Genomic DNA, 113,662 nt, shown 5'->3' on the forward strand with positions numbered 1-113,662 from the left:
ATCCGCTGCCTGAAGCGCTACATAGCTCGCGAACTCTACCGAATCATCACAGCAAACGATCAAGAACATCCCGCTTGACATCCATAGGAGCATCCCGGCCTCACTGAACGCCGGGCCGACGTACTTCACGGACCGCCTCGGCCCGACCTGCTCTCACTGGGTGCCGCGACGACCTATTTCGCCGGTTACGTGTGGGCAGCCGAGCTCGACCGTCTCTTGGTGCTGCCGAACTGCACGAGGGTTCGGCGCGGCCCAAGAGACGGGGCGCGGGGGCGGTCCCAGCGGACGGGCGCGGTGGCGGGCTTTGGGGGGCAAGGGTGGTGGCGGGCAAGGTCCGGTGATGGTCCCGGCGGACGAGCTGTGGGCGACAGTCATGGCCCCAGCAGGACACGGTGCAGGGGGCGGCCCCGGCAAACGGGGTGGTGGCGAGCAGGGCGCGACGGCACCCCACCGACGGGTGCAGCCGGGTGTGGTGACGGTCCGGTGGACTGGGGGCAGTCGGGGCGGTGCCCCTGGGGGCCGGTCCGCGGCTGGTACGTGAGGCAGGGGCGCATGGTTCTTCCTCGGTGACGCTGTGCGAACGGTGCTGCGGTGTCCGGTGGGTGCCGACGGTGCTGTGGTGTCTGTCTGTTAGGCGCGGGCGGACGGTGCTGGTGTCTGGTGGGCGACGTCGCACGTCCGGTGCCGTGGTTCCTGGTCCAGGGCGTCTGCCGGGGGCGTGGGGGCTGGTGGTGAGGAGGGTGTGGTGCTGGCTGTCTGACCATGTGCACGGGGTGCGGGTCAGGGGGAAGGGGGCCATGGCAGGGGTAGGTGGGTGGTGGCTGGGGTGTCGGTGCCGGGGAGGATCACTGTCAGTACCTCGGCTGCGCTTCCTGAGGTGACCGTTACCGCCTCCGCCGTGCGCAGGTAGCCGGTGGAGACCGCAGTGGTCCCGACCTCCATGCCCGACGCGGGCCGCTGGAGCAGTGTGACGCGCCAGTCGCCGTCGCCGAGGACCACGGCGTCCGTCCGCCGTTCGACCAGTCGTAGTGCGGGGTCGAAGTGCCACAGGCTGCGCAGCGTCCCGGACGGGACCGAGTCGCGTACTGCCATCACGTCCTCGCCGTGCCTGACCCATACGCGGCGGGTCCTGGTCACCCCGTAGGCGTCGTCGGTCAGCTCGAACTCCTGGTGTCCGGGGGCGAGGTCGGCGTGCACCAGGCGGGTGGCCGTGCCGGGACGGAAGTCCCCGTCCGGGACGGGCACGTTGTGGGCCTGCGGGGTACGGGTCCAGGCCGCGTACTCGGTCCGTTCGTAGGAGTGGAACCCGGCCTCGACCAGGATGCGGCGGCCCTGGGCGCTGTAGGTGACGCCGAGGTGGTCCTCGTGGCCGTGCAGACGGCGGCCGGGGCCGAACCTGATCGAGTAGTGGGCCGAGCGCGGGTCGTCCCAGGCGGTCCTGCCGAAGACGTATCCGGCGTCGAAGACGCGTACGAGAGGGCCCTCGTGGGGGAAGCCGGGGGCGCGGGTGTCGGCCGGGCTGTCGCCGATGGGGGTCAGGCAGCCGTCGGGCTGGGTGGCGTGCGCGATGTAGCCCTCCAGGGCGGTCCGGCGGGCGGCGAGGCGGGCCGGCGGCTCGGCGCCGCTCTCGCTGATCGCGCGCAGGGCCACGCCGAGGCGGCGGTGCACGTACAGGCCGTAGCGGGGGGCCTGTTCGTGCAGCACGCCCTGGGCGTCGACGGCCAGTTCGGCGGATCCGGTCATCCTGCGTACGGCCAGGTCGCGCCACTTGGCGCGGCCGAGGCGGCAGCCGATGAGCAGCAGCCCGATGTCCTGGTCCAGCCCGTGGTTGTGGCCCGCGCGGTAGAGCGCGGGGTCGGCCAGGACCTCGCCGTGCTCGGCCAGGCTCGCCCACAGCTGCGGGGTGCGCACGTGCTCGCTCAGGCAGACCAGCACGGGCGCGCGCAGGGCGACGGCGTGCTCGGCCCACGCCCACGGGCTCAGCTCGTGGCCGCCGCGCGGGTTCCGGCTGATCCACTGCGCGGTCACGTCGGCGGCGCGCTCCAGGCAGGCCCGTTCGCCCGTGCGCTCATACGCGGCGACCAGCCGGCCCGCCCAGCGCAGCGTGTGCAGGTTCAGCGCCCAGGAGCGGTTTCCGTACGGGTCGGCGGTCCAGTCGATCTCCGTGCCGAGGTCGGCGGGCGGCAGGCCGGCGAAGCGGACCCGTCCGTCCATCACCTCCGCGACGTCGGCGGCGGGGAACTGGTCGCTCAGGCAGATGGCCCTGCCGGTGGTCGTGCGGGCACGCCAGAACACGTCGCGGCTCCTGTTTCGGGGCGCGCTGAACTCGCCGCGCGGCGGTCACGCGCCTGCCGGGGTGGGGTCAGCGGGTCGGGGTGGGGGAACGCGGGTCGGGGCGGGGGTCAGTGCAGGTTGGGGGCCTGGTCGGTCCAGCCTGCTGTGAGGACGATCTGCGAGCCGCCGGTCCCGCCCGCGTCGGTGCCGGCGAGGACCTGGGAAGTGGCCGGATCGATGATCAGCGTCCGCCGGACGCCGGTGGGGAGCGGATAGCTGAACGCCTCCCCGGGACGCCCCAGGGGGTCGGCGCGACCGCCCAGGTAGCGGACGTCGGGCAGGTCGGCCAGCGCCCGGTAGGCGGCGGCGCGTACGGCGGGGGGTGACGGCTTGCTCCACAGCAGGCCGCTGAGCGCGTCGGCGAGCAGGCCCGCCGAACCGGCGGGCAACATCGCGGCCACCCGCTCCTTGAGCGCCGCGGGGTCGGCGGGCAGCTCCTGGATCTGGCGGAACGTCAGGTCGCGGCCCGCCATGGTGAACGGCGCCCGGCCCGTCACCGGGACGACCCGCCCACGCCCCGCACAACTCCCCTCGTAGGCCGGCCCCGAGGGGGGCGCGGGGGTGATGACGCGGCCCGGGTGCGACGCGGAGGCGGCAGGGGTGGAGGTAGGAGCCGCCGCGGTGGGGGTGGGGGCCAGGGTGGAGGTGATGGTGAGGGCGGAGTTGGCGGGCGGGGTGGAGGTGCAGGTCCAGGCTCGGCCGTCTCTGGTGGCCCAGAGCTCGGTGAGGCGGTCGCCGTCGTGCAGCCGGCTGATGTGCCAGTAGGTCGCCTGCTGCCCGGAGGCCGCCGTACTGGCCGCCGCGAGCAGGATCGAACGGCCCGGCACGGCGGACGGCGTCCCTCTGACCAGCATGAGGGCCACGGTGAGGGCGGCGGCCGTGGCCAGGGAGAGCGCCGACAGCCGCGCCAGGCGCCGGCGGCGGCGCGCGGCCGCCACCCGCCGCCACACCCTGGCCTGGGCGTAGGGGGCGGGCGCCGGATGCCCGTACAGGTCCCGGACGGCCCGCAGGTCGTCACCGCCAGGGAACGAGCGCGGGTCAGGAGCGGGCTGGAGCTGCTCGGGAACGGAGGACGAGCGCGGGGCGGGAGCGGAGCCGGGCTCGTCGGGGGCGGGAGGGCGGGGGTCAGCCATGGGTGGGCTCCAGGACGTGCGTGCCGAGCAGGCCGCGCAGCTTCTTGCGGGCCCGGCTGAGCCGTGACCCCACGGTGCCGTACGGGATGCCGAGGACGGTGGCGATCTCGTCGTGGCTCAGCCCGGCGAGCGCGACGAGCAGCAGCACGTCGCGGTCGCGCCGGTCGAGCTCGGCCAGGGCGGCGGCCAGGTTGGGACGAAGGCTCTGGGCGCTGACCCGCAGGGCGACGGCCTCCTCGTGGCCGGGCGCGTCGCCGTCGGGGCCGCAGCGGCCGAGCGCCCGCAGCGTGCGGGCCTCCAGCCGGCGCTGCTTGCCGATGAGGTTCGTGGCGATGCCGTAGAGCCAGGCGCGCACGCCCGCCCGCGACGGGTCGTAGTGCGCGCGCTTGCGGAAGGCGGTCAGGAAGGTCTCGGCGACGATGTCCTCGGCGTGGTCGGGGCCGAGCCGCTGGGCGACGTAGGCGTGGATCTCGCCGAAGTACCGGTCGAACACCTCCTCGAAGCGCTCCTCGAGCGTGCGTTCGCCGGGCGCGCGGGCGGCCCACGGCACCGCCGTCGTGATGGTCTCCCCCGTCATGTCCAGCCTCCGTGCGTCAAGTGGTTCTTCTCTTATCACCCGATGTGCCGGATCACGTTCACGACAATTCCCTCTCAACGGTCACACGCCCTTCTTCCGGGCGGGCGGATGGCATGGGGGAGCTGGTCATCGCCCTGGTCGGGGTGGGACCGCGGGGGTTGTCGGTGCTGGAACGGCTGCTGGTCCGGCTGGCGTGACGGGGGCCCGGTGCCGCACCGGCGGGCTGGCGGTGACGCGGACGCCCTACCGGGTGGTGGACGCGCGCGGGCGGCCCGACCCCGACATCCACGCGCCGGGCGTGGCGACCGGCAACACGGGCTGGTTCACCGAGGTCGGCACGGGCCGGCCGGGCCGCGACAGCCCGTTCCGCCGGGACGCCGACGCCGTGGCCGCCGCCCTGCTCGGCCAGGACAGTCCCGGCCAGGACAGTCCCGGCCAGGACGGGCTCGGCGAGGACGGGCTCGGCCGGGAAGAGCGCGGCGAGGACGCGGTCAGCGGCCGCTGAGGAAGCGGCGGACGTCCTCGATCTCCGCCCGGACCGGCTCCTCGGGCAGCTCGCCGAACGGCTGCACGCTCACCTGCGCGCCCTTCCTGGACCACACGCCCGCGACCGTCCCCCCGGCCAGCACGACCGGGCGCAGGACGCCGCCGCCGGGGAACACCTTGGCGGCGTGCTCGGGGGCCAGGACGCCGTCCCGGCCGCGCCAGCCCATCAGGAACTCGTCGAAGGCGGGCGCGAGGCGCAGCACGGGCTCGCCGGGCTCGGGCGGGTCCTGGGCGGCGCTCGTCCGCCAGGCGGCGCGGGCCTCGCCGAGCGGCAGGCCGGACCAGGCGGCCAGGTCCTCGGGGGTGGCCGGGTGGTGGGCGCGGCGGTAGCGCACGGCCAGCTCCTTCAGCGCCTTCCCGCGGTCGGGCTCGGGGACGACGGGCGCGCCGAGCCAGTCGCCCGCGTGCACGTACGTCGGCTTGCCCGCCCTGGACGGGCCGAGCACCGCCAGGCCGTGATGGGCGGCCAGCGCCATCAGGTGCACGACGCCCTGGCCGCGGGCCCGTCCGGAGAGGCGTTCCGTCAGCTCGGCCTTGGTCAGCGGCCCCTGGCCGGCGAGCGCGTTCGCGGCGAGCGGGAGCAGGTCGTCGCCCGTGACGCCCTCCTGCCGCAGGCGGCGCAGGGCCGCGGCGTCGCTGCTGGTGAGGGTGTGGATCCAGGGGAGGTCGTCGGCGTGCACGAAGTGCAGCGTGCCGCGCGGGCCCCACGTCCTGACGATCTCGCGGGCCTGCCAGGCGGCTTCGATGCCGGACGGGGTGAGGGTGGCCGAGCGGGCACGGAAGGCGAGCAGGGCGGAGGGCACGTCCTGGGCCTGGATCGCGGTCAGGTGCCGGACGACGTCGGCCGCGGTGAGGCCGGGCGGGCGGTGCAGGAGCTGGGCCTCGACGCTTCTCATGGACGGGATCATCGCAGGAGGAGGCGGTCGCGCAGGCGGGTGGGGAGGGGGGTGCGCGAGCGGGCGGCACAGCGGACGGCGTCGCTGCTGTCCCATGCGCGGGCGGCGTCGGCGTCGGTGACGTCGTCGGGGGCGTACCGGACGAAGTTTGAAATTTCGGCCAACGGCCTGAGATGGGTGGTGATGTCGGGTGGCTGGCCGGTCAGGACGTCCTCGGCGGTCAGCGTCCGCCTGCCGCCCAGCCGCAGGTCGTCGCAGGTCTGCCGCCAGGCGCCGAGCACCCGGTCGCCGGGCGCCCCGCCGCGTCTCCTGGACCGCCTGCGCCACCAGGGCAGCACGGCGGCCGTCACCGCGTACGCCACCAGGAGGCCCCCGCCCACGGCGGCGGCGAGCCCCCAGGGCGACGGCCCGCCGCCGGGCCGCGCGCCCTGTTCCCCGGCCTTCGGGCGGGCCGTGCCGGACCGGTCGCCGCCCCCGCGCGTGAACTCGCCCTCCAGCTGCTCGCTCTCCTTGATCGACGAGGAGACGACGTCGTGGTCGTCCTTGGCGCCGCTGCGGCCGGGCGTGGGGTAGAACGGCCGCCAGCCCAGCCGCTCGAACTTGATCTCCGCCCACGCCATGACGTGCCCCGACCTGACGTGGTAGATCCCGCCGGACGCCTGTCCCGGCCGGAAGCCCACCACCACCCGCGACGGCAGCCCGAGCGTCCTGGCCATGAGCGCGAACGTCGCCGCGAACTGCTCCGACGTGCCCCGGTGCGTGGTTCGCAGGAAGAACTCCAGGCCCTTGAGCGAGTGGCCGGGCGGCGCGGTGACGTCGTAGGAGGCGCTGGTGCGCAGGTAGCTCTGCAGCCGGTACGCCTGCTTGATCGGCGCGTCCGCGCCCTTGGTCGCCTCCTGCGCGAGCTCGCGGAACAGCTTCTCCTGCGGCCCGGGCGGGAACGCGGTCAGCGCGGCGTCGTCGTGCGCGGGGGTGGCCGCCAGCAGGTCCTCCTTGGACGGCTCCGGCACCCTGGACGTCACCTCGTAGGCGAATCCCTTGCCGGGACGCCTGCCGGTTCCCGCGGCGGGGTCGGCCAGCAGGGCGCCGCTCTGCGGGTCGGCGGCCAGCCCGGGGACGCCGTCGACCTCGACCGGCCGTTCGGCGGCGGGCAGCCACGTCCCCGGCAGCCCGGTGAAGGTCACCCGCTGCCGGACGACCCGGGCGGCCCCCGCCCACTCCCCCTCGGGGACCCGGCCGCCCGTGGGACGGAAGCGGGCCCCGGACGTCCAGCGCACGCCGTCGTAGCGGTCGAGCACGGCCAGCCGCCAGTTGAGCGGCTTGTCCGCCTTGACGGTGAACAGCTCCCTGTCAGGGATCTGCAGCCAGCCCGACACGCGGTCGAGCGGGCTCACGCTGTCCACCCGCCGGGGCGGCGGCAGTTCGGCGTCCTGCCTCGGGTCGTACGGCTGCGCCGCCACGGGCAGCAGCGGCCCCACCGCCAGCGCCAGCGCGGCCAGGACGGCGGCGGCGGGCAGGCCGCCGAGCAGCCAGAGCGGCGAGCGGTCGTCGCGGACCAGGGCGAGGGCGGCGACGAGCACGAACAGGGCGGCGGCTACCGGCAGGTTCGAGCCCTCGCCGTCCACGCCGAGCAGCAGTGCGGCGGCGAACACGGCCAGAGCCGGGACGGCGGCGGCAATGCGGGTGCGGGTGCGGGTGAGGGTCTCGGCGCCGATGACGGCCGCGGCCCAGACGAGCGTGTGCACGAGGACGAGCAGGCGCGGCTCCGGCTGGGCGGGGAGCAGTGTGGTGAGCAGCGCGTGCCAGGCGTCGGCCAAGTCGGCGAGCACGCCGGGGGCCAGGCCGTGGTAGAGCGGGATCGTCCCGGCGAGCCAGGCGAGGAGGTCGAGCGCGAGCGCCAGCCACAGGGGCCGCCGCGCGGTGAGCGCCGCCACCAGGACGGGGGCGACGGCGGCGGGCGCGATCGCGAGCAGGAGCTCCGCGCCCGGGAAGACCCGGTGGAACCCCCACCCGGCAACCCCGGCCACGGCCGCCACCACCACCAGCCCGACGCCTCCCCGCCACCCCACCCCGAACGCGGACGCGGAAGGGACAGCAGCGGGCGCCGCTACGACGGACGCAGGAGAAACAGGCGCGGGCGCGGGCACGACGGGCCCGGGAGAAACAGGGCCGGGCGCGGGAGGGACAGCAGCGGGCGCGGGCCCTACAGGCGCGGCAGGGCCGGAGGTGGGGCCGGAGGTGGGGCCGGAGGTGGGGCCGGGGGCGGGGGATTGTGGGGGTGTCATCGGGGGGTCCAGGCGAAGGGGAGGGCGGCCAGGTCGGTGAGGGGGATGACCGTGACGCCGGGCACGCTCACCGGCCCCGGACCGGTGTACACGCAGATCACCCGGTCGAAACGCCGCCGGACCCCCGCCGCCCGTCCCGCCTCGGCCGCGTCACCGGTGACCAGCACCAGCGACCCGCCGCCGCGCGCCACCCGCATGATCTCCCCCACGCCCGCCGAGCCCGGCCGCGCCAGGGCGAGCCGGTCGAGGATCGCGTCGGGGTCGGCGTCGGCCTTGGCGTCGGCCGCCGCCTGCTCGCCGGTCAGCACCCGCACCGGGAACCCCGCGCGGGCGGCCGCCACCGCCACGGACGCCGCCGCGTCGACCGCCAGTTCGGTCAGCTCCCGCGTGTCCAGGACGACGGTCGTGGTGGGCAGGCTCGCGTCGATGAGCTGACGCACCATCAGCGTGCCGGTCCTGGCGCTGGAGCGCCAGTGGACGTGCCGCAGGTCGTCGCCCACGACGTACTCGCGCAGGGTGTGGAAGGTGACGGTGCCGCTGGGGGCGTTGTCGCTGGTGGGACCCTCCAGGTGGTGGGCCCGGCCGGACGGCGGCACGGACAGCGCGACGGTGCGCGGGCGGACCAGGAGGGTGACGGCGTCGCCGTACCGGCGCACCCGGCGCGTGAGGCCGAACGGGTCGGCCCGGACCAGCAGCAGCGGCCCGACCGGGATCTCGCCGCGCACGTCGGTGGGCAGCGGGTAGGAGACGGTGCGCGCGGCGTTCCTGGGCAGCCGCGGCAGGCCGATCAGGTGCTCCGACGTCCCGACGCGGTCCTGGACGCGCAGCCCCGACAGGCCGCGCCGGCCCCGGTTGACCACGTTCAGCACCGCGACCGCCGCCTCGCCCCTCGGCACCTTGAGCGGCGTCACCTCGCGCCGCACCTCCAGGTCGGGCGCGGGGGCCGTCCAGGCGAGGGCGGCGGCCAGGGCGAGCACGCCGCCGGTGGCCAGCACGACCGGCTCGGGGTAGCCGAGGGCGAAGCCCGCCGCGTAGAGCGCCGCCGAGCCCGCGAGCGTGGCCCATCCGAGCGGGGTGAACAGGGCCGTGAGCCGCATCTACGCCGCCTGCGGCACCGGCATCCCGGCGAGGATCTCGCCGAGCGCGGACGCCGCGCCGATCTCGCGCAGCTCGGCCTCCGGCGTGACGATCAGCCGGTGCGCCAGCACCGGGACGGCCAGCGCCTTGACGTCCTCGGGCACCACGTAGTGCCGCCCGGCGGCGGCCGCCCTGACGCGGGCGGCGCGCAGCAGCGCGAGGCTCCCCCGGGGGCTCGCGCCCAGCCGCAGGTGCGGGCTGGTACGGGTGGCCGCGCACAGCCCGACGATGTAGTCGTAGACCGGGTCGGCCACGTGGATCCGGGAGGCGAAGTCGATCATCCCGGCCACGTCCGTCGCCCGCGCCACCACCGGCAGCCGCTCGACCTGCGGCCCGGTCGGCCCGCCCTTGAGCACCTCGACCTCCGAGACGTGGTCGGGGTAGCCGACGGAGATCTTCATCAGGAACCGGTCGAGCTGGGCCTCGGGCAGCGGGTACGTGCCGTCCATGTCCACCGGGTTCTGCGTGGCCACCACCAGGAACGGCCGCGGCACCGGGTGCGGCTCGGCGTCCACGGTGACCCGGCGCTCCTCCATGACCTCCAGCAGGGCCGACTGGGTCTTGGGCGAGGCCCGGTTGATCTCGTCGGCGAGCACGATGTTGGCGAACACCGGGCCCTGGTGGAACTCGAACTTCTGGTGCGCCTGGTTGAAGATGGACACGCCGGTGATGTCGCTCGGCAGCAGGTCGGGGGTGAACTGGATGCGCCGCCACTCGGCGTCCACGCTGGCCGCGACCGAGCGGGCGAGGGTGGTCTTGCCGGTGCCCGGGACGTCCTCGATGAGCAGGTGGCCCTCGGCGAACAGGCAGATCAGGGCCAGTTCGACGGCCTCGTGCTTGCCGCGGACGACGCGCTCGATGTTGCCGGCCAGGAGCTGGAACCGCTGGGCGAACTGGCCGGCCAGGGCGGCGGGCTGCTGGGCCACCTGGTCCGGGTAGGTGTACTGGGTCAACCGGTCCCCCTCCTCAGTCGGTGCACTCGAAGAGCGGCGGCGCCGGGAACGAGCCGCGGGGCGTGGTCATGAGCGTCTCGCTCAGGTAGGCCACGCCGCCGTTCCACTCGATCCTGTTCCAGACGTCGCTGGTCTCCTTGCTCTCGTCCTCCGTGACGCTCTGGCCCTTGACCTGGCAGATGACGGTGATCGAGACGTACTGCCCCTTCGGGATGCGGCCCGCCTCGCCGGTCTTCGTCGCGGCGGGGCGGACCAGCGTGTCCACCACGTTGTTGTTGGCGTTCTTGTACTGCTGCCTCGGGTAGGTCAGGTCCACCTCGACGGAGGCGACGTCCGGGCTCTCCCCCGCCTGATTCGTGGCCTTGAGCTTGAAGGCGTACTTCGCGTTGTTCTTCAGCCCGTCCACGCTGAACGACGTCCCCTTGATCGCGTCGTTCGCGGCCGCGCCGCTGAGCTGGTAGGTCACGCTCGGGTCGCCGTTCTCGGGGGCGCTCCAGGTCAGCTCGGCGCCCCGGTTCCTGGGCCTGGCGGCGAAGTTCGACGGCGCCGCGGGCGCCACGCAGGGCCTGGCCCCCGCGCTCCGCTCCGACTCCACCTCCCCACCCGGCCAGTGGGCGACGACGACGAAGGTGTACTCCTGGGCGCAGTCGCCGCCGGTGAACTCGAACTGGAAGGGCCCGTCGGCGTCCACCGACTGCGGTTCCGGCCGTCCCTCGCCGGACGCCTTGAGCGTGTAGCGCTCGACCTTCCCGCCGGTGGACGGGCTGAAGGTGACGGTCACCCGGCCGGGGCCCGACCGCGCGGTCACCGCGCCGGGCGCGCCGGGGGCGGCGGTGGGCGTCGGGGTCGGAGTCGGGGTCGGGGTGGTCGCAGGGGTCGGCGTGGCCGTCCTGGCCGGGTGGCGGGGCCGCTCGGTCTGCTTCGTCCTGGTCGGGTCGGGTTCGCTGGTCTCGGGCGGATCGTCCGGCGGCGGGTCGGGGACCGTGGGATCGGGGCGCGGGGTCTGCTTGGGCTTGGGGGTGTTGGTCGGCCCCGGTACGTCGGAGTCGTCCTTGTCCACGTCGTGCTTGCGGCCCTCGGGGTCGATGACCAGGGCCTTGTCGCCGTTCTCGTCGTTGGCCCAGAGCAGGCCGTCCTTGACGAACACGTCCACCGGGCCCGGCCCGTCGGCCACCTGGAGGGTGGTGGGCCGGCCGCCGGCGGCGCTGTCCCAGACGATCAGCGCGCCACGGCTCTTGTCCGGTACGTACACCTTGGACCCGAGCACCTGCGGCACCCCGAGCCCGGCGGGGTCGCCGGTCGCGAATTTGGTGCTGAGCACGGCGTTGGAGGAGGTGTCGAGCACGACGAGCAGCCCCGAGCCGCCCGGCGTCAGCACCGGGACGAGCGGGCCCTCGGTCGAGGCCGGGGTGAGCACGCCGCCCTTGGCCGCCCGCGCGACCTCCTTGGGCAGGGCGATCTCGCCGACGCCGCCGTCCGCGCCGACGGTGACGGCGGTGGCGGCCCGCGTGTTGACCACGACGGGCAGGCCGCCGGCGATGGTCACGGCCAGTTCCTCGCCCGGTTCGCCCACCTTGACGGGGGTCGCGGCGACGCCGCCGGACACCGGCACGACCTCGCCCCTGGCGGTCACCGGCACCCACAGCCTGCCGCCGCCGTCGATCCTGGCCGCGCCGAGCGGGCCGGGCAGGGTGACGGGCGCGCCCACGGCGTTCAGCGTGACCGGGTCGATGCGCTGGACGCGGCCCGCCGCCGGATCGACGGCGTAGGCCGTGCCGCCGGAGACGGCGAGCTGCGTCCCGGCCGCGCCGAGGTCGCGGGTCTGGGTGACGGTGAGCTGACTGGGCTCGACCCGGCTGACGAAGCCGGTGCGGTCGTCGACGAGCAGCACGTTCGTGCCGTCCTGGACGACGCGCAGCTGCTTGCCGGCCTTGTCGTCGAGGTAGCCGTCCACCTCGCCCGACAGGCCGTTCACGTGCACGACCCTGCCCTTGGCCTTGGTCCACAGCCACGCGCCGACGTCGGCCAGCTCCGGATTGGCGCTGGAGACGCCCACGCCGAACCACGCCGCCGCGGCCACCAGGAGCACGGCCGCCCCACCGGCCATCAGGGCCGTCGCCCGGTCCCCGCCGAGCATACGGATGGACAACCGTTACTCACCCCGTATGTACGATCACAGAGAGTTTGCCCCGCTTTAACCTGGATCACCCTAGCGGGCAGGAGTCCCATCCGCGTCCGTACCGGCTGGTAGCCCGCGCCGGGTTCCGTGTCTGTCGGTGTGAAGCCGTACCTTAGTGCGCGTGTCCGAACAGCCCCTGACCCTCGACGCCGCCCTCTCCGAGGAGGCGGTGCTGTCGACCTACCGCCGCATGTTCGCCGCGCTGGCCCGCGACAGCGGCGCGGTGGTCGACGACCCCGCCCTGGTCGACATCGCCGAGACGCTGTTCGCGGCGTTCGCCGAGGCGGGCGAGGAGTGGCTGACGCACGAGCAGATGCGCTTCGCCTGCCGGGCCTACCCCAGCGACCAGTTCGACAACCGGCTGCGGGTGCTCAAGGGGCTCGGCGCGATCCGCGAGGTGTTCCCCAAGCCCAACCAGCTCCGCTACCGCGCCTCCTTCACCAGCGTCGTCGGCCTGATGTTCATCCGCCGCATGATGGACGACGGCGGCCAGTCCGAGATGCACCGCCTGCTCGCCCTGGAAGACCTCAACGTCGCCGACCCCCGCACCACCGGCGAGGAGGCCCGGCAGAGCGCGGTCAACCTGGCGCGCGCGTTCCGGCTCTGGGCCCTGGAGCTGATCACGCTGACCACGGGCACCATCGAGGAGCTGCGCGAGCAGGCCCCCAAGCTCTGGGGCACCGAGGAGATCGCCCGGCGCGCCCAGGGCCTGCACGGCACGATCCTGACCCGCTGGCCCGAGCTCGACCGGGTCTGCACCGACCTGCGCGCGTCCATCTACTCCTACAGCGACGCCTCGCGCCGCGCCGCCGGCCGCCTGGCCGACTCGGCGGGCACGACCCGCAACCTGACGCTGCTGCCCACCGAGACGTGGCGCACGTTCGCCCAGACCGCCTCCAAGGAGCGGCTGGCCTCGGTGCTCGACGGGTTCGTCTTCGACGCGCCCGCGCCGTGGCACGATCCGGCCGCCGTCGCGCGGGCGGTCGACGAGGCGCCGCGGCCGGCTCCCGTCCAGCCCACTCCCCCGCGTTCGGCGCTGCCCGACCCCGGGCCCGAGGGCTCGCTCGACTCCTCGCCGGGGGCCGCCGTCGAGCGGCTCACGCAGGTGGCCGAGTCGCTGCTCGGCGCCGCCTCGCGGGTCGCGCTGGCCGACGTGATCGGCTCCGACTGGCCCGCCGCCCGCCGCCTGCTCGCCGACCTGACCACCGCCGACCTGCGCCCCGAGCTCCCCTACCGGCTCACCTGGTCCGACGGCCTGACCGTCGACCCCGACGGCGAGCCCGCCTGGCTGTCCCACGGCTACCTGGAGCGCACCTCATGACGTCCACCGGTTCTCCGGCCTCCGAGCGCGGCCGGTCCGCCGGTCAGGCGCTCGCCCACGCTCGGGCGCGCTCCGGCGGGCCGCTGCGGCTGGGGGCGGGCGTGCCCGCGCCCGCCGGGATGACCCGCCTGACCCGGCCCGACTCCACCGGGCACGCGCTGCCGGTGTGGCCCGACGGGGTGACACCGTCGCTGCTGGAGGAGTACCAGATCGCCGCCGTCCCGGTGGAGCGGGCCGGCGAGACGCGGCGGGTGCTGGCGGCCACGCTCAAGTGCTGCTGGAACGATCTGTCCGTCGATCCGTGGCCCGGTGACCCGGCGCCCGTCGAGCTGGTGCTCGACACCTACCGGGCGCTGATCGGACGCACCGACGACCTGATGCGCAACTGGGCGAGAGGCGCGCTGCGGCGGCTGCACGACTCGGCGTGGATCGTCCTCGACGACGGGGTGGTGACGCTCGGGCCGCGCTGCGCGCTGTGGCCGGCGGAGTCGCACGCCCAGTTGCAGGAGCTGGTCCGCCGCCTGCCCGAGCCCGAGCGGCCGGAGCTCACGGTGGTGGGCGACGCCGACATCGTGGCCGCGGCGGTGCTGCCCCTGCCCGGCGCGGGCGGGCGGGCCGAGCTCGGCGTGGCGGAGTTCGACGACCTGCTGGGCGCCTACGACGAGCGGCGGCGGGCCGAGCTGGTGGCCGCGTTCATGGTGGTCGAGCACGCCGCCGAGCCGGTCGCCGAGGGCCGCTTCGCCGCGCTGCGCGATCCGGCGCTGCGCCACACGCTGGGCGAGATGCTGGCCCGCCGCGGCCGCGTCCTCATCCAGCTGCGCGAACGCTGGACCTCGGGTTACGACGACACCCACACGGCCGCCCTGGCCCAGCCCCCGTCCCCCGCACCCGAGCCGGAGGCGGCCCTGGAGACGGCGGGCGCGGAGGCGGCGGATCGTCCGCCGGCCGTCGCGGGGCTCGGGGTGAGCGAGCGGGCGGTGCTGACGCTGGTGCTGGTGCACTCGGTCGCGATCCCCCGGGCCGAGGGCCTGCTGCCGGAGGACTCCTGGCTGTCGCCGCACCCCACCCCGGTCGAGGAGCTGCGCCGCCACACCCAGGTCCCGATCGGCGAGCTGGAGTCGGCGCTGCGCACGCTGCGGCACGCCGGCCTGCTGGCCCAGGTGAAGGCCGGGGAGGAGGCCGGCGGCTACGTCCCGGGCCCGCAGTTCCACCGGCTCACGCCGGCGGCCCGGCGGCGGCTGCAGGAGGAGCTGATCCTCGCCGCCGGCCCGCACACGCCGCTCGCGGCGGCCGTACGCGCCCGCAGGTCGGCGCAGTGAACGTCATGACAGATGGAAGGGTTACGGGGGTTCGGGTGTCGCAGATGGAGAACGTCGTCGGAGACCGGGTGCTGATCGCCGTGCAGGCGGTCAACATCTCACGGCTCTCGACCCATCCGGTGCCCACGGTCCCCGGCACGCTCATCGTCGTCGCGGGCGCGGGCCCCAAAGACTCCAACGGCGCGGGCAAGTCGTCGTTCATCGCCTCGATCACGGCGCTGCTCGGCGACGAGCAGTGGCGCTTCGCCTCGGGCGCCAAGGCGGTCTCCGAGCTGCTCTTCAACGCCGAGCTGGCCAGCGGCGCGGGCGCCCGCCAGTGGGCGAGCGCCGACCACGGCTACATCGTGGGCGTCTTCGGCCCGCCCGGCATGGACTCCTTCGCCCCGCCGCCGGCCCCGCCGGAGCCGGTCGCCGCGCCCGACCTCACCCTGACCGAGGCGGGCGAGGAGGGCGAGCAGGACAGCGGGGAGCTGTTCGAGGTGCCCGACACCTCGGGCGGCGCGATCACCGTGTGGCTCAAGGTCAACCAGGAGGCTCCGCACCTGGAGATCCGCTGGCGGGAGGGCGTCCATCTGGCCGCCTCGCCGTCCGAGGCCGAGCGGGTGGCGCGGGCCGACGAGATCTGGGCGTCGCTGCCGAGATCGGCGGGCAAGCGCGACGTCGTGGCCCGCGACCTGACCAAGGTGCTCTACGGCGACCGGGTCAGGTGCGTGTCGTTCCTGTCCACGTCCGTGCGCAGCAAGGTCGCCACCAACCTGCTCTCCCAGCCGCTCAACGAGATCTCCCCCGAGCGCGTCTTCGAGGCCATCGCGGCGCTCACCGGCCTCGACGCCGAGCTGGAGCAGGAGCGCGAGGCCCGGCGCGACGAGCACGCCAAGCGGGTGCGGGCGGCGCAGGCGTCCGACCGGCTGGCCGAGTTCGAGGTGGAGTCCAAGGCGCTGCTCGGCACGTTCGACCGCCGCGACCAGGCCCGCGTCCGTCTGGCCGAGGCGTTGCGCTGCTGGCGCGGCAGGCAGGCGCGCAAGCTCGCCGACGCCGCCGCCAAGGACGAGCTGCTGGCCGCCGACCTCGGCCGCCACCGCGCCGCGGGCGAGTCGGCGGCCGAGGAGATCGCGCTGGTCAAGGCCGAGATCGCCACACTGCGCGAGGACACCCTCGACCGCCAGGTGTCCCAGGCCCGCAAGGAGCTGGCCGCCCTGCAGGCCCGTACCACCAAGCTCGACGCCGACCGCGCGGTGGCCGAGAACTCCGCCGACGAGCTGCGCGCCGCGATCCCGGCGCTGGAGGAGACGCGCAGGTTCGCCGACGGACGCGACGTGCCCGCCGCCGAGGGCGAGCTGCGGCAGGCCGGGCTCCGGCTCAACGAGGCGCTCAAGGCGCTCGGCGTCGCCGATCAGGAGGTGTCCTCGGCGCGGGCGGCGCTCGACGACGCCGAGGGCGGCCCGGCCGCGGCCCAGCTCGACGCGCTGTCGGCGGCGGGTGTCGGGGCGACCGGCCTGCTCGACGCCCTCGACGTGGCCGAGCAGGCCCGCGACGCCGCCCTGCCCGGCGCCCGCCTGCGCGGCTGGCCGCACGAGCACGCCGTCATCGTCGACGCCGCGCGGCTCGGCGAGGCGGCGCAGGCCCTGGCCGCGCTGCCCGGGTCCGTGCTGGTCAGCGCGGCCGGGGTGAGCGTGGTGGGGGCGTTCGACGGGGTGGCGACCGGGCGGGAGGCCCGCATCAAGGCCGCCGGCCAGCGGCTCAACCGCGCCGAAGACGCCCAGGAGAGCGCCGCGGAGGTGGTGCGCGAGGCCGAGGAGGCCGTCGCCGAGGCGCAGCGGCGGCTGGAGGGCGCGCGGGCCGGGGTGCGGCTGGCGGAGCTGGAGGCCAGGCTGGCCGAGCGCCGTGACCGGCTCGTCGGGCTCAACGCGGCGATCGAGGAGCTGGCGCCGAAGGTCGCCGAGGCCGAGCGGCAGGCGGGCGCGCTCGACTTCCGGGCCCGTACCCGCGACATGGAGATCGAGCGGCTCGACGGGCGGCGGCAGCGGCACGAGAGCGAGCGGGCGCAGGCCCGCGAGCAGGAGGCCAAGGTCACCGGCGAGCGCGAGGCGCTGCGGCTCGACGCGCTGGCCGCCGACTGGGGCGGCACGGTGGAGACCGCCCGCGAGTGGATCGCGGCGCTGCCGGAGGAGGAGCGTCCGCGCGCGGCCGAGGAGTGGTGGCGCGTCGCCGAACGCCACTTCGACCAGGCGCTGCGCGACACCTTCCCCGAGGAGGACGCCGAGATCCCGGAGGAGCTGGCGTTCCTGCTGTCGGAGCGGGGCGGCAGCACGGCGCGCGAGCAGGCGACGTTCGCGGCGGTGTGCGGGTCGCTGGCCTCCTACCTGCGCGGCCAGGAGGAGTACGAGAAGCACCAGCGGCGGCAGATCGAGGCGCAGGTCGTCACCCGGCAGCGCGACCTGGCGGCGGCGGCCCGGGGCGCGGAGGAGGCGGCGCAGTCCACGGCCGTCCACCGGGCGGCGCTGACGGCGGCGATCAAGGCGAGGCTGACGCGGGTGGCCGAGGAGTTCGAGAAGCTCGACACCTCCTACGGCGGCTACGGCGCGACGCTGGAGTTCCCGGTGCCGCCCGCGCCCGCCGACCCCGAGCAGCGCTGGCAGTGGCGGGTGACGCCGAAGTGGCGGCGGGGCGAGGGGCAGGGGTTCGTGCCGTACAACCGGCGGGCCAACACCGCGCTCATGGACGAGAAGGCCGTCAAGCTGGTGTGCGCGGCGGCCATCGCCTCCTCCGGCGGCGGCCATCTGTGCCTGGTGCTCGACGAGCTCGGCCGCAACCTGGGCAAGGAGCACCGCAGGGAGGCGGTCGCGCTGTTCCGGCGGATCGGCGAGACGTACGGCATCACGGTGATCGGCGCGCTCCAGGACGACATGGAGCCGTACGCGATCGACGCCTGCGGCCAGTACGTCAAGCTGCGGCGGTCGTCGGACGCGATGCCGTACAACGAGCCGCCGGTGATCGTCGGCCACGACCAGCACGCCGAGCGGGTGCGCGCGCTGGCCGCGTACGTCGACCGGGGCCAGCCGGTCGGTCAGCCGGTCGAGCAGCCGGTGTAGCGGCGTGGGGTGGGCGGGTCAGGCGGCGCGGCCGAGGTCGTCGGCCGCCAGGGCCCGGCGGAAGTCCTCCCCCGCGTGCTCGATGGCCGTGAGCTGCACCGCTTCCCGCCGGAACACCATCGACAGCCCCCAGTCCGCCAGCACCCGCGCCTTGTGGTTGAACGTCGGCACCCACGCCAGGTGGTACGCCCGGTGCGCCAGCCACCCCAGGAACCCGGTCAGCCGGATCGCGTGCACCTGGGCCACGCCCTGGTGGTGGCCGAGCCCGGCCACCGACCCCAGGTACGCGTGCCGGTACGCCTTCAGCCGGCCTCCCCTGACGTGGGCCGCCAGGTTGCGGGCGAGCAGCTTGGCCTGGCGCACCGCGTGCTGGGCGTTGGGCGCGGTGAACCGGCCCGGACGGGTCAGGTCGGGCACCGCCGCGCCGTCGCCGGCCGTGAACGCGTCCGCCAGCCCGGCCACCGTCAGGTATTCGGTGGCCCGCAGCCGTCCGGCCTCGTCCACGGGCAGCCCGCTGTCGGCGGCGAGCGGGCTGGGCCGGCCGCCGGCCGCCCACACCAGCGTCCCGCTCTCCAGCGACGTGCCGTCCGACAGCCGGGCCACGCCGCCCTCGGCAGAGTTCAGCCTGGTCTCCAGCCGCACGTCCACGCCGCGGGCGCGCAGCGCGTCCACGGTCCAGCGGCCGAGGCCGGGGTGGAGTTCGGGCAGGATGCCGCCGGTCGCCTCGACCAGGGTCCAGCTCAGGTCGGCGGGCTCGATCCCGTCGTGGTAGCGCAGGGCCTCATCGGCCAGCCCCTGCATCTCGGCCAGCGCCTCGACGCCCGAGAACCCGCCGCCGACCACCACGAACGTCAGCGCCCTGCGCCGTACCAGCGGGTCGTCGGTCGAGGCGGCCGCGGCGAGCTGGGCCAGGACGTGGTTGCGCAGGTGCACGGCCTCGCCGAGGCTCTTGAACCCGACCGCGTGCTCGGCCAGCCCCGGGATGGGCAGCGCGCGGGTGATCGACCCGGCCGCCAGCACGAGGATGTCGTACGTGAGCGTCCTGGCAGGCCCCTGGACCGGCTGGAACCGCGCGGTGCGGGCCTCGTGGTCGACGCGGGTGACGTGGCCGGTGAGCACGCGCGCGCCCCTGAGCACCCGGTTGAGCGGGGCGACGACGTGGCGGGGCTCGATCGTCCCGCCGACCGCCTCGGCCAGGAACGGCTGGTACGTCATGTACCCCCGCGGGTCGACCACGGTGACCGTCACCTCACCCGACCGGATCAGCCGCCGCAGCCCGCGGGCCGTGTACATCCCGACATATCCACCGCCGACGATCAGAATGTGCTTGCTCATCGTCCGCTCCTCCTCATCAGGTTCTTCACCAGGAGGACGGGACAGCCCCGGCGGATGTGACAGGAGAACCCGGTCTATCGCAGGGAGATGTCGCCGGTCTCCGGCAGGGCGAGCAGGCAGAGCAGGCTCAGCAGGGCCATCGCCGAGACGTACAGGCCGACGCCCATGACGCCGAGGCCGCTGGTCTGCAGGCTGGTGGCGACCAGCGGCGGCACCGCCCCGCCCAGCACGCCGCCGAGGCTGTAGGCGACCGAGGCGCCGCTGTAGCGGAACTCCGTCCTGAACAACTCGGGCAGGTACGCCCCCATCGGCCCGAAGATCAGCCCCATCAGCCCGAGCGCGCCGGCCAGCGCCACCCCAGCCAGGACGACCGACCCGGTCTCCATCAGCGGGAACATCACCAGCCCCCACGCGACGGCGACGGCCGTGCCGGTGAGCAGGGTGCGGCGGCGGCCCAGCCGGTCGCTGACCACCGCCGAGACGACCGTGCCCGCCGCCATGCACAGCACGCCGACCACGCCGATGGCCGCGTACCCCGGCAGCAGGCCGATCGCCACCGTGGACAGGCCCATCACCAGCAGCGAGACGACCAGCATCGACTTGCGGCCGACGCGGTCGCCCCAGTGACCGAACACCGCCGACCCGAGCGGACGCGAGACGAACGCCACCGCGAACGTCGAGAACGCGGCCAGCCGGCCGGCCACCGGATCCATGCCGGGGAAGAACGCGGTGTTGAGCACCAGCGCGGCGGCGGTCCCGTAGATGTAGAAGTCGTAGAACTCGATCGCGGTGCCCATGAGGCTGGCCATGGCGATCCTGGTCGTGCTGGGCGCCGAGACCCGGGGGGAAGTCTTCACTTCATGTCTCACTGTCCGGACTGACATCTTGTCAAGCGATACAACGACGCTACCACCTGCGCAATGTCACACAGCCGCCCGATAGATTCGTCGCAAACGTCGCCTTTTGGGAGGACCGCACCTTGGCCGTGGAACTGGTCATCTTCGACTGTGACGGGGTACTCGTCGACAGCGAGCGCATCTCGGTACGCGTGGGCACCGCCGCCCTGCGCCGCCTGGGCTGGACGATCGACGAGAGCGAGTACGCCGATCGCTTCGTCGGCTGCAGCAACGAGTACTGGGACGAGCAGGTCGGCGAGACGCCCCCGGGCTGGCACGACCAGATCACCCAGGAGTACCTGGCCGCGATGGAGGCCGAGCTGCGCGCCATCGAGGGCATCGAGTCCGCCCTCGACCGCCTGGACATCCCCTACTGCGTGGCCTCCAACGGCCGGCACGCCAACGTCCGCAACAGCCTGGAGCTCACCGGTCTGGCCCGGCGTTTCGACGGCCGCGTCTTCAGCGCCGAGGACGTCGCCCGCGGCAAGCCCGCCCCCGACCTGTTCCTGCACGCCGCGGCGACGATGGGGGCCGCGCCGGAGGGATGCGTGGTGATCGAGGACAGCCCGTTCGGGGTGCGGGCGGCGATGAGCGCGGGGATGCGCTGCCTGGCGTTCGCGGGCGGCCTGACGCCCCCCTCACGCCTGTCCGGCCTCGGCGCCACCCTCTTCCACGACCCCACCACAATCCCCGACCTGATAGCCACCCTCCCCTGACCCCACCCCGCCCCCGACACCCGCCCGTGGCCCCTGCCCGTGCCTCTGCCACCCGGCCCCTGCCACCGGGCCCTGCCCGTGCCCCCGGACCGGCCCCACCCCTTACGCCGTCCTGACCGACTCCTGCCCCTCCCGCTGGCCCAGGGGGACGCCCCCCTCCTGACACCCAGAGGAATGCACCGCCCCTCCTGACACCCAGAGGAATGCACCGCCCCTCCTGACACCCAGAGGAATGCACCGCCCCTCCTGACGCGCCCCGACCGCCCCCTCTGCCTCTTTACGCCCCCACCCACCCCCTCTCAACGCCCCTACCGGACTCCCGTCCTACTTGCCGCCCCGCCCCCCGACCCCGCCCAGCCTGATGCCCCACCTCCCCGACGGAGGCAGGGGGCGGGCAGCCGGGTCCAGGCGATGGGGGCGGAGCGAGGAAACAGGGGCTGCCGGGGTCTCACGAGGGCCGGTCACACCTCGCCGCACCGGCCGAACGGTCCAGCCCCAACGGCGGGGACCGCAGGTCGGGCGACAGGCAGGGGGACATCGGGCTGCCCTGGCCTCATGAGAAGGACCGGTCACAGCTCGCCGCACCGGGCGGACGGTCGAGCCCGAACAGCCGGGGGCCCAGGTCAGGGCGACCGGTAGGCAGCGGGCCGCCCTGGCCTCACGGGAAGCAGGCAGCCGCACTTCGCGCCGCCGGGCGGACGGACGAGCCCGAATGGTCAGAACACGTGCAATCTGGGTGACTGGCAGGGGGACGTCGGGGCAGCAACCGGGGTACCGAAAGGGGATCGGTCACAGCTCGCCGTAGCGGGTGGGTGGGCAGGTGGGGTCGAGGCGGTCGGCGGTGCGACGTAGGGAGTGTGCGAGCCGCGCCCGTACGGCGACCCGCTCCGGATCCCGCCTGCGCGGCGCCCCCGGCAGGGCCGCGTCGAGCGAGTCGCGGAACCCCATCGCCGTCCGGTGCGCGAGAACCTGCATGGCATCCACGTCTCTCCTCCTTAATCAATTAAGACCTTAATCAATTAAGAACGCACCGGCAAGGCCGTTCGATACGGTTGGACGATGGCAAGGGTCACCCTGCAGACGATCGCCGACAGGCTCGGCGTGTCCCGCGCCACCGTGTCGTACGCCTTCTCCCGGCCCGACCAGCTCAGCGACGGGCTGCGGCGGCGCATCCTGGAGGTGGCCGACGAGCTCGGCTACGCGGGCCCCAACCCGACGGCGCGCTCGCTCCGGCTCGGCCGCGCCGGCGCGCTCGGCCTGCTGTTCAGCGAGACGCTGGCCTACGCCTTCGCCGACCCGTACGCCCTCGGCTTCTTCCAGGGCCTCGCCACGGCGGCCGAGGAGGCGGGCGTGGGCCTGCTCATCCTGCCGCTGCCGCACGGCGACCGGCGCAGCGACACCGTGCGCGACGCGGTGGTCGACGCGTTCTGCGTGGTCTCGCTGCCCGACGGCCATCCGGCGCTGGCCGAGGTGCTGGCCAGGAAGCTGCCCGTCGTGGTGGTGGACGAGCCGTACGTGCCGGGCCACCCCTTCGTCGGCATCGACGAGCCCGCCGCCGGAGCCGCCGCCGCCGCGCACGTGCTCGGCCTCGGGCACCGGCGGGTCGCGGTGGCCATGGTCGGCCTGCACGACGACGGCCACACCGGCTGGGCCGACCGCGCCCGTCAGGAGGGCGCGGTGTTCGCGGCGATGCGCGCCCGGCGCGGCGGCTACCAGACGGCCTGCGAGCAGGCCGGCCTCGACTGGGACGACGTGCCCTTCTACGAGGTCGCCAGGAACTCGCGGGAGGCGGGCAGGAAGGCCGGCCACGCGCTGCTGCGGCTGGCCCCCCGGCCCACGGCGATCCTGACCAACACCGACGTGCTCGCCCTCGGCGTCCTCGACGCCGCCGCCGACCTGGGCCTCGACGTGCCGGGCGAGCTGTCGGTCGTCGGGTTCTCCGACAGCGCGGCGCAGGAGGCGGGGCTCACCACCATCCGGCAGGCCAAGCAGGAGATCGGGGAGGCGGCCGGGAAGCTGCTGCTGTCGGGGGCCGCGGCCCGGCCGGAGCGGCGGCTGTTCCCGTACGAGCTGATCGTGCGGGCCTCGACCGCGCCGCCGCCTAGCTGACCAGGGTCGAGCCCCTGCGGGTCTTGCCCACCTTGAGCTGCACGGGGATCCGGGTACGCAGCTCGCCGACGTGGCTGACGATGCCGACCGCGCGTCCGCCGTCGCGCAGCCCGTCGAGGATGTCGAGCACGTCGTCGAGGGTGTCCTCGTCGAGGGTGCCGAAGCCCTCGTCCACGAAGAGCGTGCCGACCTCCGCGCCGCCCGCCTCCGCCGTGACCACGTCGGCCAGGCCGAGCGCGAGCGCGAGCGAGGTGATGAAGCTCTCGCCGCCCGACAGGGTCGCCGGGTCGCGGTCGACCCCGGTCCAGGCGTCTGCCACCTTCAGGCCCAGGCCGCCGCCGGACCGCGCCCGGGATCCGGCGGTCTTGCGCAGGTCGTGCCGGAGCAGGTAGCGGCCGGACGACATGTGGTCGAGGCGCTCGTTGGCGGCGTCGACCACCTGCCTGAGCCGCTCCCCCAGCACGAACGACGTCAGGCTCATGTTCCACTGGTTGTCGCCGGACGTGCCCGAGGCCAGCGCCGCCATGCGTTCGGCCAGCCGGTGCCGCTCGGCCGCGGGACGCCACCGCTCGATGCGCGCGGCCAGCTCCTCGCGCAGCTCGACGAGGCGGGCGGCTCTGGCCACCGCGCGGTCGCGCTCGCTCGCCAGCCTTGTGTGCGCCTCCTCCGCCGCGTCTCTGCCGGCCTCGGCGGCCGCCAGATCGGGCGCGGGCTCGGCGGCCGCGGCGATCAGCTCGGGGTCGGCGAGCAGGGCGGTGACGGCGGCGTGCTGGTCGTCGAGCCGCCGTAGCAGCTCCGCCTTGCCCTCCCGCTCGGCCGGGCTCCGGTACGCCTCCTCGGCCTCCCGCACGTCGGCGAACCCCGCCTCGGCGGCCGCCCGCCCGGCCGCCTCGGCCGCGGCGTCCAGCTCAGCCGCCGCCGCGACCGCCGCCCTGGTGGCCTCCAGCGCCTCGCGCAGCAGCTCGGCCTCGTCGTGGAGCCTGGACAGGCGGGCCGTCAGGGTCGCGTCGCCGCCCCGGGCCGCGTCGAGCCGCGCCCCCAGCCGCCCGGCGTCCGCGCTCAGCTCCTCATGTCTGGTACGGCCGGCCGCCACCCGCGCGGCGATGCGGCGTCCGCGCTCCTCCAGCTCGGCACGTTCGCGGCCGAGCGCGGCCACCTCCGCCGCCAGCCCCGCCTCCTTGGCCGCCACCGCGGCCAGCCGCCGCAACTCCTCCTCGGCCGCGGCCAGCACCCGCCGCCCGTCGACCCCGTCCGAGGTCTCAGGGAGGGAATCTGCCGCGAGCGGACGCTCGGAGAGGAGGGTCTCCGGGTGCAGGGTCTGGGCGAGACGGGTGTGCAGACGGGTGCGTTCGGCGGTGAGCCGGGTGCGGTGGGCGTGGTGGGCGGCGAGCGCCTCGGCGAGCTCCCTGGCCCGGTCGCGGACGTGGTCGCGGTCGCCTTCGAGGCGGTCGAGCGCGTCGGCGAGGGCGGGCTCCCGGTCGGCGACCGACCGCAGCCGGGCCAGTTCCTCCTCGGCCGCCAGCACGCGCCCGGCCGCGGTGTCGGCGGACAGCCCCTCGGTGGCCTCCGAGGCGTCGGCGAGCCGGGACTCGATCGAGGCCAGGGCGCGTTCGGCGGCCTCCCGGTCGGCGGCGGCCGCCTCGTGGGCGGTCTCGGCGGCGTGCTCGTCGTCGGGCGAGGGCGCGCTGGGGGCCGCGGCGGCGGGCACGGGGTGGTGCTCGGAGCCGCAGACCGCGCACGGACGCCCGTCGGTCAGGTCGCGGGCCAGCTCGGCCGCCATGCCGTCGATCCTGGCCTGACGCAGGTCGAGCCAGCGTTCGCGGGTCTCCTGGGCCCGGTCCACCAGCACCTGGTGGGCGGCGGCGGCCGACTCCAGCTCGGCGGCCAGGGCGTCGCGGCGGTGGGCGGCCTCCAGGACGGCACGGGCGGCGTCGAGCCGAGCCGAGGCGGCGGGCACGGCCGCCGCCTCGGCGCGCACCTCGGCCAGGGCGGCGCCCGCCGCGGCCAGCCGGGCGGGCAGCTCGGCCTCGGCCGCCGCCACCTCGGCCTCGCGCTGGGCCAGCGCCTCCAGCTCACCGGCCAGTGCGGCGAGCTCGCGGTCGACGTCGATCAGGTCGGCGGCGGCGTCGCGGACGGCCTGGGCCGCCGGGATGCGCGCCGCGGCCACCCGCGCCCCGGCGAGCCTGTTCTCGGCGTCGGCGACCAGGCCGGGCAGGACGGCGAGCCGCGCGGCGGCGGTCTCGTCGGCGCTGACCAGCTCGGCCAGCTCCTGCGCCACCCGCGACAGGTCGCGCCGGACGACCGACAGCCGGGCCTCCTCGGTGAGCAGCTCGGACAGCCGGGCCAGCTCGGCCCGGCGCTCCCGTTCCAGGCCCTCCAGCTCCTCCACCGACGGCTCCGCGCCACTCGCCGGCCCCTCGGCGCCCGGCGCGGGGCGGCGGGTGAGGAGGGGACGGGCGCGGGCCAGGGCGTCGGCGACCATGGCGCGGGCCTTGGCGGCGGCCTCGGCGCGCTGCCCGGCGGCCGTGATGAGCGGGAGCACGCGGTCGGCGCGGGCGGCGTCGTCGATGACGGCCTGGAGGTCGGCGCGTTCGTCGGCGCGTTCGTCGAGGGTGCGGCGCAGGGTCAGGGCCTCGGCGTGCCGGCGGCGGCGTTCGGCGAGGGCGGCGGCCTGCTCGAACCGCGACCGCGCCGCGCGTACGGCGTCGCCCGCGGCGGCGTGCCGCTCCTCGCACCGGTGGACGACGGCCCGCGCCGCGTCCAGCAACGCACCGGCCCACCCGAGCGGATCCTCCTCCGCCGACGGCAGACCGCCGTCCCCGGCACCGCCGTCCGGCGCCGACGGGTCGGGCGGCGCGGCGGCGAGGACGGGCCCGGCGGCCTCCTCCAGGCGTTCGACGGCGAAGGCGACCTCGCGCCCCAGCTCCTGCTCCTCCCGCCCCGTGGCCCGCCGGCGCTCGGCCAGCCACGCCTCGGCCTGGGTGAACACCTTGACGGTGAACAGCCGCTCCAGCAGCCGGGCGCGGTCGTCGCCGTCGGCGCGCAGGAACTTGGCGAAGTCGCCCTGCGGCAACATCACCACCTGGCAGAACTGCTCGGCGTTCATCCCGAGCAGCCCGCCCACCAGGTCGCCCGCCTCGTCGAGCCGGGTCGTGAGCCCCTGCCAGGCGGCCCCGCGGCGCTCCTCGACGACGACCTTGGCCTTCTCCTCGGTGAACCCGGCGCCGCGCAACTTGGGACGCTGCCACGACGGCGACCGCCGGATGCGCAGCGAACGGCCCCGGATCGTGACCTCCAGCGTCACCGAAGGGCCGGCGCCGGCGGGCGCGTGGTCGCAGCGCAGGCTGCGGGCGCTGTTGCGCTGGCCGGGCACGACGCCGTAGAGGGCGAAGCAGAGCGCGTCGAGGATCGTGGTCTTGCCCGCCCCGGTGGGCCCGTGGATGAGGAACAGGCCCGCCTCGGTGAGGGCGTCGAAGTCGACCGTCTCGGTGCCGGGGAAGGACCCGAAGGCCGTGAGGGAGAGCAGGTGCGGCCGCATCTACGCCATCGTCTCCTTCATCCGCGACGCCTCGACCGCCTGTCTCAGCAGCTCTTCCTCCTCGGGCGCGGCGGGCTCGCCGCGTACCTCGCGGACGAAGTCGAGGGCGACCTCGGCCTCGGGCCGCCCGCTGACCCGCACCGGCCCGGCGGCGGGCGCCGCGCCCACCGGGTCGAACGACAGGGCGAGGGCGTGCGGGAAACGGGCCCGCAGCCGGTCCATGGCCTGCTTGGGACGGACGGCGTCGGTCAGGGTGATCTGCAGCCAGTGGTCTTCGTAGGCGGAGAAGGCGGGCAGGGTCAGCAGGTCGTCGAGGTCGCCGCGGAGCCGCCCGACCGGCCGGGGCACGGGCGCGGGCACGAACTCCGCGCCCGAGCCGAGCGTGACCAGCCAGCAGCCCTTGACGTGGCCGGTCTCGGAGAAGGAGTAGGCCAGCGGGGAGCCGGAGTAGCGCACGGTCTCGGACATGCGCTGCCGCCCGTGCAGGTGGCCGAGCGCGACGTAGTCGACGCCGTCGAAGGCCGACAGGGGGACGTGGGACACGCCGCCCACACTGATGTCGCGCTCGCTGTCGCTGGCCTGCCCGCCGGTCACGAAGCAGTGGGCCAGCACGACGGCGGCCCGATGGCGGACGGCGTCGGCCCGCACGCGGCTCATCGCGTGGGAGATCGCGGCGGTGTGGCCGCGGTCGGGCAGCTGCCAGGGGGTGCGCACCAGCTCGGGCTCCAGGTAGGGGATGCCGTAGAAGGCGACGTCGCCGACCAGGACCGGCTCCCACGACTGCGCGGGCTCGGTGCGGACGTGCACCCCCGAGGACTCGAACAGCGCCGACCCGAACCCGAGGCGCAGCGCCGAGTCGTGGTTGCCGCTGATCAGCACCACCCGCGCCCCGGCGGCGCGCAGGCGGGCCAGCGCGTCGGAGAGCAGGGCCACCGCGTCGACCGGCGGCAGGGCGCGGTCGTAGACGTCGCCGGAGACGGCCACGACGTCGACCCGCTCGGCGCGCACCGTCTCGACCAGGTGGTCGACGAACGCGGCCTGCGCCCCGAGCAGGCTCTCCCGATGGAAGGAGCGCCCGAGGTGCCAGTCGGAGGTGTGCAGGATCCGCATGTCGCAGGAAGCTAACATCTCTCACCGACAAATGCGGCCCCTCCCGTCACAGAAGCCGGGAGTAGGCTGGATGATCAGCGGGCAAACCAACGCACATGGGGAGGCCGATGCGCACTGGCCGTGGCACCTTGAGCGTCGCCGCCGGCCTGGTGCTGGTGGCTCTCGCGTCGGTCGGCTACGTGTTGCCGCCCGCGTTCGATCCGCCGCCGCTGAAGGCGGATCCGGCGTTCGCCGCGATTCCCCCGCAACCGGCCGACGAGCTGCGCCCGGTGGTGGCGGCCGCCCCCGTGCGGCGGGAGGAGATCTCGCTGCCGGCCGAGGGCCAGCGCCTGGAGGGCACCTTACGCATGCCGCTCTCGCCCGGCCCGCACCCGGCGATGGTGTTCGTGTCGGGGTCGGGCAACGGGTCGCGGACGGAGTTCACGCCGCAGGCGGAGTTCCTGGCCAGGGCGGGCGTGGCGACGATCGCGTTCGACAAGCGGACCGTCGGCTACGACTTCCGCGACCGCGACTTCGGGCTGCTGGCCGACGACGCGCTGCGCATGGTGGAGTACCTGCGCACCCGGCCGGAGGTGGACGCGTCGCGCGTCGGGCTGTGGGGGGTCAGCGAGGGCGGCTGGGTCGTCCCGATCGCGGCGGCGAAGAGCGCGGCGGTGGGCTTCGCGGTGCTGGTCTCCTCGCCGAACGTCTCGCCGCTGCGCCAGGTCGCCTGGGCCCTGAACGAGCAGCTGCTGCGGCTGCACGCCCCCATCGGCGCCCGCGACCTGCTGACCAGGGCGATGGGCGGCGTCGGCTTCACCTTCCTGCGTTACGACGCGATGCCGGCCTTACGTCAGGTCAGGCAGCCGGTCCTGGCGTTCTACGGCACGACCGACCCCTCGATCCCCTTCGTGGAGTCCACCAAGGCGCTGGTCACGGCGCTCACCGAGGCGGGCAACGACCGGTACACGATCCGCTTCATGGACAAGGGCGACCACGCGATGCGGGTCAACGGCGGCCCGTTCACCAAGGGCTACCTGGAGACGCTGGCCAACTGGATCACCGGCCTGCCGGGCACCGCCAGGCCGTCGGCGCACATGGCGGGCAGCACGCCGGTCCAGCGGTTCGAGGCCAGCGACGTGCCCGCGGCCCCCTGGTACGCGGGCGGCACGATGCTCGGGCTGACCATCTGCCTGGCCGCCGTCGGGTACGTGGCCGGCCCGGTGGCGGCGATGGTCGTCCGGCTGCGCGGCCACGGCAGGGAGCCGGTCGAGACCAACGCCCGGCTGTGGCCGCCGATCAGGCGCAGGCTGCGCAGGATGGCGTGGACGGGGCTCGGCCTGCTGGCCTCGGTCGTGGCGTTCATCATGCTGCTGGTGCTGTTCTCGGTGAACCAGGCGGGCGCCTGGCCGGCCGTGCTGGCGGGCTGGCTGGTGGTCCGCGTGCTGGCCGCGCTCATGCTGGTCCAGGAGGTCACGGCGGTGGCCGCGTACGTGTCGGCGCTGCGCGAGGGCATGCAGCCCACCCGGTGGCAGTACGTGGCGATCGGCGGCGTGCTCGGCGGCACCGGGCTGCTCCTGGTCGCGGCGGCCTACTACGGCCTGTTCTCGTTCCCCTGGTAGGAAGTGCCCTGGTAGGCGTTCATCCAGCGGTCGAGTTCGGCGAAGACCTGCTTGCGCGCGGGCTCGGCCGACAGCACCAGGTCGTGCACGCCGTCCTGGATGCGCACGCAGGTGACGTGGGGGCCGATCGAGGTGGCCCAGCGGGCCATGTGCTCCGGGTCGAGCACGATGTCGGCCGAGCGCGCCTCGGGCACGAAGTCGCGTACCCGCAGGCCCGTGGAGGAGGCGAGGACGAGCACCGGCACGTCCACCGCCAGCCCGCGGTGCAGCCGCCGCTGGGCCCGTCGGATGGCGGCCAGCCACATGGCGTGCACGGAGAACCCGACCAGCGGCTTGAGCTCCAGGTCGTAGTCCCATTCGCCCTGTTCGGTGTGGTGCAGGCTCTGGCCGTAGGCGGTGCTGATGCCGAGGGGCAGCGGGCGCCGGACGTAGGACATCGGGGTCTTGAGCAGGTCGGCGGCCAGCCGGAGCGGGGCCGGCACGTTGAGGTCGAGGAACGGGCTGTTGAGCACGAGCCCCTGCACCAGGCCCCGGCCGCGGACCCGGTCGGCCCACAGCGCGGTGATCAGGCCGCCGGTGGAGTGGGCGTTGACGGTCAGCTCGTCGTGGTCGCGGCGGATGAGGCGGACTGCCTCGTCGATCTCGGGGAAGTAGTCGGTGACGCTCCTGATCAGCCCCCTGGTCTGGTGCGGGAGCAGGGAGCGGCCGTACTTGCGCAGGTCGAGGGCGTAGAAGTCGATGCCGCGCTGGACGTAGTGGTCGGCCAGATGGTCCTGGAAGAAGTAGTCGGTGAACCCGTGGACGTAGAGCACCGCCCTGCGCGAGCCGGTCTTCCTGGAGATCAGGGTCGCGACGACCTCGCCCTCGAAGTCGGGCTGCATGGGGAGAACGGTGATCTCGTACATATCAGACAGAATATGGATTGTCCGGCCATGTGGGGACGCCGGGCGGAAGGTCGGTGCTCACCTTCATCGGGAAGTCGGCCGGACGCTTCTCCAGGAACGCCGTCACCCCCTCCACCGTGTCGGCCGCGCCCCCGAGTTCGGCCATGAGCCTGGAGTCGGCGGCGTGCGCCTCCCACGGCGAGGCGGCCGACAGGCCCGACCACATCAGCCTGCGCACGGCGGCGACGGAGACGGCCGAGGTGTTCTCGGCGATCTCGCGGCCCAGCGCGTACGCGGCGGGCAGCAGCTCCTCGTCCGGCAGCACCCGCGAGACCAGGCGGCCCTCCAGCGCCTCGGCGGCGGGGAAGACCCGGCCGGTCACCGCCCACTCCATGGCCCGGGAGATGCCGACCACCCGGGGCAGGAACCAGCTCGACGCCGCCTCCGTGACGATGCCGCGCCGGGCGAACACGAACCCGAACCTGGCGCTCTCGGCGGCCAGCCGGACGTCCATGGGCAGCGTCATCGTGACGCCCACGCCCACCGCCGGGCCGTTGATCGCGGCGATGACGGGCTTGAGCGAGGCGGCGATCCGCAGCGCGACCGTGCCGCCGCCGTCGCGCGGCGCGCCCTCGACCAGCTCGGCCTCCGCCCGGTGGCCGAACGTGCCCCCGCCGCCGCCCAGGTCGGCCCCCGCACAGAAGGCCCGCCCGGCGCCCGTGACCACCACAGCGCGCACGTCGTCGTCGGCGTCGGCGAGGTCGAACGCGCTGATCAGCTCGGCGCGCATGGTCAGGGTGAAGGCGTTGAGCCGCTCGGGGCGAGACAGTGTGATGGTGGCGACGCGATCGGCCACGTGGTACTCGATCTCGGAGAAGGCCATGACCCGAATCTTATTCGGTTACCGATGTTCACCCTCCGATAAAGACATATTTCGCATCCGATGCGTAGGCTGCCCGCGCTGTCCGTGCCTGCGGGTTACGGTGGAGTTCGGGAAACGGGGATGGCGTGCAGGGTAAGGAACCGGTGAGCGCGGGAGCGGTCCTCGGCTGGCTGGCGCTCTCGGCGCTGGCGCCCGGGGCCGCCCATCTGCGTGCCGGCCGGCGCACGGCCGGCCTGATCCTGCTGTCGTGCTACTTCGCCGGCCTGCTGGCGCTGCTGGCCCTCGCGCTGACGACCGACAACCTGCTGGGCTCGCTGACCCAGGACTCGTGGCTGACCGCGATCGTCGTCGGAGCCGCGGCGCTGGGCGTCGCCTGGTTCGCGGTGATCGTGCACTCCTTCGTGGTGCTGCGTCCCGGGCGGCTGCCGCAGAACGGCCAGATCCTGGCGGGCACCCTCGCGGGGCTGCTCGCCGTCGTCGTGGTGGTGCCGTTCGGGCTGGTCGCGCAGAACGTGTGGACGTACCAGAAGACCCTCGGCGACATCTTCACCGGCCCGGAGCCGGCCGAACACGCCGTCCCGGCCGGGCAGGAGCCGCCGCGGGACCCGTGGGCCGGTCGCGACCGGGTCAACATCCTGCTCCTCGGCGGCGACGCCGACGACAACCGCACCGGCGTGCGCACCGACAGCATGAACGTGGCCAGCATCGACGTGAAGTCGGGCAACACCGTGCTGGTCAGCCTGCCGCGCAACCTGGAGAACGTGCGCTTCCGTCCCGGCACGCCCATGGCCCAGCGATTCCCCGGCGGCTTCCGCCTGCCGCCCGACCCCGGCGGCGGCCGCAGCGACCTGCTCAACAGCGTCTGGGAGTACGCCGACGCCCACCCGGAGATCTTCGGCGGCCGCCGGCAGCAGGGCCCGCAGGTGCTCATGGACACCATCGGCTACACCCTCGACCTGAAGATCGACTGGTACGCCCTGGTCAACATGTGGGGCTTCGCCCGGCTCATCGACGCCATCGGCGGCATCACGCTCACCGTCGAGCAGGACGTGGTGTTCGGCAAGTACAACGAGGGCCTGGTCAAGGCCGGCACCAGGAAGCTCAAGGGCGCCGACGCGATGTGGTACGCCCGCTCCCGCACCTTCAGCGACGACTACACCAGGATGCGGCGGCAGCGCTGCGTGCTCGGCGCGCTGCTGGACCAGGCCGACCCGGCGACCGTGCTGGCCCGGTTCAACCGGATCGCGCTGGCCGCCAAGGAGCTGATCAGGACCGACATCCCGCGCTCGATGCTGACGAACCTGGTGCCGCTCGCGCTCAAGGTCAAGAACGCGAAGGTGACGAGCCTGCAGTTCGTGCCGCCGCTGATCCGCACCGGCTACCCCGACTGGGACAAGATCCGCCGGCTGACCGCCAAGGCCGTGCGCGACTCGGCCGCGGCCACGTCCGCCGTCGCCGCCTCGGCGACCCCGTCGGCGAGCCCGTCGGCCACGGACGGCCCCTCGCCCAGGAAGTCCACCCAGCCCTCCGCGCCGCCGACCAAGGGGCTCACCGAGGGATGTGGCGCGGGTTGAGCCGGACGCCCTGACGCCCCCGGTCACGGATGGCATGCTGGGGGACCCGGCAAACCTGGAGGAGATTCGCGATGTCCCACCCCCTCGGCAGCTCACCCGCCGTCCGGCGCACCCCTCTCGACGCCGAGGAGAGAGTGCGGGCCGAGGCCGGTTTCGTCCCCCTGGTGGCACAGCAGCTGGCCGAGAACGGCCGGTTCCGGGTGAGCGCCGACAGCGCCGAGCTGGTGGAGGTGTTCCAGGGGGTCGCCCGCAAGGTGGGCGAGCTGCTCGGCCGGCCGGTGGTCAGCTACTCCAACGGCCGGTACATGGTGATCACCTTCGCCCAGGACTCACCGGTGGGCTGAGGCCGGACTGCGGTCCAGCAGGGCGCGCAGGATCCGGTGGGGGTGCGTCCAGAGCAGCGCGCCGCCGGCGCCGGGCACGACGTGCCGCACGGCTCCCGGGATGCGGGCGGTCAGCCCCTCCCCCAGGTCGGGCGAGTGGGTGGCGTCGTGCTCGCCGTACCAGACGTCGACCGGCGCCGTGATCGACGACAGGTCGATGCCCCAGCGGCCCATCGCCAGGACGGTGTCGCGGGCGTAACCGGCCGGCCCCTGCGCGAACGCCTCCCCCAGCGCCTCGCGGTATCCGGCGGCGAACTCGGGCCGCTGGTAGACGGCCAGGTCGCAGGCCGGGCTGCCGCCCATCACCAGGTCCCACATCGCCTGCGGGGTGAAGCCCGCGAAGATCCGCTCGGCGGCCTCCGGGTCGTGCGTGGACAGGTCCGCCAACTGCCGCAGCTCGGCGGGCAGCGCGCCGGCGAAGCGGGGGTCGGCCACCTCGTCGGCGGCCGAGACCAGGGCCAGCGCGCCGGTCACGCCGGCGGCGGCGCAGGCGAGCGCGAACGGCGCGCCCTGCGAGTTGCCCACCATGGCCGGACGCCCGAGGCCGCGCAGCCCGGCGAAGACCTCGACGTCGGCGGCGAACCCGGCGAACGTGCGGCCCGGCGCGGGGGTGGAGGCGCCCAGGCCGGGCCGGTCCAGGGAGATCAGGCGCACGCCGAGGTCGTCGGGCGCCGCCGCGCCCATGCCGAGCCGGCGGCTGGTGGCGGCCCCCGGGGACAGCAGGACCGGCCTCCCGTCCGGCGGCCCCCACTCGGCCCAGCCCAGGAGGCGGCCATCGGGCAGCCGTTCGGCGCCCCTGCGGGCAGGAGGTGCGACCAAGGTGTTCATGCGCCCATCATCCCGTGCGCCCCTCGGGGGGATTCCACCGCTTTTCCGTGGCACGCCGGGCCGCCCGGCAGGTGAATCCGCAGGTCATCCTGCACACTGGGCTAGTGCTCATCGATCTCGTTCCGCCCTTCGAAGGGCGTCACTGTGAGACGACCACCGCCGGCACGCTGCTGCGGCACGCGGGCGTGGAGCTGTCGGAGGCGATGCTGTTCGGGCTGGGTGAAGGGCTGAGCTTCATCTACTGGGACAGCGGCTCGCTGGACGTCCCGCTGATCGGCGGACGGGTCAAGCCGCACGCGCTCACCGAGAAGCTGGCCGCCGCGCTCGGGTTCACGCTGGACACGCAGGAGACCTCCTCCCCCATCACGGCCTGGTCGAACGTCCGCCGGCACCTCGACGAGGGCACCCCCGTCGGGATCCGGCTCGACTGCTTCCACCTCGACTACGTCAGGACGCCCTACCACTTCGGCGGCCACTACGTGGCGATGGTCGGCTACGACGAGGGCCACGCCCACCTCGTGGACACCGCCCAGCAGGGCACCCGCAACCGGGTCCCGCTCGACTCGCTCGAACGGGCCCGCGCGGCGACCGGGCCGATGACGGCGCACAACCTGTCGTACACGCTGGGGCCGTGCGCCGAGCCCGACCTGCCGCAGACCGTCAGGACGGCCGTCCGGTCCACCGCCGCCGCCTTCCTCAACCCGGCGATGAGGAACGTCGGCTACCGGGGCATCGAGCAGGCCGCCGCGCTCATCCCCACCTGGCTGGAGCGCGGGCCGACCGCGCAGCTCACCCGTACGGCCAACCTCATGGAGCGGGGCGGCACGGGCGGCGCGTTCTTCCGCAACCTCTACACCGAGTTCCTGGCCGAGGCCCAGATGATCGCGCCCGGCAAGGCCCTGGAGACGGCCTGCCAGGCGTACATGGCGCTGGCGCCCAAGTGGAGCGAGGTGGCCGACCTGCTGGCGCAGGCCGGGGAGACCGGCCGGCAGCAGCCGCTCGACCAGGCGGGGACGCTGCTGTACGACCTGGCCGTGCGCGAGCGGCTGGCCATGGAGACGCTGTACGAGGCCGCGTAGCGGAGCGCGGACCGGCGGGGTCAGCGGGGGCGGCGGAAGGTGGCGCGCCAGCGGTGGCGTCCGCCGTCGCGCAGGTCCTCGATGCGCTCGGCCGTCAGCCCGCCGGTCGCGAACGCCGCGATCTCCGACGCCGTCAGCGGCCATGGCGGGGCGCCGACCGGCCCGCCGTCCTCGCGGCCGGACGCGATCATCAGCAGCGTGCCCCCGGGGCGGACGAACCCGGCGACGCTCTCGGTGGCGCGGGCGTGCAGCTCCTCCGGGAGGGCCTGCACGGTCATGATCTCCACCACCAGGTCGAAGGCGTGCCGCCAGGCGGCGGGCGGGTCGAGCAGGTCGGCGGTGACGTAGTCGACCGGGCTGTCCGGGAAACGCTCGCGGGCCAGGCGCACGGCCGACGCGCTCACGTCGAAGGCGACCGTCGCGTGACCGAGGGCCGCCACGTGCTCGGCGTCGTCGCCCAGGCCCGCGCCCACCACGAGCGCCCGTCCGCCGCCGGGGCCGCGTCCGGCGGTCCACTCCACGAGCAGGAAGTGCGGGGTGCGCGAGTCCCAGGGCACGATCGCGTCGCCGGTCGCCGACTCGGCGTAGAGGTGCTCGAACCAGCCGGTCGGGTCGTCGGCGGCCAGCGATCGGGCGGCCAGCCGCCTGGCGTCGGCGTCGGGGTCGCGCTCGGTCATCGGTTCTCCGGGTCGGTCATGCGGATCGTGCGGGTCGGTCATGCGTGGAAGGACTCCTTGGCCAGGCGGCCGAGGCGGGTCTCGTCGATCGTGTGGCCCAGGCCGGGCTGGGTGAGCGGGACGGCGATGACGCCCGCGTTCGCACCCACCAGCGGCGTGACGATCTGGTTCTGCTTCGGCGGCTGGGTGACGTCGCACGGCAGCGTGCAGCCGGGCAGGCTGGCGACCGCCACCGTGGCCGCCCTGGCCAGGCCGGCTCCCTGGCCGCCCGCGCACTGGATGTCCCAGCCGGCGGCGGCGGCCCGGTCGTGCGCCCGCCGGGCCTCCGACAACGACGGGAAGGCGGTGGGGCGCAGCAGGAGCACCCTGGCGGCGCGCAGGGTCAGGTAGTCGTCCAGCTCGGCGGTCGAGCGCACCTCGACGGCGACCGAGGCGGCCACGTCGTCCTGGAGCGCGGCGTGCGCGTGCACGTCGCCGAGCGGGAAGGGCCGCTCGATGACCTCCAGGCCGTAGGAGTCGAGGGCGACGAGCTGGCCGAGGTCGGTGTAGGCGTTGCCGCCGTCGACGGCCAGGGTCAGGGCGGGGTAGGCGCGCCGGACCGCGCGTACGGGCTCGACGTCCCAGCCGGGCCTGATGTCGAGGGTGACGTGCCCGTAACCGGCGCAGACCTGCTGGTTGACGCGGGCGACCAGGCTCTCGACGGACGGGTCGGGCGCCAGGCGCACGGTGGCCATCACCGAGGTACGGGTGCCGCCGATCGCGTGCGCGAGCGGCACGCCGCGCATCCTGGTCCACAGGTCCCAGCAGGCCATGTCGACGGCCGGATCGCCGCTCGGCACGGCGTCGGGGTGTTCCCAGTCGACGCCGATCAGCAGCGCGGCCAGCGACTCCTCCAGCCGCGACCAGGCCTTGGGCTCCGGCGAGACGGCCTCGCCCCAGCCCGTCATGCCGCCGTGGTCGGTGAGCTTGACGAGCAGGCTCTCCGACCTCGCGCCGTACGGCAGGACCAGCCGGAAGACCTCCAGCTCCCGCACTCGCGGCATGAACCCCCCTTAAGCCATGACGAGAGAGTCGTCGCGCCTGGTGAAGGCCATCCACGCCGATGCGTTTGGCAGCGTTCTCAGCACTATGACGTTCTCATCACTATGACGCGGTCCCTTCCATAGTGCCTGCCTTGGCGGACTGCACAAAACGGGGGGCCAGCACGAAGGCCAGGACGGCGAGCACGACGGTGAATCCGAGCCCCACGGCGTAGTTCTCGCCCGTGGCGGTGAACAGGGCGCCGCTGACGGCGACGGCCACGACGGTGAACACCGACTCGCCGACGCCCACGGCCGCGCTGTTCTGCCCCTCCTCGCCCTCCTTGGACATCTCCAGCACCAGCACGGACACCGTGGGGTGCAGCGCGCCGATGCCGAGGCCGGAGATGGCCATGGCGACGTAGGCGACCGCGATGGGCAGGGAGTCGACGAGCACGAGCGAGACCAGCGCGATGCCGACGGCGATCATCGCGGCTCCGCCGCGGATGGCGACCATGTGGCTGATCGTGCCACGGCCCTTGATCCAGGAGCCGGTGGACCAGCCGAGCGCCCCCACCGTGAGGACGACGCCCGCGCCGGTGGCGGTCAGGCCGCGCTCGTTCATCAGCATGAGCGGGATGAGCACCTCGGCGGCCATGAGCGAGCCGTAGGCCAGCCCGCGCAGCACGGGGGCGGTCGGCAGGCCGCGGGCGGCGCGCAGCGAGCCGGGCAGCAGCAGCCTGGGCAGGGCCACGGCCAGCAGGACGACGCCGGCCACGAGCAGCGGCAGGCCGTCCAGCTTCGCGGCGCTGCCGTACTGGATGAGGGCGGCGGCGACGGCGGTCAGCGTGGCCCAGACGAGCTTGCGGCCGAGGCCGGGGGCGGGTTCGGCGGAACCGCGCTCGGCCGAGCGGCCCGCGGTGCCGCGCCACAGCAGCAGGGCCGCGGGGATGACCAGCGCGGAGACGCCGAGGAAGATCCAACGCCAGCTCACGTTCTCCACGACGAACCCGGCGATGGCCGGGCCGATCATGGAGGGCACCACCCAGGCGGCCGAGAACAACGCGAACACCTTGGGATGCATGGCCCCGGGGAAGACCCGGGCGACCAGCACGTACAGGGAGACCTGGATCAGTCCGGCGCCGAGCCCCTGGACGAACCGCCCGGCGACCAGCACCTCCATCGTGGGCGCGAACCCGGCGACCAGCAGCCCGGCCACGAAGGCGACCACGCCGACGGCGATCGGCTGCACCGGCCCCCGCACGTCGCTCCACCTGCCGCCGAGCACGGTCGCGATCACGCTGGCCGCGAGGGTGGCGCTGAAGGCCAGGTTGTACAGGGGCATGCCGCCCAGGTCGCCGGCCACGATCGGCATCGCGGTCGCCACCGCCATCGCCTCGAAGGCCACCAGCATGACGAGCGCGACCAGGCCGACGCTGAGCGCCCGGTACTGCGCGGACAACACCCCGGCCGGGGCCGGGGCGACGTCCTCGATCGGATCAACAGTCGTAGTCATGACGGTAAAGCTACGAGGAAGCCCGGGCCGGCACATCGGGCGCGGGGCCTAGGCAATTGGGCCTAAGGCATGCGCGACTCGATGCCGTCGAGCAGCAGTTCCAGGCCGTAGCGGAAACGTTCCTCGCCGCCGGCGTCGATCAGGTCGTCGATGTGCTCGACCAGGTACGGGAAACGGTCGCGCGGCAGGGCTCGGTAGTAGTCGGCGATCTGGCCGGCGAAGGAGGCGAAGTACTCCGCTTGCGAGGTCATGCCGGCGGCGCGCATCCGGCTGACGTGCACCGAGCCCTCGTAGGCGTCGCCGATGAGGTAGAGGGACAGGCGGTCGAGGCACAGCGCGGCCTCGCGCGGCGGCATGCCGGCCTCCAGCAGCAGCCCGTAGACGAACTCGCCGGTGCGCAGCGAGTTGCCGCCCGAGGGGATGTTCGCCAGGGCCGCCCTGGCGACGTCGGCGTGCTTGTTCAGCACCCGGTAGACCTCCAGCGCGTACGACCTGAGCTGGTCCTTCCACTGGCCGGGGTCGCGCTCGGGCAGCCGGATCTCGCCGAGCACCCGGTCGTAGACCAGTTCGAGCAGCTCCTCCTTGTTGGCCACGTGCGCGTACAGCGAGGCGGGGCCGGTGTCGAGCTCCTGGGCGACGCGTCTCATGCTGAGCGCGTCGAGCCCTTCGGCGTCGAGGACGCGCAGCCCGGTCTCGACGATGAGGTCCTGGCTGAGCTGCCGCCTGATCTGCGGCTGCTTGCGGGACTTGCGCCACGGCGGCACCGGCACGGCTTCTTCCTTGCTCCCCATGGCGAACACTGTACTTGACACGAACAGCGTTCGCCACTAAAACGGTGTTCGTAAACGAACAGTGTTCGTACCTAAGAACGGCGTTCTGAAGGAGTTCCTGTGACAGTGACCAATGCGGGGCAGGCCACGGAGGCCGTCGCGCCCTACCGGTGGCGCTGGGCCGCCCTTTTCGTGATCCTGGCCGCCGAGGTGATGGACCTGCTCGACGCGCTGATCACCACGATCGCCGCCCCCACCATCCGCTCCGACCTGGGCGGCAGCGACAGCCTCGTGCAGTGGCTCGGCGCCGGCTACACGCTGGCCATGGCCGTCGGCCTGGTCACCGGCGGGCGGCTCGGCGACCTGTTCGGCCGCAAGCGCATGTTCCTCATCGGCGCCTTCGGCTTCACCGCCGCCTCGCTGCTGTGCGGCGTGGCGGGCAGCCCCGAGATGCTCATCGCCAGCCGGGTGCTGCAGGGCCTGTTCGGCGCCGTGATGTTGCCGCAGGGGCTGGGGCTGATCAAGGAGATGTTCCCGCCGCAGGAGATCGGCAAGGCGTTCGGCATGTTCGGGCCCGTCATGACGATCTCGTCGGTCGGCGGCCCGGTGCTGGCCGGCTGGCTGGTCGACGCCGACTTCTTCGGCACCGGCTGGCGCATGATCTTCCTGATCAACCTGCCGATCGGCCTGGCCGCCGCCGTCGCCGGCATCCGCTTCCTGCCCGAGTACCGCCTCTCGAACGCCACCAGGCTCGACCTGGTCGGCGTCGGCCTGGTCTCGGTCGCCGGGTTCCTGCTGATCTACCCGCTGATCCAGGGCCGCGAGCTCGACTGGCCCGCATGGACGTTCGTCTCGATGGCCGCCTCGCTGGTCGTCTTCGCCTTGTTCGGCCGGTACGAGTCGCGCCGCGCCGCGTCCGGCAAGGACCCGCTGGTCACGCCCAGCCTGTTCCGCAAGCGGGCCTTCTCCGGCGGCCTGGTGGCCGGTCTGGCGTTCTTCTCCGGCATGATCGGCCTCAGCCTGGTCTTCAGCATCTACATGCAGGCCGGCCTGCACTTCAGCCCGCTCAAGGCGGGCCTGGCCAGCCTTCCCCAGGCGGTCGGCGGCGTGCTCGGCTTCGGCCTGGCCATGTCCGGGCTCCAGGAGAAGCTGGGCCGCGGGCTGCTGCAGATCGGCGTGGTCGTCATGGCCGCCGGCGCGACCGTGCTCGGGGTGACCATCCAGCTGGCCGGCACCGACGTGGGCGTCTGGCAGCTCGCCCCCGGGCTGGCGCTGGTCGGCATCGGCATGGGCCTGACCATGGCGCCGTTCTTCGACATCGTGCTGGCCGGCGTCGAGCCGCACGAGTCGGGGTCGGCCTCGGGCACGATGACCGCCGTCCAGCAGCTCGGCGGCGCGCTCGGCACCGCCGTGCTCGGCACGCTCTTCTTCAACCTGCTCAAGCACGAGTGGAGCTTCGGCTCGGCGATGCAGGTGACCGTCTGGGTCGAGGTCGGGCTGCTGGCCGTGACGTTCGCCCTGTCGTTCCTCATGCCGCGCAGGGCCCGCCCCGAACAGGCCGGCCACTGAGCGCCGGCCCGGCCGCGGCTCCCCTGCGGGGGTGGAGCCGCGGCCGGTCGCGCGCCCGGGTCAGGTGCTGACGCGGCGTCCGGAGCCGCGGTCTTCCGCGTGCCCGCGTCAGGTGCCGACGTGGCGTTCGGCCCAGCGCGCGATGTCGCGGCGTTCGATGGCGGCGGCCATCAGGTCGGGGAAGGCGTCGGGGGTGCAGGCGAACGCGGGCACGCCCATCGCGGCCAGCGCGGCGGCGTTGTCGTGGTCGTAGAAGGGCGCGCCCTCGTCGGAGAGCGCGAGCAGCACGATCACCTGCACGCCGGCCTGGGTCATCGCCGCCACCCGGCGCAGCATCTCCTCGCGCACGCCGCCCTCGTACAGGTCGCTGACCAGGACGAAGACGGAGTCGGCCGGGCGGGTGACGAGGCCCTGGCAGTAGGCGATCGCCCGGTTGATGTCGGTGCCGCCGCCGAGCTGGGTGCCGAACAGCAGCTCGACCGGGTCGTGCAACTGCTCGGTCAGGTCCACCACCGCCGTGTCGAACACCACCAGCGACGTCTTCAGCGACCGCATCGAGGCCAGGACCGCCCCGAACACGCTCGAATACACCACCGAGGCCGCCATCGAACCGCTCTGGTCGATGCAGAGCACCACCTCACGCTGCACCGACCGCTGCCGGCGCGCGTAGCCGACGAGCCGCGACGGGACGACCGTGTTCCGGTCGGGCAGGTAGTTCTTGAGGTTCGCCCGGATCGTCCGGTCCCAGTCGATGTCGGCCACCCGCCTGGGCCGGTGGGTGCGCGCCGAACGGTCGAGCGCGCCCGTCACCGCCGCCCGGGTGCGGTCGGCCAGCCGGCGTTCGAGCTCCTCGACGACCTTGCGCACCACCGCCCTGGCCGACTCGCGGGCCTGCGCGGGCATCACCCGGTTGAGCGCCAGCAGCGTGCCGACCAGGTGCACGTCGGGCTCCACGGCCTCCAGCATCTCCGGTTCGAGCAGCAGCCTGGTGAGGTTCAGCCGCTCGATCGCGTCCTTCTGCATGACCTGGACGACCGTGGACGGGAAGTACGTGCGGATGTCGCCCAGCCAGCGGGCCACCCGCGGCGCGGACGCCCCGAGGCCGCCCTCGCGCCGGCTCTGCCCCTCGCGGCCGTCGTGGTCGTAGACGGCGGCCAGGGCCGCGTCCATCTGCGCGTCGGCACCTTGCAGGGCGCAGCCGGTGCCGTCGGCGTCGCCGCCCCCGAGCACCAGCCGCCACCTGCGCATGCGCTCATCCACGGTCTCTCCCGATGATCGCCAGCACGGTCGCCACGGCTCCCGCCGCGCGCCGCTCGTCGATGTCCGGCTCGTTCGCGTCGCCGGCGCCGCCGGTGCGGCCGGCCGCGCTCACCCGCTCGCCGACGGCCCGCCGCTCCGGCACGGCGAAGCCGCCGAACGTGCGGCGCAGCAGCGGCAGCACGTCGGTGAACTGGTCGGGGGGCAGCGCGGTCAGCCAGGCGTCGACCAGACCCAGCAGGCGCGGGTCGTGCACCAGGAGCAGGCCGCCGCCGGACAGGAACCCCTCGATCCAGGCCGCCGCCCTGACCGGGGTCTGCCCCCGGGACATGGCCCTGGACATGCGGTCGCCCGCGTCGGCGAGCTCGCCGCAGTCGAGCAGGACGCGGGTGAGCCGGCCCTCGATGAGCCCGTGCAGGTCCTGCCGGTCGGCGATGCCCCGCAAGGTCCCCAGCCACCGGACACGCGGCGAACCACCCGCCCCGCCCTCGCCGTCCGTCTCCCCCGCGCCACCGCCGCCGTCCACCTCCGCCGCGCCACCGCCGCCATCCACCTCCCCCTCGTCGGCCGCCACGGGCGGCGGCGGGGCGGTGGGGGGTTCGGTGAGCAGGGCGACGGCGGCGTGCACGGCGTCGACGTGTTTGAGCAGCTCGGCCGCCGCGTCGTCGTCGAGCGCGGTGACCGCGACCGGCAGCCCGACGCAGATCCGGTCGAGCATCGAGCGCACAATCACCGCCAGCCCCTCGGCCGAGGTGCCGCGCACGTCGCCGTACCGGTGGGCGCGGACCATCGCGGGCAGCGCCGCCATCAGCTGGGTGACGTCGGTGTCCAGCGCCGCCTTGGCCGACAGCGCGGCCAGCACGCCGGGCAGCGCCTGCGGCAGGTCGGCCAGCAGGCACTGCTCCACCAGCGCGGTCAGGTCGGCGAGCGCCGCCGACGCGGCCCCGGCCAGGTCGCGGGCGCGCCGCGCGGCCGCGGCGGCGACGGTGGTGCCGAGGGCGGCGTGCTCGATGAGCGCGAGGTCGTGCTCGGGCCGCCACTGCAACGTCCAGGACTCGCGGAACGTGCCCTTGCCGCGCGCCTGCCCCGGCGTGCCCCAGCCCACCTCCAGCAGCCGCAGCCGGTGCAGCAGGTGGCTGCGCTCCAGGTCGAGCGGCTTGCGCAGGTCGAGGTCGAGCTCCCGGTCGAGGGCCTCGGGCCGCAGCTTCAGCCGCCGCCGCTGCTCGCGCAGGTCGCGCTGGAGCGGGACCATCGGGGTGCCGTCGGTGACGTGGCCGAGCCGGTCGCCGACGACCATCCGCCGCTGGATCAGCTCGACGGCCAGGTCGTCGCCCTCGCACAGCACCGCCCTGGCCGCCTCGGTCACCTCGCTCAGCCCGGCCAGCGGCCGGCCGCGCAGCCCGGCCAGGGTGGCGGCCAGGCGGACGGACTCGATGACGTGCGCGGAGGAGACCGGCAGCCCCTCCTCGCGCAGCACGGCGGCGGCCTCGGTGAGCCAGCGCTCGACCGGCCGGTCGGGGGCGGTGAACAGGTGGTGGTACCAGCCCGGCGAGGTGATGCCCGCGCCGTAGCCGCTCCAGGAGGCCAGCCGCCCGTACGTCCAGGGCACCCACGTCAGCTCGGCCTTCACCTTCGGCAGGCCGCGCAGCAGCGCGTTGTCGGCGGCGGCCGGGGGCAGCGGCCCGGCGAGCGCGGGCACGTGCCAGGCGCCGCAGACCACCGCGATCGTGCCGAACCCCTCCTTGATCGCGGCCCGCAGCGCCTTGCGCATGTACGCCTCGCGCCTGGCCTCCCGGCCGGCCGGCACATGGCCCTCGCGCACGGCGGCCATGGCCTCGGCGATCACCCCGAAGGGGGTGTCGCCGCGGTGCTCGACGACGTCCTCCCACCAGCGTTCCGGGTCGTCGTGCCCGGCCGCGGCGGCCAGCGCGCCGATCGGGTCGGCCCGCAGCCCGTCGCCGGACTCGTCGTGCTCCTCGTCGTGTTCATCGTCGTCGGCCAGGGAGTGGGCGGCGGGCAGGTCGCAGAAGCGCACCGGGACGCCGGCCGCGACGCCGTACAGGATCGCCTGCCACTCGGGCGAGAACTGCGCGAACGGCCAGAACGCGGCCCTGGCCGGCGCGCCTGGCACGTGCGCGAGCAGCGCGACCGGCGGCTCCAGGTCGGGGGCGAGCGCCACGATCGCGTCGGCCTCCGGCGGCCCCTCGACGAGGATCGCGTCGGGGCGCAGGCGTTCGAGCTCGCGCCGCAGCGCGCGGGCCGAGCCGGGGCCGTGGTGGCGCACGCCCAGCACGGAGACGGCGCTCATGACACCTCGCGGCAGGCGCGGTAGAAGTCGCGCCAGTCGGGACGCTCGCGCACCACGGTCTCCAGGTACTCGCGCCACACCACCCGGTCGGATACCGGCTCCTGCACCACCGCGCCGACGATCCCGGCCGCGACGTCGGAGGGCCGCAGCACGCCGTCGCCGAAGTGGGCGGCCAGCGCGATGCCGCTGGTGAGCACCGAGATCGCCTCGGCCGTGGACAGGGTGCCGCTCGGCGACTTGACCTTGGTGCGGCCGTCCTCGGTGACGCCGGCGCGCAGCTCGCGGAAGACGGTCACCACGCGCCTGATCTCGGCCAGGCCGGTGGAGGTCTCCGGCAGCTCCAGCGAGCGGCCGAGCTGGGTGACGCGGCGCGCGACGATGTGCACCTCCTCCTCGGCGCTGGCGGGCACGGGCAGCACGACGGTGTTGAACCGGCGGCGCAGGGCGCTGGACAGCTCGTTGACGCCCCGGTCGCGGTCGTTGGCGGTGGCGATGACGTTGAAGCCGCGCTCGGCCTGGACCTCGCGGTTGAGCTCGGGGATCGGCAGCGTCTTCTCCGACAGGACGGTGATCAGCGCGTCCTGGACGTCGGAGGGCATGCGGGTCAGCTCCTCGACGCGGGCGACCCGCCCCTCGGCCATGGCCCGCATCACCGGCGAGGGGGTCAGCGCCTCGAACGAGGGGCCCTCGGCCAGCAGCCTGGCGTAGTTCCAGCCGTACCGGACGGCCTCCTCGGCAGTGCCCGCGGTGCCCTGGACGAGCAGCGTCGAGTCGCCGCTGACGGCGGCGGCCAGATGCTCCGACAACCACGTCTTGGCCGTGCCGGGCACGCCGAGCAGCAGCAGCGCGCGGTCGGTCGCGAGCGTGGCCACGGCGACCTCGACGATGCGGCGGGCGCCGACGTATTTGGGGGTGACGCGGTCGTCGTCGCCCAGGATGTAGCGGGTCACCGCCCACGGCGACAACTTCCAGCCGGGGGGCCGGGGGCGGTCGTCGTCCTTGGCCAGGTAGGCCAGTTCCTCGGCGTACTGGTCTTCGGCGTGGGGACGCAGGACGGTCATGCGAGCTCCTTGTACATGTCGGCACGGAAACGCAGGAGGGCGGCGACCTGCTGGATCGGCGCCACCGGCGAGTAGCTCTCGGCCAGCGGGAACAGCGCGGGGTCGATGTGCTCGCCCGCCAGCTTGACCAGCTCGCCGAGGTTCCACGGCTGGACGGCCGCCACCTTGACGATCTTGTGCAGGACGGCCGTGGCCAGACCCTCCCGCCAATGGGACGACACGCCGCCGAGCACCATGATCAACTGGCTGTCGAGGTCGTGCTTCTGGACGAAGCCCGCGGCGAGCTCCTGCTGCTCGGCGGGCGGGAGCGCTTCGAGCAGGTCGGCGATCGGGTCCCAGCCGAACATCGCGCGCGCCCACTCGGGGTCCTTCTGCAGCACCGCGGCCCGGACCCAGGCGGCCTTCACCTCGGCGTCCCAGTCGGGGATGCGCATCTTCAGCAGCGCGGACGGCGGCCGGCCCCAGAAGCCCAGCGGGGCGCGGGCCAGGATCTGCTGCAGCCACCAGGCCCGCTCGCCGATGCCGCGCGGCGGCTTGGGACGCACGCCGTCGCGCTCCGTCGCCCGGTCGCACTCCAGGGGCGCCTCGACGGCGATGGCCGAGCCGGAGATCGACACGCAGGCGCGGGCCCGCTCGGCCATGCGCCTGGACAGGCGGGAGCCGGGCAGCCGGGTCAGCAGGTTGGCGGCGGCCTGGCGGACCTCCCGGCGGCGGTCGTCGAGCGCGGCCTCCAGGAACGGCTCGTCGCCCATGGCGAGCCCGTCGGCCAGCAGCTCGACGAACTCGGCCCGGTCGTCGGACGTCTCCCGCTCCCAGGTGCTCTCCAGCAGCTCCCTGGCCGCGGCGGGGTCGGCGGCGCGCAGGGCGCGCAGATGGGCGCGGCGGTCGGCGGGGCCGCCGAGCTCCCAGGTCTCGCCGGTCGGCTCCTCCAGCAGGTAGCCCCACGCCGGGTTGAGGCCGGCCAGCCACCGGCCGCGCTGCCCGGCCAGGACGCCCAGGTGGGCGCGGATCGAGCGGTCGCGCCGGCCCCTTTCGAGCAGGTCGGGCAGCACGTCGCAGGGCACCCTGCGGCCGGTCGCGGCGGCCGCGGCCAGCCATTCGGGCAGCAGGCGGTCGTAGTCGCCGCCCATGATCCGGACCAGCCGCTCGGCCGCGCGCCTGCCCACGGCGGGCAGCTCCTCGGCGGGGGCGAGGGGCGGCGGCGCGGCCTCGACCGGGCCGCGGCCCGCGCGCCGCCGGGCCGTCTCGACGGCGGCGGCCGCCAGCAGGTCTCCCCGGTACGGCCTGCGGTCGGTGCCCACCAGGGCCGTGGAGGCCAGGTCGTCCCAGGTCACAGGAGCACCGCCGTTCCGTCGTCGTCGTAGGTGGTGAGCGGGCGCAGGCCCTGCGGCGTCCATTCGGCGGCCAGCGTGACGGGACGGCCGCCGGAGACGGCGATCAGCCGCCAGGGGTCGCGGGCCCGGGGGTGCAGCGGCAGCCCGCCGACCGCCGTGCGGCCGGGGACGACGCCGGCCAGCACGAGCGGCCACGACTCGGTCCAGGGATCGTCGGCCAGCACCCGCGCCACCTCCTCCAGCGCCTCGCCGGCCGGCACCCCGGCCGGTAGAGCGCCCTCGCCGCGAAGGGGGTCGGTGTCGTGGCGGGCGGCGACGAGGGCGCGGAGGGGCGCGGCGCCCGGGTAGAAGGCGAGGTCGGCCTCGATCGTGGTGCCCGTGACCAGCGAGGCGTCGAGGGCCTGGCCGGGCGGGGCGAAGGAGAGGATCAGCGCGGCCCGGCCGGTGGCGCGGCCCTTGAGCCAGACTCGGCGGGCGGTCAGCCGGTCGTGCTCGTCGTCGCGGCGGCCGAGCACGTGCCAGTGGTCGCGCACCGCCGGCCCGGCCAGCACCTCCTCGCGGGTGACCGGGAAACCGGTGCGGATGCGGACGGTCTCGGCCAGGAGGGCGGGCAGCTCGGCGCGGCGGCGGTGGGCGACGGCGAGCAGGTTGACCAGCGCGTACTCCTCCAGGAGCCGGCCGGGCCAGTCGTCCTCCGCGCGCACCTGGGTCAGCCGGGACAGCAGGCCCGCGACGCCGGGGGCCTGGGCGTCGATGAGGCGCTTGGCCAGGCCGTCCCAGTCGTGCTCGGCGGAGGACGCGAGGCCCTGGCGGATCTGGTCGGCCAGCCAGCGCTCCAGCTCCGCCAGCCCGGCCCCCACCCGCGCCTGCCGCACCGACTCCGCCTTCCCCGCCCCGGCACCAGTGCCGGTCCCAGCCCCAGCCCCAGCCCCAGTCGCGGTCGCGGTCGCGGTCGCATCGTCGCGCGTGGTCTCGGCGCGGGCCGCGGACCTGGCGGCGCGCTCGGCACGGCCGTCGAGCCACTCGGTGACCCACTGCGGCGCGGCCTCCTCGGCGGGCACGCCGTCGGCCGACCACAGCAGCAGCAGGCCCAGCGCGTGTTTGCAGGGGAACTTGCGGCTGGGGCAGCTGCACCGGTAGGCGGGCTCGGTCAGGTCGACGCACGCCAGGTAGGGCTTGGACCCGCTGCCCGTGCACTCGCCGTAGAGGACGCTGCCCGTCGTGCCGCGCGAGGACCACTTGCCCGCCGCGGCCACCCCCTGAGCCGCCTTCCTGGACGACGCGTCGGGGGCGAGGGCGAGCACCTGATCAAGGCTCCACCGTTCGATCACCTGCCGCAGACTAGCCAGGCCGACCGACAGTTCGCTCGGCGGGCGGCCCGTCCGCCGGACGCGGTCCCCGCGCGCCCCGGGCCCTCGTAAGATCGGCCATGTGGAGCTGAGGATCTATCCCGACGGCGCGCCCACCGAGGTCGCCGACGAAGCCGCCGCCCTGGCGCTGGCCGCCGCGCTCGACGGCCAGGCCGTCCTCGACGGCACCCGTTTCCTGCGGCGCGACGTCACCGGCGCGCCCGTCGCCTTCGCCGAGCGGCCGCCCGTGGCCGCCGCGCTCGACCTGCTCCCCCATCCGGAGGGCGGCTGGTACCGCGAGACCTGGCGCTCGCCCGTCACGGTCCGGCCCGACGGCTACCCGGGGCCGCGCGCGAGCGCCACCGGCATCTACTTCCTGCTCCAGCCGGGCGAGGAGTCCGTCCCGCACGTCGTCAGGTCCGACGAGGTGTGGTTGTGGCACCGGGGCGGCCCGCTGAGCCTGACCGTGGGAGACCGCGACGTCGTCCTGGGCCCGCTGGTCGAGCGGGGGCAGGTGCCGCAGGCGGTCGTGCCCGGCGGCGTGTGGCAGTCCGCGCGCCCGGCGGGTGACGAGGCGGTGCTGGTGAGCTGCGTCGTGTCGCCGGGGTTCGACTTCGCCGATTTCACCGCGTGATCGTAAAGATCGTCTTATATAGAAGGCATGCCGGGCATCGAGGCGGCCCTGACCGCCGCTGGGAAGAGCGTCGCGGAGCGCGCCATGCGCGAATGGCTGGCCGTCCGCGCCGCGCGCAAGGACCGGACGAGTGAGCTGAAGGACCTGGTCCAGAGCGGCTTTCGTGACCGGCTGGCGCCTCGCAAGATCGACAACCAGCTCCAGGGCATCGCGCTGGCCGTCGAGGGGCGGCTGTCGCGCCTCATCGAGCAGGAGTTCCGCGGGCTGGACGAGTCCGCGCGGGCCGCCGTCCTGCTGGAGACGGTGGCCGCGCTGCGCGCCGCCGACCTGTCGGACGAGGCGCTGTTCGAGTCCGACGCCGACCCGGCCAAGCTCGCCGAGCGCGTCCTGGCCGCCCTCCCTGAACCGCGCCTCGGCGAGGCCGAGGACCGCCTGTACGCCGTGCTGCTCGCCGAGTCCGTCGACTGCCTGGTCGGCCTGATGCGGCAGCTCCCCCAGTACGTGCCGCGCGCCGCCACCGAGACGCTGGGCAGGCTGAGCGGCCTGGCCGAGGGCGTGGAACGGCTGCTCGCCAGGCTGCCGCAGCGCACGCTGGAGGCCCCGGAGGGCACCCAGGACGACGCCGCGTTCGAACGCCTCTACCTCGGTTTCGCCAGCCGCACCCTCGACGAGGTCGAGCTGTTCGGCGTCCGGGTGGAGACCTACCGCCCGCGCACGTCGCTGAGCATGGCCTACATCAGCCTCAACGTCTCCTCCGGCGAGCGCGGGCCGCGCGCGCCGGAGCGGCTGTCGATCGCCGCGCTCACCGGCGGCCATCCCGCCGAGCGCGGCGCCGAGCGCATCGAGTCGGCGCTCGGCCGCGCCCGGCTCACGCTGCTGCGCGGCGACGCGGGTTCGGGCAAGAGCACGTTGCTGCGCTGGCTCGCGGTGACCGCCGCGCGCGGCGGCTTCTCGGGCGACCTGGCCGCCTGGAACGGCTGCGTGCCGCTGATGATCAAGCTGAGGAGCCATTCGTCGGGACGGCTGCCTGCCCCCTCCGCCTTCCTCGACGACGTCGCGCGGGAGGTCGCCGGGCGCATGCCGCGCGGCTGGGTGGAGCGCGTGCTGGACTCCGGCCGCGGCCTGCTGCTGGTCGACGGCGTGGACGAGCTGCTCGTCCGGCATCGGCCGGCCGTGCGGGAGTGGTTGTCGCGGCTGCTGGCGGCCTATCCGGGGCTGCGGGTCGTGGTGACCTCGCGTCCGACCGCCGCCGACGCCCGCTGGCTGGCCGACGAGGGGTTCGCGGCCTCCACGCTGGAGCCGATGACCCCCGACGACCAGCGGGAGCTGATCCGCCAGTGGCACGTCGCGATGCGCGACTGCCCGAGCCTGCCGTGCGAGCCCGGCGAGCTGGAGGGCTACGAGGTCGCCCTGCTGGCCCGCATGGAGTCGAATCCGCACCTGGGCGTGGTCGCCTCGACTCCCTTGCTGGCCGCCATGTTGTGCGCGCTCAACCTCGACCGCCGCACCCAGCTGCCGCGCAGCCGGATGGGCTTCTACGACGCCGTGCTCAGCCTGCTGCTGGAACGCCGCGACGCCGAGCGGCGGATCGACGACGACGTGTCCCTCGACCCCGGCCAGAAGGTGTGGATCCTGCGCGACCTGGCCTGGCGGCTGGTGTCGATGGGCCGTTCCGAGCTGTCGAAGTCGACCGCGCTACGCCGGGTCGAGCAGAAGCTCGCCTCGATGACCCGCGTCTCGCACACCGCCCCCGACGTGCTGGAACACCTGCTGCGCAGGAGCGGCGTGCTGCGCGAGCCGGTGCCCGGCCGGATCGACTTCGCGCACCGGACCGTGCAGGAGTACCTGGCCGCCGGGCAGCTCGTGGAGGACGAGGACGTCGAGGCCGCGGTCGAGCGGGCCCACCTGGACCAGTGGCGCGAGGTCGTGGTGATGGCCGCCGGGCACGCGAACGGCCGGCTGCGCGGTGAGCTGCTGCGCGGCCTGCTGGACCGCGCCGACCAGGGCGGCAAGCACGCCCGCCGGCTGCGGCTGCTGGTGGCCGCGTGCCTGGAGACCGTCCAGGAGATCCCGGCGGTGTTGCGTGACCGGGTGGAGGCGTGCCTGGCGGAGGTGATCCCGCCGCGTACGGAGGAGGAGGCGACCCTGCTGGCGGCGGCGGGCGAGGAGATCCTGCGCCGCCTGCCCCGCGACCTGACGGCCCTGCCGGTGCAGCGCGCGGCGCTGACGGTCCGCACGACATACCTGACCAACGGCCCGGAGGCCCTGGACCGCCTGGCCGGTTACGCCTCCGACCAGCGCTACGGCGTGCAGGACCAGCTTCGCCAGGGGTGGCAGTACTTCGACGCCGACGTCTACGCCCGCCGCGTCCTGGCCGACATGGAGGACGTCACCTTCTTCGGCTCCCGCCATCTCCGCGCCGCCGCCCGCCTGAAGGCGGCCAACGTGACCGTCACCGTGACCGACCCCCTCACCGACCTGCGATTCCTCCGCGACATGCCGCAAGTGCGGGTGTTGAGCGTGCAGGACGCCCCGCTCAGCTCCCTGGACGGCGTGGAGCTGCTGCCCCACCTGCGAACCCTGCAGTTGCGCTGGCTCACCGCGCCCGCGCCCGACCTCGGCGCCATGGAGCGGCTGCCGGCGCTCGACGAGCTGTGGCTCCAGGGAGTCCCGTTCGATCCGGGCATCCTCGACCGCCTGCCTCGCCTGCGCGAACTCGGCATCGACCTACCGGACGACAGTGAGGACTCCTGGCAGGAGCCGCTGTCCCGGCAGAGCGAGCTGGAGTTCCTGTTCCTCATGGGAGACCGCCTGCCGGTTCCCGTGACGGTGTTCGCCGGGATGCGGCTGCTCAAGACGCTGTGGCTGGACGGCGTCGCCGGGGCGGCCGCCTGCCTCGATGTCGCCGCCCGGTCCTGTCCCTCCGTCGCCGACCTGTACCTCAACGACCTCGATCACATCGACCTCGCGGCACTCGACCGCTTCTCCCTGACCAGCCTCCACCTGCGCGGCCTCGGCACCCTGACGGATCTCGCCCCGCTGCGCAGCCAGGATCAGCTCAGCCGGCTGACGCTGGCCGGCTGCCCCGGCGTGACCGACCTGTCGCCCCTGGCCGCCCTCCCCCGGCTGCGCACCCTGAGCCTGATCAACATGGGGCACGACCTCGACGTGAGCCCGCTGACCGGGATGCCGGGGCTCACCGTCCGGCTCGGGCGCGCGCAGCGGGTCGTCGGCGGGAGCGGGGTGCGGATCAAGAAGATATGACGTCCCGGCAGGGGTGGGCGGCGCCTTTTACAACCCGGAATTTCGTGCTAAACGTGGCAATATCCCGTTCGGAGTTCCCACCAACCGGCCATGTCCGGCCTGGCGCCCTGCCCTGATCACGTCCAGGCCGTCGTCACAGAAGTCGTCACAGAACTTGCACGGCGTGTACACGTTCACCCCCCCGGGACGCCCGGCGTCCGCCCGTGTGCGGGCGCCGCCTCCCGCTGGACGAGAAGGGGAACCACCATGACCCTGCCCCTCGCCGCGACCCCCGCCGTCGACTCCGCCCCCGCCCGCCGCCGCGGACTCGTGCTGCTGCTCAGCGCCCTGGCGGGATTCCTGCTGACCGTGGTGTGGTCGGCCGAGTTCGTGGACCAGACGATCGGCTCGACGGTCGCCGACACGATGCTCGGCCGCGACGCCGACGCCACCCCCATCGCCGGGACGCTCTCCGGCATCGTGTTCGCCTTCGCCTCCGGCCTGGCGGGCTCGTTCACCGCCTGCAACATCGCCGCGCTCGGCGCGGTCGCGCCCCTGGTCGGGGCCAGGCCGTCGGTCGGCGAACGGATCCGCGGGACGCTGCGCCCGCTCGGCTGGCTGGCGGCCGGCGCGCTGGCCGTGTCCGGCGCGTACGGCGTCGTGGTGGGGATCGTGGGCACCGCCATGCCGCAGTTCGCCACGGCCAGGCCCGCGCCGGGCACCCTGTCCCCCGGCCTGATCCAGGCGATGGTCACGTTCGGGCTGATCGGGCTGGCCTTCCTCTACCTGGGCCTGGCCGCGCTCGGCTACCTGCCCGACCCGCTGGCCCGCCACCCGAGGGCCCGCATGGCCGTCATGGGCGCGCTGATCGGCGGCTTCCTGATCGGCCGCCCGTTCCCGCTGTTCCGCCAGCTCTTCAGGGACGCCGCCGAGAGCCACAACCCCCTGTACGGCGCGCTGGCGTTCATGCTGCAGTCGGCCGGCAACATCGTCGTCATGTCGGTCCTGTTCGTGCTGCTCGCCCTGGCCACCGGGGGCCGTGCGCACCGCTGGCTGACCGCCACCCCGACCCGCCTGGCCCTCATCACCGGCGCGGCGCTCGTCGTGGCCGGCGTCTTCACCCTTCTGTACTGGGACGTCCGGATCCTGGCCCGCCGCGACCTCATCTGGTACCCGACGGCGCCCTGGAGCTGACCTGCACGGCGGCAGCCCGCGGGCGGGCTACCGGCCGTTTCTGCGGGAAGGAGGAAAGGTGACCGTGGGAGGTGCGCGATGAGGGCCGTCATGAACGCCGCGATGTTGCGGATCCGCAGGCACCGGCCGGACCGCAACCCGTTGCGCCGCCGCTCCGACCGGCTGGAGAGCGCCGGGCTGGCGGTGGCGGTGCTCCTCGTCCTGCTGAGCGTCTGGCCGGCCGTGCTGGCCGGCCGGGTCACCTACGAGGGCGGCCTGCGCGAGGCCCGCGTGGGCCCCGGCTTCCGGCAACAGGTGACCGCGACGACGCTGCGGGAGCCGCGGCCCGTGCGGCCGTCGTTCGGCGAGGCGGCGACCACCATGGTCCCGGCGAGCTGGACCACCCCGGCGGGAGTGGCCAGGACCGGGCAGGTGCAGGTCCCGGCCGGCACGCGGGTGGGCCAGACCGTCCCGCTGTGGATCGACGGCGAGGGCGACCCCACGACGCCGCCGCCGAGCCGCACCGACGTGGTCCTGCGTGGCGTGGGCATGGCGGCGTTCGTCCAGGTGCTGGCCTTCCTGCTGGTGCTGGGGGCCGTCGCGGCGCTGCGCCGGCTGCTGGACCGGCGCAGGTACGCCGACTGGGACGCGGCCTGGATCCGCGCCAACGACCGGTGGCGCCGCCCACGCCGCCCGTAGCCGGGCCATACGGTTTACCGCCGTGTGTCCGGGCAGCCGTACGCGGGAGGAGGCGAGCCATGGAAGCCAAGGAGTGGACGGTCCGGATCAGTCTCGCCGAGGACGGCGACGACACCTCGGCGCGGGCGGTCCTGACCGTCCCGGACGGCACGCGGGTCGAAGGGTCGGGCCACGCCCGCCGCAACCCCGCCGACCCGTCCATGCCCGAGGTAGGGGACGAGCTGGCCGTCGCGCGGGCGCTGGCCGACCTGGCCGGCCGGTTGTCCAGCGACGCCCGGCACGAGCTCGGCGACGGCGGCCCGGTGCCGACCAGGTCGTGGTGAGGGCGGCGACAACGACTTGACGCGCCCGCCCCCGGTCCGCTGACATGGCCCCCGCGGATCGTACGGACCGGAGGGGACGCGCATGGGCGGCAGGATGCACGCGGACGAGGCCGACATCGACGAGGCCCTCGTCCGGCGGCTGCTGGCCGCGCAGTTCCCGCGGTGGGCCGGTCTCCCGCTGCGCCGTTTCCCCTCCTCCGGCACCGTCAACGCGGTCTTCCGGCTCGGCGACGAGCTGGCCGTCCGCCTGCCGCGCGTCAGGCAGGGCGTCGGCGACGTCGCCAGGGAGGGGCGGTGGTTGCCGCTGCTGGCCCCCGCGCTGCCCGTCCCGATCCCCTCGGTGCTCGGCCAGGGCCTGCCGGGTGAGGGCTTCCCCTGGCCGTGGTCGGTGTGCCGGTGGCTGGACGGCGACAATCCGGAGGCCGGGACGCTCTCCGGGGACGGGGAGGCGCTGGCCGCCGACCTGGCGGCGTTCGTCGCCGCGCTGCGGGAGGTCGAGCCCGCCGGGGCGCCCGGCGCCTACCGGGGCGGCCCGCTGTCCCGCCTCGACGGCCGGCTGAGGGGGTCATCGACTGGGGCACGGCCGGGGCGGGCGACCCGGCCTGCGACCTGATCCCGGCCTGGAACCTGCTGCCGCCCGCCGCCCGCGAGGTCTTCCGGGCCGCGCTCGGCGCCGACGACGCCACCTGGGCGCGCGGCCGCGGCCGGGCCCTGTCCATGGCGCTCATCCAGCTCCCCTACTACAAGGACACCAACCCGGCCATGGCGGCCAACGCCCGGCACGTGATCCGCGAGGTGCTCGGCAGCCCGCGCTGAACCGCACACTGAAGCGCACGCTGGCGGGATTCTTGGGTTTTTTCCGGCGAGATGATTGTCTGTCCGGAGGAACTACGAGGAGGCCACCGGTGAGCCGTCAGATCGTGTCAATCGTGGGTGGGAAGGACACCACCGGCGAGAGCGTGTACGAGTCGACCAATCCCGCCCGCCCCGGCGAGGTCGTGGCCCGGGTCGGCCTGGCCGACGCCGCCGCGTTCGCCGCCGCCTGCCGCACCGCCAAGGAGGCCCAGCGCGAGTGGGCCAAGGTGCCGGCGCCGGTGCGCGGCCGGGTGATCGCCTCCATCGGGCGGCTGGTCGAGGCCAACGCCGAGAGCCTGGCCCGCCTGGTCACCCGGGAGATCGGCAAGCCGTACGCCGAGGCGCTGGGCGAGGTGCGGGAGATCGTCGACACCTGCGACTTCTTCCTGGGCGAGGGCCGCCGGCTCTATGGGCAGACCGTTCCGTCGGAGATGCCGGACAAGAACCTGTTCACGTTCCGCAACCCGGTCGGGGTCGCCGCGGTGATCACGGCGGGCAACTTCCCCGTGGCCGTGCCGTCCTGGTACCTCGTGCCCGCCCTGTTGTGCGGCAACGCCGTGGTGTGGAAGCCCGCCGAGTACGCCGCCGCCTCCGCCGAGGCCATGTACCGGCTGTTCGCCGCCTCGGGGCTGCCCGACGGGGTGCTCAACGTGGTCTTCGCCGACGGCGCGCAGACCTTCGCGGGGCTGGAGCTGGCCCTGGAGGAGGGCAGCGTGCACAAGGTCGGCTTCACCGGGTCGAGCGAGGTCGGCCGGAAGGTCGGCGAGCTGGCCGGGCGCCACCTGCAGTCGGCGTGCCTGGAGCTCGGCGGCAAGAACCCGATGGTGATCATGCCGGACGCCGACCTCGACCTGGCCGTCGAGGGCGCGCTGTTCTCCGGCTTCGGCACCGCCGGTCAGCGCTGCACCAGCCTGGGCACGGTCATCGTGCACGAGAGCGTGCACGACGAGTTCGTCGAGCGGTTCGCGCGGGCGGCCGGGGAGGCCAGGATCGGCGACCCCGAGCAGGACGTGCTGGCCGGCCCGCTGCTCGACCAGAAGTTCGCCGACCGGTACGAGGAGTACCTGACCTGGATCCAGCCCCACCACGAGATCGTCTCGGGCAGCGCGGGCAGGATCACCAAGGACAACCCGCGCGGCGACTTCGACGGCGACGGCGGCCTCTACTACCACCCGGTCATCGTCGACGGCGTGCGGCCCGGCGACCGGCTGTTCCTGGAGGAGACGTTCGGCCCGATCGTCGGCGTGACCACCTTCTCCACCCTGGACGAGGCCGTCGAGCTGGCCAACCGCCCCGGCTACGGGCTGTCGAGCTCGATCTACACGACCAACCCCAAGCACGCCTTCCGCTTCCGCGAGGGCATCTCGGCCGGCATGGTCAGCGTCAACAACTCCACCTCCGGCGCCGAGGCCCACCTGCCCTTCGGCGGCAACGGCAAGTCGGGCAACGGCAGCCGCCAGTCGGGCATGTGGGTGCTCGACCAGTTCACCCGCTGGCAGGCGATGAACTGGGACTTCTCGGGCCGGCTGCAGAAGGCGCAGATGGACGTGGCGGAGATCGTGCCGGACCTGGAGTTCCGGATCTGACACGCGAGAAGCCGCCCCCGGCCGGGGGCGGCTGCTCAGGCGTGCGGGCGGATCAGACCTGGCCGGCCTTCTCCAGGGCCTCGCAGCAGGTGTTCACCAGCAGGCGGGTGACCACGTACGGGTCGACGTTGGCGTTCGGGCGGCGGTCCTCGATGTAGCCCTTCTTGTCCACCTCGACCTGCCACGGGATGCGCACGGACGCGCCGCGGTTGGACACGCCGTAGGTGTACTTGTTCCACGGGGCGGTCTCGTGGTGGCCGGTCAGGCGCAGCTCGATGTCGGCGCCGTACTGGGAGACGTGCTCCATGGGCTTGTCGCCCTCGCCGAGCGATTCGCAGGCGGTGATGATGGCGTCGTAGCTCTCGCGCATCGCCTTGGTGGAGAAGTTGGTGTGCGCGCCGGCGCCGTTCCAGTCGCCGCGGGCGGGCTTGGCGTCGAGGGTGGCCTCGACACCGAACTCCTCGGCCGTCCGGTAGAGCAGGTAGCGGGCGACCCACATGTGGTCGGAGACCTCAAGGGGGCCGGCCGGGCCGATCTGGAACTCCCACTGGCCGGGCATGACCTCGGCGTTGATGCCGGAGACGGCCAGGCCGGCCGCCAGGCAGCGGTCGAGGTGCAGCTCGACGATGTCGCGACCGAACACGGCCTCGGCGCCCACGCCGCAGTAGTAGTGGCCCTGCGGGGCGGGGAAGCCGCCCTCGGGGAAGCCGAGCGGGCGGCTGCCCTTGAAGAAGGTGTACTCCTGCTCGATGCCGAACCAGGACTCCTGGGCGGCGTAGCGCTCGGCGATCGGGCGCAGCAGGGCGCGGGTGTTGCTGGAGTGGGCCGTCCCGTCGATCTCCTCGACCTCGCACAGCACGAGCACGTTGTCGCCGCCGCGGATCGGGTCGGGGCAGGTGAACACCGGGCGGAGCACGCGGTCGGAGGCGTGGCCCTTGGCCTGGTTGGTGCTGGAGCCGTCGAAGCCCCAGACCGGAGGCTCGGCACCGTCGGCCAGGATCTTCGTCTTCGAGCGCAGCAGAGCGGTGGGCTCGGTGCCGTCGATCCAGATGTACTCAGCCTTGTAGCTCACGGTGATCCTTTCGGGATTTCTCTCAGCCACGCCGAGTCTTATGGATGGCCATTTCCCGGTTTTTGCCCGAATGTGAACGCCGTGTTAATCGTGCCGCCACCCGTCCCGCTATTAGGGGGTAAATCCAATAAAGACGGTTAGCTGGGGCAGGTCGGCCGTCCGGGGGACGGCGGCCGTACGACGATCGAGGCCGGGGGATGATGATCATGGAGGATGTCTGGTTCGGCGCGCTGCTCGCGCCCGAGGCGGCGGACGGCGACCGGGTCCTGCGGCACGCCGAGCTCGCCGACCGGCTCGGCCTGGACCTGGTCGGCGTCCAGGACCACCCCTACCAGGCGGGATTCCTCGACTCCTGGACCCTGCTGGCCACCATCGCGCAGCGCACCGAGCGCGTCCGGCTGGTGCCCGACGTGGCCAACGTGCCGCTGCGCCCGCCCGCCGTGCTGGCAAGGGCCGCCGCCTCGCTGGACATCCTCAGCGGCGGCCGGGTGGAGCTGGGGCTCGGCGCGGGCGCGCTGTGGGATGCCATCGCCGCCATGGGCGGCCCCCGGCTCTCCCCCGGCGAGTCGGTCGACGCGCTGGCCGAGGCGATCACCGTCATCCGGGCGCTGTGGACCCCGGGCGACCCGGTGACCTTCTCCGGCGGCCACCACCGGCTGGCGGGCGCGCGGCCCGGCCCGTTCCCGCCGCACCCGATCGGGATCTGGATCGGCGCGACCAGGCGGCGGATGCTGGAGCTGACCGGCCGGACCGGCGACGGCTGGCTGACCTCGTCCTTCCACAGCCCGCCCGAGGCGGTGACCGCGCAGGCCAGGATCCTCGACGCGGCCGCCGCGGACGCCGGGCGCGACCCGGCGGCGATCCGCAAGGTCTACAACCTCGGCGGCAGCCTGTCGCCGCTGCCCGGCGCGGGCTTCCTCGACGGTCCCGCCGCCCTGTGGGCCGAGCAGCTCACGGAGCTGGTGTTCGAGGCGGGCATGAGCGGGTTCGTGCTGGCCCCGGGGGTGGAGGCCGAGCGGGACCTGCGGGTGTTCGCCGAGGAGGTCGCGCCCGCCGTACGGGCGGCCGTGGCCAGGGAGCGCGGCCGGCCCGCGCCCGAGCCGGTCCGCCGCCCGGTGACGATCCCCGACCTGGACGAGCCCGGCCGGCCCAGGACGGCGGGCGGCGACCCCGCGTCCCTGACCGCCGACCAGGCCCGGCTTGGCCGCCGCCTGGTGGACGTGCACGACGGCTACCGCGCCCAGCTCCGCCAGGTCAGGGACGCGGTCGAGCAGGTCGCCGCCGAGACCGCGGCCCCGCGCCAGGACGGCGACCGGCTCGCGCTGCGCCAGAACCACTGGACGCTCGGCGTGTTCTGCGCGACCTTCCGCCGCCTGCTGACCGTGCACCACGACGTCGAGCACGGCAGCACCTTCCCCGCCCTCACCGAGCGCGACCCCGCCCTGGAGCCGGTGGTCAAGAAGCTGGAGCAGGAGCACGAGGTCATCTCCGAGCTGCTGGACCGCCTGGACCGGGCGTGCGCGGAGATGATCGCCGACCCGGCCAGGATCGACCGGGTCCGGGCCGGCGTCGAACGGCTCTCGCAGGCCCTGGCCTCGCACTTCGCCTACGAGGAGGCGGAACTGGCCGAGCCGGTCGGCCGCCTGGAGATCCGCCTCTAGCCCGAGGAGCGTTCGTGGACGTGTCCGCGCCCGTGTGGTGGCTGACGATCCTGGGGATCGCCGGCCTGCTGCTGTTCGACTTCTTCTTCCACGTCCGGCGGGCGCACGTCCCCGCGCTGCGCGAGGCGGCCGTCTGGTCGGCCCTGTACGTCGGGATCGCCCTGCTGTTCGGCGTGGGCGTGTGGGCGTTCGGCGGCGCCGAGCCGGGCGCGGAGTACTTCGCCGGGTACGTGACGGAGAAGGCGCTGTCGGTCGACAACCTGTTCGTCTTCCTCGTCATCATGGCGAGCTTCCGGGTGCCGCGCGCCGACCAGCAGAAGGCCCTGCTGTTCGGCATCGTCTTCTCGCTGGTCGCCAGGACCGGGTTCATCCTCCTCGGCGCCGCGATGATCGAGACGTTCGCCTGGGTGTTCTACGTCTTCAGCCTGATCCTGCTGCTCACGGCGGGCAACCTGCTGCGGCCCGAGGGCGGCGAGGGCCACACCGACAACGTCATGGTCCGCCTGGCCCGCCGGATGTTCCGCGCCACCGACACCTACGACGGCGACCGGCTGTTCACGGTGGTGGACGGCCGCCGGGTGATGACGCCGATGTTGCTCGTCATGGTCGCCCTGGCCGGCACCGACGTGCTGTTCGCGCTCGACTCCATCCCGGCCATCTTCGGCCTCACCCAGAACGTCTACCTCGTCTTCACCGCCACCGCGTTCTCCCTGCTGGGGCTGCGGCAGCTCTACTTCCTCATCGACGGCCTGCTCGACCGGCTCATCTACCTCGCCTACGGGCTGGCGGTCATCCTGGCCTTCATCGGCGTCAAGCTCGGGCTGCACGCGCTGCACGAGAACAACGTGCCGTTCATCAACGACGGCGAGCCGGTGAACGTCACCGAGATCAGCACCGGGCTGTCCCTGTCGGTGATCGTCGGCGTGCTGCTGGTCACCGTGGCCGCCTCGCTGGCCAGCCCCCGCGGCCGGGCGCAGAACGTGGTGTCGGCCGTCCGCCGGCACGCCCAGGACTACCTGGACGTGGAGAAGGACCCGGCGCGGCGCGAGGAGGTCTACCGCGACCTGCTCGCGGCCGAGGCGCGGCTGGGCGAGCTGCCGGAGCGGCAGCGGGCCGGCGTCGCCCGGGACGAGCGGCTGGCCGCCCTGGTGGCGCGCGCGCACGCCGAGCACCAGGCCGGGCACGACCCGGCTAGGTAGGGGTGGCCTGGCGGGAGGTCAGCGGGGCCGCGATGTGCTCCAGCGGCGTGCGCTCGGCCTTCACCCCGAAGACGATCTCCACCAGCCCGGCCGCCACCATCATCCCGGCGCCGAAGCAGTAGCCGTAGAACAGCCGGGTGGGGTCGGGGTGGCGCTGGTCGCCGATGAGCGAGGCGAAGACCGTCGGCCCGAACGCGCCCGCGACCTGCCCGAGCGCGAAGAAGATGGCGATGGCCTGGGCCCGCAGCTCGATCGGGAAGATCTCGCTCACGGTCAGGTACGCCGAGCTGGCCGCCGCCGAGGCGATGAAGAAGATCACCGACCAGAGCACGGTCTGCGTGACCGCCGTCAGCATCCCCTCCTTGAACAGCCACCCGGTCACCGCCAGCAGCAGCCCCGAGGTGATGTACGTGGCCGAGATCATCTGCCTGCGCCCGACCGTGTCGAACAGCCTGCCCAGCAGCAGCGGCCCGAGCAGGTTCCCGGCCGCGAAGGCGAACATGTACTGCGGCACCGAGCCCGCAGGGACGCCGTAGAAGTGCGTCAGCACCAGCGAGTAGGTGAAGAACACGGCGTTGTAGAGGAACGACTGGCAGATCATCAGCGTCGCCCCCAGCACCGACCGTTCCGGGTACGTGCGGAACAACGTCCTGGCGACCTGCGACAGCGGCGCGTGATGCTCGGGGACGATCTCCAGCGCCTGCTCCTGCGGCACCGGCTCCAGCCTGACCCGGTCCTCCCGCTCGACCTCCCGCTCGATGCGGGCGACGACCAGCTCGGCCTCCTCCTCGCGGCCGTGCGTCATCAGCCAGCGCGGGCTCTCCGGCAGGTGCCGGCGCAGCCCCCAGATGGCCAGGCCGATCATCGGCCCGACCGCGAACCCGAGCCGCCAGGCCCAGTCGGGGTCCAGCGGCCCGCCCGGGTGCAGCAGCAGGAACGTGGCCGAGGTGGCCAGCAGCGACCCCAGCCAGTAGGTGCCGTTGATGGCCAGGTCGACGTGGCCCCGGTAGTGGGAGGGGATCATCTCGTCGATGGCGGAGTTGACGGCCGCGTACTCGCCGCCGATGCCCGCCCCGGCCACGAAACGCAGCACCAGGAAGCTCCACAGGTCCCACGACAGGGCGGTCAGGCCGCTGGCGACCAGGTAGATGCCGAGCGTGAGGATGAACAGCTTCCGGCGGCCGAGCCGGTCGGACAGCCAGCCGAAGTAGAGCGCGCCGGCCACTTGGCCGATCAGGTAGACGGTGGCCGACAGGCCCACCTCGGCGGAGGTGAAGCCGAGCGTGTCGGGGCGCTGCAGGAACGCCCCGACGTTGCTGGCGATGGTGATCTCCAGCCCGTCGAGCACCCAGGCCACGCCGAGCGCGATCACCAGCCGGGTGTGGAACGGCGCCCACGGCAGGCGGTCCATGCGGGCGGGGACCAGGCTGCGCACGACGCCGTCCTTGCTCATGCGTCCTTACTCTAAGTGACCATGAGATCACCCATCGGCCCGGGTCCCGTTGCCGTTGCCGTCGTAGCCGAGCAGCCGCATGGCGGTGTCCGGGTCCATGGCCGCGGCCAGCAGCTGGGCCCGCCGGTGGGCCTCGTCCCGCTCGCGTTCCGCCTTGGCCTGCGCCGTCCGTACGCCCCTGACCGCCACGAACGCGAGCCCGGCGCCCACGACCACCCCGACGACCACGACGAACAGCAGGAGCAGCAGGGCCGGCGAGGCGAGCGCGGGAGCCGCCGCGACGTCGGCGCCCGCGCCGGGCACCGCGCCGGTCACCGCCAGCGCCGCGATCAGGGCCAGCGCGATCAGGCCGAGCAGGCTGGCCACGACCAGCCAGGCCCGTCCGGCGCGCCGCCGCGGCCGGGCCTCGGCGACCGGCCCGAAGCCCGCGTGCGGGACGGCGGCCGGAATCCCCGCCGGGACCGCCTGGACCACCGACGGGACCGCTGCCGGGACCGGGGCGGCCCGCGGGCCCGGCGCCCACGGCACGAACTCGGGCCGATCACCGCCCTGTTCGCCCCCCTGCCCGACGCCCTGCCCGACGCCCTGCCCGACGCCCGGGTTGATGCCCTGATCGATCCGGGTGACCTCGGCCGTGATCACCTGCGCCACGGCCGAGCCGGCGCCGGCGCCCGCGGCCGGGGCGGCGAAGGCGACCGCCCGCGGCGCGGCCTCCTCCTCCACCGGGCCGGGCAGCTCGCGCTCGATGCGGCTGTGCTCCTTGTGCGCCCTGGCCGCGTCGTGGTGGTAGTCCTCCAGCTGCTCGTAGAGCTCGTCGGAGGCGTAGATCGTGCCGTCCACGAGCGGTCCGCGCTCGCCGCGGACGACGGCCACCACGTCGTCGCCGTTGAGCGTCTTGTGCGTCTCCAGGGCGTGCGCCAGACACAGCACCTGCCTGCGGTGCTCCTCCAGCAGCCGCTCGGTCTTCTCCAGCAGCCGCACCAGGTTGAACTCGATGCGCTCGCCCAGCACGTCGGGGGTCAGGTCGGGCGCGGCGCGCACCGGCTCGCGCTCGGTGATGCCGATGCCGCCTCCCCCGCCGCCCCGGCCGCGCACGGCCTTGCCGCCGTGGATCTCCAGCTCCTGGAGCGCGGGCAGCGAGGTGACGCCGGAGCCCATCCCCCAGTACGACTCCATGAGCGCGGTGAGGAACGTGGCCGCGTGCAGGTCGCCGGAGACGCCGGAGGAGTTGTCCTCGCCGAAGAACATGCGCTCGCCGGCCAGCGAGGCCAGGGAGACCATGATGTCGGCCTCGTACTCGGACTTCCAGCGGGTGAACTGGTCCTCGGGCTTGATCGAGGCGACCATGCCCAGGTAGTCGGCGCCCTTCTCGATGGTGGCGATGTCGATCTCCAGATGGAACCGGGTCACGTACGCCACCACGGCGTGGCACGCCTCGTGCACGGCCACGGCGTGCCGCTCGCGCTCGATGTACTCGACGTCCTCGGGCGGGCCGAGCTGCTTGAGCCGCTTGGCGCGCAGCACGTCCGACCAGGTGATGACCTCCCGGCCGTCACGGATGGCGGTGATCAGTGACTCGTTGACCAGGTCCTTGATCGTGGCCCCGGTCGCGTACGGCGTGATCGTGGCCAGCTTGTCGATCTGCTCCCCGGTGAGCTCGTGCTCGACCTTGTCGAAATAGCCCTGGTACGTCCGCACCCGCCCGGCCTTGGACGGGTAGCCGACCTTGTAGATGCGGTCGATGCGGCCCGGCCGCAGCAGCGCCTCGTCCAGCGCGTCGGGACGGTTGGTGGCCATCATGACGAGGATGCGGTATTTGGGCGGCGGCTTGGGCCGCATCCCGAGCAGCCGCCTGACCAGCCGGTTGAAGAAGCCGCGCGGCTTCTTGAGCCCGGACAGCTCGGTGAGCAGCGCCTGGAGGGTGCCGGGGTCGCCGCTGTTCATCATGCCGCCGCCGGCGAAGAAGCGCTCGCGCCAGGTGCCCGGCAGGTCGGCGGCCTCGCGCCGGCCCTTGAAGGCCAGCACCGACCGGCTCTCCTCCGACAGGTACGTCATCCCGTGGCAGCCGGAGTGCGCAGTGAAGCCGGAGTGTCCGGACAGGCCGGTGTGCGCCGAGAAGCCGCCCTGCCCGGGCGGTCCCTGCTGGGCCAGCTTGCCGCGCTTGCCGAGCGAGTCGGCCTCGTCGAAGAAGACGATCACGCCGCCGTACCGCAGCGCCAGCTTGCGCAGCTTCCTGAACAGGCCCTTGACCTTCAGGATGCCGACGCCCATGAACATGTTCGTGAAGGCTCCCGGATCCACGAACACGTACGGTTTGCCGGTCTCGCCGGCCACGGCCTCGGCCATCAGGGTCTTGCCGGTGCCCGGCGGGCCCCACAGCAGCAGGCCGCTGGGCACGTACCCGCCGCGCCGCTCGATCTCGTCGGGCCGCTCCAGGAAGACGATGTTCTCCTGGACCCGCTCGACCACGTGGTCCTGTCCCCAGACGTCGGCGAAGCGGGTCTTGATGTCATCGGGGAAGTACGTCTCCACGCCGCCCCTGGACAGGAACCAGAACAGGCCGACGAACTGGATGATGACGAAGAAGAACAGGAAGACGATCTGCAGCAGGAACGGCAGCGCCTGCCAGATCAGCGTCGGCGCCTGCAACAGGGCGACGAACGGGCTGACGTCCAGCACCGCCCCCGCCACGAGCGCGGTCAGCGTGACGAAGAAGGCGATCTTCAGGGCTCTGGAGATGCGGTACCTGGTCCAGTCGTCGAAGCGCCGGTGCGTCCACCGCTCGAACCCGCCGAAGACCTTCCGGCTCCAGAACCGGTGGTAGCCCGACCAGTGCTCGCTGACGAGGAAGTGCAGTTGCCGCAGGGCCTCGGCGCCGAGCAGCCAGAAGATCCACTGGTACTCGTACCCGATCTTCCAGGCCGCCTCGGGGAAGGTCACGACGCCCGTCCAGTCGGCCATCACCTTCCAGGTGAGGATCAGGTAGGCCAGGACCAGCGCGACGAGGAACTTGCTCCGGTCCCAGAACTGCATCTTCTTCCTGGTCACGGAGTCGGGGTCGGAGGGCCCGCTGCCGGGGGCGCGCAGCCCTTCGTGCTGAACGGTGGTGGTCACTGACGTCCCCTCATCCGGGCAGCCGGAGCAGCTTGAACGAACCTGCGATCTTGTCGAACTCGGCGCCGCGGTCGCGGTAGCAGGTCGCCCGGCAGCCGATGAGCATGACCGAGACCGTCGCGCCCTTCTCGTCGAGGATCGCGGTCTGGTCGAACGTCTGGACGTCGGCGCCGATCTGGTAGTTGAAGCGCACCCGTACGCCTCTGGCGCCGTTCTCCAGGGCGAGGACGTCGTCGCTGAGGAGCTCGAACTTGGCGAACATGGGCGGCCGGCCGGTGGTCATGGCCTGCTGCTCGTACAGCTCGCGCATCGGGTCCGTCACGGGCAGCACGAAGTCGCGCAGCCGGTTGAGCGAGATCGCGTCGCGCTGCTGCTCGGTGAGCTTGTGCACGGTGGCGTACACGAACGGGTCGGACGAGCTCAGCAGATGGTTGACCGACGGCTCGGCCGACTGGTCGAAGGCCGTGGACCAGACCCGCTGCGCGCGTGTCGCCGCCGCCAGCGAACCGGGCCGGTCACCCGTCAGATACAGTTCGATCGGATTGGCGTTGAGCTGCGTGAACGAGGCGGGCACCTTGAAATAGGTGGTGCCTTCCCTGTCCCGTACGTAGGTGAACTCCGGCTGCCCGCACGCCGGCAGCGCGAAAACCGCGACCATGAGCGCGATCCAAGCCCGTGTCCTTTTCACCAGGGCTTACCTCCGCTTTACGGACCAACGCAGTTGTTGTGCCCGCTTTCAGGCGGAATGAGGCCGGATGCACGATGAGAAATCTTGACCAAATCTTGGCCATTGATTGGCTTTACTTGTTACAGATCACCAAATGATGGTATGGGCCAGGTCGCCACACTCTACGGTCGCCCGGGATACAACGTTCGTGCAACCCCCATTGGTAGACCACAGGAAGTAGCAAAGGATATGAGGACGCCCATCCCGAGCCTCGGAGCGCACCATGAAAGAACCCGCGATGGAGACCGTGGACTCCTTCGGCATGACGGCTGAGCGGCAGTTCGCCGACCTGTGGTCGAGGACCGCCCTGTCGGTCAAGGAGCGCCGGCTGCTGCTGCTCGGGCTGCTCGTCGGACAGGGGCTCGACGAGCTGACCGCCGTGCAGCTCGACGTCGCGCTGCGGGCGGGCGACCTGAGCGAGAACGAGCTGCGCGAAGTGGTGGTCTTCCTGACCCACTACGCCGGCTGGACCCGCGGATCGCGGCTCAACGACCAGGTCGAGGAGCTGATCGAGCGGGTCAGACAGGCTCGATCCGGTAGAGCGGACCCCGCAGGCTGAGCGCGTAGAGCTCGCCGTCGAGCCCCTCACCGAAGGAGGAGAGCTGCTCGACCCTGCCGATCTCGGCCGCCTTCGACGGCTCCGCCGCGGGCGCGGCCCTGACCCAGCCGGCGCAGAAGTCCCCGTACAGGAAGCTGCCGCGAAGCCAGGGCAGGGCGGTGCCGCGGTAGACGTACCCGGCGATCACCGAGCAGTTGCCGTCCTTGTGCAGGGGGTAGGTGATGACCGGCTCGGTCAGGCCGCGGCCCGTGCCGCCGCGGAAGGGCCGCTCGCCCTCGCGCAGGTTCCAGCCGTAGTTCTCACCGCCCTCGGAGGCGGCCGGCTGGCGGTCGACCTCCTCCACCTCGTCCTGGCCGACGTCGCCGATCCACAGGTCGCCGCTGTGCCGGTCGAAGCCGAAGCGCCAGGGGTTGCGCAGGCCGTAGGCCCAGATCTCGGGCCGCGCGCCGTCCTTCCCGGCGAACGGATTGTCCCGCGGCACCTTGTACGGCCTGCCGCGCGGGTCGATGCGCAGGATCTTGCCCAGCAGCGTGCCGAGGTCCTGGCCGTTGCCCTGCGGGTCCCCCGCGCTGCCGCCGTCGCCGAGCCCGACGTAGAGGTGGCCGTCGGGGCCGAAGGCGAGCTGGCCGCCGTTGTGGTTGGCGTACGGCTGCTCCTGGGTGAGCACGTCGCGCCGGCCGGTGGCGCGCCGGCCGTCGAAGGCCCATTCGGTGACGTGGGTGGCGCCGCGGGTGTCGGTCCAGTCGAGGTAGAGCCAGCGCCCGGAGGGATGGAAGGCCACGCCGAGCAGGCCCTGCTCGTTGCCGCCGCTCACCTCGCCCGACAGGTCGACGATGACGTCGCCGTCCGTGGCGCGCAGCCGGCCGCCCTGCTCGGCGACGTAGAGGCGGGCGTCGCCCTTGCGCGCGGCGAGGGCGACCGGCCGTTCGAACCGGCCGAGCTCACGGAAGCGCACCTGCCGGGGAGCGCTCTCCGGCTCGGGGCTCGCCGGCGTGGCAGCCCGAGTTGAGGCCGGCGGGACGGGCGGGGCGGCGGACACGGTGGCCGGGCCGGGCGGTGGCGAGGCGGCCGAGCAGGCGGTGAGGGCCAGGAGGAGCACGGCCGCGAGGGGGCGCACGCCGTCCATACTCGCACGCCCGACCGGGGACGTTAAGGTTCAGGACATGCCTACCGCATTGATCACGGGCGCCACCGCCGGCATCGGCGCCGCGTTCGCCCGCCGCCTGGCCGCCGACGCCTGCTCGCTCGTCCTGGTCGCGCGCGACGAGCAGCGGCTCGTCCAGGTCGCCGACCAGCTCAGGCTCAGGTACGGCGTGGACGTCGAGGTGCTGCCGGCCGACCTGGCCACCGAGGAGGGCCTGGCCCGGGTCGAGTCGAGACTCCGTGACGGCGTCGACCTGCTGGTGAACAACGCCGGCTTCGGCCACCCCGGCGACTTCCTGAAGGTGCCGGTAGAGGACGAGCTGCGCATGCTGAAGGTCCACTGCGAGGCCGTGCTGCGGCTCACCCTGGCGGCGCTGCCCGCGATGCGCAAGCGCGACCGGGGCGCGGTGATCAACGTGGCGTCGGTCGCGGCGTTCTTCTCCCGCGGCACCTACAGCGCCTCGAAGGCGTGGGTGGTCAACTTCAGCGAGTCCGCGGCCAACGACGTGCGCAACCCGCGGATCAAGATCATGGCGCTGTGCCCGGGCTTCGTGCGCACCGAGTTCCACCAGCGGGCGTCCATGGACACTTCGGGCATCCCGGGGTTCTTGTGGCTGAAGGCCGACAACGTGGTCAGGGACGCCATGCGCGACCTCGCGCTCGGCAAGCGGGTCTCGGTGCCCGACCTGCGCTACAAGGCCATCGTGGCGATCGGCAAGCTGGTGCCGCACAACCTGGCCGGGCGCGTCTCGGCCAGGCTCGGCCGCCGCTGACGCCGGGCCTTACAACGTCGGGGCCTGCAACAAAGTGGGCCCCCGCCGCGGGAGGGGGTCGCGGTGGGGGCCCGGGACGGCCGTGAGTAACTCACGGCCGGGAACCGGAAGATCCGGCCGGCTCTGCTAGCGGTTGGCCTCGTGGCCGATGGCCAGGCCGCTCGTCGGGTCGAAGAAGTGCAGGTTGTGCGTGTCCAGGACCAGGTCGATGCGCTGGCCGGGACGCACGTGGCTGCGGGCGTTGACGCGGGCGGTCCACAGGGACTTGTCGCCCACCAGCGGCAGCGCCGCCTCCTCGTCGTCGCCCGTGTCGGCGGCGGCGACGGTGTCCTTGTGCTCGACCGGCGGGGCGTCGATCAGGAACAGCACGTTGATCTCGGAGCCCAGCTCCTCGGTGACCTCCGCCTTGACGGGCAGGGTGGCCCAGCCGTTGGCGTGGTTGCCGGCCGAGTTGGCGTCCTCGAAGTCCGACGGGCGGATGCCGAGGATGACCTTCTTGCCGATGTACTGGTCGAGGCCCGGCTTGTCGGCGAAGGCCGAGTCGGGGATCGGCAGGCTGATGTCGGCGAAGCGCACGACCGCGCCGTTGTCGCGGGCCAGCTCGGCGGTGACGAAGTTCATCGAGGGCGAGCCCATGAAGCCGGCGACGAACAGGTTGACCGGCTTGTCGAACAGGTTCTGCGGGGTGTCGACCTGCTGGAGCAGGCCGTCGCGCAGGACGCAGACGCGGTCGCCGAGGGTCATGGCCTCGACCTGGTCGTGGGTGACGTACACGGTGGTGACGCCGAGGCGCTCGTGCAGGGTGTTGAGCGAGGCGCGCATGGAGACGCGGAGCTTGGCGTCGAGGTTCGACAGCGGCTCGTCCATGAGGAAGGCCTGCGGCTCGCGGACGATGGCGCGGCCCATGGCGACACGCTGGCGCTGACCACCGGACAGAGCGGCCGGCTTGCGCTTGAGGTAGGTCTCCAGGCCGAGCATCTTGGCGGCCTCGTTGACCCGCTTCTGGATCTCCGGCTTGGGCATCTTGCGAAGCTTGAGGCCGAAGGCGAGGTTCTCCTCGACCGTCATGTGCGGGTAGAGCGCGTAGTTCTGGAAGACCATCGCGATGTCGCGGTCCTTGGGCGGAAGGTGGTTGACCACCTTGTCGCCGATGGCGATCTCGCCGCCGCTGATGTCCTCAAGGCCGGCGATCATCCGGAGCGCGGTCGACTTACCGCAACCCGATGGGCCCACCAGCACCATGAACTCGCCGTCCTTGATCTCAAGGTTCAGCCCGTTCACGGCCTTCACGCCACCGGCGTAGATCTTGTCGACGTTCGTCAGAACGATGGATGCCATGACATTCCTTCGCGCTCCAGGGCGATCGGCCCGGATGTTGGTTCTCGGTTCCCGTGGATACGTTTTCACGTATCTCACCCGAAACGGACATCGGTGTCAAGGGGTACCGCGTGACCAGCCTTTGTAGGACCGATGGCCTTCCGATGACATGGAATCCATGATGGAATCGTTTCCATGGAGAAGCGGGCGACGATCAAGGATGTGGCCGAGGCGGCGGGCGTCGGCGTCGCGACCGTGTCCCGGGTGCTGTCGGGCGGCTCGGCCAGCCCCAGCACCAGGGAACGGGTGCTGGCCGTCGCCGCCCAGCTCGACTACCGGCCCAGCGCGCTCGGCCGCAACCTGCGCCAGCGCCGCACCGGCGGCCTCGGCCTGCTGGTGCCCGACCTCACCGACACCTTCTACGGGCAGCTCTGCGAGGGCGTGCTCGCCTGCGCCCGGTCGGCGGGCGAGCCGGTCGTCCTGGGCTCGACGGGCGGCGACCCCGAGCAGGAGGCCGAGCTGATCGGCATGCTGCTCGAACAGAGCGTCGACCGGGTCATCGCGGTGCCCTCCGGCGACGCCGAGACGTGGGCCCCCGCGCTCAGGGCGGGCATGACGGTGGTCTTCGCCGACCGCCTGCCGCCCGAGGCCGGACGCGACGGCGACCGCGACCCCGCCGAGAGCGCCCTCGACGATCTCATGCTCCTCGACGGCGTGGCCCCGCGCGGGCGCGTCCACGAGGGCGCCGCGCGTCCGCTCGACGTGCCCGCCGTGCTGGCCGACGACCGCGCCGGCATCCGTACGGCCGTGCGCTACCTGCGGGGCCTCGGCCACCGGCGCATCGCCTTCCTCGGCGGCCCCGGCCACGACCGGCGGGCCGCCGCCTTCCGCGAGGCCGTGGGCGCGCCGGTGGACGAGGAGCTGGTGGTGTTCGGCACCGGCAGCCGCGACTCGGCGTACGCCGCCGCCTCCGGCCTGTTCCAGAGCCGTCCCGACCTGTCGGCCGTCGTCGCGGGCGGGAACGTCCTGGGCGAGGCGGCCGTGCTGGCCGCCCGCGAGCTGGACCTGCGGGTGCCGAAGGACGTGTCGCTGGTGATGTACGACGACGTGCCCTGGGCCGAGCTGTGCGCCCCGCCGCTGACCGTGATCGCCCAGCCCGGCCGGGACATGGGGTACCGGGCGTGCGAACTGGTGCTGCGCGAGGGCACCCGGCGGGCGCGCACGGTGGTGCTGCCCACCGAGCTGATCATCCGCGGGAGCTGCGGCCCCCGCAGGTGACCGGCGCGCGGCACGCTCTCAGCTCTCGCCGAGGACGTCCCGCGCGTGCGCCTCGATCACCTGGGCCACCTCCTGAGGCGCTCTCAGGTGCGCGCCGTGCCCCTGCCCGTGCAGCGTGACGCGCCGGGCGCCGGGGATCGCCTCCCGCAGGGCGTCGAGCCGCGCGCCTAGATGGGCGGGGCTGCGGTCGCCGCCGAGCAGCACCACCGGCGTGCGGATCGCCGCGTACGCCGCCCGCCGGTCGCCCAGGGCGTCGATCGCCAGCAGGTCGTCGATCTGCCGCGGCGCGCGCAGCCGCGTCGGCCGATGGCAGGCCACCGCCACGGAGGTCAGCCAGGAGATCGCCGGCGACAGGCCGACCACGTCCCTGAAGAAGATCCGCATCGCCCGGCCCGGCCGGCCCGCCGCCACCGCGGCCACGGCCGCCTGGCTGGCCGCGCCGCCGAGCGAGGGGCCGAGGGCGACGGGCGGCTCGTACAGGACCGCGCCCGCGAAGACGTCCGGCGCGAGGAGCAGGGACTCCAGCGCGGCCACCGCGCCGGAGGAATGCCCGACGAGCAGGACGGGCCCGCCGAGCGCGGCCGCCACCGCCACCGCGTCGGCGGCCTCCTGCGCCATGGTGGCGGGCCCGGCCAGGTCCGGGCGGTACTGGCGGCGCCGGACGCGCACCACGCGGAACCGCGGCGCGAGCAGCCCCGCGACCTTGCCCCACTGGGTGCCGTCGTCGAGCCCCGCGTGCAGGACGAGGACGGCCGGGCCCTGCCCCTCCTCGATCACCCGGACGTCGGTCCCGTCGGCGGATGTCACCGTGAGCATGGCGCCTCCTCAGTGCGGCCACTGTACGCCTCCTCAGCCCCGTAGTACCTCAGAGCTACGCGAAAGGTGCATCCCCCAGCGGGAAGCCGACTACAAGGCGTGATCCCTACCTTCGGTGCCGGAAGGAAGAACCGGCACGGAAGGGGACCATTCGCCATGGCATCGCTGAGGAACCGCCTGCTCGCCGCGCTCGTCACCGCTTCGGTGGCGGTGCCCGCGTCCGGCGCCGGCGGGTCCGCGGGGGTGCCCGCGCCCGTTCCCGCCGCCGTGGCGCCGCTGCGCGCCACCACCCCCGCCGCGCTGTCCGCCGGGCTCGCCGGGCGGTACGCCGCCGGGCGCGCCGCCGTGCTGGCCGCCGAGCGCACCGCCGCCGCGCATGGGCACCGCCTGCGGGCCGCGGCGCTGCGGGCCATGGCCGACCCGTCGCGCACGTTCCTGTCCTTCGACGGGCGCGACGGCGGCCGGACCGCGGAGGTCTTCGGCGACCTGGCGACGGCCCGGCGGATCGCCGTCCTGGTGCCCGGCTCCGACACGAACCTCGACCGGTACGGCCGCCTCTACGCCGGCGCGACGCGGCTGCGCGAGGCGCTCGGCGACGGCTCGGCGGTCATCGCCTGGGCCGGCTACCGCACGCCCGGCACGCTCAGCCTGGACGTGCTGACGCCCGCGCGGGCCGACGAGGCCGTGCCCGGGTTGCGCGCGTTCGTCCGGGAGCTGCGCGCGCTCAAGCCCGGCGCCCGGCTGTCGCTCGTGTGCCACTCCTACGGCTCGGTGGTGTGCGGACGCGCCGCGCCCGGCCTGGACGTCGCCGACATCGTCCTGATGGGCAGCCCCGGCGCGGGCGTCCCCGACGTCGCCGCCATGCGCACCCGCGCGGTCGTGTGGGCCGGGCGCGGCGCCGCCGACTGGATCTCCGGCGTGCCCCACGCGCTGGTCGAGCTGCCGTTCGTCACGGTCGGCCTGGGGGCGGACCCGGTCTCGCCCGGGTTCGGCGCCCGCGTCTTCGCGGCCGGCGACGGCGGCCACAGCGACTACCTGCGGCCCGGCTCCCCCGCCCTGACGGCCGTCGCCCGCATCGTCTCCGGAGAGGCCGCCCGTGATGCCTGACTCCTCCTTCCGCATCGTCTCCGGAGAGGCCCCCGCGATGCCTGACTCCTCCCTCCGCACTCGCTCCGGCCCGCGCGGGCTCGCCGCCCGCATCGAGGCCGGGACGCCGCCGGAGCGCGACCGGACCCTGGACGCCCTGCGGGCCCTGGCCATCCTCGGGGTGGTGGCCGGGCACTGGCTGGTGACCGCCGTGGTCAGCGACAGCGGCAGCCTGCGCGTCACCAGCCCGCTCAAGTACCTGCCGCAGCTCGCCCCGATGTCGTGGGCGTTCCAGATGCTGGCGATCTTCTTCCTGGTGGGCGGCCTGGTCGGGGCGAAGGGCCACCGGTCGGCGCGGGCGGCCGGCATCGGCTACGTCCCGTGGCTGCGCGGCCGGCTGGGGCGGCTGTTCCGCCCGGTGGCGGTCGTCGCGGCGGTGTGGGCCGTGGCGGCGGTCGCGATGCTCGCCTCCGGGGTGCCGCTGGAGGACGTGCGGCTGCTGGTCAGGATGGCGGCGGCGCCGATGTGGTTCCTGCTGGTGTTCGCCGCGCTGACGGCTGCCACGCCGCTGGCCGCCCGGCTGCACCCGGCCTGGCCGCTCGCGGCGGTGGCGGCCTCCGACGCCGTCCGGTTCGGGCCCGGCGGGCCGGAGGGGTTGTGGTGGGTGAACCTGGCGGCCGGCTGGCTGGTGCCGTACTGCCTGGGCGCGGCCTGGGCCCGCGGGCGGCTGCGGAGCCGGGCCACCGGCTGGACGCTGCTGACCGGCGGCGCGGCCACGGCCCTGGCACTGGTGGTGTGGGGCGGCTACCCGGCGACCATGGTCGGGGTGCCGGGCGCCCCGGTCTCCAACCTGGACCCGCCCTCGCTCGCGGCCGTCAGCTTCGGGCTCGCCCAGTGCGGCGCGGCGCTGCTGCTGCTCGGCCCGCTGCGCCGGCTGCTGCGCCGCCCCGCCGTCTGGGCGCCCGTGGCCGTGGCGAACCTGGCCGCGATGACGATCTTCCTGTGGCACCAGACCGCGCTGATCGCGGTGACCGAGCTCGGCCTGCTGGCGAGCCGGGCGCTGCCCGACGCCGCCGCGCTGCCCGGCCTGCACACCCCGCCCGAGGAGCTCGGGTGGGTGGCGGCCCGGCTGGCCTGGCTGCCGGCGTTCGCGGTGGCGCTGCTGGTGTGCTGCGCCGCCTTCCACGCCTACGAACGCCGGCGGCCCCGCTAGAGCAGCTTCTCGATGGCCGCGACGACGGCCGGGTCGTCGGGGGCGGTGCGGGGACGGAAGCGGGCCACGACGTTGCCCTCGCGGTCGAGCAGGAACTTCTCGAAGTTCCACTGGACGTCGCCCGCCGCGCCCTCCTCGTCGGCCGTCTCGGTGAGCTCGGCGTAGAGCGGGTGGCGGCCGGGGCCGTTGACGTCGGCCTTGGCCAGCAGCGGGAAGTCGACGCCGTAGGTCGCCGAGCAGAACTCCTGGATCTCCTCCGCCGTGCCGGGCTCCTGGCCGGCGAACTGGTTGCAGGGCATGCCGACCACGCTGAAGCCGCGCGGGCCGAAGTCCTGCTGGAGCTGGACCAGCCCGGCGTACTGCGGGGTCAGGCCGCAGCGGGAGGCCACGTTGACCAGCAGCACGGCCTTGTCGCCGGCGAGGTCGCCGAGCGTGGTGGGGGCGTCGGCGAGGGTGCGGAGCGGGATGTCGCGAAGGCTCATGATCTGAAGCTTACAGAACGACGCCCGCCGCAGATTGTGACCTATTCCTCATTTTTCCCGCGAAACCCCTGAATATCAATATGTCGCGATCTTGGAATTTCGCCTGATTTTTCATGGTCAATTAGGAAATGTGGGCGTTTGTCAGGCAGGGTGACGCGGTCCCCGTCCCCTTCGAAAGGGAATCCGCATGCCCATGCTCCGCCGTACCGGTGTCCTGGTCCTCGCCGCAACGCTCGCGACGGTGACCGGCACCACGGCCGCACAGGCGCAGAGCTCCCAGAGCAGTGGCAGGAACAAAGCCATCGCCAAGTCCCTGGCCGCCCAGCGCGGCTGGGGCGCCGCGAGCTACGGCTGCCTGGTCAGGCTCTGGGCCAGAGAGAGCGGCTGGAACCACAGGGCCGGCAACCGGTCGGGCGCCTACGGCATCCCGCAGGCGCTCCCGGGCCACAAGATGGCCTCCTCGGGCGCCGACTGGCGCACGAACCCGCGCACCCAGATCCGGTGGGGTCTGGGCTACATCAAGCAGCGGTACGGCTCGCCGTGTCGCGCGTGGGCGCACTTCCAATCCCACAGTTGGTACTGAGCCAAACCCCAGGTACGTCCGCGTTTTTACTCAAGGACATGCCATATGGGCGACGGGCCGGGCAATCCTGGCCCAGCGAGATCGCCCTTTATCCGAATTGAGCGCGCAAACACCTGTCCTTCGCGTGTCGAGATCGCGGCCCGCGGTCACGGCCCGTAATAGGAATCGTGCTTGAGGACACGTCGTGGCGCCTTCCGGGCCGTCCAGCACGATCGGGCGGTACAGGATCCCGGAAGGCCGCGCGGACCCTCCGCGTCCGAGCCACGGACGCCGGACCGGCAGGGCGCTCCCGAGGGGGCGCCCGTCCGCACGCGACCCGAAAGCAAGGATCGCCTTGGACAGCAAACGCGTGCTCAGCGGCACTCTTCTCACTATCAGCGCGTTCGGCGTCAGCACCGGCCCGGCCTGGGCGGAGTCCCGGCCTCCGGTGATCAAGATGCGGACCTGGACAACGTCAGCGCAACCGAAGATCGCGGCCGTACGGCCCGCCGGAAGAAACAAGAAGATCGCCCTGGGACAGGTCGTCCAGCGCGCGTGGAACTACCGGGAGTTCCGCTGCCTGGACAACCTGTGGACCAGGGAGAGCAATTGGAACCACCACGCGCTCAACCGGTCGTCGGGCGCCTACGGGATCCCGCAGGCGCTGCCCGCGGGCAAGATGAGCGGCGCGGGCAAGGACTGGCGGTCCAACCCCGAGACGCAGATCCGCTGGGGCCTGGCCTACATCAAGGGAAGGTACGGCAGGCCCTGCGGCGCCTGGGGGCACTGGCAGTCGCACAACTGGTACTGATCTCGTACCGGAGGGCATCCGGGCCCGCCCGGGTGCCCTCCTACTGACCCGCGTGCACCGCGATGGCCCGGATGAGCAGTTCGACCCCGAACTCGAACTCCGCCTCGTGGTCGCACTCGGCCAGCAGCGGCGCCAGCGCGCTCACCTCGGGGAACAACGCCGGATCGACGACGGCGGCCTCGACCGTGCGGCTGTGGACGGGCGCGAAGGTGGGCGTCACGCCGACCTCGCGCAGCAGCGAGCCCACGATGAAGGCGATGAACATGCGCAACATCCGGACGGCGTCGGGCCCGTCGAAGCCCGCGCCGCGCAGCGTGGCCAGCGCCCGCTCGACCGGCAGCAGCCCGGCGTGGGAGTGGAGCTGGCGGCTGACCACCACCATGGTCGAGCGCGGATGGTGATGGGCGATCTGCCGGAAGGCCCGCGCCTGCGCCCGCACCCGGTCGGTCCAGTGGGCGTCGGGGTCGTCGGTGAACTCGATGCCGCTCAGCACGCTCTCGGCCACGCCGTTGAGCAGGGCGTCCTTGTTCGGCACGTGGTTGTAGAGGGACATCACGCCGACGCCGAGCTCAGCCGCGATGCGGCGCATGGAGACCGCGTCGGCGCCCTCGCGCTCGATGAGGTCGATGGCCGCGGCCACGATGCGGGGCCTGGACAGGGGCTCGGTGGTCATAGCTCATTCTATTGACGCACGTACACCGTACGTGCAAGGGTCGAGCCGTGGACGTACACCGTACGTAATCCCCCTCGCGGAGGTCCCCCATGTCGACGCACGATCTCTACACCCTCCCCGCCGAGCTCTCCACCTGGGACGTCGGCATGGCCGGCGCCAGCCGGTTCACCTGGGAGTACGACGAGGGCCGCGACCGCATGCTGGCCTTGTACCAGAAGGGCAAGGACAAGCAGTGGGACTCGGCCAAGCGCATCGACTGGGACCTGGAGGTGGACCCGTACAACGTGCTCGGGATCCCCGACAACACGATCGCCATCCACGACACCCCGCTGTGGCACCGGCTCGGCCCCCAGCAGCGCCAGGACGTGCGACTGCACGGCGCGGCCTGGCAGTTCTCCCAGTTCCTGCACGGCGAGCAGGGCGCGATGATCTGCTCGGCCCGGATCGTGGAGTCGGTGCCCGACCTGGACTCCAAGTTCTACGCCGCCACCCAGACCATGGACGAGGCCCGCCACGCCGAGACCTACGCCCGCTTCCTCCAGGAGAAGGTGGGCCTGGCGTACCCGATCAACGAGCACCTCAAGGCGCTGCTGGAGAGCACGCTCAGCGACTCCCGCTGGGACATGCCCTACCTCGGCATGCAGGTGCTCATCGAGGGCCTGGCCCTGGCCGCGTTCGGCGTCATGCGCGACATCACCACCAAGCCGCTGCCCAAGCAGATCCTCGCGTACGTGATGCAGGACGAGGCCCGGCACGTCGCCTTCGGCCGGATGGCGCTGCGCGACTACTACAAGAACCTGTCGGAGTCCGAGCTGCGCGAACGCGAGGACTTCGTCATCGAGGGCTGCTACCTGATGCGCGACCGGCTGCGCGGCGCGGAGTCCTGGGAGCACCTGGGCCTGTCCAGGGCCGAGACCGACGAGGTCATGCGGGCCACCGACCAGTCGGAGTACCTGCGGCTGTTCCGCTCGCTGCTGTTCAGCAGGATCGTGCCGTGCGTCAAGGACATCGGGCTGTGGAGCCCGCGGCTGCAGCAGGCGTACGCCGACATGGGCGTGCTGGAGATGGCCGGGCAGTCGCTCGACGCCCTCATGAAGCAGGACGAGGACATCGCCGAGAAGCTGGACGAGGCCCGCTTCGCCGCCGAGGAGGCCGAGCGGCACGCCGAGGTCGCCGACACGATCGCCCTCGGCACGTCCGCCCCCTGACGCGCCCGGCCGGGCGGCGTCCTCAGCGTCCGCCGTGGAAGCGGCGGTGCAGCTCGCGCACCTGCCCGGCCAGCTCCGGGACGGGCCCGTCCACCGGGACGCCCGGCGCGACGGCGTTGACCGGCAGCGTGCTCACCGGCGGCGCCGGCACGCCCAGCTCCGCCAGCCAGCCGCCGAGCTGCTCCGACGACGCCACGTAGACGATGCGCCCGAGGCCCACCCAGGCGTGGGCCGCCGCGCACATCGGGCAGTGCTCGCCGGAGGTGTAGACGGTGGCCGCCGCCCGCTCCTGCGGGGTCAGGTTGGCCGCCGCCCACCGTGCCAGCTCGAACTCCGGATGCCGGGTGCGGTCGCCCCCGGCCACCCGGTTGTGGTCCTCGGCCAGCACGGCGCCGTCCGCGGCGACCAGCACGGAACCGAAGGGCTCGTCGCCCGACTCCAGCGCCTCGGTGGCCAGCTCGACACAGCGCCGCAGGTATGGCAGTTCACTCTCGTCGATCATCACGACTTCCTGTCCGGTGAGAATGGTGAGCGGAAAGGACAGCTCCGCCTTAGCCCGGGCCGCGCCCGAGCCGCAGGTGGCAGTGTGCCCGGCCGTCCGGACGGCGGCGGGCGCGGGGTCGCCGGACGCGCCGTGAGGGTCTCGTTTCTGCCCGTAACCTGCAGAAAACCCCACATTTACCGCAAAAAATGGGTTGATCCCACGTATTAATCTGGATGGGATGCCTCCCGATACTGACACACCTCGCCGTCCCCTGCTCTCCTCCAACTCCCTGTGGCGGATGAAGTCCTACCTCCGCCCGTACGCCGCCAGACTGGTGCTCATCTGGCTGGCCGCGATCCTCAGCATCGCCGCGAGCATCGCGCTCCCCCTGATCAGTGAGAAGGTCATCGACGGTCCCGTGACCCGGGGCGACTCCGACGGGCTGCTCCCGCTCGGTCTCATCGCCCTGGGCGTGGGCGTCGTGGAGGCCGGGCTGATCTTCCTGCGGCGCTGGACCCAGGTCAAACCCGTCCTCGGGCTGGAGACCGCGATCCGCGACGACCTCTACGAGCACCTGCAGCGCCTGCCGATGGGCTTCCACGGCGACTGGCAGTCGGGCCAGTTGCTGTCGCGGGCCACGACGGACCTGTCCACGATCCGCCGCTTCCTCGGCTTCGGCATGCTCTTCCTGGTGATGAACGTCCTCCAGCTCATCACGGTGACCGTGCTCCTGCTGAACAAGTACTGGCCGCTCGGGCTGCTGGTGCTGGCCTCGGCCGTGCCGATCGTGTGGACGTCCCTGCGGTTCGAGAAGCGGTACATCAAGATCTCCCGCCAGGTCCAGGACGAGCAGGGCGACCTCGCCACGCTCGTCGAGGAGTCGGCCATCGGCATCCGTACGATCAAGGCGTTCGGCCGCCGCCACCACGTCTACGACCGCTACGACGAGGCGGCCCGCAAGGTGTACGGCAGCTCGGTCGACAAGGCCACCCTGTCGGCCCGGTTCTTCGCCTTCCTCGAAGTGATCCCCAACGTCACCCTCGCCCTGGTGCTGCTGCTCGGCGCGCTCGCGGTGGGCTCCGGCTCGATGACGCTGGGCACGCTGGTCGCCTTCACCACCCTGATGCTCCAGCTCGTCTGGCCGATCGCCAGCCTCGGCTACATCCTGGCCATGGCCCAGGAGGCGATGACCTCCGCCGACCGGGTCATGGAGGTCATGGACACCGTCCCGGCCATCGAGAGCGGCAGCCGCACGATCGAGCTGCCCCGGGGCCACCTGCGGTTCGAGGGCGTCGGGTTCGCCTTCCCCGGCGCGGACGAGCCGGTGCTGCGCGACGTCTGGCTGGACGTGCACCCCGGCGAGACGGTCGCGATCGTGGGCGCGACCGGCGCGGGCAAGACCACACTGACCGCGCTGGTGCCCCGGCTGCTCGACGCCACCACGGGCCGCGTGACCATCGACGGCGAGGACGTGCGCGACCTCGACCTGACCACGCTGCGCTCGCTGGTGGCCACCGCGTTCGAGGAGCCGACGCTGTTCTCGATGAGCGTGCGCGAGAACCTCATGCTCGGCCGGCTCGACGCCACCGAGGAGGAGCTGGCCGCCGCGATCGCCACCGCCCAGGCCGGCTTCGTGTACGACCTGCCCTGGGGCCTGGACACCCGCATCGGCGAGCAGGGCCTGTCGCTGTCGGGCGGGCAGCGGCAGCGGCTCGCCCTGGCGCGGGCGGTGCTGAGCAGGCCGCGGGTGCTCGTCCTCGACGACACCCTGTCGGCGCTCGACGTGGAGACCGAGGCGCTGGTGGAGGAGGCGCTACGGCACGTCCTGCGCGAGGCGACCGGCATCGTGGTCGCCCACCGTGCCTCGACCGTGCTGCTGGCCGACAAGGTGGCGCTGCTGCGCGACGGCACCATCACCCACGTCGGCCGCCACCACGAGCTGCTGGCCGACGTGCCCGAGTACCGCGAGCTGCTGGCCCAGGACGCCGACTTCGACCCCTCGGAAGGAGCCCTGCGATGACCACCGCCCCCGTCTCCTCCTGGCGCGGCGTCGCCTCCGAGGAGCAGGACGAATTGCCGGAGAAGGTGTCGGTGCTGCTGCGGGAGCGCTCCCGCAGGCTGCTCGGCGACCTGCTGCGCCCCTATCGCAAGGCCATCGCGGTGCTCACCGCGATCATCGTCGTCTCGAACGCCGCCGCGCTGGCGATCCCGTACCTGGTCAAGGTCGGGATCGACGACGGCATCCCGCCGATGACCCGCGGGTCGGGGCCGTCGATCCTGCTGGTCGTGGTCGGCGTGATCCTGGTCGCGGCCGTCACGCAGGCGCTCACCCGGCAGGCGTTCCTGCGCCTGTCGGGCAAGATCGGCCAGAGCGTGCTGCTGGAGCTGCGCAGGCGGGTGTTCGACCACTTCCAGCGGCTGTCGCTGAGCTTCCACGAGAAGTACACCTCGGGCCGGGTCATCTCCCGGCTGACCTCCGACATCGAGGCCATCTCCGAGCTGCTCCAGTCGGGCTTCGACGGGCTGGTCAAGGCGGTGCTGACGATGTTCGGCACGGCCGCGCTGCTGCTCATCCTCGACGTGCACCTCGGCCTGGTGGCGCTGGTCCCGCTGCCGCTGCTGCTGCTGTTCACGCGGTGGTTCCGGCGGCAGTCGGTGATCGTCTACCGGCGGACGCGGGAGACGGTAGCCCTGGTGATCGTGCACTTCGTGGAGTCGATGACCGGCATCCGCGCGGTGCAGGCGTTCCGCAGGGAGCCGCGCAACCAGGAGATCTTCGCCCAGCTCAACGACGACTACCGGGACGCCAACGCGCGCAGCATGGTCCTGGGCGCGGAGTTCATGTTCGGCATCAAGCTGATCGGCAACCTGACCGTGGGCGGGGTGCTGCTCTACGGCGGCTACCTGGCGATCCAGGGCGAGGTCACGGTCGGCGTGCTGGCCGCGTTCCTGCTGTACCTGCGGCAGTTCTACGAGCCGATGCAGGAGCTCAGCCAGTTCTACAACACGCTGCAGTCGGCGGGCGCGGCCCTGGAGAAGCTGTCGGGCGTGCTGGAGGAGGAGCCGGGGGTGCCGGAGCCGCGCCGCCCCGAGCCGCTGCCCCAGCAGGCCCGCGGCATGATCCGCTTCGAGGACGTGCGCTTCGCCTACGTCGAGGAGATGCCGATCCTGCCCGGCCTCGACCTGACGATCCCGGGCGGGCAGAGCGTGGCGCTGGTCGGCGCGACCGGCGCGGGCAAGACGACGCTGGCCAAGCTGATCTCCCGCTTCTACGACCCGACCGCGGGCCGCGTGCTGCTCGACGGGGTCGATCTGCGCGACCTGGACGAGACGACGCTGCGCCAGGCCGTCGTCATGGTGACGCAGGAGAACTTCCTGTTCAGCGGCACGGTCGCGGACAACATCAGGTTCGGCCGGCCGGACGCCACCGACCGGCAGGTCCGCGAGGCGGCCAAGGCGATCGGCGCGCACGAGTTCGTCGCCGGGCTGCCCGACGGCTACGACACCGAGGTCGGCAAGCGCGGCGGGCGCATGTCGGCAGGCCAGCGGCAGCTCATCGCGTTCGCCAGGGCGTTCCTCGCCGACCCCGCGGTGCTCATCCTCGACGAGGCCACCTCCAGCCTCGACGTGCCGAGCGAGCGGCTGGTGCAGCGGGCGCTGCGCACGATCCTCGCCGACCGCACCGCGCTGATCATCGCCCACCGGCTCTCGACCGTGGAGATCGCCGACCGGGTGCTGGTGATGGAGGCCGGCCAGGTCGTCGAGGACGGCCCGCCCGACCGGCTCATCGCCGCCTCGGGCCGCTTCGCCGGGCTGCACCGGGCCTGGCTGGAGAGCCTGAGCCAGTGACCGCGACGCCGTCGGCCCACCGCGCGAGCGGGGGGCCGGCGGCGGGCGGGCGCGCTAGTGGTGGACGGGCGCGACGCCCACGAGGCCGCGGTACAGCTCGTACCCGACGAACAGGGCGACGGGCACCCCGATCGCGACGAGCAGCCGACCGGCCAACGGCGTCCCCGCCAGGGGCGCCTTCGGCTCCTCCAGCACCGGACCCGACGCGGCGCCGAGCTCGGGCACGAGGTCCGGCAGCAGTTCGGGCCGCGCTTCGGGGGCCGGCCGCAGCTCGGGGTGCCTGGCCAGGTAGCCGTTCGGGAACGACGTCACCTGGTAGGCGCCGCATCCCGGGCAGCACGTGCCCGACGAGGGGGGCTGCACGGCAACGCCGGAGCTGAGCCAGATCTCGACCTGATTGCCGTGGTCGTCGGCGAAATGCCGGACGACGAATTCCTCCTCCCAGACACGCAGACAGCGCAGGCACTCGAAGGGCCAGGTCTCGCGGGTCTCGAACCCGTCGCGCACAAGGATCACCCCCGGCTGGGGATTCAGTGGTCTAGACCTGAGTCTGCGCCTGGCCCCGCGTCTGCGCAAGGCGCACCTTATGACACTTCAAGCTACGAAACGCTTACCAAGTGTCATGGTTTAGCGCCATTTTTCGGCACTTGCCCGCCCGCCGTCGCGTTCCCCGTCAGTACGGACGCCGCGGCGGAACCGGGCTGAGCAGCGGCGTGGCGTCCGGCACGGCGGGCTCGTCCGACCGGAACAGCTCCGGATGACGGGCGAGATAGCCGGCCGGGAACGTGGTGGTCTGCTGACAGCCGCAGTGCGGGCAGATCACCCCGTACGACGGCGGCGGCACCACGAGCCCGTCCCTGAGCCAGATCTCGGCGGCGTTCCCGTGCTCGTCGTCGACGTGCCGGACGAGGTAGTCCTCTTCCCAGACGTGCCAGCAACCGCGGCACTCGAAGGGCAGGGTCCTGCGTTCTTCCTCCACTGAGGTCACCCCCTCACTACGAGTGTCCGCCTCCCCTCCGGAACATCGCAAGCCGGGGGTCACCGGACCGTGAGCACGAAGGTGACCGCGCCGAGCACGACGCTGAGGGTGCCGAGCCAGGCGAACAGCGCGTCGAGGCCCGCGTCGATGGGCCGTCCGCCGTGCAGGGCCTCCTGGACCCGGCGGAAGCGCACCCCCGTCCTGATCAGCAGGACGGCGCCGCACAGCGCGGCCAGCGCGAACCCGGCGACGGCCACGGCGGGCAGGCCGTGGCGCACCGCGAGCCCGGCCGCGCCGAGCCCGCCCGTGGCCAGCGCCACGGCGGTGCGGACCCAGGCGAGCCGGGTGCGCTCGCTCTGCAGGCCCTCGTCCCAGATCTCCTGTGACATCTACACCGACAGGATGATGAGCACGAGGGCGACGACGGCCACGGTGGCGACGCCGTACCCGAAGACCGCCGCGAGGGCGGGCGGCGGGAGCGGCGCCTGGTTGCGCAGGGCGCGCTGGATGTTGCGCCAGCGCGGATAGGCCATGCCCGCGGCCAGCGCGGACAACGACACCAGCATGACGGCCAGGACCGTGCGGACCCACGGCACGAACACGTCGGAGGGCACCGCCGCCATGGCCACCCCGCCCGCGCTGAGCGCCAGCGCCGTGCTCAGCCACGTGAGGAAGGTGCGTTCGTTGGCCAAGGTGAAACGCGGGTCGGGCTCCATGCCTTATATGGTAATTCGTCCCCTTTTCCCCTAGAGAAGACGGGATTTCAGCTGCACGCCTTGGCGACCTGCTGGGCGTAGTCGACCGCCTCGCTGCCCACCTTCTGGGCCGCGTCGACGGCGTCGTTCACGTTCTGGACGTTGATCCCGCCCAAAGTCTTGGCAAGGTCTTCGCTGGCCTGCTTGAGCGTGGTGTTGGCGGCCTTGTCGGCCACGTCGTTGAGCTTGCCCGCGGCGTCGTCGAGCGCCTTCTCCATGGCCTTGGGGTCGTCGGTGAGGTCCTTGACCTTGGCGGCCAGGTCGGTGACGATCTTCGGCGCCTCCAGGCACGCCTGGGCCTTGTCGATCGTGTTGTTGACCTCGCCGCACCCGGCGGCCAGGACGCAGACGGCGAAGAGCGCCAGGGGCACGAACCGGCTCTTGATGAGTCGCATACCTCGACCTTACCCAGCGCCCCGCGCCCGCGGCGGCGCGCGCGATCAGTGAAGAAACCCCGCTCGACGGCCGGCGGCGGCGAAGGCGGCCGCGATCCGGTCGAGCTGGGCGTCGGTGTGGGTGGCGGTGAGGCTGACCCGGATGAGCGCCTGCCCCGGCGGCACCCCGGGCGAGATCATGGCCGTGGTGAACACCCCTTCGTCGAACAGCTCCCGCCACAGCCGGAAACAGCGCAGGTCCTCCCCCACCGGCACGGCGATGACCGGACGGTCCGACGGCACGACGGCGTACCCCAGCCGGGCCAGCTCGCCGCTCAGCCGCCCGGCCGCCGCCCGCAACCGGCGCCGCCGCTCGGGCTCGGCGACGACGATCTCCAGGGCGGCCAGCGCGGCGGCGGCGCAGGCCGGTGACAGGGCGGCGGTGAACACCATGGACCGCGCGTGATGGCGCAGGTAGAGGATGATCTCCTCCGGCCCGGCGACCGCGCCGCCGATCGTGCCGAACGACTTGGAGAAGGTGATGGTCTGCACGTCCACCGCCTCCTCCAGGCCGTGCGCCTCGGCGGCGCCGCGACCGGCGTCCCCGAGCAGGCCGGCGTCGTGGGCGCTGTCCATCACGACGCGGGCTCCGTACGCGCGGGCGAGCTTGGCGATGCCCGGCAGGTCGCACACGTTGCCCGAGGTGGAGAACATGCCCTCGGTCACGATCATCCGGCCGGTGTCCGGGTCGCCCGCGGCCAGCAGCCGTTCCAGGTGCTCCATGTCGTTGTGCCGGTAGCGGCGTAAGCGCGCTCCGCCCAGGCGTACGGCGTCGATGAGGCACGCGTGCACCAGCCGGTCGCCGATCACCACGTCACCGGGCCCCAGCAGCGCGCCCAGCGCCAGGTTGGCCAGATAGCCGGCGCTGGTCACCATGACCGCCGGACGCCCGAGGAACTCCGCGAGCCGCGCCTCCAGCTCCTCGTGCAGCGCGAGGGAGCCGTTCGTCAGCCGCGAACCGCCGCTGCCCGCCCCGAGCCGCCGGATCGCCGCGACGGCGGCCTCCTTGACGCGGGGATCCCCCGAGAGCCCGAGATAGTCGTTGGACCCGGCCTGCACCAGCACCCGCCCGCCGACCACCACCTCCCCGTCGCCCGGCCGCTCCTGGATCGGGTGGTAGTACGGATAGACGCCCAGCTCCTTGACCGGCTGGTACCCGGGCAGACGACATTTCGCGAACACATCGGCCATGCCTTCTCACTCCCCTGAGCGCGGCCCCCCTGAGAAGAGTCTGATCGACCACCCCGCGAACCGCGCAGACCTCCTGCGCCGAAGGCCCGGCACGCACACTGTTCTCGCAGGTCAGAGCCTGGACATGAGGTCAGCGCGGAAGCATCGGAGGCCGGGTCCTAGGATCTGATTCATGGCAATGTGCGAGCATCTTTCCCAGGCCGACGACCCGGCGGCGAAGACCCCAGAGGGCTGCGAGGAGTGCCTGGCCAGCGGCAGCCGATGGGTCCACCTGCGGCGCTGCCTGGAGTGCGGCCACATCGGCTGCTGCGACTCCTCGCCCAACAAGCACGCGACCAAGCACTTCCACGCGACCACGCACCCGGTGATCCAGTCGTTCGAACCGGGCGAGAGCTGGCGCTGGTGCTTCGTGGACAACCAGATGGGCTGACCTGCCCTGCGCGGGCGGCGCCCGTCGGGGTCAGCGTTCGAGGATGGCCTCCTCGAAGTCGAGCTGGGCCATCACCTCGCGCAGCACCTCGTCGTCGAGGCGGCGCTCGTCGCGCAGGCGGACGAACACCTCGCGCTCGGCCGTGAGCATGTCACGGCGCAGCCGCCGGTAGATGCTGCTGGGGGTCTCGGCGCCGCCCTGCGCGGTGCCGCCGCCCAGGCGTTCCCACGCGGTCAGCGACCGCCGCCACGACTTCTGCCTGAGCTGGTCGACGACCTGCTTCTTGATCTCGTCGGGCTCGCCCTCCTGCTCGACCAGCCGTTCGAGCTCGGCCAGGCCCGCCTCCAGCGCGGCCTGCTGGGCGGCCGCCTCGGCCAGCGTGTCCTCGTAGCGCTCCTGCTCGCTCGACACGCGCAGCTTCCTGATCAGCGCGGGGAACGTCATGCCCTGGATCAGCAGGGTGCCGATCACCGTGGTGAACGTCAGGAACAGCAGCATGGCCCGGTCGCGGGCCGGGATCTCCGGCGGGATGGAGAACGCCGCCGCGAGCGACACCACGCCCCGCATGCCGGCCCAGCCCAGGATCACCGTCTGCTGCGGGCTGGGCGCCGGGCCCCGCCGGACGAGCTTGACCAGCGGGGTGAAGGCGAACACCCACACGAACCTGGACACGATCGTCACCGCGAGCACCGCCAGCGCGTAGCCGGCGACCTGCCAGGGGCCGTAGCCGGTGATGCCCTTGACCACGGTCACGAGCTGCAGCCCGATGAGCGCGAAGACGATCGACTCCAGGAAGAAGTCGGTGACCTTCCACACCGCGTCGGACACCAGCCGGGTGCCGAACCCCCGCTGGTGCATGCGGTTGCCCAGGTAGAGGCCGACGACCACGACGGAGATCACGCCCGAGGCGTGCACCGGCTCGGGCCCGAGCCCGGAGACGTGCACGGACTCGGCCGCGAGGTAGGCCGCGAACGGGATCAGCAGCATCAGCGTGTTCTCGACCAGCGAGTCGCGGGTGTGCTGGAACACCCAGGCGAACACGAACGCCAGCGCCAGCCCGATCGCCACGCCGCCGAGCGCCGCGAACAGGAACTGCGCCACGCCCTGGAACAGGTCGATGCTGCCGCCCACGGCCGCCCCGATGGCCACCCGGTAGGCCGTCAGCGCCGTGGCGTCGTTGAACAGGCTCTCGCCGATGAGGATCGTCAGCGACTTGCGCGGCAGCCCGAGCCGCCTGCCCACGGCGACGGCCGCCACGGCGTCGGGCGGCGCGATGATCGCGCCGAGCGCGAAGGCGGCGGCCAGCGGGAGCTGCGGCAGCAGCAGGTGGACGACCAGCCCCACCACGGCCGTGGTGAACAGCACCAGGCCGATCGACAGCAGCGCCACGGCCCGCTTGACGTCACGCAGGCGCAGGTAGGAGCTGTCGAGCGCGGCCGAGTAGAGCAGCGGCGGCAGGAACACGAACAGCACCAGCTCGGGCTGCAACGGCACCGCCGGCACCAGCGGCGAGACCAGCAGGCCGGCCGCGACCAGCAACAGCGGGGCCGGCCAGCCCCGCCGCCGTGCCACCGCCGCGACCGCGACCGCGCCACCGGCCATCAGCAGCAGTTGCAGGCCCATGGTCGGGTTCAACGACGTTCCTCCAGCTCGCCGGGGTGGATGCCGAGAGCGTACCCGGCGGGCGGGAGGAGGTTGTCACCACTCCCGGCGGTCGCGCCCGTCGCCGTAGTCCTGCTGCTGGTCGGGGCGCAGGCGTTCGCCGGTCGAGAACAGGGGGTCCGTCACGTACGGACGGCCCATGTTCGGGTCGGACGACTGCGGCGGGTACTCCTGGCGGCCGAGCGCCAGCAGCGGGTCCACCGGGTTGGGCTGCGCGGGCTGCTGGTAGCCCTGGTAGGTGTCGGCCGCGCGGTAGGAGTCCTGGGCGGGCGCGGGATTGTGCCTGCGGCCCGCGCCGGGGATGCCGTGCATGGGCGTGCCGAGCCCGGCCGTGCTCTGCGGCTGCGCCGGAGGCTGCTGAGGCTGGGGCTGGGACGGCGGCTGCTGGTAGGACCCGTACGAGTCCGGGGAGTACTGCTGGGCCGGCGGGTAGGGGTCGGCGGCCTGCGACGGGAAGCCGAGCGGGTCGGTGCTCAGCGGCGCCGGGCGGCGCTGGTCGGCGGGCAGCTGGTAGACGGGCTCGCTGCTCTCGACGTACTGGGGGCCGGTGAAGGGGTCGCCGGCGTACTGGGGGCCGCTCAGCGGGTCGCCGGTGTACTGGGGGCCGCTGAAGGCGTCGCCCGTGTACTGCGGGCCGCTCAGCGGATCGCCCGTGTACTGCGGGCCGCTGAACGGGTCGCCGGTGTACTGGGGGCCGCTGTGCGGGTCGCCGGGGTACTGGGCGGTGGGCTGCTCGACGTACTGGGGGCCGGTGAAGGGGCTGCGCTCGCCGTACGACGGCGTCTCCCGGGGGCCGGTGGTCTCGCTGTAGGAGGCCACCAGTTTGTCCTGCGGCGCGGGGCCACGCGCGACCAGCACGTCGTTGGGCGACAGCGACGCGGTGGGCCGCTCGTCGAGCGCGGGCGGCGGAGGCTGCTGCTGGGCGTGCTGGGGCGGCCGGTGGTACGTGCCGGTGCCCGGCATGACCTCGGTGCCCGGATCGGCCGCGGGCACCGCGGGCTGCTCGCCCGTGGCCTCGGCGTAGCCGTCGTCGAGCGTGTCGAGCAGCCTGCCGACGTCCTCCATCGGCATGCGGAAGCTCGCTGTGCACATCTCCCCTCGCCACAGGCTGAGGACGAGTGTGCCCTCATGCCACGTGACCCGGAGGCACCGCTCCTGACCTCGTGCATCGAAGAAGACTTCGCCGAACGACGGCAACGGGACAACTTCCGACATGGCAGACATACTGCTTTAACCAGCCTTTATTCGTCCACTCAACCCCGGAAAACCCTACCTAACCGCTCTCACCATCGAGACCGTGAACCCCATTGATCACACCAGCAAGATCTTCCTGACCAGTTGAAGTTCCGCTCGACAGTGTGCCACGCGAGTCCCGCGGGGAGCCCGCGAACGCCGGGATGCGCATGGCCGGACACAGGGCGTCCCGGCGCGTCGGCCCGGGATTGCGGGTACCGTTGACGACCGTGCCGGACTCCCATCTCCCGTCAGTGGACGAACTGCTCAGCATCGCGGTCGGCGCTCTCGGAGGGAGCGAACGGCAGGGCCAGGTCACCATGGTCAAGGCCGTCCAGAAGGCCATCGACGACGAGGAGCACCTGGCCGTCCAGGCGGGCACGGGCACCGGCAAGTCGCTGGCGTACCTGGTGCCCTCGATCCGGCACGCCATGGACAGCGACTCCCCCGTCGTGATCTCCACGGCCACCATCGCGCTGCAGCGCCAGCTCGTCGACCGCGACCTGCCCCGGCTGGCCGAGGCCCTGGGCAAGGAGCTGCCGCACGAGCCGACGTTCGCCATTCTCAAGGGCCGGCGCAACTACCTGTGCCGCTACAAGGCGACGGCGGGCTGGCCCGAGGACGACGAGCAGGACCAGCTCTTCGACCCGCGCGAGGTGAGCGCGACCGGCCGCATGGTCCAGCGCATCCAGGAGTGGGCCGACGAGACCGAGACGGGCGACCGCGACGAGCTGGTTCCCGGCGTGAGCGAGCAGGCCTGGCGGCAGTTCTCGGTGAGCGCGCAGGAGTGCCTGGGCGCCACCCGCTGCCCGAGCGGCCCCGAGTGCTTCGCCGAGCTGGCCAGGGCGCGCGCGGGCGAGGTCGACGTCGTGGTGACCAACCACGCGCTGCTGGCCATCGACGCCATGGGCGACCTGCCGGTGCTGCCCGAGCACGAGGTCGTGGTCGTCGACGAGGCCCACGAGCTGGTCGACCGGGTGACCTCGGTGGTCACCAGCGAGCTGTCGGAGGCGTCGGTGATGCTGGCCGTGCGCCGCGTCGGCCGGCTGATCGAGCAGCCGCTCGCCGACCAGCTCATGGAGGCGGGCGAAGACCTCAAGGCGCTGCTGGCCGCCGCCCCGCCCGGCCGCATCGACGAGCTGCCGCAGGTGCTCGGCCTCACCTTGCAGCTCATCCGCGACACGGCCTGGCGCTGTATCACTGCCATGGGCCCGCGCAACGCCGACAAGGACGACCCCGACAAGGCCGGCCAGCGCAAGGCCGCCTTCACCGCGCTCGACGAGGTGCACGACACCGCCGTGCGCATGCTCGACGCCTACGGCCACGCCTCCGAGGCCGACCGCGCCGAGGTGGTCTGGCTCGACGGCGCCACCGACCGCCGTCCGCCCATGTTGCGGGTCGCGCCGCTGAGCGTGAGCGGCATGCTGCGCGACCGGCTGTTCGGCGAGCGCACGGTGGTGCTCACCTCCGCCACGCTCGCCCTCGGCGGCACGTTCGACGGGCTGGCCGCGCAGTGGGGGCTGGGCGACAGCAAGCGCTGGCAGGGCATCGACGTCGGCTCGCCGTTCGACCACCCGCGCGCCGGCATCCTCTACGTCGCCAAACACCTCCCCCAGCCGGGCCGCGACGGGCTGCCGCAGCAGTATCTCGACGAGATCACCGAGCTCATCGAGGCGGCCGGCGGGCGCACGCTGGGGCTGTTCTCCTCGATGCGCGCCGCCAAGGCCGCCACGGAGGCGCTGCGCGAGCGGCTCGACGTGCCGCTGCTGTGCCAGGGCGACGACTCGACCATGCTGCTGGTCAAGCAGTTCGCCGAGGACGAGCCGACCTGCCTGTTCGGCACGTTGTCGCTGTGGCAGGGGGTCGACGTCCCCGGGCCGTCGCTGCGGCTGGTCATCATCGACCGGGTGCCGTTCCCGCGTCCCGACGATCCGCTCACCTCGGCCCGGCAGCGGCACGTCGCGGCGCGCGGCGGCAACGGGTTCATGGCGGTCGCGGCCAACCACGCGGCCCTGCTGCTGGCCCAGGGCACCGGCCGGTTGCTGCGCGCGCAGGACGACAAGGGCGTCATCGCGGTCCTCGACCCGCGCCTGGCCACGGCCCGGTACAGCGGTTTCCTGCTGGGGTCGTTGCCGCCGTTCTGGCGCACCACCGACCCGGCCGTCCCCCGCGCCGCGCTCAAGCGCCTGTCCACCGAGTCCTGACCGTCGCGGGCCCCTTCAGGCGACAGTCTTTTCCTTCTTTTCCTTACGGCTCCGCCTGGTCAGGCCACCCGCCGTACGGGGCCGGCGGCCTTCCAGGAAACGCCCGCTGACCCTTCACCGGCGAGCCGCCGTCACGCGAGCCCGCCTTGCCCCACTCCGTGGCCCCCGTCGGCCGCGGGGAACGCCCTCCGAGCGGACCTGATCCGGGAATGGTCCGGGGAGAGCGGCTAGAACGGGGTGAGGTCGGGGCGCTTCGGGGTGAGGCCGTCGCCGGAGGAGGTGCCGCGCAGACGGCGGGACATCCACGGCACCAGGTGCTCGCGGATCCACTGGGCGTCCTCGCGGCGCCGCGCCCGCGGGTCGACCAGCCGCTCCGGCCAATCCTTGCGCCAGTCGTCGAACGGCACCCCGAGCACGTCGAGCACGCGGGCCGCCACCAGCCGGTGGCCGTCCTCGTTCATGTGCAGGCGGTCGGTGCTCCAGGCCCGCCAGTCGCGCAGCCCCTGCATCGACCACTGGTCGACCAGCCGGCAGCCGTAGAGGTCGGCGATGGAGCGGATGTGCAGGTAGAAGATGGCGAAACGGCCGCGCAGCCGCCGCATCAGCGGCGTGTCACGCGGATCGACCCCGGTGAACAGCAGCACGTCCGCGCCGCCGGCCCGCAGGTCGCGCACCGCGCGGGCCAGGCGCTTGGCCATCACGTCGGGGTCGCTGCCCGGCCGCAGCAGGTCGTTGCCGCCCGCGCAGAAGCTGACCAGGTCGGGGCCCATCTCGATGGCCCGCGGCACCTGCTCGGTGACGATCTGGTCGAGCAGCTTGCCGCGGACGGCCAGGTTCGCGTAGCGGAACGCCGGGTCGTCGGCGGCGAGCCGTTCGGCGACCCGGTCGGCCCAGCCGCGGTAGTGCCCGTCGGGGCCTGGATCGTTCAGTCCTTCGGTGAAACTGTCCCCGAGTGCGACGAAGGACTTGTATTGCCTCATGAGCTGCTGTTCATCTCCGCGATAGCGTGTAGCGCCAGGACGTAGGACTGTAGTCCGAATCCGGCGATCGTGCCCGTCGCCACCCCGGCGACGACCGAGGTGTGGCGAAACTCTTCCCTCGCCGCGGGGTTGCTGATGTGCACCTCGACGAGCGGGGCGGTGCGCTGGGCGATGGCGTCGCGCACGGCGTAGGAGTAGTGGGTGAAGGCGGCCGGGTTGAGCACGACGGGGATGCGGCCGTCGGCGGCCTCGTGCAGCCAGCCGATCAGCTCGGCCTCGTCGTCGGTCTGGCGCACCTCGACCTGCTCGCCGAGCTTGCGGCCGGTCTCGCGGCACAGCTCGGCGAGGTCCTCCAGCGTCTCGGCCCCGTAGACGTCGGGCTCGCGGGTGCCGAGCCGGCTCAGGTTGGGGCCGTTGAGCACGAGGATCATCGCGCGATCTCCTTGTAGGCGGCTTCGAGCAGTTCTTCGGCGGGGTCTTCGAGGCGGCCCGGCCTGGCCAGGTCGTCGAGGACGACGAAACGCTGCTTGGCGCCCCGGTTCTTCTTGTCCAGCCGCATGTGGTCGCGCAGCCGCGGCCAGGCGCCGGCGTGGTAGGAGACCGGCAGGCCCACGGAGGTGAGGATCGCGCGGGTGCGGGCGGTCAGGTCGGCGCGGCCGGACAGCCGGGACAGCTCGGCGGCGTAGACCATGCCGATGGCGACCGCCTCGCCGTGACGGATCGTGTAGTGCTCGTCGCGCTCGATGGCGTGGGCGAGCGTGTGGCCGTAGTTGAGGATCTCGCGCAGGCCCTGCTCGCGCAGGTCGGCGCCCACGACGTCGGCCTTGACGCGGATCTTGCGCTCGATCAGCTCGCGGGTGTGGGGGCCGTCGGGCCGGGTGGCCCCCTCGGGGTCGGACTCGACCAGCGTGAGGATCTGCGGGTCGGCGATGAAGCCGCCCTTGATGATCTCGGCGAGCCCCGCCACGTAGTCGGCCTTCGGCATGCCGGGCAGCACGGCCAGGTCGCAGAGCACCCCGGCGGGCGGCAGGAACGTGCCCACCAGGTTCTTGCCCTCGGGGGTGTCGATGCCGTTCTTGCCGCCGACGGCGGCGTCGACCATGGCCAGCAGCGTCGTCGGCACGAGCACGACCTGCACGCCGCGCAGCCAGGTGCCGGCCACGAAGCCGGCCAGGTCGGTCGTCGCGCCGCCGCCCACGCCCACGACGGCGTCGGAGCGGGTCAGGCCGTGGCGGCCGAGCGCGGACCACAGGCCGGCGGCCACCTCGGGCGTCTTGCACGCCTCGCCGTCGGGGACGGGCAGGTCGGCCACCTCGTAGCCGGCCTCGGCCAGCGCCGCGAGGACCGGGCGGGCCAGCTCGGGCAGGCCCTGCGGGCGGACGACGGCGACCGTGCGCACGCCCGGCCGGAACAGGCCCGGCAGCTCGGCCTGCACGCCGCTGCCCACCACGACGTCGTAGGGGCTGTCGCCGGATACGGGGATCCGCGTCGCGGTCATGCCGGCAGGCCCTCCAGGATCTCGTCGGCGAGCTCGCCGGGGTCGCGCTTGTCGGTGGCGAGCGTGACCACGGCCAGACGCTCGTAGACCGGCCGCCGCTCCTCCATCAGCTTCTTGAGCTGGCTGCGCGGGTTGAGCACGAGCAGCGGCCTGGCCGAGCCGAGCCCGACCCGCTGGACCGCGTCGGCCAGGCCCACCTGCAGGTAGACCACGTGGTGACCGGCGAGCAGGGCCTGGGTGTCCTCGTTGAGCACGGCGCCGCCGCCGAGCGACAGGACGCCGTCGTGCTCGGCCAGCGCGCGGCGCACGGCCTGGTGCTCCAGCTCGCGGAAGCGGGCCTCGCCGTCCTCGACGAAGATGTCGGAGACCGGCTTGCCGGCCACGGCCTCGACGTCGGCGTCGGTGTCGCGGAAGGCGACGCCGAGCCGCTCGGCCAGCAGCTGCCCGATCGTGGTCTTGCCGGATCCGGGCGGCCCGATGAGCACGGCTCTGGTCACTGGTCGCTCACCCCTTCTCGTTCGCTCCGCGCGGCCGTCACTTGATCACCATCGAGGAGAGGTAGCCGGACAGGTTGCGGGCGACCTCCTCCACCGAGTCGCCGCCGAACTTCTCCAGGGCCGCGTCGGCCAGCACCAGCGCGACCATGGCCTCGGCCACGATGCCCGCGGCCGGGACGGCGCACACGTCGGAGCGCTCGTGGTGGGCCTTGGCCGCCTCGCCGGTCTTGACGTCGATCGTGGCCAGGGCCCTCGGCACGGTGGAGATGGGCTTCATGGCGGCGCTGACCCGCAGGACCTCGCCGTTGGTCATGCCGCCCTCGACGCCGCCCGCGCGGTTGGTGACGCGCTTGACGCCGTTCTCGGCGGTGTACTCGATCTCGTCGTGGGCGCGCGAGCCGGGCCGGCGGGCGGTCTCGAAGCCGTCGCCGACCGCGACGCCCTTGATCGCCTGGATGCCCATGAGGGCCGCGGCGAGCCGGGAGTCGAGCCTGCGGTCCCAGTGGGTGTAGCTGCCCAGGCCGGGCGGCAGGCCGTAGGCGAGCACCTCGACGACGCCGCCGAGCGTGTCGCCCTCCTTGTGCGCCTGGTCGATCACGGCGACCATGGCGGCACTGCCCTCGGGGTCGGAGCAGCGGACCGGGTCTTCGTCGATCCTGGCCAGGTCGCCGGGGCCGGGCAGCACCTCGGCCGGGGTCTGCGCGCCGCCGATGGAGGTGACGTGGCTGACGATGTCGACGCCGAGCGCCTGCTTCAGGAAGCGCCTGGCGACCTCGCCGAGCGCGACGCGGGCCGCGGTCTCGCGGGCGCTGGCCCGGTCGAGCACCTGGCGGGCGTCGTCGAAGCCGTACTTCTGCATGCCGGCCAGGTCGGCGTGGCCGGGGCGGGGGCGGGACCGCGGCGCGTTGCGGGCCAGGCCCTCCAGCTCGGCCGGGTCGACCGGGTCGGCCGACATGACCTTCTCCCACTTGGGCCACTCGGTGTTGCCGACGCGGACGGCGACCGGGCTGCCCATGGTGCGGCCGTGGCGCACGCCGCCGACGATCGTCACCTGGTCCTGCTCGAACTTCATCCGCGCGCCGCGGCCGTAGCCGAGCCTGCGGCGGCGCAGGGCCTCGTCGATCGCGGCCGTGGTCACCTCGACCCCGGCGGGCAGTCCTTCGAGGATGGCAACGAGTTCGGGGCCGTGGGACTCTCCGGCCGTCAACCAGCGCAACATGACTCCAAGTCTTCCACGTGCGGCCGGGTGGGATGTCCGTCGTTCACCAGCCGAGACAGAGCGCCACGAAAGCACCGAGCAGCATGAACGGCCCGAAGGGGAACTGGGTGTGCCGGTCGCCCCGCCCGGTGAGCAGCAGCGCGACCGCGTACAGCGCGCCGAGCACCTGACCGGCGAACGCGGCGGCCACCCACGTCTGCCAGCTCATCGCCGCCGCCGCCATGCCGATGAGCCCGGCCAGCTTGACGTCGCCGAGGCCCATCGCGGCCGGCCTGGCGAACCACAACAGGCCGTAGACGGCCGCCAGCGCCGCCGCGCCGAGCAGCGCGCGCGGCAGCTCCCCGGTGGGGAGCAGGGTCAGTGCGATGATCGGGTACGCGGGCAGCGTGATCGCGTCGGGCAGCAGGGTGGTCCGCCAGTCGATGACCGCCAGCGCCGTGCCGGCCAGCGCGAGCCCCGCGTACGGCGGCCCGGCCAGCCAGGCGGTCAGCGCCGTCACTGCGGCGGTCAGCAGTTCCACGCCCGGCGGCCACGACGGCGGGGACGCGAGGTCGTCGTAGGCGTCGGCCAGCGCCCTGACCTGGTGTCCGGCGACCAGACCGAGCAGCGCCATCAGTGCGACCACGAGCAGACCCTAATGCGGCGACCGGGCGGCCGTCCCGGGATCGCGGCGGGCGGCCCGGGTATGGCGTGCGCCAAGAGCGAACCCGCGTCTCGGCGGGCCCTCGCGCCCCGGACGGAGGGCCGCGACGCACGCCGGCGGTCATGGGTTCGGGGGCGATCCCCCAAGGAACTTTGATCGTCCGGGACGGGGTGGCACGCGGCTCCGGAGGTGGTCAGGAACTTACTTTCTGTCGTGGCCCCCCGGAAGAGTGACCGAGAGGAAGACCCATGTTCCGTGGCATCCTGGCCGGCGGCCTCGCGCTGAGCGCCGCAAGCCTCATCATGACCGGCCCCGCCGCGTACGCCGACCTGCAGGCCCCTTACGCGCGGGCCGCGGCGATCGTCGACGCGGACGGCGAGCTGAACAACGGCAAGAACATCCTCAAGACGTGGCGGGCCTCGACCGGCCGCTACTGCGTGATGGTCGACAGGCACGTCACCACGTCCGCCGCGGTGATCCAGATCACCCCGCGGGCGCCCCGCCGCCTGCCGTTCATCGCCTACCGGAACTCGTCGGCGACCTGCCACGAGTCCAACACCATCACCGTCGGCGTCTACGACACCAGCACCGGCCGGCTCGCCGACGGCGGCTTCGACCTGACCATCTCCTGACCGAGAACCGAGGGAGCACCCATATGAACATCATCCGGCGCGCCGCCGGCGTCGCGCTCGTCGCGGCGGCCGTCCTGACGCCCGCGGCGGCGTACGCGGACACTCCGTACGCCCAGGCCTCGGCCACCATCAGGGCGGACGGCGTGGTGACCGCCAGCAAGAACGTCGAGGAGGTCAGGCGCATGTTCCGCGGGACGTACTGCGTGATCCTCGGCGAGGACGTCGACTACGACGGCGACCTGGCGATCCACGTGACGCCGACGGGCCGGTCCAGCTACCCGCGCTCGCTGTCGGTGCAGCGCGGGGCGGCGATCTGCGGCGGCCACTACCGGGCGGTCGCGGTCTACAGCCAGCTCGCCGACGGCGTGGCGGCCGACACCGGGTTCTACCTGACCGTCTCCTGAGGACGTCCGCTCCTGAGGACGTCCGCTCCTGACGACGTCCGCTCCTGACGACGTCCGCTCCTGAGGACGTCCGGCGAACGCCCCCGGCCGGTGACGACACCGGCCGGGGGCGTCGGCTTGTCCGGCTCGCTGAAGAAGCGGCGTTCAGCCGTTCCGGCGGGTGGCAGGGGTTCGGCTCGCGGGAGGGGCGGTGTTCAGCTGTTTCGGCGGGAGAACCAGCGGCGGCGGGGCGGGGCGGGCTCCATCCTGGCGACGGTGACGCCGCCGAGCTGGTCGACGGTGCCGGACTCGACCGCGGCCAGCGCCCGCAGCACCTCGCCCTCGATCACGAACTGCACCGGCCCGGCCACGTCGACCACGACCGCGGCGGCCTCCTCGTGCACGGCCGCCCGGCAGACCTGGAGCGTGCCGGTCTGGATCGGGCGGGCGTCCTTGCGCCATCTGGTCAGCGCGTCGGTGCCGGTGAAGGCGAGCACCGCGTGCCTGCCGTCCTGGCCGACGAGCTTGGGCAGCGCCATCTCGCTCTCCTTCTCCTGGCGCAGCCCGTGCTCACCGACCTCGGACTCGGTCAGCAGGGCGACCACCGGCACCAGCAGCCGCGCGCCGCTCAGGGCGGCCAGCACGTCCGCGGGGCCGCACGCGCCCGACTCGTAGGCGGCCAGGGCGGCGGCCACGGCGGGGGCGGCGCTGCCGTCGTCGTCGGGGTCGAGTGGCTGTGGGATGGTCGGCACAACGAACGAGACTACCCGCGGGCGCCACCGCCCCCGCTCCTGGAGCCGCACTGGGGCCGCACTGGAGGCGTTCCCGCGATGCTCGTCAGCGTTCCGGCGGGGTTCTGTCGGGGCGGGCTGCTAGACAGGTGCGGTGCGGATCTCTCGGCTCCCCCTCGACGAGCAGACTGCGGCCGTGCGGGCCGTGCTGGAGACCGACCCGGTGCTGGTGCGGGTGCTCGGCGGAGCCCGCTCGCTCGGCCTGCCCGGCTGGTGGCTGGCGGCGGGCGCGGTCGTCCAGGCGATCTGGAACCACGTGACCGGACGTCCGGCGGGCTACGGCGTCAAAGACTACGACCTGATCTATCACGATCCGTCCGACCTGTCGTGGGAGGCGGAGGACCGCGCGATCAGGGCCGGGCGGGAGCTGTTCGGCGACGTGCCGGTGGAGATCCGCAACGAGGCCCGCGTCCATCTGTGGTACGAGCGCCGCTTCGGCGTGCCGTGCCCGCCCTACGACAGCTCCGAGGCCGCGATCGACTCCTTCCCCAGCACCACGAGCGCGATCGGCGTCCGGCTCACCCCGTCGGGGGCGTGGCGGGTCTACGCCCCCTACGGCGTGGCCGACGCCTTCAACCTCGTGCTGCGTCCCAACCCCCGGCAGGCGCCGCGCGAGGTCTACGAGGCCAAGGCGGCGCGCTGCGCCGAAGCCTGGCCCGAGCTGACCGTGCTCCCCTGGTGCGAGCCGAGGCCGACCGGCTAGCCCGGCCGATCAGCCGAGGCCCGGCCGGTCAACCGAGGCCCACCGGGGCAGCCGGGGCCGGCCGGGGCAGCAGAGGCCCGCCGGGTCAGCCGAGGTCGGCGATGGCCGCGACCGGTCCGCCGCCCGACGGCCCCTGGTGCACGGCGGCCACCGAGACGAACACCGCGGGGTCGCCGGTGACCGAGGCCGCCACCCCGCCGACGGCCGCCTTGATCTGCCGGTGCCAGTGCACGTCGGAGTCGTCCAGCATGATGTTGCGCCGCCCGCGCACCCGCCCCGACGGGTCGGCCTCGCACTTCATGAACACGTTGACCAGCCGCCCGCCGAGGTCGGTGGGGTGGGGACGGTCCGGCAGCGGCAGCCCGGAGTCCCTGATGGCCGCCCAGATGCCGTCGGCGTCGAGCGCGTCCCGCATGACGCTGTGCCCGATGCGGTAGCGCCCGCCGATGCCGCGCACGTTCCCCACCAGCACGATCTGCGCCCGGTCCAGCTCCACCCCCGACGAGCACGACGCCACCGACGAGTACAGCGACAGGTCCTTGTGGATCTGGTCGGCCCGCGGCATGTCGATCTCGCCGAGCGCGACGGCGACGCCCAGCGCGGTGGTGGAGTTGGACAGGTCCATCGACGGGCCGGTCTCCTCGATGGCGGTGTCCTGGCCGCGGCCTTTGGCCTCGGTGATGGTGGCCAGGGTGAGCAGCGGCGTCTTGGTCTGCACGTAGTGCACGTCGCGCGGGTCGTCGATGCCGGCGATCTTCATGGCCTCCCGCACCCCGGCGGCCACCTTCTCCACCATCGCCGGACGGCCGATGTCCTCGGGCAGGATCACCTCGCTCATCGCCACGCCCACCGACAGGCGCGGCTCGTCGCTCATCGGCGCGTCCGCCGTGGTGGCGAAGACGGTGGCGTGCGGGCTGAGGACGCCGTCGGTGCCGCCCGACCACACCAGCGGCACGCTCTCGGGGGACGGGTGGCCGTGCTCGGCCAGGACCTCGCGGAAGGCCCGGTCGGCCAGGATGCGCGTGTAGTCGTTGACGCCGCCGTTGCCCTCGGTCTTGCCGATCACCGCGAGCACCCGGCGCGCCTCGATCACCCCGTCCTCGATGAGCCGGGACAGCCCGGAGGCGTCGGTCACGCTCTCGATCGGCACCTTGCGCACTTCAATCGGGTCCGGCATGCGTTGCCCCTTCTCCAGTACCGGCTTCCCCACCGTCGCGACGCTAGCCGAGCGGCCCGGCGGGGTTCATGGGCAATGTCTGCCCATGAACGGCCGCGGCGATGTCAAGGTGCGCTGGCCGGTCAAGCTCTCGGCGGAACCTCGAAGCGCACAAAAGGAGCGAAGGTAGTGTTCCCGGATGTGATTCGCGAAGCCCACGTCAACGGCATCAAGCTCGTCTACCGCGAGGAGGGCGACCCCGCCGCTCCGCCGCTGGTCCTCGTTCACGGCAGGACCGCGAACCACAACGACTGGAACGGCATCACCCAGCACTTCGCCGCCCGTCACCGCGTCCTCGCCCCCGACCTGCGCGGCCACGGGGCCAGCGACCGTCCGGGCGAGTACGCGGTGGACACGATGGCCGAGGACGTCGTGGCGCTCCTCGACCACCTGGGCCTCGACCGCGTCCGGCTGGTCGGGCACTCGCTCGGCGGCATGGTCTCCTACCACGTGGCCATGCGCCACCCCGAGCGGGTCGAGCGGCTGGTGCTGGAGGACGTCACGGCGCCGTACCCGATCGAGGGACGGCAGCCGCTCGTGGAGGACGACTCCACCGGCTTCGACTGGCGGATGATGCACCAGACCGAGCCGTACATCGTCGATCCCGACCCGGCGCTGGCCGCCGAGCTGGGGAAGATCACGGCGCCCACGCTGGTGTTGTCGGGCGGACGGCTGAGCCCGTTCGACGCCCCCGGGCTGGCCCGCCTGATCCCCGGCGCCGAGCTGGTCACGATCGAGGCCGGGCACCTCGTCCACGTCACCGAACGGGCCGCCTTCCTGGCCGCGGTGGACGCCTTCCTGGACAGGTGAGCTCCAGGCAGTTCCGGACCTCTATGCTGGTCGTCCCCCCACGATTCACGGAGACCCGCTGTGTCCAGCCCCGCACCGGCCCCCCGTCCCGGCATGACCCCGGAGCGGGTCGGGATGTTCAGCGACGCGGTCTTCGCGATCGCGATCACGCTGCTCGTCCTGGAGATCCCCCGCCCGGCCGAGGACGACTTCCGTGACCTCGCGGGCTTCCTGAGCCATCACCAGGGCTCGTTCGCGGCGTTCGCGCTGGCCTTCCTCATGTTGTGGTTCAGCTGGCGGGCCCACCACACGCTCTTCGACCAGCTCCACCGGGTCTCCCAGCCGGTCCTGCTGCTGCACGTGCCGCTGCTGCTGTGCTCGGCGTTCCTGCCGTACACGATGAACCTGTGGAGCGAGATGTCGGCGGCCGACATCGACGTGCAGGCGTCCAAGGGCCTGGCGCTGGCGCTGTTCGCGGGGACCGAGGCGCTCCTGATGTTCTGCCAGGGCGCGCTCTTCACGCTGGCCCTGTCGCAGGGGCTGCTCAACGCCCACGCGAGCAGGCGGCGCATGGCCACCTCGGCCTGGGTGTACTGGGGCTGCGGGGTGTTGTGGGCGGTCAGCGCTGTCCTGGCGTTCGGTGTCGGCGAGGACTCCACGTACCTGTGGATGGCCACGCCGGTCGTGGTGGCGGTCATCGTGCTCGTCCGTAGGCGGCTCGCCCCCGGCGCGGTTCAGCCGGATGTCACGGGGCAAACGTGACCTCAATGTCACAAAGATCCGCCAAGGTGAAAAGGTGCGAACGAGGCTCAGCGATCACGTAAGGGAACGACTGGGCACGTTCGGTCTCATGGCGCCCTCGATCGTGCAGTGCGCGGTGGGCGCGGCGCTGGCCTGGATCGTCGCCGTCGACCTGCTCGGGCACGCCCGGCCGTTCTTCGCCCCGATCTCCGTGCTGATCTGCGTCGGCGTGGGGCTCGGCCAGCGGCTGCGGCGCGTCGCCGAGCTGGTGGTCGGCGTGAGCCTCGGCGTCGGCGTCGGCGACCTGCTGGTGTCCTGGATCGGCTCAGGTCCCTGGCAGCTGGCGCTGGTCGTCGGGCTGGCCATGGCCGTCGCGCTGCTGCTCAACGGCGGGGCGCTGTTCGTCGCGCAGGCGGGCTCGTCGGCGGTGCTGGTGGCCACGCTGCTGCCCGGCGAGAACGCCGGCGGCCTCGACCGCATGGCCGACGCCCTCACCGGGGGCGTCATCGGCGTCGCGGCGGTCGCGCTGATGCCCGCCAGCCCGTTCACGATCGCGGCCAAACACCTGTCGGGGGTGCTGGACGCGCTGTCCACCGTCCTGGAGCAGGCGGCGGAGGCGATCGAGAAGCGGGACGTCGACCTGGCCGCCGAGGCGCTGGAGGAGGCGCGGACGACGCAGGCCGCCGTCGAGGAGTTCGCGATGGCGCTGGAGACCAGCAAGGAGATCACCATGATCTCGCCGCTGCACTGGCATCGCCGGGCCGCCCTGGCCCGGTACGAGACCGCCGCCGTCCCCGTGGACCTGGCCCTGCGCAACGCCCGGGTGATGGTCCGCCGCACGCTGGCGGCGCTGGGCGAGGCGAGCCCGCCGCCCACGGCGCTGGCCGAGGCGATGCGGGAGGTCTCGGAGGCGGCGCTGCTGCTGCAGCTGGAGCTGGCCGCCGGACGCGATCCCCTGCTGGCGCGGCAGGCGCTGCTCGCGGTGGCCGGCCGGGAACGGCCCGAGCGGCTGGGCTTCTCGGCACACGTCATCATCGCGCAGCTGCGGTCGATCGCGGTGGACCTGTTGCAGGCCACGGGCCTGGAGCACGAGCAGGCCAGCCAGGCGCTCACCCCGCTCGACGAACCCCAGAGCAGCTAGCACCCCCGCGCACGCCGAAGGCGGGCGCCCGTACGGGCGCCCGCCTTCGCGGTCCTGCGGTTACGCGGTCTGCGGTTACGTGGTTCGCGCTTTCGCGGTCCGCAGGGCGGTTCACGCTTTCGCGGTTCGCGGTTCCGCGGTTCCGTGGGAAGGTCAGACCGTCTGGAGCGCGGCCTCGGCCTCCAGGGTCGCGGCGGTGGCGTTGATCACGGCGGCCACCCGCAGCGCCTCCTGGACCTGCTCACGCGGCATCCCCGCGCCCCGCAGCACCTGCTCGTGCGACTCCAGGCAGCGGCCGCAGCCGTTGATCGCGGAGACCGCCAGGCACCACAGCTCGAAGTCCGTCTTGTCCACGCCCGGGTTGCCGATCACGGTCATCCGGAGCCTGGCCGGCAGCGTCGCGTACGTGTCGTCGCCGATCAGGTGGGTGGCGCGGTAGTAGACGTTGTTCATCGCCATGATCGACGCGGCCGCCTTGGCGGCGGTGAACGCCTCGGCCGACAGGTGGCCGGCGGCGTCCTGCGAGAGCTCGGCGATGACCCGCGCCGACCTGGTGGCCAGGGCGCACGCCAGGACGGTGCCCCAGAGCTGCTGGTCGGTCAGCGACGAGGTGGTCGTGACCGAGCCCAGGTTGAGCCTGGTGTCCTTGGCGTAGTCGGGCAGGAGCGACTTCAGGGTGTCGACGCTCACTGGGCCAGCAGCTTCTGGGCGTCGAGGCCGGCCTCGCCCTTGTTCCAGTTGCACGGGCACAGCTCGTCGGACTGCAGGGCGTCGAGGACCCGCAGGACCTCCTTGACGTTGCGGCCCACGGAACCGGCGGTCACCATCGAGAACTGGATCTCGTTGTTCTGGTCGACGATGAACGTGGCGCGCTGGGCGACGCCGTCCTGGCCGAGCACGCCGCAGGCCTGCGACAGCTCGCGCTTGATGTCGCTCAGCATCGGGAAGGGCAGGTCGCGCAGGTCCTCGTGGTTCTTGCGCCAGGCGTGGTGCACGAACTCGGAGTCGATCGAGACGCCGAGCACCTGGGCGTCACGGTCGGCGAACTCGCCGTTGAGACGGCCGAACTCGGCGATCTCGGTCGGGCAGACGAACGTGAAGTCCTTCGGCCAGAAGAACACCACGCGCCACTTGCCCTCGTAGGTCTTGTGGTTGATCTCAGCGAACGCCTTGTCGGGGTCGAGGTCGACGCAGGCGGTGAGTTCGTACTCGGGGAAGCGGTCACCGACGGTGAGCAAGTTCCTACTCCTTCGGAGGAAGTGCGGGTCAGGGCACCTACGTTGCCGCACCTAGCATTGATTCGAGAAATCGAGTAGTTGGACCAATCTGAGAGGTGATTCCTATCAGTGAGCCCATGCCCACCCTCGCTCAGCTGCGTTCCTTCCTCGCCGTGGCCGAGCATCTCCACTTCAGGGAGGCGGCGACGGCACTGAAGATGAGCCAACCCACCCTGTCCGGAAATATCTCCTCACTGGAGGAGATATTGGACACACAGTTGCTGGAGCGGACCACCCGGAAGGTGCTGCTCACCTCCGCCGGCGAGCGCGTGGCCGAGCACGCCTGGCGGGTGCTGGCCGCCGTGGAGGACCTGATGGGCGAGGCCGCCCAGAACCGCGAACCCTTCAGCGGCCCGGCCCACCTCGGCGTGATCCCCACCGTGGCGCCGTACGTGCTGCCCGCGCTGCTGCCCATGTTCGCCCAGCGCTTCCCGCAGCTCAAGCTGACCGTCCACGAGGCCAAGACGGAGACGATCCTGGAGGAGGTCCGCGAGGGGCGGCTCGACCTGGTCCTGCTCGCCCTGCCGACGGACGTGGGCGGCCTGGTGGAGACGCCGCTCTACGACGAGGACTTCCTGCTGGCCCTCCCCCACGACCACCCCCTGGCCGCGGACCCCGCGCCGCTCGACCGCGACGCGCTCAAGGGCCTGGACATCGTGCTCCTCAACCAGGGCCACTGCCTGCGCGAACAGGCCATAGACGTGTGCCGCGAGGTGGGCGCGCGGGCCACCGCGACCACGTACGCGACCAGCCTGCCGACGCTGGTGCAGCTCGTGGCGGGCGGCCTCGGCGTGACGCTGCTGCCGGAGTCGGCCGTGCCGGTGGAGACGGGCAAGCGGGTACGCCTGGCGCTGCGCCGCTTCGCCGCCCCCGCCCCCGGCCGCACGATCGGCCTGGCCTACCGCGCCTCCTCGGCCCGCGCGGCCGAGTACGACCAGCTCGCCAAGGCCGTCCGCACCGCCATCCGCCAACGCCGCCTCCCGGTCAAGCTCACCTCGTGACCGGGGTCAGCGGGGGACGAGGTGGAAGAAGGAGCCGTCGGCGGGGGTGTGGGCGGGGTCGGAGAGGTCGTCCAGGCGGGTGGCCGCCTCCGGCGGGAGGGTGAGGTCGAAGGCGGCCAGGTTCTCCCGCAGCTGCCCCACCGAGCGCGGCCCGAGCAGCACCGACGTGACGCCGGGACGTCCGGCGACCCAGGCCAGGGCGACCGCCGCCGGGTCGGCTCCCAGCTCGGCCGCGACCTCGGCCAGCCCCTCGGCGACGGCCAGGTTGCGGTCGTTGAGCAGCGACTGCGCCCAGCGGGCCGCGCCGGGCATCGCGGCGCCGAGCAGACGGCCCATGCGGCTGTCCGGGTCGGGGATCTCGCCGCGCCGGTAGCGGCCGGTCAGGACGCCGCCGCCGAGCGCGCCGTACACCACCGTGCCGAGGCCGAACCGGGCGCAGGCGGGCAGGATCTCGGCCTCGACGACCCGCTGGAGCAGCGAGTACTGCGGTTGCAGGCTCACGAACGGCGTGCCGCCCGCCCGCTCGGCGGCCCACTGCGCCTCGACGATCTGCGCGGCGGTGAAGTTGGAGCAGCCGAGGTAGCGCACCTTGCCCGAACGGACGAAGCCGTCGAGGGTGGCCATCGTCTCCTCGATCGGCGTGCCCGGGTCCCACTGGTGGCACTGGTAGAGGTCGATGTAGTCGGTGCCGAGGCGGCGCAGGCTGGCCTCCAGGGCGCGGGTGAGGTGCCGTCTGGACAGGCCCCGCCCCTCCGGGCCGACCGGCATGGCGCCCTTGGTGGCCAGCACGACCCACTCGCGCCTGCCGCGCAGCGCCCGGCCGACGATCTCCTCGGTCTCGCCCCGGTGGTAGAGGTCGGCGGTGTCGATGAAGTTGCCGCCCGCGTCGAGGTAGGCGTCGATGACGCGGCCCGCCTCGGCGGCGTCGCCCGCGGCCAGGCCGTGCTCGGTGCCGAAGTTCATGGTGCCGAGGCAGGCGCGGGAGACGCGCAGCCCGGAACGTCCCATGGTGTGGAAGTGCACGAATGCCCCTAGAATCGGAATGACTGTTCCGCTTGGATGCGGGGAACGATACGGAACAACGGTTCCGGATGTCAACGCGAGGATGTCAACGCGAGGAGGGCCCATGCGTGCCGACGCCCGGCGCAACCGCGCCCGTGTGCTGGAGGCGGCCGAGGTCGTGCTGGCCCGCGACGGGCTCGACGCCTCGATGCGTGAGATCGCCGCGCTGGCCGGCGTGGGCGTGGGGACGATCTACCGCCAGTTCCCCACCAAGGAGGCCCTGTACGCGGCGATCGTGGCCGACCGGCAGGAGCGGCTGGCCGAGATGGCCGAAGAGCTGGCCGGCGCCGCCGACGCCGGAGCGGCCTTCTTCGAGTTCTTCGACCGCATCGTGGCCTACTCGACGGTCAAGAAGATCCTGGTGGACGCCCTGGCCAGCGCCGGCATCGACGCCAAGGCGGGCGCGCCCGACATCAGGGGCGCGATCGGCGCGCTGCTGGAGCGGGCGCAGCGGGCGGGGGCGGTGCGCGAGGACGTGGGCATGGCGGAGCTGCTCGCCCTGCTCAGCGCCGCCTGCCTGGCGGCGCAGCACCACAACTGGAGCGACGACCTGCGGGCCAGGGCCCTGGCCGTGCTGTTCGACGGCCTGCGCCGGGCTACCCCTGCGACAGGCGCTTGAGCCGGGTCACCGCCTCGTCGATGACCTCGTCCTTCTTGCAGAACGCGAAGCGGACGAAGTGCCGGCCGCGTTCGGGGTGCTCGTAGAAGACCTGCGTGGGGATGGCCACCACCCCGGCCAGCTCGGGCAGGCGGCGGGTGAGCTCCAGGCCGTCGGTGAAGCCCAGCGGCCGGATGTCGGTCTGCACGAAGTACGTGCCCGCCGGCCCGAACACCTCGAAGCCCGCCGCCGCCAGCCCGTCCATCAGCCGGTCGCGCTTGTCCTGGAGCCCGGCGCGCAGCGCGGCCACCCACTCCAGCTCGGTGCGCAGCCCGTACGCCACCGCGAGCTGCCAGGGCGCGCTCGCGGTGAAGGTGAGGAACTGCTTGACCGTCGAGACCGCCCGCACCAGCTCGGGCGGCGCGCACACCCAGCCGGTCTTCCAGCCCGTGACCGAGAACGTCTTGCCCGCCGAGGAGATCATGACCGTGCGCTCGCGCATGCCGGGCAGCGTGGCCAGCGGGACGTGCTCGACGTCGTCGAAGGTGAGGTGCTCGTAGACCTCGTCGGTGATCGCGATCAGGCCGTGCTCCTGGCACAGCTCGGCGATGACCGTCAGCTCGTCCCTGGTGAAGACCGTCCCCGTCGGGTTGTGCGGCGAGTTGACCAGGATCGCCCGGGTACGCGGCGTGACGGCGGCGCGCAGCTCGTCGGGGTCGAAGGTGAAGCGGCCGTCCACCGGACGCAGCGTCACCGCCGCGAGCCTGGCCTGGGCCAGCGCGATCGAGGCCGCGTAGGAGTCGTAGTACGGCTCGAACGCGATCACCTCGTCGCCCGGCTCGCACAGCGCCAGCACGCTCGCCGCGATGGCCTCGGTGGCGCCCACGGTGACCAGCACCTCGCCCGCCGGGTCGTAGTCGAGCCGGTAGTGGGCCATCCGGTGCTCCGAGACCGCCTGCCGGAGCTCCAGCACGCCGGGCCCCGGCGGGTACTGGTTGGCGCCCGAGGTGATCGCCTGCACGGCGCGGTCGAGCATGGCGGCCGGGCCGTCGGTGTCAGGGAAGCCCTGTCCGAGGTTGATGGACCCGGTCTGCACGGCGAGCGCGCTCATCTCGGCGAAAATCGTCGTGCCGAAGGCGCGCATCCTGGAAACAAGTGGTTCGGTCACGCCCCCACACTATTAGTCTCGTCTCGTGATCATCCGGGTCGTGCTAGCCCTCGCCCTGAGCGTTCCCCTCGTCACGTCTGACACGCCCCCTCCCGTGGAGGCCGCGCCCTGCCCGGTCGCCGTGCCGGAGCACACCGTCTGCGGGTTCCTGCTGGTCCCCGAGCGCCGCGACACGCCGGGCCGGACCATCAAGGTCGGGTACGCCGTGCACACCTCGACGGCCCCCGGCCGGAAGCCCGACCCGATCGTCTACATGGGCGGCGGGCCGGCGTCGTCGTCGCTGCAGCTCACCGGGTTCCTGAGCCAGATGTTCCCCGACCGCGACGTGGTGACGATCGAGCAGCGCGGCGGGAAGTACTCCCGTCCGGTGCTGGGCTGCCCCGAGACGGCCGAGGCGCTGCTCGGACGGCTGCGCAGGCCGCCCGCCGACGTGGGCGCGGCGGCCCGGCGCTGCCGCGCCCGCCTCCAGGAGCAGGGCATCGACCTGCGCGGCTACAACACCAAGGAGATCGCCGCCGACGTGGTCGCCCTGCGCCAGGCGCTCGGCCACCCCTCCTGGAACCTGTTCGGCGTCAGCTACTCCACCCGCGTCATGACCGACGTCGCCGCGGCCGACCCGCAGGGCGTGCGGTCGGTCGTGCTGGACTCGTTCCTGCCCGAGTCCGTGGCCTGGTACGACGACGCCGACCGCAATCTCCGTGACACCGTGGCCGCGCTCGGCGCGGGCGACGCCTTCGAGCGGGTGGTGGCCGGGCTCAACCGCTCCCCCGCCCGGGTGCCGACCACCGATCCGCTGCTCGGCCGGCCGTTCACGGCGACGATGTCCGGCGACGACGTGGCCACCGTCCTCGCCGAGGCGCTGCACGAGGCGGACGTGTCGGCCGTGGCTCCCGCGCTGGTCGGCGGGCTGGCCGAGGGGCACGACGAGCTGCTGCGGCCGCTGGCCGACGCGGTGGGCGAGGGGCTGGTGTCGCACGAGTTCGGGCTGTACCACGCGGTGCAGTGCCAGGACGAGGTGCCGTTCAACACCTTCACCACCAGATCCCGACTTTTCACGGTAAACGCGGACAAAGAGGTGTGTGATGCGTGGCAACTTCCCCAATCCGCTCCCGTGAACGCCGTCCCCAAGGCCCCCGTCTACGTCGTCGGCGGCGACCGGGACCCCACCACCCCCGCCAGGACGGCCGGGCCCGCCGCCGAAGCCATCCCCGGCGCCCGGTTCGAGACGTTCCGCGGCAGCCACGCCGTCTTCCTCACCAGCGCGTGCGCCAGGAAGCACATCGCCGAGTTCGTCGAGGCCCCGGACCGCGTGTCGCCGAAGCCGTGCGAGCCCGACCCGGCCCGGCCGCCGACGCTCCGCCTCGCCGACACGCACGTCACCGGCGCGCCGTACCGGATCTCGCAGGCGCCCTGGCTGGCCGCGCCCTTCGCGCTGTTCGCGCTCGTCTCGCTCGTCCAGCTCGCCGCGGGCGCGCTGCGCGGCAGGTCGGTGACCGCCTTCGCGGGGCTGGCCGGCGTGGCGTTCGCCGGGCTGACCGGCCAGGCCGTCTACGGTATGGCGAGCAGGAACGAGACGGCCCTGGCCGTCGGCGTCCCCGTCTCGGTCGGCGGCCTGTACACGTGGATCGCGGTGGCCTCGGCCGTGCTGAGCGTCGCGGCCCTGTTCCACGATCGGCGGTGGCCGCACATCGTGGCGGCGGTCGCCGGCGCCGGATTCCTCGTATGGTGGTTCACCTGGTTCCTGTGACGCGCATCCGTGAGCTGGACGCCCTCCGCGGCTTCGCGGTGGGCGGCATCATGCTGGTCAACACCTGGCAGCACGCGAGCCACGAGCCCTACACCGGCATCGACCGCACGATCGAGGCGCTGTTCCAGAGCCGCTTCTACCCGATCTTCTCGCTGCTGTTCGGCATCAGCTTCGTGCTGTTCCTCGACCGTTCGGGAAGCCGCTGGGCGCTGGCCCGCCGGCTGGCCTGGCTGGCCTGCTTCGGCCTGCTCCAGCACACCTTCTACGAGGGCGAGGTGCTGACCGACTACGCCCTCTACGGCCTGGTGGTGCTGCTGCCCGCCTCGTTCCTGCCGGGCGGCCTGCCGGTGCTGGCGCTCGGCGTCGTGGCGACCGTCTGGGCCACCTGGCACGGCGCGGGCCCGTCGCTCATCCCCGGACTGTTCCTGGTCGGCATGGGGCTGATGCGGCTGCGCCCGCCGCGGACCCTGCTGGCGCCCGTGTTCGCGGCCTCGGCGCTGACCTCCCTGGTGCTGACGGTCACCTGGGCGGGCGTCGCCGAGGCGCCGGGGGCGGGCGACTGGACCGTCTACAGCGTGGCCGCGCTGTCGGGGGCGGCGGCGTACGCCGGCGGGCTGCTGCTGGCGCTGCGGCCGTGGTCGTCGGCCCTGCTGGAGCCGCTGGGCCGGATGGCGCTGACGAACTACGTCACGGGCACGGCGGTGATCGCGCTGTGCACGGTCCCGCTGAAGACCGGCGCCACCCGCTGGCCGGTGCTCGCGGTGGCGCTGACGACCGTGGTGGCGCAGACGTTGTTCAGCGGCTGGTGGCTCACCAGATTTCGGTACGGCCCACTTGAGTGGATCTGGCGGTGCCTGACCTGGTTTCGACTGGTGCCCAACCGGTTAGAGTCGGGCCGTGACCACAATCGCCCTCTGCCAGATTCCGGTCTCTCCTGACCCGGCCACCAACCTCAAGAGGGCCAGGGAGGCGCTCGCCCGCGCCGAGGGGGCCGACCTGGCGATCTTCCCGGAGGCCACGCTCACCCGTTACGGCAGGCGCGTCACCGAGCTGGCCGAGCCGCTCGACGGGCCGTTCGTGTCGGGGCTGGCGGAGGCGGCCCGCACCCACGGCCTGGCGGTGATCGCCGGCGTGTTCGAGCCGGGCGAGGGCCCGGCCGGCGCCAAGGTGCACAACACGGCCGTGGCGATCGGCCCCGACGGCGGGATCAAGGCCGCCTACCGGAAGATCCACCTGTTCGACTCCTTCGGCTCCAAGGAGTCCGATTTGGTGGCGCCGGGCGCCGAGCCGGCCGTGGTCGAGCTGGCCGGGCTCCGCGTCGGGCTGGTCACCTGCTACGACATCCGCTTCCCCGAGCTGACCAGGGCGCTGGTCGACAAGGGCGCCGACCTGTTCGCGGTGATCGCCGCCTGGGGGTCGGGCCCGCTGAAGGAGGACCATTGGGTCACGCTGGTCCGCGCACGGGCCCTGGAGAACACGATGTGGACGGCCGCCGTCGGCCAGGCGCCCAACCCGGAGGAGTCGAAGGACGGGTTCGGCGTGGGCCGCAGCATGCTGGTCGACCCGCTCGGAGTGGTCCGGGCCGACCTCGGCACCGGTCCGGGGGTCCAGCTCGTCCGCCTCGACACCGAATGGACGGCCACCGCCAGGGCCATGCTCCCGTGTCTGGATCACCGGGTGCTCAAGGGTCAACCGACCGTAAAGTAGAGCCATGAGCGGAACGCAGATGCAGAAGGTCGTGCCGCCGCGTCTGCTCGTGCCGTACCTGTCGGGCAAGCGCACGGTGATCTCCGGCTACGTCTACCGGGTCCAGGACTGCGTCAGGCTGACCACGCCGGCGGCCCTCTACTACGGCCTCGACCTGTCCTTCGACGGCTCGGAGCTGTTCCCCGAGGTGCCCGAGCTCTACCTGATGCGCTGGCACGCCCGCGACGTCGACACCTACGCGGTGCCCTACGGCCCGCACATGGGGGGCGACTGGAGCGACGTGCCGCCGTTCGCCGGCAACGGGTTCACCACCTCGCCCGACCACGTGGTGCCGCAGTTCCACACCGTCCCGATGCCGATCCCGGCGGGGGCGGAGATCGTCCACGTCACCGGCGAGGGCGAGCGGCCCTTCGCCGGCTACGACGGCCTGACCTGGCGGCCCGCCGCATGAGCGAGGAGATCACGCCGGTCGCCTCCGGCTTCGTGGCCCGGTTCGGCGAGCGTACGCTGCCGGCCGCGCTCGGCCCCGACAACGACCAGGTGGTGCTGTTCAGCGAGGTGGAGCTCGACGGCTTCGAGCCCGCCTCGGGCTACTGGCGCCGGGTGGTGGCCAGGTCGCGGCTGGAGTGGCTGGTGCTCGTCCGCACCGTCGGCGCCTTCGGCGGCGAGCCGTGCATCGTCCTCGACGAGGACGACGACGGCCTGCACATCGCCTACACCGGCCACAGCGGCATGAAGGCCGAGGCGCTCGGCTACTGGATGGTCGACCACGGCGCGTACGAGGTGGTCGTGCCGCGCGAGGAGGTCTTCTCCATCCGCGTCGAACGCATCCCCGTGCCGTAGGAGGTCACCCCAGGGCGCGGTAGCGGGCCAGGCGGGCCGCCAGGCGGTCGGCCGGCGGCACCTCCAGCAGCTTGGCGATCTCGTGCTCCAGCGCCCGCCCCACGCGCTCACAGAACTGCCTGGGCTCGTAGGCGGCGTCCGGCAGCTCGGGGATCACCCGGTCGACGATGCCGTCGCGCCGCAGGTCGGTGGCCCGGATGTGCTGGGCCTGGGCGATCTCGGGGGCGAAGTCGACCGACCGGTAGAGGATGGCCGAGGCGCCCTCCGGCGGCAGCGGCGACAACCAGGCGTGCTGCGCGCACAACACCCGGTCGGCCGGCAGCAGCGCCAGCGCCGCCCCGCCCGCGCCCTCGCCGAGCAGCAGGCACACGGTCGGCGCGTCGAGGGTGACCAGCTCGGCCAGGCAGCGGGCGATCTCGGCGGCCAGCCCGCCCTCCTCGGCCGACTTCGACAGGTCGGCCCCCGCGGTGTCGACCACGGTGACCAGCGGCAGCCCCAGCTCGGCCGCCAGGCGCATGCCGCGCCTGGCCACCCTGAGCCCGGCCGGGCCGAGCGGCGAGCGCCGGCGCTGTCTTCGCCGGTCCTGGCCGAGCACCACGGCGGGCGCCGACCCGAACCTGGCCAGCGCCAGCACGAGCCCCGGCTCGTTCTCGCCGGCGCCGCTGCCGCTGAGCGGCGTCACGTCGGTGGCGGCGAGCTTGAGCAGCGTGCGCACGCCCGGACGGTCGTCGCGGCGTGAGCGGGTGATCGCCTCCCACGCCTCCACCGGCCGCAGGTCCTCCGCGGGCGGCTCGCCCGCCTCGACGCCGGTACGCGCGGCGCACAGCACGGAAAGGGCCCGGATCGCGACCCTGCGGGCGTCGTCGGCCGACACGACGGCGTCGACCAGGCCGTGCTCGTAGAAGTTCTCGGCCACCTGGACGCCCTCGGGAAAGGGGTAGCCGTGCAGCGCCTCGAACACCCGCGGCCCGAGGAACCCGATCAGCGCCCCCGGCTCGGCCGCCGTGACGTGCCCGAGCGAGCCCCAGGAGGCCAGCACGCCGCCCGTCGTCGGGTGGCGCAGGTAGACGACGTACGGCAGCCCGGCCGCGCGGTGCTCCTGCACCGCGACGGTGATCCGGACCATCTGGACGAACGCCAGCGCGCCCTCCTGCATCCGGGTGCCGCCCGAGGCCGGGGCGGCCAGCAGCGGCAGCCGCTCACGCGTGGCGCGCTCGACCGCGGCCGCGATGCGGGTGGCCGCGGCGACCCCGACCGACCCCGCCATGAAGGAGAACTCGCAGACCACGACGGCGACCCTGCGGCCGTCGAGCAGCCCCTCGCCGGTGATCACCGACTCGTCGTAGCCGGACTTCACGCGGGCCGCGGCCAGCTCCTCGGCATAGGAGGAGCCGGGCTCCGCCGGATCGGCGGGCGGCGCGTCCCACGACTTCCACGACCCCCTGTCGAGGACCGCTTCGATCAGTGTGCGCGCGTCCGGACGGCTCACTATCGCTCCTAACGATCAACCGATGATGCCATGGTGACGCACGAGGGTACATGCCGGAGCCGGGAATTGCCGATCATCCCTCCCGCTCTTCGAGCCAGGCGAGCACGGCCTCGCCGTCCTGGCCGAGCGCGGGGGGCGCGGTGTGCTCGGCCGCGGGCAGGCCGTCGAAGCGCAGCGGCGGCCCGGGAAGCTCGATCGGGCCCAGCACGGGGTGGTCCACCTGGACCAGGAGCCCCTGGGAGCGGGTCTGCTCCCAGGCGTAGACCTCGTCGATCGACCTGATCGCGCCCGCGGGCACGCCGGCCTCGCCCAGCCTGGCCAGCCAGTGGGCGCGGTCGTGGTCGGCCAGGGCCTTCTCCATGTCGGCGATCAGCTCGTCCCGGTGTGCGAATCTCTGCCTGTTGGTCGCATATTTCGCCACATCAGGGTCGATGTCGAGTAGCTTGGCGACCTTCTTCCACTGGCCGTCGTTCGCCACGGCGATCTGCAGCATGCCGTCGGCGCAGCGGAAGGCGCCGTAGGGGGCGATGGAGGCGTGGTGGTTGCCGTTGGCGCCGGGGACCTGGCCGCCGACCGTCCAGGCCGTGCCGTGGTAGGAGTGGACGCCGGTGACCGCGGCCAGCAGGGACGTGCGCACCACCCGGCCCCGGCCGGTGCGCTCGCGCTCGTACAGGGCCGCCGCCACGCCGTACGCGCCGTGGATGCCGGCCAGCAGGTCGGCGATCGAGGCGCCCACCCGGTACGGCTCCTCGCGCGAGGGCCCGGTCAGCGACATCAGCCCCGCCTCGCCCTGGGCGATCACGTCGTAGCCCGGCCGGCCGCCCTCGGGCCCGTCGTGGCCGAACCCGGTGATCGACAGGACGACCAGGCGCGGGTTGAGCTCGTGCAGGCGCTCGACGGGGAAGCCGAGCCGGTCGAGCACGCCGGTGCGGAAGTTCTCGATCAGCACGTCGCTCTGCCGGACGAGCCGCTCGATGAGCTGCCTGCCCTCGGCGGACTTGAGATCGACCGCGATGGACTGCTTGTTGCGGTTGGCCGCCAGGAAGTAGGTCGAGATGTCGTGGTCGGGCCCGACGAAGGGCGGCCCC

At 73.3% G+C, this 113,662-nt stretch carries 101 protein-coding genes and 1 pseudogene (1 of these 102 cut by a window edge); 45 read left to right on the forward strand and 57 right to left on the reverse strand.

Annotated features, from left to right (window positions below):
- Positions 1–780: 780 nt before the first annotated feature.
- The 3 genes from AB0J46_RS08075 to AB0J46_RS08085 form a co-directional block, all read right to left on the reverse strand.
- Positions 781–2,295, reverse strand: a complete 1,515-nt coding sequence (locus AB0J46_RS08075) for a heparinase II/III family protein (RefSeq protein WP_364328055.1) — start codon at positions 2,293–2,295, stop codon at positions 781–783.
- Between the two features lie 107 nt (positions 2,296–2,402).
- Positions 2,403–3,467, reverse strand: coding sequence for a hypothetical protein (locus tag AB0J46_RS08080; RefSeq protein ID WP_364328058.1), 1,065 nt, complete (start codon positions 3,465–3,467; stop codon positions 2,403–2,405).
- On the reverse strand, positions 3,460–4,044 hold the full coding sequence (locus AB0J46_RS08085) for an RNA polymerase sigma factor (protein ID WP_364328061.1): 585 nt from the start codon (positions 4,042–4,044) through the stop codon (positions 3,460–3,462). The genes AB0J46_RS08080 and AB0J46_RS08085 overlap by 8 nt, the downstream gene beginning before the upstream one ends.
- Before the next feature lie 193 nt (positions 4,045–4,237).
- On the opposite strand from AB0J46_RS08085, the gene AB0J46_RS08090 reads away from it, so the two are divergent.
- Entirely contained in the window at positions 4,238–4,549 is a 312-nt protein-coding gene (locus AB0J46_RS08090) for a hypothetical protein (protein ID WP_364328064.1), read from the forward strand.
- On the opposite strand, the gene AB0J46_RS08095 is transcribed toward AB0J46_RS08090, so the two are convergent.
- The 5 genes from AB0J46_RS08095 to AB0J46_RS08115 form a co-directional block, all read right to left on the reverse strand.
- On the reverse strand, positions 4,536–5,486 hold the full coding sequence (locus tag AB0J46_RS08095; protein WP_364328067.1) for a winged helix DNA-binding domain-containing protein: 951 nt from the start codon (positions 5,484–5,486) through the stop codon (positions 4,536–4,538). The genes AB0J46_RS08090 and AB0J46_RS08095 overlap by 14 nt on opposite strands.
- 8 nt (positions 5,487–5,494) lie before the next feature.
- Positions 5,495–7,555, reverse strand: coding sequence for a DUF3488 and transglutaminase-like domain-containing protein (locus AB0J46_RS08100; RefSeq protein ID WP_364328070.1), 2,061 nt, complete (start codon positions 7,553–7,555; stop codon positions 5,495–5,497).
- A 212-nt stretch (positions 7,556–7,767) separates the two neighbouring features.
- On the reverse strand, positions 7,768–8,868 hold the full coding sequence (locus AB0J46_RS08105) for a DUF58 domain-containing protein (RefSeq protein WP_364328073.1): 1,101 nt from the start codon (positions 8,866–8,868) through the stop codon (positions 7,768–7,770).
- A complete protein-coding gene (locus AB0J46_RS08110; RefSeq protein ID WP_364328076.1) occupies positions 8,869–9,861 on the reverse strand; it encodes a MoxR family ATPase in 993 nt (330 codons plus the stop codon). It abuts the gene before it with no gap.
- A 13-nt stretch (positions 9,862–9,874) separates the two neighbouring features.
- Entirely contained in the window at positions 9,875–12,010 is a 2,136-nt protein-coding gene (locus tag AB0J46_RS08115) for a hypothetical protein (protein WP_364328079.1), read from the reverse strand.
- 151 nt (positions 12,011–12,161) lie between these two features.
- Between AB0J46_RS08115 and AB0J46_RS08120 the strand changes: the two genes are divergently transcribed.
- Genes AB0J46_RS08120 through AB0J46_RS08130 form a run of 3 tightly spaced genes read left to right on the forward strand, consistent with a single transcriptional unit; the run spans position 12,162 to position 17,772 of the window.
- Positions 12,162–13,361 carry a hypothetical protein gene (locus AB0J46_RS08120; protein WP_358285113.1) on the forward strand — a complete coding sequence of 400 codons (1,200 nt, stop codon included), beginning with the start codon at positions 12,162–12,164 and terminating at the stop codon, positions 13,359–13,361.
- On the forward strand, positions 13,358–14,680 hold the full coding sequence (locus AB0J46_RS08125) for a hypothetical protein (protein WP_364328083.1): 1,323 nt from the start codon (positions 13,358–13,360) through the stop codon (positions 14,678–14,680). The genes AB0J46_RS08120 and AB0J46_RS08125 overlap by 4 nt, the downstream gene beginning before the upstream one ends.
- A 44-nt stretch (positions 14,681–14,724) precedes the next feature.
- Positions 14,725–17,772 carry a chromosome partitioning protein ParA gene (locus AB0J46_RS08130; RefSeq protein WP_364328086.1) on the forward strand — a complete coding sequence of 1,016 codons (3,048 nt, stop codon included), beginning with the start codon at positions 14,725–14,727 and terminating at the stop codon, positions 17,770–17,772.
- A gap of 18 nt (positions 17,773–17,790) precedes the next feature.
- Here the strand turns inward: AB0J46_RS08130 and AB0J46_RS08135 are convergent, their stop codons facing one another.
- Positions 17,791–19,107 carry an FAD-dependent oxidoreductase gene (locus tag AB0J46_RS08135; RefSeq protein WP_364328089.1) on the reverse strand — a complete coding sequence of 439 codons (1,317 nt, stop codon included), beginning with the start codon at positions 19,105–19,107 and terminating at the stop codon, positions 17,791–17,793.
- Between the two features lie 74 nt (positions 19,108–19,181).
- Positions 19,182–19,964, reverse strand: coding sequence for an MFS transporter (locus AB0J46_RS08140; protein WP_364328092.1), 783 nt, complete (start codon positions 19,962–19,964; stop codon positions 19,182–19,184).
- A gap of 128 nt (positions 19,965–20,092) precedes the next feature.
- On the opposite strand from AB0J46_RS08140, the gene AB0J46_RS08145 reads away from it, so the two are divergent.
- Entirely contained in the window at positions 20,093–20,719 is a 627-nt protein-coding gene (locus AB0J46_RS08145; protein WP_364329583.1) for an HAD family hydrolase, read from the forward strand.
- Between the two features lie 789 nt (positions 20,720–21,508).
- Here AB0J46_RS08145 and AB0J46_RS08150 read toward each other — a convergent pair.
- Positions 21,509–21,703, reverse strand: a complete 195-nt coding sequence (locus AB0J46_RS08150) for a hypothetical protein (protein ID WP_352357102.1) — start codon at positions 21,701–21,703, stop codon at positions 21,509–21,511.
- A gap of 75 nt (positions 21,704–21,778) precedes the next feature.
- Between AB0J46_RS08150 and AB0J46_RS08155 the strand changes: the two genes are divergently transcribed.
- Complete coding sequence (locus AB0J46_RS08155; RefSeq protein WP_364328095.1) at positions 21,779–22,828, forward strand: LacI family DNA-binding transcriptional regulator; 1,050 nt, start codon at positions 21,779–21,781, stop codon at positions 22,826–22,828.
- On the opposite strand, the gene AB0J46_RS08160 is transcribed toward AB0J46_RS08155, so the two are convergent.
- Both AB0J46_RS08160 and AB0J46_RS08165 read right to left on the reverse strand, forming a co-directional pair.
- Positions 22,821–26,366 (reverse strand): AAA family ATPase, encoded by a 3,546-nt coding sequence (locus AB0J46_RS08160; RefSeq protein WP_364328098.1) that lies wholly within the window; start codon positions 26,364–26,366, stop codon positions 22,821–22,823. The genes AB0J46_RS08155 and AB0J46_RS08160 overlap by 8 nt on opposite strands.
- Positions 26,367–27,476: an exonuclease SbcCD subunit D gene (locus AB0J46_RS08165; protein ID WP_364328101.1), complete on the reverse strand. Its 1,110-nt coding sequence runs from the start codon at positions 27,474–27,476 to the stop codon at positions 26,367–26,369.
- A gap of 107 nt (positions 27,477–27,583) precedes the next feature.
- Here AB0J46_RS08165 and AB0J46_RS08170 point away from each other — a divergent pair, with 107 nt between their 5' ends.
- A complete protein-coding gene (locus AB0J46_RS08170) occupies positions 27,584–29,077 on the forward strand; it encodes a prolyl oligopeptidase family serine peptidase (RefSeq protein ID WP_364328104.1) in 1,494 nt (497 codons plus the stop codon).
- On the opposite strand, the gene AB0J46_RS08175 is transcribed toward AB0J46_RS08170, so the two are convergent.
- Positions 29,050–29,982, reverse strand: a complete 933-nt coding sequence (locus AB0J46_RS08175; protein WP_364328107.1) for an alpha/beta hydrolase — start codon at positions 29,980–29,982, stop codon at positions 29,050–29,052. The two genes, AB0J46_RS08170 and AB0J46_RS08175, sit on opposite strands and share 28 nt — an antisense overlap.
- A gap of 1 nt (position 29,983) precedes the next feature.
- Positions 29,984–30,844 (reverse strand): enoyl-CoA hydratase-related protein, encoded by an 861-nt coding sequence (locus AB0J46_RS08180; RefSeq protein WP_352357114.1) that lies wholly within the window; start codon positions 30,842–30,844, stop codon positions 29,984–29,986.
- A gap of 125 nt (positions 30,845–30,969) precedes the next feature.
- Between AB0J46_RS08180 and AB0J46_RS08185 the strand changes: the two genes are divergently transcribed.
- Together AB0J46_RS08185 and AB0J46_RS08190 are read left to right on the forward strand one after the other, a co-directional pair.
- Positions 30,970–32,418 (forward strand): LCP family protein, encoded by a 1,449-nt coding sequence (locus AB0J46_RS08185; RefSeq protein ID WP_364328111.1) that lies wholly within the window; start codon positions 30,970–30,972, stop codon positions 32,416–32,418.
- Positions 32,419–32,489: 71 nt separating this feature from the next.
- Positions 32,490–32,762 (forward strand): hypothetical protein, encoded by a 273-nt coding sequence (locus tag AB0J46_RS08190; protein ID WP_358285066.1) that lies wholly within the window; start codon positions 32,490–32,492, stop codon positions 32,760–32,762.
- Here AB0J46_RS08190 and AB0J46_RS08195 read toward each other — a convergent pair.
- Positions 32,748–33,629 carry an alpha/beta hydrolase gene (locus AB0J46_RS08195; RefSeq protein WP_364328114.1) on the reverse strand — a complete coding sequence of 294 codons (882 nt, stop codon included), beginning with the start codon at positions 33,627–33,629 and terminating at the stop codon, positions 32,748–32,750. The two genes, AB0J46_RS08190 and AB0J46_RS08195, sit on opposite strands and share 15 nt — an antisense overlap.
- Before the next feature lie 104 nt (positions 33,630–33,733).
- Between AB0J46_RS08195 and AB0J46_RS08200 the strand changes: the two genes are divergently transcribed.
- Positions 33,734–34,708 carry a BtrH N-terminal domain-containing protein gene (locus AB0J46_RS08200; RefSeq protein ID WP_364328117.1) on the forward strand — a complete coding sequence of 325 codons (975 nt, stop codon included), beginning with the start codon at positions 33,734–33,736 and terminating at the stop codon, positions 34,706–34,708.
- Positions 34,709–34,728: 20 nt separating this feature from the next.
- Here the strand turns inward: AB0J46_RS08200 and AB0J46_RS08205 are convergent, their stop codons facing one another.
- The 4 genes from AB0J46_RS08205 to AB0J46_RS08220 form a co-directional block, all read right to left on the reverse strand.
- On the reverse strand, positions 34,729–35,385 hold the full coding sequence (locus AB0J46_RS08205; protein ID WP_364328120.1) for a class I SAM-dependent methyltransferase: 657 nt from the start codon (positions 35,383–35,385) through the stop codon (positions 34,729–34,731).
- A gap of 38 nt (positions 35,386–35,423) precedes the next feature.
- Entirely contained in the window at positions 35,424–36,428 is a 1,005-nt protein-coding gene (locus AB0J46_RS08210; RefSeq protein ID WP_357964663.1) for an enolase C-terminal domain-like protein, read from the reverse strand.
- Between the two features lie 100 nt (positions 36,429–36,528).
- On the reverse strand, positions 36,529–37,920 hold the full coding sequence (locus tag AB0J46_RS08215) for an MFS transporter (RefSeq protein WP_364328123.1): 1,392 nt from the start codon (positions 37,918–37,920) through the stop codon (positions 36,529–36,531).
- A 62-nt stretch (positions 37,921–37,982) separates the two neighbouring features.
- Positions 37,983–38,711, reverse strand: a complete 729-nt coding sequence (locus tag AB0J46_RS08220) for a TetR/AcrR family transcriptional regulator C-terminal domain-containing protein (RefSeq protein ID WP_364328126.1) — start codon at positions 38,709–38,711, stop codon at positions 37,983–37,985.
- Positions 38,712–38,810: 99 nt separating this feature from the next.
- Between AB0J46_RS08220 and AB0J46_RS08225 the strand changes: the two genes are divergently transcribed.
- Positions 38,811–40,259 (forward strand): DHA2 family efflux MFS transporter permease subunit, encoded by a 1,449-nt coding sequence (locus AB0J46_RS08225; protein WP_364328129.1) that lies wholly within the window; start codon positions 38,811–38,813, stop codon positions 40,257–40,259.
- A 108-nt stretch (positions 40,260–40,367) separates the two neighbouring features.
- On the opposite strand, the gene AB0J46_RS08230 is transcribed toward AB0J46_RS08225, so the two are convergent.
- The 5 genes from AB0J46_RS08230 to AB0J46_RS08250 are packed head-to-tail and all read right to left on the reverse strand — an operon-like array spanning position 40,368 to position 47,550.
- A complete protein-coding gene (locus AB0J46_RS08230) occupies positions 40,368–41,507 on the reverse strand; it encodes a VWA domain-containing protein (protein ID WP_358285975.1) in 1,140 nt (379 codons plus the stop codon).
- A gap of 4 nt (positions 41,508–41,511) precedes the next feature.
- Positions 41,512–43,824, reverse strand: a complete 2,313-nt coding sequence (locus AB0J46_RS08235; RefSeq protein WP_364328132.1) for a DUF5682 family protein — start codon at positions 43,822–43,824, stop codon at positions 41,512–41,514.
- A complete protein-coding gene (locus tag AB0J46_RS08240) occupies positions 43,821–44,885 on the reverse strand; it encodes an AAA family ATPase (RefSeq protein WP_352323438.1) in 1,065 nt (354 codons plus the stop codon). The genes AB0J46_RS08235 and AB0J46_RS08240 overlap by 4 nt, the downstream gene beginning before the upstream one ends.
- A complete protein-coding gene (locus AB0J46_RS08245) occupies positions 44,882–46,219 on the reverse strand; it encodes a DUF5691 domain-containing protein (RefSeq protein ID WP_364328135.1) in 1,338 nt (445 codons plus the stop codon). The genes AB0J46_RS08240 and AB0J46_RS08245 overlap by 4 nt, the downstream gene beginning before the upstream one ends.
- Positions 46,216–47,550 carry an SWIM zinc finger family protein gene (locus tag AB0J46_RS08250; protein WP_364328138.1) on the reverse strand — a complete coding sequence of 445 codons (1,335 nt, stop codon included), beginning with the start codon at positions 47,548–47,550 and terminating at the stop codon, positions 46,216–46,218. Before AB0J46_RS08250 ends, AB0J46_RS08245 begins: the two co-directional genes overlap by 4 nt.
- Positions 47,551–47,650: 100 nt before the next feature.
- On the opposite strand from AB0J46_RS08250, the gene AB0J46_RS08255 reads away from it, so the two are divergent.
- From AB0J46_RS08255 to AB0J46_RS08285, 7 genes are all read left to right on the forward strand, one after another.
- On the forward strand, positions 47,651–48,202 hold the full coding sequence (locus AB0J46_RS08255; RefSeq protein ID WP_358285045.1) for a cupin domain-containing protein: 552 nt from the start codon (positions 47,651–47,653) through the stop codon (positions 48,200–48,202).
- A 27-nt stretch (positions 48,203–48,229) separates the two neighbouring features.
- Positions 48,230–51,466: an NACHT domain-containing protein gene (locus AB0J46_RS08260; protein WP_364328141.1), complete on the forward strand. Its 3,237-nt coding sequence runs from the start codon at positions 48,230–48,232 to the stop codon at positions 51,464–51,466.
- 246 nt (positions 51,467–51,712) lie between these two features.
- Positions 51,713–52,639 carry a hypothetical protein gene (locus AB0J46_RS08265; protein ID WP_358285041.1) on the forward strand — a complete coding sequence of 309 codons (927 nt, stop codon included), beginning with the start codon at positions 51,713–51,715 and terminating at the stop codon, positions 52,637–52,639.
- Positions 52,640–52,717: 78 nt separating this feature from the next.
- The gene (locus AB0J46_RS08270; protein ID WP_364328144.1) at positions 52,718–53,317 is read left to right on the forward strand and encodes a hypothetical protein; all 600 of its coding nucleotides are present in this window, start codon (positions 52,718–52,720) and stop codon (positions 53,315–53,317) included.
- 59 nt (positions 53,318–53,376) lie between these two features.
- Positions 53,377–53,640: a DUF1876 domain-containing protein gene (locus AB0J46_RS08275; protein ID WP_357964681.1), complete on the forward strand. Its 264-nt coding sequence runs from the start codon at positions 53,377–53,379 to the stop codon at positions 53,638–53,640.
- A gap of 82 nt (positions 53,641–53,722) precedes the next feature.
- Entirely contained in the window at positions 53,723–54,253 is a 531-nt protein-coding gene (locus tag AB0J46_RS08280; protein ID WP_364328147.1) for a phosphotransferase, read from the forward strand.
- A 316-nt stretch (positions 54,254–54,569) separates the two neighbouring features.
- Positions 54,570–56,081 (forward strand): aldehyde dehydrogenase family protein, encoded by a 1,512-nt coding sequence (locus AB0J46_RS08285; protein WP_364328150.1) that lies wholly within the window; start codon positions 54,570–54,572, stop codon positions 56,079–56,081.
- 52 nt (positions 56,082–56,133) lie between these two features.
- Here the strand turns inward: AB0J46_RS08285 and glnII are convergent, their stop codons facing one another.
- The gene (gene glnII, locus AB0J46_RS08290) at positions 56,134–57,153 is read right to left on the reverse strand and encodes a glutamine synthetase (RefSeq protein ID WP_364328153.1); all 1,020 of its coding nucleotides are present in this window, start codon (positions 57,151–57,153) and stop codon (positions 56,134–56,136) included.
- A 206-nt stretch (positions 57,154–57,359) separates the two neighbouring features.
- On the opposite strand from glnII, the gene AB0J46_RS08295 reads away from it, so the two are divergent.
- Positions 57,360–58,814: an LLM class flavin-dependent oxidoreductase gene (locus tag AB0J46_RS08295; protein WP_364328156.1), complete on the forward strand. Its 1,455-nt coding sequence runs from the start codon at positions 57,360–57,362 to the stop codon at positions 58,812–58,814.
- Positions 58,815–58,828: 14 nt separating this feature from the next.
- Positions 58,829–60,013: a TerC family protein gene (locus AB0J46_RS08300; protein ID WP_364328159.1), complete on the forward strand. Its 1,185-nt coding sequence runs from the start codon at positions 58,829–58,831 to the stop codon at positions 60,011–60,013.
- On the opposite strand, the gene AB0J46_RS08305 is transcribed toward AB0J46_RS08300, so the two are convergent.
- From AB0J46_RS08305 to AB0J46_RS08315, 3 genes are read right to left on the reverse strand one after another with little or no spacing between them, the layout of a single operon-like run.
- Entirely contained in the window at positions 60,006–61,466 is a 1,461-nt protein-coding gene (locus AB0J46_RS08305) for an MFS transporter (RefSeq protein WP_364328162.1), read from the reverse strand. The genes AB0J46_RS08300 and AB0J46_RS08305 overlap by 8 nt on opposite strands.
- A gap of 27 nt (positions 61,467–61,493) precedes the next feature.
- Positions 61,494–64,580 carry an AAA family ATPase gene (locus AB0J46_RS08310; RefSeq protein WP_364328165.1) on the reverse strand — a complete coding sequence of 1,029 codons (3,087 nt, stop codon included), beginning with the start codon at positions 64,578–64,580 and terminating at the stop codon, positions 61,494–61,496.
- A 10-nt stretch (positions 64,581–64,590) separates the two neighbouring features.
- Positions 64,591–65,238: a hypothetical protein gene (locus AB0J46_RS08315; protein ID WP_364328168.1), complete on the reverse strand. Its 648-nt coding sequence runs from the start codon at positions 65,236–65,238 to the stop codon at positions 64,591–64,593.
- Between the two features lie 292 nt (positions 65,239–65,530).
- On the opposite strand from AB0J46_RS08315, the gene AB0J46_RS08320 reads away from it, so the two are divergent.
- On the forward strand, positions 65,531–65,866 hold the full coding sequence (locus AB0J46_RS08320) for a carboxymuconolactone decarboxylase family protein (protein WP_364328171.1): 336 nt from the start codon (positions 65,531–65,533) through the stop codon (positions 65,864–65,866).
- On the opposite strand, the gene AB0J46_RS08325 is transcribed toward AB0J46_RS08320, so the two are convergent.
- Entirely contained in the window at positions 65,826–66,983 is a 1,158-nt protein-coding gene (locus AB0J46_RS08325) for a PQQ-dependent sugar dehydrogenase (RefSeq protein WP_364328174.1), read from the reverse strand. The two genes, AB0J46_RS08320 and AB0J46_RS08325, sit on opposite strands and share 41 nt — an antisense overlap.
- Before the next feature lie 46 nt (positions 66,984–67,029).
- On the opposite strand from AB0J46_RS08325, the gene AB0J46_RS08330 reads away from it, so the two are divergent.
- Positions 67,030–67,782, forward strand: a complete 753-nt coding sequence (locus AB0J46_RS08330; RefSeq protein WP_358285009.1) for an SDR family oxidoreductase — start codon at positions 67,030–67,032, stop codon at positions 67,780–67,782.
- A gap of 126 nt (positions 67,783–67,908) precedes the next feature.
- Here AB0J46_RS08330 and ugpC read toward each other — a convergent pair whose 3' ends face one another.
- The gene (ugpC, locus tag AB0J46_RS08335; protein ID WP_352357172.1) at positions 67,909–69,120 is read right to left on the reverse strand and encodes a sn-glycerol-3-phosphate ABC transporter ATP-binding protein UgpC; all 1,212 of its coding nucleotides are present in this window, start codon (positions 69,118–69,120) and stop codon (positions 67,909–67,911) included.
- Positions 69,121–69,294: 174 nt separating this feature from the next.
- On the opposite strand from ugpC, the gene AB0J46_RS08340 reads away from it, so the two are divergent.
- Positions 69,295–70,377, forward strand: a complete 1,083-nt coding sequence (locus AB0J46_RS08340; RefSeq protein WP_364328179.1) for a LacI family DNA-binding transcriptional regulator — start codon at positions 69,295–69,297, stop codon at positions 70,375–70,377.
- Positions 70,378–70,395: 18 nt separating this feature from the next.
- Here AB0J46_RS08340 and AB0J46_RS08345 read toward each other — a convergent pair whose 3' ends face one another.
- A complete protein-coding gene (locus AB0J46_RS08345; RefSeq protein WP_364328182.1) occupies positions 70,396–71,193 on the reverse strand; it encodes an alpha/beta hydrolase in 798 nt (265 codons plus the stop codon).
- Positions 71,194–71,349: 156 nt separating this feature from the next.
- On the opposite strand from AB0J46_RS08345, the gene AB0J46_RS08350 reads away from it, so the two are divergent.
- Entirely contained in the window at positions 71,350–72,300 is a 951-nt protein-coding gene (locus AB0J46_RS08350; RefSeq protein ID WP_364328185.1) for an alpha/beta hydrolase, read from the forward strand.
- A 37-nt stretch (positions 72,301–72,337) separates the two neighbouring features.
- Positions 72,338–73,492, forward strand: a complete 1,155-nt coding sequence (locus AB0J46_RS08355; protein WP_364328188.1) for an acyltransferase — start codon at positions 72,338–72,340, stop codon at positions 73,490–73,492.
- On the opposite strand, the gene AB0J46_RS08360 is transcribed toward AB0J46_RS08355, so the two are convergent.
- A complete protein-coding gene (locus AB0J46_RS08360; RefSeq protein ID WP_364328191.1) occupies positions 73,489–73,974 on the reverse strand; it encodes a glutathione peroxidase in 486 nt (161 codons plus the stop codon). The two genes, AB0J46_RS08355 and AB0J46_RS08360, sit on opposite strands and share 4 nt — an antisense overlap.
- Positions 73,975–74,257: 283 nt before the next feature.
- Between AB0J46_RS08360 and AB0J46_RS08365 the strand changes: the two are divergent.
- Together AB0J46_RS08365 and AB0J46_RS08370 are read left to right on the forward strand one after the other, a co-directional pair.
- A pseudogene (locus tag AB0J46_RS08365) lies at positions 74,258–74,557 on the forward strand (transglycosylase SLT domain-containing protein); the annotation flags it as partial.
- Positions 74,558–74,891: 334 nt separating this feature from the next.
- Complete coding sequence (locus AB0J46_RS08370; protein ID WP_352324905.1) at positions 74,892–75,347, forward strand: transglycosylase SLT domain-containing protein; 456 nt, start codon at positions 74,892–74,894, stop codon at positions 75,345–75,347.
- A gap of 40 nt (positions 75,348–75,387) precedes the next feature.
- On the opposite strand, the gene AB0J46_RS08375 is transcribed toward AB0J46_RS08370, so the two are convergent.
- Entirely contained in the window at positions 75,388–76,020 is a 633-nt protein-coding gene (locus tag AB0J46_RS08375) for a TetR/AcrR family transcriptional regulator C-terminal domain-containing protein (RefSeq protein WP_364328195.1), read from the reverse strand.
- Between the two features lie 89 nt (positions 76,021–76,109).
- Here AB0J46_RS08375 and AB0J46_RS08380 point away from each other — a divergent pair, with 89 nt between their 5' ends.
- The gene (locus tag AB0J46_RS08380; protein ID WP_364328198.1) at positions 76,110–77,228 is read left to right on the forward strand and encodes a ferritin-like domain-containing protein; all 1,119 of its coding nucleotides are present in this window, start codon (positions 76,110–76,112) and stop codon (positions 77,226–77,228) included.
- A 22-nt stretch (positions 77,229–77,250) separates the two neighbouring features.
- On the opposite strand, the gene AB0J46_RS08385 is transcribed toward AB0J46_RS08380, so the two are convergent.
- The gene (locus AB0J46_RS08385) at positions 77,251–77,730 is read right to left on the reverse strand and encodes a nucleoside deaminase (protein ID WP_364328201.1); all 480 of its coding nucleotides are present in this window, start codon (positions 77,728–77,730) and stop codon (positions 77,251–77,253) included.
- A 220-nt stretch (positions 77,731–77,950) separates the two neighbouring features.
- Between AB0J46_RS08385 and AB0J46_RS08390 the strand changes: the two genes are divergently transcribed.
- Positions 77,951–79,732: an ABC transporter ATP-binding protein gene (locus tag AB0J46_RS08390; protein ID WP_352357190.1), complete on the forward strand. Its 1,782-nt coding sequence runs from the start codon at positions 77,951–77,953 to the stop codon at positions 79,730–79,732.
- Positions 79,729–81,561, forward strand: coding sequence for an ABC transporter ATP-binding protein (locus AB0J46_RS08395; RefSeq protein WP_364328204.1), 1,833 nt, complete (start codon positions 79,729–79,731; stop codon positions 81,559–81,561). The genes AB0J46_RS08390 and AB0J46_RS08395 overlap by 4 nt, the downstream gene beginning before the upstream one ends.
- 54 nt (positions 81,562–81,615) lie before the next feature.
- Here AB0J46_RS08395 and AB0J46_RS08400 read toward each other — a convergent pair whose 3' ends face one another.
- From AB0J46_RS08400 to AB0J46_RS08425, 6 genes are all read right to left on the reverse strand, one after another.
- Positions 81,616–82,068 (reverse strand): hypothetical protein, encoded by a 453-nt coding sequence (locus AB0J46_RS08400; RefSeq protein ID WP_364328207.1) that lies wholly within the window; start codon positions 82,066–82,068, stop codon positions 81,616–81,618.
- 166 nt (positions 82,069–82,234) lie between these two features.
- Positions 82,235–82,540, reverse strand: coding sequence for a hypothetical protein (locus tag AB0J46_RS08405; protein ID WP_364328210.1), 306 nt, complete (start codon positions 82,538–82,540; stop codon positions 82,235–82,237).
- Positions 82,541–82,599: 59 nt separating this feature from the next.
- Positions 82,600–82,929 carry a DUF202 domain-containing protein gene (locus tag AB0J46_RS08410; RefSeq protein ID WP_357964720.1) on the reverse strand — a complete coding sequence of 110 codons (330 nt, stop codon included), beginning with the start codon at positions 82,927–82,929 and terminating at the stop codon, positions 82,600–82,602.
- The gene (locus AB0J46_RS08415) at positions 82,930–83,256 is read right to left on the reverse strand and encodes a DUF202 domain-containing protein (protein WP_352363977.1); all 327 of its coding nucleotides are present in this window, start codon (positions 83,254–83,256) and stop codon (positions 82,930–82,932) included.
- A 47-nt stretch (positions 83,257–83,303) separates the two neighbouring features.
- Positions 83,304–83,690 (reverse strand): hypothetical protein, encoded by a 387-nt coding sequence (locus AB0J46_RS08420; RefSeq protein ID WP_364328214.1) that lies wholly within the window; start codon positions 83,688–83,690, stop codon positions 83,304–83,306.
- A gap of 45 nt (positions 83,691–83,735) precedes the next feature.
- Entirely contained in the window at positions 83,736–84,920 is a 1,185-nt protein-coding gene (locus tag AB0J46_RS08425; RefSeq protein WP_364328217.1) for an aminotransferase class I/II-fold pyridoxal phosphate-dependent enzyme, read from the reverse strand.
- Positions 84,921–85,092: 172 nt separating this feature from the next.
- On the opposite strand from AB0J46_RS08425, the gene AB0J46_RS08430 reads away from it, so the two are divergent.
- Positions 85,093–85,350: a UBP-type zinc finger domain-containing protein gene (locus AB0J46_RS08430; protein ID WP_358284978.1), complete on the forward strand. Its 258-nt coding sequence runs from the start codon at positions 85,093–85,095 to the stop codon at positions 85,348–85,350.
- 30 nt (positions 85,351–85,380) lie between these two features.
- Here the strand turns inward: AB0J46_RS08430 and AB0J46_RS08435 are convergent, their stop codons facing one another.
- Positions 85,381–86,985, reverse strand: coding sequence for a Na+/H+ antiporter (locus AB0J46_RS08435; RefSeq protein ID WP_364328221.1), 1,605 nt, complete (start codon positions 86,983–86,985; stop codon positions 85,381–85,383).
- Between the two features lie 63 nt (positions 86,986–87,048).
- On the reverse strand, positions 87,049–88,083 hold the full coding sequence (locus tag AB0J46_RS08440) for a hypothetical protein (RefSeq protein WP_364328224.1): 1,035 nt from the start codon (positions 88,081–88,083) through the stop codon (positions 87,049–87,051).
- Between the two features lie 392 nt (positions 88,084–88,475).
- Between AB0J46_RS08440 and AB0J46_RS08445 the strand changes: the two genes are divergently transcribed.
- Positions 88,476–90,449, forward strand: a complete 1,974-nt coding sequence (locus AB0J46_RS08445) for an ATP-dependent DNA helicase (protein WP_364328227.1) — start codon at positions 88,476–88,478, stop codon at positions 90,447–90,449.
- A 227-nt stretch (positions 90,450–90,676) separates the two neighbouring features.
- Here AB0J46_RS08445 and AB0J46_RS08450 read toward each other — a convergent pair whose 3' ends face one another.
- The 6 genes from AB0J46_RS08450 to AB0J46_RS08475 are packed head-to-tail and all read right to left on the reverse strand — an operon-like array spanning position 90,677 to position 95,268.
- Positions 90,677–91,429 (reverse strand): SGNH/GDSL hydrolase family protein, encoded by a 753-nt coding sequence (locus tag AB0J46_RS08450; RefSeq protein WP_358284970.1) that lies wholly within the window; start codon positions 91,427–91,429, stop codon positions 90,677–90,679.
- Positions 91,426–91,860 (reverse strand): type II 3-dehydroquinate dehydratase, encoded by a 435-nt coding sequence (gene aroQ / locus AB0J46_RS08455; RefSeq protein WP_352363963.1) that lies wholly within the window; start codon positions 91,858–91,860, stop codon positions 91,426–91,428. The genes AB0J46_RS08450 and aroQ overlap by 4 nt, the downstream gene beginning before the upstream one ends.
- Positions 91,857–92,927, reverse strand: a complete 1,071-nt coding sequence (gene aroB / locus AB0J46_RS08460; RefSeq protein WP_364328231.1) for a 3-dehydroquinate synthase — start codon at positions 92,925–92,927, stop codon at positions 91,857–91,859. Before aroB ends, aroQ begins: the two co-directional genes overlap by 4 nt.
- Complete coding sequence (locus AB0J46_RS08465) at positions 92,924–93,424, reverse strand: shikimate kinase (RefSeq protein ID WP_358284966.1); 501 nt, start codon at positions 93,422–93,424, stop codon at positions 92,924–92,926. The genes aroB and AB0J46_RS08465 overlap by 4 nt, the downstream gene beginning before the upstream one ends.
- Before the next feature lie 37 nt (positions 93,425–93,461).
- Positions 93,462–94,643 carry a chorismate synthase gene (aroC, locus tag AB0J46_RS08470; protein ID WP_364328234.1) on the reverse strand — a complete coding sequence of 394 codons (1,182 nt, stop codon included), beginning with the start codon at positions 94,641–94,643 and terminating at the stop codon, positions 93,462–93,464.
- A gap of 43 nt (positions 94,644–94,686) precedes the next feature.
- Complete coding sequence (locus AB0J46_RS08475) at positions 94,687–95,268, reverse strand: A24 family peptidase (RefSeq protein ID WP_364328237.1); 582 nt, start codon at positions 95,266–95,268, stop codon at positions 94,687–94,689.
- Between the two features lie 266 nt (positions 95,269–95,534).
- Between AB0J46_RS08475 and AB0J46_RS08480 the strand changes: the two genes are divergently transcribed.
- Both AB0J46_RS08480 and AB0J46_RS08485 read left to right on the forward strand, forming a co-directional pair.
- Entirely contained in the window at positions 95,535–95,918 is a 384-nt protein-coding gene (locus AB0J46_RS08480) for a hypothetical protein (protein ID WP_352363953.1), read from the forward strand.
- A 23-nt stretch (positions 95,919–95,941) separates the two neighbouring features.
- Entirely contained in the window at positions 95,942–96,322 is a 381-nt protein-coding gene (locus AB0J46_RS08485) for a hypothetical protein (RefSeq protein WP_364328240.1), read from the forward strand.
- A gap of 194 nt (positions 96,323–96,516) precedes the next feature.
- Here AB0J46_RS08485 and AB0J46_RS08490 read toward each other — a convergent pair whose 3' ends face one another.
- Positions 96,517–97,053: an SseB family protein gene (locus AB0J46_RS08490; RefSeq protein WP_364328243.1), complete on the reverse strand. Its 537-nt coding sequence runs from the start codon at positions 97,051–97,053 to the stop codon at positions 96,517–96,519.
- A 133-nt stretch (positions 97,054–97,186) separates the two neighbouring features.
- Here AB0J46_RS08490 and AB0J46_RS08495 point away from each other — a divergent pair, with 133 nt between their 5' ends.
- Positions 97,187–97,795, forward strand: a complete 609-nt coding sequence (locus tag AB0J46_RS08495) for a nucleotidyltransferase family protein (RefSeq protein ID WP_364328246.1) — start codon at positions 97,187–97,189, stop codon at positions 97,793–97,795.
- Between the two features lie 85 nt (positions 97,796–97,880).
- On the opposite strand, the gene AB0J46_RS08500 is transcribed toward AB0J46_RS08495, so the two are convergent.
- A complete protein-coding gene (locus AB0J46_RS08500) occupies positions 97,881–98,972 on the reverse strand; it encodes a ring-opening amidohydrolase (RefSeq protein ID WP_364328249.1) in 1,092 nt (363 codons plus the stop codon).
- Between the two features lie 180 nt (positions 98,973–99,152).
- Here AB0J46_RS08500 and AB0J46_RS08505 point away from each other — a divergent pair, with 180 nt between their 5' ends.
- The 3 genes from AB0J46_RS08505 to AB0J46_RS08515 all read left to right on the forward strand — a co-directional run bounded on the left by AB0J46_RS08505 (position 99,153) and on the right by AB0J46_RS08515 (position 101,682).
- A complete protein-coding gene (locus tag AB0J46_RS08505) occupies positions 99,153–99,821 on the forward strand; it encodes an alpha/beta fold hydrolase (RefSeq protein WP_364328252.1) in 669 nt (222 codons plus the stop codon).
- Between the two features lie 60 nt (positions 99,822–99,881).
- On the forward strand, positions 99,882–100,562 hold the full coding sequence (locus tag AB0J46_RS08510) for a TMEM175 family protein (protein WP_364328255.1): 681 nt from the start codon (positions 99,882–99,884) through the stop codon (positions 100,560–100,562).
- Between the two features lie 88 nt (positions 100,563–100,650).
- Positions 100,651–101,682 carry an FUSC family protein gene (locus AB0J46_RS08515; protein ID WP_358284948.1) on the forward strand — a complete coding sequence of 344 codons (1,032 nt, stop codon included), beginning with the start codon at positions 100,651–100,653 and terminating at the stop codon, positions 101,680–101,682.
- A 153-nt stretch (positions 101,683–101,835) separates the two neighbouring features.
- Here AB0J46_RS08515 and AB0J46_RS08520 read toward each other — a convergent pair whose 3' ends face one another.
- The gene (locus tag AB0J46_RS08520) at positions 101,836–102,372 is read right to left on the reverse strand and encodes a carboxymuconolactone decarboxylase family protein (RefSeq protein WP_364328259.1); all 537 of its coding nucleotides are present in this window, start codon (positions 102,370–102,372) and stop codon (positions 101,836–101,838) included.
- A complete protein-coding gene (locus AB0J46_RS08525; protein WP_357964755.1) occupies positions 102,369–102,920 on the reverse strand; it encodes a peroxiredoxin in 552 nt (183 codons plus the stop codon). Before AB0J46_RS08525 ends, AB0J46_RS08520 begins: the two co-directional genes overlap by 4 nt.
- Positions 102,921–103,036: 116 nt before the next feature.
- Between AB0J46_RS08525 and AB0J46_RS08530 the strand changes: the two genes are divergently transcribed.
- Positions 103,037–103,960 (forward strand): LysR substrate-binding domain-containing protein, encoded by a 924-nt coding sequence (locus AB0J46_RS08530; protein WP_364328263.1) that lies wholly within the window; start codon positions 103,037–103,039, stop codon positions 103,958–103,960.
- Positions 103,961–103,966: 6 nt separating this feature from the next.
- Here AB0J46_RS08530 and AB0J46_RS08535 read toward each other — a convergent pair whose 3' ends face one another.
- Complete coding sequence (locus AB0J46_RS08535) at positions 103,967–104,983, reverse strand: aldo/keto reductase (RefSeq protein WP_364328266.1); 1,017 nt, start codon at positions 104,981–104,983, stop codon at positions 103,967–103,969.
- 103 nt (positions 104,984–105,086) lie between these two features.
- Here AB0J46_RS08535 and AB0J46_RS08540 point away from each other — a divergent pair, with 103 nt between their 5' ends.
- Positions 105,087–105,641: a helix-turn-helix domain-containing protein gene (locus AB0J46_RS08540; RefSeq protein WP_358284939.1), complete on the forward strand. Its 555-nt coding sequence runs from the start codon at positions 105,087–105,089 to the stop codon at positions 105,639–105,641.
- On the opposite strand, the gene AB0J46_RS08545 is transcribed toward AB0J46_RS08540, so the two are convergent.
- On the reverse strand, positions 105,619–106,788 hold the full coding sequence (locus AB0J46_RS08545; protein WP_364328270.1) for a pyridoxal phosphate-dependent aminotransferase: 1,170 nt from the start codon (positions 106,786–106,788) through the stop codon (positions 105,619–105,621). The two genes, AB0J46_RS08540 and AB0J46_RS08545, sit on opposite strands and share 23 nt — an antisense overlap.
- Before the next feature lie 25 nt (positions 106,789–106,813).
- Here AB0J46_RS08545 and AB0J46_RS08550 point away from each other — a divergent pair, with 25 nt between their 5' ends.
- Genes AB0J46_RS08550 through AB0J46_RS08570 form a run of 5 tightly spaced genes read left to right on the forward strand, consistent with a single transcriptional unit; the run spans position 106,814 to position 111,085 of the window.
- On the forward strand, positions 106,814–108,535 hold the full coding sequence (locus tag AB0J46_RS08550; RefSeq protein ID WP_364328273.1) for an alpha/beta fold hydrolase: 1,722 nt from the start codon (positions 106,814–106,816) through the stop codon (positions 108,533–108,535).
- Positions 108,532–109,473, forward strand: a complete 942-nt coding sequence (locus tag AB0J46_RS08555; protein WP_364328276.1) for a DUF418 domain-containing protein — start codon at positions 108,532–108,534, stop codon at positions 109,471–109,473. The genes AB0J46_RS08550 and AB0J46_RS08555 overlap by 4 nt, the downstream gene beginning before the upstream one ends.
- A complete protein-coding gene (locus AB0J46_RS08560; protein ID WP_358284933.1) occupies positions 109,433–110,242 on the forward strand; it encodes a carbon-nitrogen hydrolase family protein in 810 nt (269 codons plus the stop codon). The genes AB0J46_RS08555 and AB0J46_RS08560 overlap by 41 nt, the downstream gene beginning before the upstream one ends.
- 4 nt (positions 110,243–110,246) lie before the next feature.
- On the forward strand, positions 110,247–110,693 hold the full coding sequence (locus tag AB0J46_RS08565) for a hypothetical protein (RefSeq protein WP_352322420.1): 447 nt from the start codon (positions 110,247–110,249) through the stop codon (positions 110,691–110,693).
- Positions 110,690–111,085, forward strand: coding sequence for a hypothetical protein (locus tag AB0J46_RS08570; protein WP_352363918.1), 396 nt, complete (start codon positions 110,690–110,692; stop codon positions 111,083–111,085). Before AB0J46_RS08565 ends, AB0J46_RS08570 begins: the two co-directional genes overlap by 4 nt.
- A gap of 4 nt (positions 111,086–111,089) precedes the next feature.
- Here AB0J46_RS08570 and AB0J46_RS08575 read toward each other — a convergent pair whose 3' ends face one another.
- Together AB0J46_RS08575 and AB0J46_RS08580 are read right to left on the reverse strand one after the other, a co-directional pair.
- Entirely contained in the window at positions 111,090–112,574 is a 1,485-nt protein-coding gene (locus AB0J46_RS08575) for a carboxyl transferase domain-containing protein (RefSeq protein ID WP_364328282.1), read from the reverse strand.
- Positions 112,575–112,647: 73 nt separating this feature from the next.
- Positions 112,648–113,662: the 3' portion of a CoA transferase gene (locus AB0J46_RS08580; protein WP_358284925.1), read on the reverse strand. The gene runs 143 nt beyond the window's last position; 1,015 of the gene's 1,158 nt are visible here — the last part of the coding sequence; its start codon lies off the right edge, out of view; the stop codon is at positions 112,648–112,650.

It is taken from the genome of Nonomuraea sp. NPDC049758 (genome assembly GCF_040674635.1).
In the GTDB taxonomy this organism is placed as follows: Bacteria; Actinomycetota; Actinomycetes; order Streptosporangiales; family Streptosporangiaceae; genus Nonomuraea.

Bases quoted from the DNA above. Each gene is read 5' to 3' on its own strand.
- AB0J46_RS08215 (WP_364328123.1), bottom strand. From the start codon at position 37,920: ATGACTACGACTGTTGATCCGATCGAGGACGTCGCCCCGGCCCCGGCC.
- AB0J46_RS08125 (WP_364328083.1), top strand. From the start codon at position 13,358: ATGACGTCCACCGGTTCTCCGGCCTCCGAGCGCGGCCGGTCCGCCGGT.
- AB0J46_RS08180 (WP_352357114.1), bottom strand. From the start codon at position 30,844: ATGGCCTTCTCCGAGATCGAGTACCACGTGGCCGATCGCGTCGCCACC.
- AB0J46_RS08220 (WP_364328126.1), bottom strand. From the start codon at position 38,711: ATGGGGAGCAAGGAAGAAGCCGTGCCGGTGCCGCCGTGGCGCAAGTCC.
- AB0J46_RS08230 (WP_358285975.1), bottom strand. From the start codon at position 41,507: ATGCGCAGGTGGCGGCTGGTGCTCGGGGGCGGCGACGCCGACGGCACC.
- aroB (WP_364328231.1), bottom strand. From the start codon at position 92,927: ATGACCGCGACGCGGATCCCCGTATCCGGCGACAGCCCCTACGACGTC.
- AB0J46_RS08480 (WP_352363953.1), top strand. From the start codon at position 95,535: ATGTTCCGTGGCATCCTGGCCGGCGGCCTCGCGCTGAGCGCCGCAAGC.
- AB0J46_RS08415 (WP_352363977.1), bottom strand. From the start codon at position 83,256: ATGGAGCCCGACCCGCGTTTCACCTTGGCCAACGAACGCACCTTCCTC.
- AB0J46_RS08315 (WP_364328168.1), bottom strand. From the start codon at position 65,238: ATGGTCGCGGTTTTCGCGCTGCCGGCGTGCGGGCAGCCGGAGTTCACC.
- AB0J46_RS08135 (WP_364328089.1), bottom strand. From the start codon at position 19,107: ATGAGCAAGCACATTCTGATCGTCGGCGGTGGATATGTCGGGATGTAC.
- AB0J46_RS08210 (WP_357964663.1), bottom strand. From the start codon at position 36,428: ATGCCGCGAGTGCGGGAGCTGGAGGTCTTCCGGCTGGTCCTGCCGTAC.
- AB0J46_RS08165 (WP_364328101.1), bottom strand. From the start codon at position 27,476: ATGCGGATCCTGCACACCTCCGACTGGCACCTCGGGCGCTCCTTCCAT.
- AB0J46_RS08295 (WP_364328156.1), top strand. From the start codon at position 57,360: ATGGAGGATGTCTGGTTCGGCGCGCTGCTCGCGCCCGAGGCGGCGGAC.
- AB0J46_RS08265 (WP_358285041.1), top strand. From the start codon at position 51,713: ATGACCCTGCCCCTCGCCGCGACCCCCGCCGTCGACTCCGCCCCCGCC.
- AB0J46_RS08450 (WP_358284970.1), bottom strand. From the start codon at position 91,429: ATGAGGCAATACAAGTCCTTCGTCGCACTCGGGGACAGTTTCACCGAA.
- AB0J46_RS08160 (WP_364328098.1), bottom strand. From the start codon at position 26,366: ATGCGGCCGCACCTGCTCTCCCTCACGGCCTTCGGGTCCTTCCCCGGC.
- AB0J46_RS08355 (WP_364328188.1), top strand. From the start codon at position 72,338: ATGCCTGACTCCTCCCTCCGCACTCGCTCCGGCCCGCGCGGGCTCGCC.
- ugpC (WP_352357172.1), bottom strand. From the start codon at position 69,120: ATGGCATCCATCGTTCTGACGAACGTCGACAAGATCTACGCCGGTGGC.
- AB0J46_RS08190 (WP_358285066.1), top strand. From the start codon at position 32,490: ATGTCCCACCCCCTCGGCAGCTCACCCGCCGTCCGGCGCACCCCTCTC.
- AB0J46_RS08240 (WP_352323438.1), bottom strand. From the start codon at position 44,885: ATGACCGTCCTGCGTCCCCACGCCGAAGACCAGTACGCCGAGGAACTG.
- AB0J46_RS08095 (WP_364328067.1), bottom strand. From the start codon at position 5,486: ATGAGAAGCGTCGAGGCCCAGCTCCTGCACCGCCCGCCCGGCCTCACC.
- AB0J46_RS08260 (WP_364328141.1), top strand. From the start codon at position 48,230: ATGCCGGGCATCGAGGCGGCCCTGACCGCCGCTGGGAAGAGCGTCGCG.
- AB0J46_RS08425 (WP_364328217.1), bottom strand. From the start codon at position 84,920: ATGGCCGATGTGTTCGCGAAATGTCGTCTGCCCGGGTACCAGCCGGTC.
- AB0J46_RS08275 (WP_357964681.1), top strand. From the start codon at position 53,377: ATGGAAGCCAAGGAGTGGACGGTCCGGATCAGTCTCGCCGAGGACGGC.
- AB0J46_RS08485 (WP_364328240.1), top strand. From the start codon at position 95,942: ATGAACATCATCCGGCGCGCCGCCGGCGTCGCGCTCGTCGCGGCGGCC.
- AB0J46_RS08530 (WP_364328263.1), top strand. From the start codon at position 103,037: ATGCCCACCCTCGCTCAGCTGCGTTCCTTCCTCGCCGTGGCCGAGCAT.
- AB0J46_RS08235 (WP_364328132.1), bottom strand. From the start codon at position 43,824: ATGAGCGCCGTCTCCGTGCTGGGCGTGCGCCACCACGGCCCCGGCTCG.
- AB0J46_RS08130 (WP_364328086.1), top strand. From the start codon at position 14,725: ATGGAGAACGTCGTCGGAGACCGGGTGCTGATCGCCGTGCAGGCGGTC.
- AB0J46_RS08360 (WP_364328191.1), bottom strand. From the start codon at position 73,974: ATGAGCCTTCGCGACATCCCGCTCCGCACCCTCGCCGACGCCCCCACC.
- AB0J46_RS08170 (WP_364328104.1), top strand. From the start codon at position 27,584: ATGCGCACTGGCCGTGGCACCTTGAGCGTCGCCGCCGGCCTGGTGCTG.
- AB0J46_RS08085 (WP_364328061.1), bottom strand. From the start codon at position 4,044: ATGACGGGGGAGACCATCACGACGGCGGTGCCGTGGGCCGCCCGCGCG.
- AB0J46_RS08320 (WP_364328171.1), top strand. From the start codon at position 65,531: ATGAAAGAACCCGCGATGGAGACCGTGGACTCCTTCGGCATGACGGCT.
- AB0J46_RS08500 (WP_364328249.1), bottom strand. From the start codon at position 98,972: ATGCCGGACCCGATTGAAGTGCGCAAGGTGCCGATCGAGAGCGTGACC.
- aroC (WP_364328234.1), bottom strand. From the start codon at position 94,643: ATGTTGCGCTGGTTGACGGCCGGAGAGTCCCACGGCCCCGAACTCGTT.
- AB0J46_RS08410 (WP_357964720.1), bottom strand. From the start codon at position 82,929: ATGTCACAGGAGATCTGGGACGAGGGCCTGCAGAGCGAGCGCACCCGG.
- AB0J46_RS08395 (WP_364328204.1), top strand. From the start codon at position 79,729: ATGACCACCGCCCCCGTCTCCTCCTGGCGCGGCGTCGCCTCCGAGGAG.
- AB0J46_RS08105 (WP_364328073.1), bottom strand. From the start codon at position 8,868: ATGCGGCTCACGGCCCTGTTCACCCCGCTCGGATGGGCCACGCTCGCG.
- AB0J46_RS08155 (WP_364328095.1), top strand. From the start codon at position 21,779: ATGGCAAGGGTCACCCTGCAGACGATCGCCGACAGGCTCGGCGTGTCC.
- AB0J46_RS08270 (WP_364328144.1), top strand. From the start codon at position 52,718: ATGAGGGCCGTCATGAACGCCGCGATGTTGCGGATCCGCAGGCACCGG.
- AB0J46_RS08420 (WP_364328214.1), bottom strand. From the start codon at position 83,690: ATGCGACTCATCAAGAGCCGGTTCGTGCCCCTGGCGCTCTTCGCCGTC.
- AB0J46_RS08175 (WP_364328107.1), bottom strand. From the start codon at position 29,982: ATGTACGAGATCACCGTTCTCCCCATGCAGCCCGACTTCGAGGGCGAG.
- AB0J46_RS08330 (WP_358285009.1), top strand. From the start codon at position 67,030: ATGCCTACCGCATTGATCACGGGCGCCACCGCCGGCATCGGCGCCGCG.
- AB0J46_RS08540 (WP_358284939.1), top strand. From the start codon at position 105,087: ATGCGTGCCGACGCCCGGCGCAACCGCGCCCGTGTGCTGGAGGCGGCC.
- AB0J46_RS08440 (WP_364328224.1), bottom strand. From the start codon at position 88,083: ATGCCGATGGAGGACGTCGGCAGGCTGCTCGACACGCTCGACGACGGC.
- AB0J46_RS08385 (WP_364328201.1), bottom strand. From the start codon at position 77,730: ATGATCGACGAGAGTGAACTGCCATACCTGCGGCGCTGTGTCGAGCTG.
- AB0J46_RS08390 (WP_352357190.1), top strand. From the start codon at position 77,951: ATGCCTCCCGATACTGACACACCTCGCCGTCCCCTGCTCTCCTCCAAC.
- AB0J46_RS08565 (WP_352322420.1), top strand. From the start codon at position 110,247: ATGAGCGGAACGCAGATGCAGAAGGTCGTGCCGCCGCGTCTGCTCGTG.
- AB0J46_RS08570 (WP_352363918.1), top strand. From the start codon at position 110,690: ATGAGCGAGGAGATCACGCCGGTCGCCTCCGGCTTCGTGGCCCGGTTC.
- AB0J46_RS08305 (WP_364328162.1), bottom strand. From the start codon at position 61,466: ATGAGCAAGGACGGCGTCGTGCGCAGCCTGGTCCCCGCCCGCATGGAC.
- AB0J46_RS08080 (WP_364328058.1), bottom strand. From the start codon at position 3,467: ATGGCTGACCCCCGCCCTCCCGCCCCCGACGAGCCCGGCTCCGCTCCC.
- AB0J46_RS08380 (WP_364328198.1), top strand. From the start codon at position 76,110: ATGTCGACGCACGATCTCTACACCCTCCCCGCCGAGCTCTCCACCTGG.
- AB0J46_RS08195 (WP_364328114.1), bottom strand. From the start codon at position 33,629: ATGAACACCTTGGTCGCACCTCCTGCCCGCAGGGGCGCCGAACGGCTG.
- AB0J46_RS08430 (WP_358284978.1), top strand. From the start codon at position 85,093: ATGGCAATGTGCGAGCATCTTTCCCAGGCCGACGACCCGGCGGCGAAG.
- AB0J46_RS08340 (WP_364328179.1), top strand. From the start codon at position 69,295: ATGGAGAAGCGGGCGACGATCAAGGATGTGGCCGAGGCGGCGGGCGTC.
- AB0J46_RS08205 (WP_364328120.1), bottom strand. From the start codon at position 35,385: ATGACCGAGCGCGACCCCGACGCCGACGCCAGGCGGCTGGCCGCCCGA.
- AB0J46_RS08515 (WP_358284948.1), top strand. From the start codon at position 100,651: ATGGCGCCCTCGATCGTGCAGTGCGCGGTGGGCGCGGCGCTGGCCTGG.
- AB0J46_RS08350 (WP_364328185.1), top strand. From the start codon at position 71,350: ATGGCATCGCTGAGGAACCGCCTGCTCGCCGCGCTCGTCACCGCTTCG.
- AB0J46_RS08345 (WP_364328182.1), bottom strand. From the start codon at position 71,193: ATGCTCACGGTGACATCCGCCGACGGGACCGACGTCCGGGTGATCGAG.
- aroQ (WP_352363963.1), bottom strand. From the start codon at position 91,860: ATGATCCTCGTGCTCAACGGCCCCAACCTGAGCCGGCTCGGCACCCGC.
- AB0J46_RS08375 (WP_364328195.1), bottom strand. From the start codon at position 76,020: ATGACCACCGAGCCCCTGTCCAGGCCCCGCATCGTGGCCGCGGCCATC.
- AB0J46_RS08280 (WP_364328147.1), top strand. From the start codon at position 53,723: ATGGGCGGCAGGATGCACGCGGACGAGGCCGACATCGACGAGGCCCTC.